This is a genomic window from Streptomyces griseochromogenes (assembly GCF_001542625.1).
Taxonomy (GTDB): Bacteria; Actinomycetota; Actinomycetes; order Streptomycetales; family Streptomycetaceae; genus Streptomyces; species Streptomyces griseochromogenes.
In genome coordinates, this window is sequence record NZ_CP016279.1 from 6,391,365 (window position 1) to 6,506,707 (window position 115,343).

Consider the following 115,343-nt stretch of genomic DNA (forward strand, 5'->3'; position numbering starts at 1 on the left):
TCGATCCGGCGGCCGCCGGACGCGGCGCCCCGGTGCCGTACATCTGGAACCGCGAGCACCCCACCCGGGTGGGGGTCATGCGGCGGACCGGCGGCCCGGTGCGCTGGTTCGGTATCGACCCGGTCTTCTACTCGCACACCCTCAACGCCTACGACGAGGGCTCGTCCGTGGTCGTCGACCTGACGACCTACCCGGCGCCGTTCCACGTCGCCGGACGCGGCTCCGACGGGCCGTACGCGGCGGGCACCGCGAAGCTCGAACGCTGGACGGTCGACCTGCGCCACGGGTGCGTGCGGCAGCGGGTCCTGGACGACCGGCCGCAGGAATTCCCGCGGGTCAACGAGGAGTTGGTGGCCCACCGGCACCGCTACGGGTACTCGGCCTCGGCCGCCGAGATGACGCTCGCCTATCTGACCCCGGACGGCGGCAACCCGCCGGACCGGGCCTTCTCCAACGCGCTCCTCAAGCACGACCTGCTGCGCGGCACGGCCCAGGTGCACCGGCTGCCCCGGGGCGCGGCAGCGGGCGAGGCGGTGTTCGTGCCGCGCGAAACGGGCGGCGGAAAGGCCGCGGAGGACGACGGATACACGATCGCCTACGTCCACGACCCCGACCGGGGCGCAGCCGACCTGGTGATCCTCGCCGCGCAGGACTTCACCGGCGAACCGGTGGCACGGGTCCACCTGCCCGGGCGGGTGCCGCTCGGCTTCCACGGGAGCTGGATAGCGGACGCATGAGGGCGCGCGATGCGCGATGGTGGACGCATGCATGCGAAGGACATCCTCATCGACGGCTACGGCCGCATCCAGGAAGAAGTCCATGCCGCCCTCGACGGCCTGGGTCCGGACGGGCTGCACTTCCGTCCGGACCCCGGCACCAACTCCATCGCCTGGCTGGTCTGGCACCTCACCCGGGTGCAGGACGACCACATCGCCGACGCCTTCGGCCTCGACCAGGTGTGGCTGTCGCAGGGCTGGGAGAAACGCTTCGGCCTCGACCTGCCCCGCCATGACACCGGCTACGGGCACAGTCCCGCGAAGGTCGCCAAGGTGCGGGTCGAGTCGGCCGGCCAGCTGACGGGGTACTACGACGCCGTCCACGAGCAGACCCTCGGCGCCCTGCGCTCACTCGCCGCCAAGGATCTCGAAGGGGTCGTGGACGAGCGCTGGGATCCCCCGGTCACGCTCGGGGTCCGCCTGGTGAGCGTCCTGTCCGACGACCTTCAGCACATCGGACAGGCCGCCTACCTCAGGGGGCTGCTTCAGAGCGCGGCCGCGTAACCCGGCAGGACCACGTCCTCGATGAGGGCCTTGCGCTCGTCGAACGGGATGAACGCGCTCTTGAGGGCGTTCACCGTGACCGTGCGCAGGTCCTCCACGGTCCAGCCGGCCTCCTCGACCAGCAGGGACATCTCCCGGGTCATCGTCGTCCCCGAGACCAGACGGTTGTCGGTGTTGAGGGTGACCCGGAAGCCCATGTCCTTCAGGGCCGTGATGGGGTGCTCGGCGATCGAAGTGGCGCAGCCCGTCTGAAGGTTGGACGTCGGGCACATCTCCAGGGCGATGCGGCGGTCGCGCACCCAGCCGGCCAGGCGGCCGAGCTTGCCGTCCACGATGTCCTCGGTGAGGCGCACGCCGTGTCCGATGCGCTGGGCGCCGCACACCTGGAGGGCCTGGTGGATGCTGGGCAGACCGTGCGCCTCGCCGGCGTGGATGGTGAAGGGCACGCTCTCGCGGCGCAGGTGCTCGAAAGCGTCCAGGTGGTCGGCGGGCGGGAAGCCGTCCTCGGCACCGGCGATGTCGAAGCCGACGACACCGGCGTCGCGGTAGGCGACCGCCAGGTCGGCGGCCTCGCGGACCCGGTCGAACATGCGCATGCCGCACAGCAGGGTGCCGACCCGGACGGGGGTACCGGCGGCGGCCGCCTTGGCCATGCCGGCGGCGAGGCCCTCCTGGACAGTCTCCACGACCTCGTTCAGCGTGAGCCCGCCCCGGGTGTTCAGCTCGGGGGCGTAGCGCACCTCGGCGTAGACGACGCCGTCGGCGGCGAGGTCGAGGACGTACTCCTCGGCGACGCGCAGCAGGCCCTCGCGGTTCTGCATGACGGCGAGGGTGTGCTCGAAGGTGGCTATGTAGCGGACCAGGTCGCCGGAGTTGGCGGCCTCGAAGTACCAGGCGGCCAGTTCTTCGGGGTCGGTGGTGGGCAGGGTGTGCCCGACCGCGGCGGCGAGCTCGACGACGGTGGCGGGACGCAGGCCGCCGTCGAGGTGGTCGTGCAGGACGGCCTTGGGCAGGCGGCGGATCACTTCAGCGTCTACGCGCGTAGCAGTCATGGCGGGTCTTTCCTTGAGCAGGCGGTTCTGAGCGGCGTTGGGAGCGTGCGGCGGGAGGAGCGTGCGGCGGGAGGAAGCTCAGTCGGCGGGCTGGAGCAGGTCCCAGCGGTTGCCGTAGAGGTCCTGGAAGACGGCGACCGTGCCGTACGACTCGTGGCGCGGCTCCTCCAGGAAGGTCACGCCGGCGGCGGTCATCCGGGCGTGGTCGCGGGCGAAGTCGTCGGTGTGCAGGAAGAACCCGACCCGCCCGCCGGTCTGGTCCCCGATCCGGGCACGCTGGTCCTCGCCCTTGGCTCGGGCGAGCAGCAGGCCGGTGCCGTGGTCCCGCGTCCCGGGCTCCACGACGACCCAGCGGGAGCCGTCCGGCCGGGGCTCGTCCTCGGCCAGCCGGAATCCGAGGGCCTCGGTGTAGAAGCGCACGGCCTCGTCGTAGTCGTCGACGACGAGGGTGACCAGGGCAACGCGTCGCATCGGGGCCTTCCGGTGGGGGTGGTTAGCCGGAGAGGTTATACGTAAAACCTCACCGGCGCCAGTCACCTTCGCGGACACGTGCCACAGGTCCGTGCGAGGCGGTCCGGCAGGGCGTGCGCGGGCCTCCGGGGCGCTCGTGCCCGCGGGGGCCGCACGGGTCGCTCCGCAGCGCCCGTCAGGGCCTTTCCTCGCCCTGCGCGATCTCGACGCGGTGATGGAAGTCGGCCATCCCGGTCACCGAGGCGACGCAGGAGACGGCGGTGCAGGCGAGGAGGAGGGCGGCGATGCGGCGGCCGGACCGGCGCGGGGCGCGAGGGGCGGCCAGCAGGGCCTGGACGCGCCGCGGCACGGGGCCCGTCGTCGCGCCGGCGGCGAAGCCGGGGCGCTCGGACCGGGCGGCCTGGCCGGCGAGGGCGGCCCGGGCGATGGCCCGGGCGGTCAGACGCCGGTCGCCGACGCTGACGGCGGCGGCCTCGTCGGCGGCCCGCTCGGCGGCCAGGCGGATGGTCTCCCGGACCGGGCGCAGGGCGGGGTGGCAGTGGGCCGCGAGTTCGGCCGCCGCGAGGAAGTAGTGGTGGCCGCCTTCGTTGTGCGCCCGCTCGTGCGCGAAGAGTGCCTCCCGTTCGGGGCCGTCCAGGCTGCGCAGCATGGCGGTGGTGACGACGATGCGGTGCGGGCGGCCCGGCAGCGCATAGGCGTCGGGGCGCGGCGAGTCCACCACGCACAGGTCGCCCGCGACGGGACCGCGCCCGGCTTCGGTGCGGGCGGCCCTGAAGGCTCGGGTCTGGTGCAGGACCGAGCGGACGAGGGTCAGGGCGCACACGGCGAGGGCGCCGACGGAGGTCGCGGCGACGGGCAGGACGACGAGGTCGGAGGCGGTGCGCAGCGGGTGGACGAAGTCTCCGAGCGCGGCGAACGACGGCAGCTTGAGCAGGCCGGTCAGGACGAACGCGCCGAGCGCGGCCAGCGAGCAGCCCGCGAGGACGACGGCACAGCCGGTGACCGCCCACAGCGCGGCCGCCGGGGCCAGCCGGTCCAGGGCTCGCCGGGCCAGTGCCGGGAGGACGCACGGCAGCAGCAGCGGCAGCAGGAGCAGTGCGATCATCGGCCGTCCGGTTCGAGCAGGTCTCGCAGGATGCGCTCGTCGTCGGGGTTGAGCTGGGCGACGAAGCGGGCCAGGACGGTCTCGCGGTCGTCGTCCCGGTCGAGCTCGGTGTGCATGCGGCGGGCGGTGAGCCCCTGGGCGTCCTGGAGGGGGAAGTAGGCGTAGCCACGGCCCTGCCGCCGCCGTTCGACCATGCCCTTGTCGTGCAGGCGGGTGAGGATGGTGGTCACCGTCGTCCGCGCGAGGTCCGCGCCGAGGGCCAGCTGGACCTGGCCGGATGTCTGGGGCGCACCGGCGGCCCACAGGGCGGCCATGACGCTCGCTTCGAGTTCACCGGCCGGCCGGCGTTCGTCCTTGGCGTCGGTCATGGGAACGTTCCTCACCCCGTCTTTCTCTGCCGGCCGGAGTCCGTCTACACGAGTGTAGTCAGCCAGAGCCGTCGTACGGTCGTGCGCGCTGCACACCCATTATGGATAGACGCCGTCCGCGATGTCCGAACGGCTGTGCGCACACCGTTCGCCGTCCATCTTCGACGACTCTGCGCGCAGGAGGCGCACCGGGACCACGGTCCTAGGACGCGGGCCCGAGGTGCGGCACCGCGGTGACCGGTAGCGTCCCGGGCATGAAGATCACCGAACCGGTCCGCTCCGCGGCACAGCGCAAGCGAGACGTCCTGGCCCGCCTGGAGCGGGAGATCGACATCTGGGTGGCCACGGCGGATGCGGACGGGCTGCCGTGTCTGGTGCCGCTGTGGTTCGTCTGGGACGGGGAGTCGCTCTGGCTGTGCACCCGCGCCACCAATCCCACCGGCCGCAATCTGCGTGACGTCGGCCGGACCCGGCTGGCCCTCGGGCACACCCGTGACGTCGTGCTCGTCGACGGGGAGGTGCGGTTCTTCGGCGCCGAGGACGTGCCGGGTGCGGCCGCGGACGCGTTCGCGGCGAAGACGGGCTGGGATCCGCGCGCGGACAGCCCGTCGTACGCCTACTTCGAGGTGCGGCCGCGGGCGGTGCAGGCGTGGCACGAGGAGCGCGAACTGCGCGGCCGGCATCTGATGCGGGACGGCGAGTGGGTCGTGTGACGCGGCCGCCGCTCAGCCTGCCTGCGCGCGCCCCGCGCCGAGCCGTGCCAGCTCCTCGCCGGTGAGGCGCAGCGCGCCCGCGGCGACGTTCTCGACGAGGTGGTCGGGGTTGCCGGTGCCGGGGATGGCGAGGACGTGCGGGCCCTGGTGCAGCGTCCAGGCGACGCGGACCTGCGCAGGGCTCACCCCGTGGGCCCGGGCGACGGAGAGCACCGCGTCGTCGTGTGCGGCGCTCGCGCCGCGCTCTCCGGCCTCGCCGGCGACGGCATAGAAGGGGACGAAGGCGATGCCGTGCTCGCCGCACAGGCGCAGGACCTCGTCGCCGACGGGGTCGGGACGGTCCACGGCGTAGCGGTTCTGGACGGACACCACGGGTGCGATCTCCAGCGCCTCGGCGAGGTGCCGGGGTTCGGCGGCGGAGATCCCGAGATGCCGGATCAGTCCCGCCGTACGCAACTCCGCCAGGGCGCCGAAGTGTTCGGCGACGGAGTCCTGGCGCATCCGGCGCAGGTATACGAGGTCGAGGTGGTCGCGGCCGAGCTGGCGCAGGTTCTCCTCGACGTGCCCGCGCAGCTGGTCGGGCCGGGCCGAGGTGCCCCACTCGCCGGAGTGGTCGCGGAAGGGGCCGACCTTGGTGGCGATGACCAGGTCGCCGGAGTACGGGGCGAGTGCGGTGTTGATGAGTTCGTTGGCGGAACGCCGGGCGGAGAAGTAGAAGGCCGCCGTGTCGATGTGGTTCACACCCAGCTCGACGGCCTTGCGCAGGACGCCCAGCGACCGTTCCCGGTCGCTCGGGGTGCCGAGATGGAAGGCGGCGCTGCCCGTCAGCCGCATCGCGCCGAAGCCGAGGCGGTGGACGGGCAGGTCGCCGAGCTTCCAGGTACCGGAGGCCTCCGCTGTGATCTTTTGGGCAGTCATCGACGGAGTCTCGCACACGGCACCCGGCCGGCTGTCAGCAGTACAGATCGGCGCCCGGGGAGACCCCGAGGATCTGGGTGAAGCGCTGGTAGGCGTCGACGCGGCTCTGCACCTGCGCGGGGTTCTTGCCGTCGCATTCCAGGGAGCCGTTGATGCTGCGGACGGTCTGGCCGAAGCCGGCGCCGTCGACCATCGCGTTGTGCGGGGTCATGCTGCCCGGCCCCGACTGGGTGTTCCAGTACCACAGGCCGGTCTTCCAGGCGACGGACGCGTCGTTCTCCGCCTGCCAGGGGTTGTCGAGGAGGTCGATGCCGAGAGCGTCGCCCGCGGCCTTGTAGTTGAAGTTCCAGGAGAGCTGGAGGGGGCCGCGCCCGTAGTAGGCGGCCTGTCCCGCGGGGCAGCCGTAGGACTGGCTCCAGTCGCAGTAGTGGGGGTAGTTGGCGGTGTCCTGCTCGACGACGTACACCAGGCCGCCGGTCTCGTGGCTGACGTTGGCGAGGAAGGCGGCGGCCTCCTGCTTGCGCACGGTGTCGCTGCCGGTGTTCGCGAATCCGGGGTACGCGGCGAGGGCCGCGGTGAGTCCGCTGTAGCTGTAGAACGGATTCCGGCTCGGGAACATCTGGTTGAACTGAGCCTCGCTCACGACGAAGTCCGCGGCGGAAGCGGTGGGGGCGGACTGGAGTACCAGGGCGGAACCGCCGAGGACGAGCGAGGTGACAAGCGCGGCGATGCGGTGCCTCAACACGGTCAACTCCTTTGCGGAGCACGGCCGCGTCCGTCGGAGACGGAAGCGGCCGCGGTGGGGGGTTGGGCACACTCAACCGCTTTGGTCTGGACCAGTCAAGGGTGTAGACCAGTCAATGACTCATCGATCCCGGCCGCGAACACCGGGCGGCCGCAAAGGGATCGGGCCCGGCCGCAGATGCGGCCGGGCCCGACTCGGAGCTGGGGGAGATCAGTTCAGCGGCTTCGCCAGGACCGCCTTGCGGTGGCTGAACGTCTCGATCGAGTACCGGCCGTGATAGCTGCCCATGCCGCTCTCCCCCACGCCGCCGAACGGCAGGTCGGACACGGTGAGGTGGGCGAGCGGCAGGCCGTAGCCGAGTCCGCCGGAGGAGGTTTCGGCGGCGATGCGCCCGCGGGTCTCCTCGGACTCGGTGAAGACGTACAGCGCGAGCGGCTTGTCGCGGTCGTTGATGAAGGCGATCGCCTCGTCCAGGCCGGACACGGTGACGATCGGCAGGATCGGGCCGAAGATCTCCTCCCGCATGACGGGCGACTTCGGGTCGACGTCCGCGAGCACGGTCGGCGCGATGTACTTGTCCGCACGGTCGCTGCCGCCGCCGACCGCCACCCGGCCGGAGCCGAGCAGGGCGCAGAGCCGGTCGAAGTGGCGCTCGTTGACGATCCGGCCGTACTCGGGCGAGGTCTGCGGGTCGGTGCCGAAGACGGCCTGGACGACACGGACCAGCGCGGCCTCCAGGGCGGCGGCGGTCTCCGGGTCGGCGAGGACGTAGTCGGGGGCGACACAGGTCTGCCCCGCGTTGAGGAACTTGCCGCGGGCCAGCCGGTCGGCGACCACGTCGAGGTCGGTGCCCCGGTCGACGAACACCGGTGACTTGCCGCCCAGTTCGAGGGCGACCGGGGTGAGGTGCTCGGCGGCGGCGCGCATCACGATGCGGCCGACGGCTCCGTTGCCGGTGTAGAAGATGTGGTCGAAGCGCTCGGCGAGCAGGGCCGTGGTCTCCGGGACACCGCCCTCGACGACGGCGACCGCGTCGGTGTCCAGATAGGCGGGGATCAGCCCGGCCAGGGCGGCCGAGGTGGCCGGGGCCAGTTCGCTCGGCTTGGCCACGACCGCGTTGCCCGAGGCGAGCGCGCCGACCATGGGAGCGAGCAGGAGCTGGGCCGGGTAGTTCCAGGGCGCGATGACGAGGACGACGCCGAGGGGGTCGTACTGCGTCCAGGCCGCGGCGTCGGCACCGAGGTGCGCCGGCACGGGCGCGGACTCCGGGCGCAGCCACTCGTCCAGGTGGTCGAGGGTGTGGTCGATCTCGCGGACGGTGAAGTCGATCTCGGTGCGGTAGGCCTCGGCGCTGCTCTTGCCCAGGTCGGCGTGGAGGGCGGTGGCGAGGTCGGCGCCGTTCTCCGTGAGCATCGCGCGCAGGCGCCGGAGCTGTCCGGTGCGCCACTCGACGGGCTTGGTGCGGCCGGTGCGGAAGGTGGCGCGCAGCCGGGCGACGACGTCGGCGGGCTGCTCGGGGGTGGGGTGGTTCACGGATGCCTCGCTGGTGGGCACGGACGGGTCGGCCCGAGCCCAGGGTCTCGTAGAGTCAGATGCAAACGCCAACCTTTCAGGTGCCCAAGTAAATTCCGGCAGCCGCTCTCAGTGATCAGGGTCACGTCGTCCGGTGGTCGAGGTCCCGGCGGCGCCGGTCCAGATACGCCCGTTCGGCCGCACTGGCGGCGAGATCGGCGGCCCGCGCGTACTCCCCCGCGGCCTCGGCGGGCCGGTCCAGGCGGCGCAGCAGGTCGGCGCGGACGGCGTGCAGGACGTGGTAGCGGGGCAGGTCGAGGGAGTCGACCAGCTCCAGGGCCTTGGCCGGGCCCTCGGCCTCGGCCACCGCGACCGCCCGGTTCAGCGCGACGACGGGCGTCGGGGCGAGGGCCGTCAGCTGGTCGTACAGGAGCAGGATCTGCCCCCAGTCGGTGGCGGCGGCGGTCGGTGCGTCGCTGTGCACGGCGTTGATCGCGGCCTGGATCTGGTACGGCCCCGGCCGGTCGCGGCGCAGGCAGCGACGGACCAGGTCCTGGCCCTCCTCGATCAGGGAGCGGTCCCACAGGCCGCGGTCCTGCTCGGACAGCGGCACCAGGACACCGTCCGCGTCCTGCCGGGCCGGCCGGCGCGCCTCGATCAGCAGCATCAGCGCCAGCAGGCCGGTGACCTCGGGTTCGTCCGGCATCAGCTCGGCCAGCAGCCGGCCGAGCCGTACGGCTTCCGTGCAGAGGGCGGGGTCGCCGGTGTAGCCCTCGTTGAAGATCAGGTAGAGGACGGCGAGGACGCCGCCGAGCCGGTCCGGCAGATCGGCGTCGCGGGGCACTCGGTACGGGATGCCCGCGTCGCGGATCTTGGCCTTGGCCCGCACCAGACGCTGGGCGAGCGTGGGCTCGGGCACCAGGAAGGCACGGGCGATCTGCGAGGTGCTCAGGCCGCCGAGCAGGCGCAGGGTGAGGGCGACCCGGGACTGCGGGGCGAGCGCCGGGTGGCAGCAGGTGAAGATCAGACGGAGCCGGTCGTCGGGCACGGGGCCCTCCTCGGGCGGTGCGTCGGGCGCGTACAGCCGGGCGGCCTCGGCGTGCCGGGCGTCCCGGGAGGACTCGCGGCGCAACCGGTCCACGGCGCGGTTGCGCGCGGTGGTGATGATCCAGCCGGCGGGGCTCGGCGGCACGCCGGTCTCCGGCCACTTGGCCATGGCGGTGGCGAAGGCGTCCTGCACCGCTTCCTCGGCGAGGCCGATGTCGCCGAGGAAGCGGACGAGGACGGCGACCGCACGCCCGTACTCCGCGCGGAAGACGCCCTCGATACCGGGGGCCTCGGCCATCAGTGCTGGTCCACGAACGGCCGTACCTCGATGGGGAGGGTGGTCGCCAGGGCGGCCTTCCGCCCCCACTCCAGGGCCTCGTCCAGGTCGGCGGCCCGGATCAGGCAGAGTCCGCCCAGGTACTCCTTGCCCTCGGCGAAGGGCCCGTCGGTGATGAGGACGTCGCCGTCCTCGGGGCGGAGCACGGTGGCGGTCTCCGGGCCGTGCAGTCCGCCGGCGAAGACCCAGGCGCCGGCCGCGCGCAGTTCGTCGTTGAAGGCCTCGACGTTGCGCATGATCTCGGCGAGCGCGTCGGGGGCGGGGGGCTGTCCCCCGGTCGGCTGGACCACGCTGAGCAGGTAGTGCTTCATGACGTCCTCCTGGGCTTCGTCCCGGGCGTCTTCCCGGTGTCGGGGGTGTCTGTCACCTCCTACACGAACGGCGGGAGCCCGGATCGACACCCCGCGCCACGGATCCGGAAGAAATGTCCGGCGGAGATCTTCGGAAAGAATCTTCCGCATGACCATCAGCGCACATCCGCTCGTCACCCGCGCCCGCAGGCTCGCCGCCGAACTGCTCCTGCCCGAGGCCGAGCGGGTGGACCAGGAGGGCGTCCCGGTGAGCCACATCGAGGCGGTGAAGCGGTCCGGGCTGCTGGGCGTGGTCGCGCCCGTCGCGTACGGGGGCTCCGGCGCACCGCCGGCCGTGCTGCGGGAGACCGCGGAGATCCTGGCCGGGGCGTGCTGCTCGACGTGGTTCGTGCAGACGCAGCACCACACGCCGGTGCAGACCCTGACGCAGAGCGGACTGCCCGTGCGGGAGCGGCTGCTGGGCCCGCTGTCGCGCGGGGAACTGCTGTCCGGGGTGGCGTACGCGCACCTGCGGTCGTACCCGCGCGTCCCGGTGCGGGTCCGGCGGGCGGGCGACGGGTGGCGGTTCGACGGGACCGTCCCCTGGTACACCGGGTGGGGTCTGAACGACGTGATGCTGCTGGCCGGGACGACTGACGCGGGCGAGGTGCTGTTCGCCTTCACCGAGGCGCGGGAGCAGCCCGGGCTGCGGGCCTCGGCGCCGATGCGTCTCGCGGCCCTCACGGCCGCCCGGACGGTGTCGCTGGAGCTGGACGGACTGCGGGTGCCCGAGGAGGCGGTGGCCCTGCGGGCACCGTACGAGACCTGGGCGCCCAGGGACCGGGCCAGGACGCTGAACGCCACCCCGGCGGTCTTCGGTGTCGCCGAGGCCGCACTCGCCCTGCTGGACGAGGAACCGGCCGCCCCGCTGCTCGCCCGCCTCGCCGACGTCCGCCGCCGGGCCTACGCTCTGGCCGATCACCCGGTACCGCACGAGCGGACCGAGGAGCGGCTGGCCGTGCGGGCCGAGGCGTACGACGTGCTGGGTGCGGCCACCACCGCGGCGGTGGTGGCCGGCGGCGGCCGGGCGATGGCCCTGACCAGCCGCGCCCAACGGCTGGCCCGCGAGGGGCTCTTCCTGCTGGTGCAGGGACAGACGGCCGAGACACGCCGGGCGCATCTGCGGGCGCTGGCCCTGGGGGCGGGCGGCGCGTGAACGGGGCAGCCGTTACGGCGGTCAGCCGCGGCGCAGTACGCGGCGCGCCACCGCGTGTGTGCCGACCGCGGCGGCCGTGGCGAAGGCGAGGCCCTGGACCACGTCGCGGGGGCGGGCGGGGCGCAGGACCCCGGCCCGGCGCAGGCGGCCGCGGGCCCAGAGCGTGAACGGCAGGACGACCAGCGGAGTGGTCACCGAGCCCGGCGTGTACCCACGGAACGCGGCCGCCTGGGCCAGGTGCACCACGCCGTGCAGGCCGAAGGCGTTGAGTGCCGTCTGATAGACGGCGGAGCGCCCGCCGGTGCGCTGCCCGTCGGCGGCGCACGCCGCGAGCACGACGGCCATGGCGGCGACGGCCGTCGTGAACTCGCGTCCGTCCACCGCCTCCAGCTGCCGCCACGCCGTCTCCGGCACCCGGGGAAACTTCTTGCGCAGCTCGGGGACCTGCGTCCGCACCCATCGCGGCACCATGACCACTTCCTCGGCGTCGTGCACGGCCCAGGCGGCCAGCAGCCCGAAGGTGACGGACGCTCCCACATCATGCGGATCTCGTGTCATGAACCCGCATTCTGCCAGGCGAAGTTACCACTCAGTAGGCGAAGGGCACCTCGGCCCGGAGCGTGTCCGGCTTCCCGCCGGGATGCCGCCACAGCCCCTGCGCGGCAAGCCGGGGGAGCACACCCTCGCCGAACCAGTACGCCTCCTCCAGGTGCGGATAACCGGAGAGCACGAACTCGTCGATGCCGAGGGCGTGGTACTCCTTGATCCGCTCGGCGACCTCGTCATGGCTGCCGACCAGGGCCGTGCCCGCGCCGCCGCGCACCAGGCCGATGCCGGCCCAGAGATTGGGGTGGATCTCCAGGCCCTCGCGGCTGCCGCCGTGCAGGGCGAGCATGCGCCGCTGGCCCTCGGACTCGCTGCGGGCCAGGCCCTCCTGGACGGACCGCACGGTCGCCGAGTCGAATCCGTCGAGCAGGCGGCCGGCCTCGGCCCAGGCCTGCTCGGCGGTGTCGCGGGTGATGACGTGCAGACGGATGCCGAAGCGGAGGGTACGGCCGTGCCGCGCGGCCAGGTCCCCGATCCGGGCGGTCTTCCCGGCGACCTGTGCCGGCGGCTCCCCCCAGGTCAGGTACACGTCGGCGTACCGGGCGGCGATCTCCAGAGCGATGGGCGAGGAGCCGCCGAAGTACACCTCGGGCACCGGATCGGGCACCCGGCTCAGCTTCGCGTCCTCGACCCGGAGGCGCTCACCGCGCAGGTCGACGTTCTTTCCCTGCCACAAGTCCCGGACGATGTGCAGGAATTCTCCGGTACGGCGGTAACGGTCGTCCTTGTCGAGGAAGTCGCCGTAGGCCCGCTGCTCGCGGCTCTCGCCGCCGGTGACCACGTTGAGGAGCAGCCGTCCGCCGGTCTGCCGCTGGAAGGTGGACGCCATCTGCGCGGCGAGCGTCGGCGAGACGGAGCCGGGCCGGAAGGCGACCAGGAACTTCAGCCGCTCGGAGTTCTGGCTGACCATGGCGGTGGTCAGCCACGCGTCCTCGCACCAGGCGCCGGTCGGGGTGAGCGCACCGACGAACCCCAGGTCCTCGGCGGCCCGGGCGATCTGGCTCAGATAGGCGACCGTCGGCGGCCGGTCCCGGGAGGAGACGGTGGCCGGGGTGCCGTGGCCGCCGCCGACGACGTGCCGGCTGTCGCCGTTGGTGGGCAGGAACCAGTGGAAGGTGAGGGACACGCGGGGTCTCCGTTCTGGAATGTGTGTCCGCGCAAGCCGTGCTGCGGAGACCGGGCCCGCCGTCCGCCGGACGGCGCTTTCACGTGCGCCGCGGGCATGCGGAGGTCCTGTCGCGGAATTGCTCGCCGATGTTCTCGGTCACGCCGAATTCCACGCGCGCCGAAGGCGAGGGGAATGTCGGGCAATGCCGGAAGAAAGAAGAGAAGCGCCGGGTCTGCGGGGAGAGTTCGTCGATCAGGCCATGGCGCGACAGGAGGCGCTGGAGACGCGCGCGAGGTCGACGTGGCGTCGCCGCGTGAGGTCCAGTCGCATCGTCATGCCGTTGATCGTGGCAGTCGCGTGCGAGAGCCGTCAAGGAGAACCGGATCGCTCTCGCGTCGCGGACCCTTGAATTCCACGAAGGCGTGACAGGAATTCCCTGAACCGGGGGCAGACCGCTCATTCCGCGGGCCGTGCGGACCGAACGGCAGGAACACATGGCGGCAGTGACCGGGGTCAGGACCTGCTGTCCTCCTCCACCCCCTCGACCACGACGAGGAACGCGTCGGACCTCAGGTCCATCACCACGGTCGCGGGCTCGCCCTCGGCGCGGCGGGCTGCCGCGTACTCCTCCGCGGGCCATGATCCACGCGGGGCTCCCGCAGGGAACCGCTCCAGCACCCTCGCACCCATGACGGCCGGTCACCTCCAGCATCGGAAGCCGAACGGAACGCACGTCCCGTATCTCTGCGGTTGCCCGCGATCGGCCGGGACATGTCATCCGGATCGCCGGCCGGCGCGTGCATCCGCGGGCCCGACCGGACCGGAATATCCCGGTGTCCGCACCTTCCGTTCCCCGGAGCCGCACCATGTACGTCTCGGTCGTCCTGTTCACCGCCGATCTGCGCCTGCACGACCACCCGCCCCTGCGGGCCGCACTGGACGGCACCCGCGAGGTCGTGCCCCTGTTCGTCCGCGACCGGGGCGTGGCGGACGCGGGATTCGCGGTGCCCAACCGGCTGGCCTTCCTCGCCGACTGTCTGCGCGATCTCGACTCGGGGCTGCGCCGGCACGGCGGGCGGCTGGTGGTCCGCTCCGGCGATCTCGTCGAGGAGGTGTGCCAGGTGGTCGCCGAGGCGGACGCCGACGAGGTGCACATGGCCGCCGACGTCAGCGCCTACGCGCACCGCCGGGAAGCGCGGCTGCGCCGGGCCCTGGAGGCCGACGGACGCCGGTTGCACGTGCACGAAGCGGTGACCACCGCGCTCGCGCCCGGCGCCGTGACGCCGGCCTCCTCGGACCACTTCGCCGTGTTCACGCCGTACTTCCGGCAGTGGTCGCGGCAACGGATGCGCGACCCGCTCGGCGTGCCCCGCACGATCCGGGTGCCGGAGGGGGTCGGGTCCGAGGAGGTCCCCTCCCGTGCCGGGCTGCCGGGCGTGTCCGCGGGGCTGGCCGCGGGCGGGGAGCGGGAGGGCCGCAGGCGGTTCTCCGCGTGGCTGCGCCAGGGCATCGCGGACTACGAGGACCGGCACGACGACCTGGCCGTCGACGCCACCTCCCGGCTCTCGCCGCACCTGCACTTCGGCACGCTCTCCCCCGTGGAACTGGTCCACCGGGCCCGCGGGGCGGGCGGCCCGGGCGCCGATGCCTTCGTACGGCAGCTCGCCTGGCGCGACTTCCACCGGCAGGTGCTGGCGGCGCGGCCGGCCGCGGCCACCGCCGACTACCGCACCAGGCACGACCGCTGGCGCACGGAGCGGACGGCCCAGGAGGACATCGAGGCGTGGCGGGAGGGCCGTACCGGCTATCCGGTCGTCGACGCCGCGATGCGCCAGTTGCGCCACGAGGGCTGGATGCACAACCGTGCCCGGCTGCTGGCCGCGAGCTTCCTGGCCAAGACCCTCTACGTCGACTGGCGGGTGGGCGCCCGCCACTTCCTGGACCTGCTGGTCGACGGGGACGTCGCCAGCAACCAGCTCAACTGGCAGTGGATGGCCGGGACCGGCACCGACACCCGTCCCCATCGCGTCCTCAACCCGGTCACCCAGGCCAGGCGGCACGACCCCGACGGCAGCTACGTGCGGCGCTGGGTACCCGAACTGGCGCGACTGGAAGGCCTGGCGGCGCACGAGCCGTGGAAGCTCCGGGGCCCGGAGCGGGACGCGGTCGACTACCCCGGCCCCGTCGTCGACCTGGCCGAGGGCCTGGACCGGTTCAGGCGGGCTCGCGGACGCGCCTGAGGACCGTGCGCTCCGCGACGGGAGGCCGGCGGCTCTCAGGGCAGTCGCCCGCAGGCCGCCGTCAGTGTGCCGAGGGCCTCGGGCAGGCTCGTCGGGCGGAGCATGCCCTGGCTGGGCCGGCCCGCCCAGCCGGGGCCGCCGAGGACGACCAGGGGCCGCGACCGGGCTCCCTTCACCCCCCACCGGGTCTCCGCGACGTGCTGCGCCAGCGGCAGGCTCGCCGTGGAGCGGGCCTGCGCCCACAGGACGACGGCGGCCGGACCCAGGCGCCGTACCGCCGCCGTGAGCGCCTCCGCCGGGACCGCGGCTCCGAACATCCGGGTGGCGACGGCGAGTTGGCTCAGTCCGGCGTTGAGCGCCTCCAGGGGCAGGGTGTGCTGTTCACCGGGCACGCAGGCGAGCAGTACCGGGCCCGTCGCGGGTCCGTCCGCCGCGACGGGCGGTCGCGTGTGCCGGCGCAGGACGGTGGAGACGTGCCAGGACAGCAGGTGTTCCACCTCCACATAACGGTCTCCTGACGAGGCCCACTTGCGGCCCACGGCGTGCAGGGTGGGCACCATGACCTCCTGCCAGGCGCGGGCGAGGCCGAACCCGGCCACTGCGGCGGCCAGTCGGCCCTCCACGGCGGGCGCGTCCAGGCGTACGGCCGCGCGCGCCAGGCCCCGGGACTCCTGGCGCACATCGCCCGTCGCAGCCGGGGCGGCCACGGGTGCGGGCGGGCCGGCCGCCGTCCCGTCCTGCGGGGGCCCGGCCACCTCCGCTTCGCTCCGCGCGAGACGTGCCGCCTCGGCAGGGGGCAGACCGGCCGAGGTCAGCCGGCACATCGTCTCCAGCGCGGCCACGTCGCGGGGCATCCAGCGCCGGTGCCGGCCCGCCGCACGCTCGGCCGGGCCGATGCCGTAACGGCGCTCCCACGAGCGGAGCGTGGTGGGCGAGACCCCGAGCCTGCGGGCGAGGGCCCCCGTTGTCACACCCGCCTCGGTAGCCCGTACGTCCGGGCCCGGGCCGGATCGGTCGGCGCCGACGCGTTCCCCGTCCATACCATGACTATACGGTGCAGAATCGCTGCGAGTTGTGGTCCTGATCCCGGGGCTCCCACGATGACGGCACCGTCCCGACCGAGGAGCCGTGGTCATGACCCCGAATCCGGCCGCAAGCGCCCTCCTCGCCGTGCGCCCCGCGCCCGAGCCTTCGGCCGGGGCACCGTCGCGGGGTCCGGTCGGGGAGCCGTACGGCGACGAGGCACTGGCCCGGCGCCTGCCGACGGGCGACGACGCCTGCGTGGCCGCCGTCCACCGGCGCTGGTCCGGGCTGGTGTACGGCATGGCGCACCGCTGCCTGGGCGACGCCGGGGAGGCGGAGGACGTCACCCAGCGGGTGTTCATCGGGGTGTGGCGGGGCCGGCACCGGTACCGGCCCGAGCGCGCTCCGCTGGCCTGCTGGATCGTCGGCATCACCCGGCGCGAGATCGTCGACGCCCTGTCCGCGCGCACCCGGCGCGCGGCCCTGGTCGCAGCCGCGGGCTCCGCTCTCGCGCTCGCCGGCACCGGCGAGCCGGGGCCGGAAAGGGCACTGGATCGCGTCCTGGTCCTGCGCGCACTGGCCCAACTCCCCGCCCCGCAGCGGAAGGTCCTGTGCCTGGCCTTCTACGAGGACCTCACCCACACGCAGATCGCCGCCCGCACGGGGTGGCCCCTCGGCACCGTGAAGAGCCACGCCCGGCGCGGCCTGCACCGGCTCCGCGACGCGCTCGAACAGCCGGCCGGGGGGTTCGATGCGGAAACGGTGCGCATGCGTGGAGACCGCCGCTGAGGCGCCGCTCCCCCTGTCGGCCCCCGGAGAGAGTCGGCGCTCTTCGGGGGCGCTCCGCCCGTCCGGACGGCGCACCTCGAAGGGACGCGAAGATATCTGTACATACAGGACGACCCCTACACATAAAGAGCCAATAAGAGCAAACTGGGTACGCGGCGCTTACCGCACACCGCACCAGACGCGGTCAGGCCTGGAAGTCACAAAGGAGACTGAACATGGCCAACGTCTCGCACAGGGGTGACATGGCGACCCACCCCGATGTCTCCGAAATGCGGGCACGCTACGCCCGCATGCTCGGCGGCCGTGATGTGGCGCTCGTGGACGGGCCGGTGTTCCTGCTCGGCCTGTACTGCTCGGCGTCCCCGTGGATCCTGCACTACACGACGAGCCAGCCGGCCCTGGCGACCCACAACCTGATCATGGGCATCGCGATAGGCCTGCTGGCACTGGGATTCACCACGGCCCCCGCGCGGATGTACGGCCTCAGCTGGGCCATCTGCGCCATGGGCGTCTGGATGATCATCGCGCCGTGGATCGTGGGCAGCAGCCCGGATACCGGCGTGATCCTCAACAACATCATCATCGGCGCGCTGGCCGTCGTCCTCGGGCTGATGTGCGCCGGTACGGCGGCGAAGAGCGCCCCCAAGCCATAGAGACAAGACACTAGGGAAGGAGGACCACGTCAAGACAGTGAAGGCCACGAAGAAACGCGAGGCCGGTCCGCCCGGGCGGACCGGCCTCGCCGGTGCCCGCACCGGATACTCGAGACATCGGCACGGCCGACCTCGGATACCCAAGCGCAACGGGGAAGCCACCTGTCGATTCAAAGGTTGAGCGGCGAATAATTCGACGATTCGTACGGAACGCTACAAATATCTGTTACACAACGGATGGGTGGCCTTGATCCTCGGTCCGTAGCGTCGAAGACACCGCCGAACGCAACCGATCGAAGGACAGTTCACCGATGCGTGCACTTCGCACCCTGCGCACCACCCTCGTCGCCACCGGCGTCGCCGCCGCCCTCGGCGCGTCGGCCACCGGTGCCTTCGCCGCCACCGCACAGAACGCTCCCGCAGCCCACACCTCGGCCCAGAGCAAGGCCCAGCGTGTCGCGCTCAAGACGGTGCGGCTCGCGGACAAGGTCTCCGTGGCGAAGGTCTACAAGACCGGCAAGCACCGGTACGAGGCGGACGTCTGGGCCAAGGGCACGAAGTTCGGCACCCTCGTCAGCGAGGGCAAGCCCGCGTACGGCCAGAACAACGGCCTGCACGTCACCCTGCACCCGAACGGCACGGTCACCTCCTGGGTCGAGCGGGCCAAGCCGAAGCCCCAGCCGAAGCCCGCCGCCAAGCCCGTCCTCGTCGCCTCGGCGACGCTGGGCGACGGCGCCTCCAAGGCGGAGGTCTACCGGATCGCCCCCAACCACTACGTGGCCGACGTCTCCGCGAACGGCACCTGGCTCGACACCCTGGTGGCCAACGGCCGTACCGCCTACGGCCAGAACAACGGCCTGCATGTCGTCCTGCAGCCGGACGGGCAGCTGTCGTCCTGGGTGGGCTGAGCCCCGCCGGCGGACCGGCCGGGCCCGGCGGGCATCAGGCCCGGGCCGGTACAGCGAACGAGATCCACACATCCGGGGGCAGCTCCGGCCGGTCGGGCACCGCCCTCGATTCGCGGGTCCAGGCATCTCCGGCCAGCTCCCGGGCCACGCGCGGCCAGAACCGCACCGCGGCCTGATTGTCGTGCTGGTACGCGATCTCCCAGGATCCGGGGTGCCGCCGCAGCACCTCCCGCGCGGCCCGCAGCCCGATCCCCTGCCGACGGGCGCCGCGCACGACGAAGAAGCTGTTGAGCACCCGCACGGGGCCGTCCAGCGCGCGCACGAACGCGAAGCCGACGGGGCGCCCACCGCAGGTCATCAGGTACGGCGCCCAGCCGGGCTCGGTGAAGGCGGACCCGAGCCACTCGCTGCGGAAGCTGCCGTCGGGAGCGGGCAGCACGCTCCGGAACTCGGACAGGTCATGGCGGAACAACGGCCACAGCCGTTCCACGGTGGGCCGGTCCTCGGGGGTCGCGGGGCGGACGATCAGGTCCGGGAGAATTGTCTCGGTCATAAACGCAGTCTCCCCGGCGGACTTCGGGGTCCGGACCGGGGAGACCTGTACAACTGGCCGTTATCTTAGCTCACTTCGAGGGCGGGCCGGTATTCCTCGGCGATCTCCTTCTCGCCGAACGGCCACACCTTCTCCCTCCGCGCCCAGACCCAGAAGGCCGCACAGCCCAGGACGAGCCAGGCCAGGGACCATTCGATGGGATGGCGGCCCGGGGAGTTCTTGTCGGCGTAACCGTAGATCACACACCAGCCGGCGAAGGCCACGATGCCGGGCAGCGGGTACAGCCACATGCGGTACGGGCGGCGCAGGGTCGGCTGCCGCCCCCGCAGGACCGTGAGCGCGAGGATCTGGGCGAGCGCCTGGACGATCACCATCACGGTCGTGAGCAGCTGGATCAGGGTGGCGAGGTCGGTGTGCCGGCCGATCAGGAATCCGACCGCCGTGATGACGCCCATGGTCGCCAGGCCCAGCGTCGGGAAGCGGTGCCTCGGGTGCAGCTTCTCGTAGGGGCGGAAGAAGACCCGGTCACGGGCGGCGTCGTAGGGCACCCGTGAGCCGCCGAGCAGGCCGGTGAAGACCGAGGCGAAGGCCGTGATCAGGATGAGGACGGTGACCGTGTCGGCGGCACCCTTGCCCCAGGTCTTCTCCAGCACGGCGGAGGCCACGGAGGTGGAGGCGATGTCGTTCGGATCGGACATGCGGTGCCAGTCGATGACGCCGAGCGTGCCGATCTGGAGCAGCAGGTAGATCGCCATGATGCCGAGGATCGAGAAGAGGATGGAGCGCGGCAGGGTCCGGCCGGGGTCCTTGATCTCGGCGCCCATGTACGCGGTGGTGTTGTAGCCGAGGTAGTCGTAGATGCCGATGGTCAGGCCCGCGGCGAAGCCGAGCCAGAAGTGGTCGCTCGTCAGGTCGAAGGCGCGGGCGGGGTAGGTGAAGGCCAGGTGGGGGCTGAAGTCGGTGGCCGCGGCGACGATCACCAGGAGGACCGAGGCGATCATCACGGCCCACATCACGGCGGTGATGCGGGCGATGTGCTCGATGCCGCGCCACAGCAGGAGCACCACCAGGGCGATGACGCCGAGGCCGACCAGGTCGCCCGTGGTCCGGCCGAGGCCGGGGGCCAGATAGCCCAGGTACTGGACGAAGCCGACCACGCCGGTGGACATGATCAGCGGGATGAAGAGCATCGCCGTCCACACGAAGAGGAACGGCATCAGACGGCCGGTGCGGTACTGGAAGGCCTGGCGGAGATAGACGTAACTGCCGCCCGAGCCGGGCATGGCGGCACCCAGTTCGGCCCACACCAGCCCGTCGCACAGCGCCAGTACGGCACCCGCGACGAATCCGATGACCGCCTGCGGGCCGCCGAACGCGGTGACCATCAGCGGGATCGTCACGAACGGGCCGATGCCGCACATCTGGCTCATGTTGATGGCCGTGGCCTGGAACAGGCCTACACGGCGGACGAAACCACCCACGGGTGGCGGACTACCGGACATGGGGACTCCTGACGCGACGGGCGCACGGGCCGCCGACTCGGCGGTGACTGGCCCGGCCGGGCTGCTGGCCGATAAAGTTAAGGAGCCTTACTAGAGGCGTCAAGTACGCGCCAAAAATGGATGAGAATGGTGCGATGACCGCCAGTGACGTCGCAGCGCAGCAGGGCCGGCCCTGGAGCCGCCGACGCCTGCGCAGCACCAACGAGCGGCTTCTGCTGGACCGGCTGCGCGCCCTCGGCGCCGCGTCGCGCGCCCAACTGGCCCGCGAGACGGGCCTGTCGAAGCCCACGGTGTCCAGCGCGCTGGCCTCGCTGGAGGCCGCAGGACTGGTCCACGAGGTCGGCACCCACGCCCCCGAACGCGGGCGCACCGCCGTGCTGTACGCCCCGGACCCGGCCGCCGGGTACGCGCTCGGCGTGGACATCGGCCGCGGCTGGCTGCGCATCGCGGTGGTCGATCTGGACGGCACGGTGGTCGCCCGGGCCGACGTACGCAACCGGGCACGCACCTCCGCGGCCATGGCCGACCTGGTCGTGGGCACCGCGCGCCAGGTGATCGGCAACTCGGGTGTGGACCCGGCCGAGGTGGTGCACGGGGTGGTGGGCACACCGGGCGTGTACGACGAGAAGCAGCGGCGGGTGCGGTACGCGATGCATCTGCCGGGGTGGGGCCGCGCGGGACTCTTCGACCGGATGCGCGAGGAACTGGGCGTGCCGCTGGAGGTGCACAACGACGCCAACCTGGCCGCGCTGGGCGAGTACACGTACGGCGTCGGCGCCGGCAGCCGGCTCTTCGCCTACATCCTCATCGGCACCGGCCTCGGGATGGGCGTCGTCAATGAGGGACGGCTGTTCACCGGGGCGCACGGGCTGGCCGGGGAGATCGGGTTCCTGCCCTGGCCGGGACAGCGGAAGCCGGAGCGGCTGGAGGACGCGGTGTCGGGGGTGGCCGTGGTGGAGGCGGCCCGGCGGTTCGGGATGAGCGGGCAGCTCACCGCGAAGGCCGTGTTCGACGCGGCCCGGCAGGGCAACCCGGCCGCGGTGCGGGCGGTGGAGCTGGAGGGCGAGCGGATCGCGCACACCGTGGCGGCCGCGGCCGCGGTGCTCGACCCGGACCTCGTCGTGCTCGGCGGCGGGGTGGGTCACAGCGTGGACCTGCTGCTGGGGCCGGTCGGCGAGCACCTGCGCACCCTGACCCCGCTGCGGCCGCGGATAGCCCCGAGCCGACTCGGCGAGGACGCGGTGCTGCTGGGCGCGGTGGCGACGGCGCTGGGCACGGCGCGGGACGTGGTGTTCGAACGCAGGACGGGCGAGGGCTGACCTGTTCACGCCCGACGCCAAGCACCGCGGTGGCCACGGTCGTTGACACGACCCTCGCGGCCCCTTACCTTGAGCCAGGTTAGTAAAGTTTCCTAACTTTACGAGGCTGGAGACCGCCGTGTTCCCTCGCCCCGCCCCCGGACGCCGGCTCACCACCGCCGCCGCGGTTCTGGCCCTGCTGGGCACGCTCACCACGAGCGCCTGGGCCGGATCCCGGGAGCGGGACCCGGGGCCGCGCGAAGAGGCCGCGGTCACCCGTGTCCCGTCCGCCGCGGGCTCCGCGACCCCGCTCGACGGGTACACGATCCAGTCCACGGCGAAGGTGACCGACTCCCCGGCGGCCGTCTCCTCCCCCGGCTATCCGGCGACCGGCTGGTACCCGGCGGGGTCCCGCTCCACGGTCCTGGCCGCCCTGCTGGCCGCGGGCCGGTACGCCGATCCGTTCCACTCCACCGACCAGCAGAAGATCCCGAAGGCGGACTTCGAGGTCCCCTGGTGGTACCGCTCCGACTTCACCGTCGAGGACACCTCCCGCCGCACCCGGCTCGACTTCAGCGGTGTCGTCTCGGCGGCCGACGTCTACGTCAACGGCACACAGGTGGCCAAGGCCGCGGACGTGACCGGCGCCTACACCCGCCACGAACTGGACATCACCTCGCTGGTGAGGTCCGGCACCAACACGGTCGCCTTCCGGATCCGGCCCAACGACCCGAACAAGAACCTGACCATGGGCTGGATCGACTGGCTCCAGCCGCCGCCCGACCGGAACATGGGCATCGTCCGTGATGTCCTGGTCCACCGGGGCGGTCCGGTGAGCCTGCACGACGCGCACGTGGTGACCAAGCTCGCGGTGCCCTCGCTCGCCACCGCCGACCTGACCGTCAGGGCCGAGGCCCGCAACGACACCGGATCGGCGGTCACGGCCGAGGTCACCGGCAGCGTCGCCGGGACGGACTTCCGCACCTCCGTGCCGCTCGCCGCGCACGAGACGAAGACCCTCACCTTCTCCCCCGCCGACGTCCCCGGCCTGCGGCTCACCTCCCCGCGGGTGTGGTGGCCGGCCGGCATGGGCGGACAGCCGCTGTACGACCTCGACCTCACCGCGTCCGTGTCCGGCACGGTCTCGGACTCCGCCCACGAGAGCTTCGGCATCCGCGATGTACAGGCGCCCCTGAACTCCGACGGCGCCCGTCAGTACCGGATCAACGGCCGCAAGCTCCTGATCAAGGGCGGCGGCTGGTCCCCCGACGAGTTCCTGCGCTGGGATCCGGCCTACGTGGAGGACCGGCTCAAGTACGCCCTCGACCTCGGGCTGAACACCATCCGCCTGGAGGGCCACATCGAGCCGGACGAGTTCTTCGGCCTCGCCGACCGCTACGGCGTGCTCACGCTGCCGGGCTGGGAGTGCTGCGACAAGTGGGAGGGCCAGGTCAACGGGGACGGCGAGTCCGGCGACAAGTGGACCGCCGCCGACTACCCGGTCGCCAAGGCCTCGATGGCCGCCGAGGCCGCCCGGCTGCGCGATCACCCGAGCGTGATCTCCTTCCTGATCGGCAGCGACTTCGCACCCGACGCGACGATCGAGAAGAACTACCTGGACGCCTTGAAGGCGGCCGACTGGCCGGTCCCTGTGGTCTCCTCGGCTTCCGACAGGTCCTCGCCCCGGCTCGGCAGCTCGGGCATGAAGATGACCGGGCCCTACGAGTGGGTCCCGCCGAACTACTGGTACGCCAAACGCGAGGGCGGAGCCACCGGCTTCAACTCCGAGACCAGCGCGGGCCCCGACATCCCGACCCTCGACACCCTGCGCCGGATGATGACACCCGCCGAGCTGGACACGCTCTGGAAGAACCCCGACGACAGGCAGTACCACCGCTCGCCCTCACCCGTCTTCGGCACCCTCAAGATCTACGACAACGCCCTGAGCGGCCGCTACGGCGCCCCGAAGGGCCTGACCGACTACGTGCGCAAGGCGCAGCTGGCCCAGTACGAGAACGTGCGCGCCCAGTACGAGGCCTACGAGCGCAACGCCACCGACGCCGACAAGCCCGCCACCGGGATGATCTACTGGATGTTCAACAGCGGCTGGACCTCGCTGCACTGGCAGCTGGCGGACCGCTATCTGGACCAGGGCGGCGCCTACTTCGGCGCGAAGAAGGCGAACGAGCCGCTGCACGTCCAGTACTCCTACGACAACCGCTCGGTGGTCGTCGTGAACAACCGGCACGCCGACGCCGGCGGGCTCACCGCGCGGGCCACGCTGTTCAACCCCGACGGCACGCAGAAGTACGACAAGACCGTCACCGGAGTGACGGTGAACGGGGACGGCGCACACGGCACCGCGCTCACCCTGCCGTCGTCGGTGAGTGGACTGTCGAGCACGTATCTGCTCCGGCTGACCCTGACCGACGCGGACGGCAAGGAGGTGAGCCGGAACGTGTACTGGCTCTCCACGAAGGCCGACACGCTCGACTGGGCGAAGACCGACTGGTACCACACGCCGACGACCGGCTATGCGGACCTCGAGGGACTCTCCTCGATGGCACAGGTACCGGTGTCGGCGACGGCGTCGACGCAGTCGTCCGACGGCATGTCGACGACGACGGTGACCGTGCGCAACACGGGTGACGGCAGGACGCCGTCCCTGTTCACTGACGTCCACCTGGTCGACGCCCAGGGCAGGCCGGTGCTGCCGGTGCGGTGGTCGGACAACGAGGTCGGTCTGTGGCCGGGCGAGTCGGTGACGCTCACCGCCACCTACCGGACCGCCGATCTGCACGGCTCGGCGCCGCAGGTGCGGGTCTCCGGCTGGAACACGCCCGAGCGGACGGTCCCGGCCGCCTGAGCCACGCGGGGGTGGACCGGGCGGCCCACCCCCGCGTGGCTCAGCTGACGCTGAGCGCGGTGTCGTCGACGACGAACGACGTCTGGAGGGTGGAGCCCTCGGTACCGGTGAACTTGACGGTGACCGTCTGGCCCGCGTAGTTCGCGAGGTCGAAGCTGCGCTGGGTGTAGCCGCTCGCCGCGTTCAGGTTCGAGTAGGTCGCGAGGGTCGCCAGCACCGTTCCGCCGCTGCCCAGGACCTGGGCCTTCAAGGTGTCGTAGGCCGTCGAGGTGGTCGTCTCGGCGGTGTCGACATGGAGGTAGAAGCTCAGGGTGGCGTTCGTGCACCCGGCCGGGATGGTCACCGACTGCGCGAGGGTGTCGGTGTGGGCGGAGCCGTAGCCGTTCAGCCAGGCCTTGTAGGAGCCGGTGCGGGCGGCCTCGCCGGTGTCGTTGCTGATCACACCGCTGGACGCGGTCCAGGAGGTGGCACCGGACTCGAAACCGGGGTTGGCCAGCAGCTGCGCGGCGGTGCAGGTGCCGCCACCACCCCCACCGCCGCCCCCGCCGCTGGTGCCGGAACCGGCCAGCCAGGCGGTGGCGTTGAGGGCGAGGGCCGCGTTGGTGGCGCCGGAGTCGTTCCAGCCGTCGTAGAGCGTGTTTCCGGACTGGCCGGTGCCGTCGTCGATGGGCGAGCTGTCGCCCCAGAAGGCGACGCGGCCGCTGCCGAAGGTGGACGTCAGGAAGAAGGCGCCGGTGTTGCCGGAGTATCCGCTGCGGTAGACCAGCCCCTTGACGGAGGAGTTGTCGGAGGGCTTGAGGGTGGCGGTCGTACCGTCGGCGATCAGGCTCTTGGTGACCGTGCCGAAGGAGCCGTGCAGCACCGGGTCGCCGCTGTCGCTGATCGCGGCCGGGTAGCCGGACTTGACGTCCAGCGAGTCGATGGAGAAGCCGAACGGGTCGGTCGAGTCGACGCTGTTGTTCGTCATCAGGTCGTTCAGGATCTCGACCGCGTCCTGGCCGTCGTTGTTGCGGTCGGCGCCGGTGTGGTCGGAGATCATGAACAGACCGCCGCCGTTCTTCACGAAGTTCATGATCGCCGTCTTCTCGGCGGTCGTGAACAGCGTGTTCGGTTCGGGCAGCACCAGCGTGTCGAAGTTCGACAGGTCGGTGGCGGACGAGCCGCCGTAGCTGAGGCTGGAGCCCGACGGCAGCGTCTTCAGGCTGTAGTCGCCGGTCTTCTGCAGGGCTACGCCCCAAGAGGAGAGGGCGCCGGTCCAGTCGGTCTCGGCGGACGGGGAGGAGTCCTGGCCGAGCGGGTCGGGCTGGCTGGTGGAGATGATCCAGTCGGCGTTGCCGGCCGTCTCGGCGTGGGCGTTGTCGAACAGGATCCGGTGCGCCGTGGCCGCGTGGGCGGGGGTGGCGCTGGTGCCGACCTGCAGTGCTGCCGAGGTGACCAGCAGCCCGAGTCCGGCCAGGGCGGTGGTGAATCTGCGGCGGGATCTTCTCGATCCGAGCATCCGGCGAACCTCCATGAGGGGTGGGGAGAGGCGGTGCGGGCGCCAAGTCTGCGCGCGTAGAGCCGGCTTGAGAGTTCTACACGCGTCAATTTGTTGAAAGGTACATGGCATGACCGCTCGGTGAACAGAAAGTCCCGGCAATAACCGGAGCGGACCGCCTCCGGCCGTCGCGCGCCGCCGTCCCTCAACTCCCGTACAGATAGGGGGTCGTGGTGCTCAGAGCGTGGAAGCCGAGGCGTTCCAGGATCGGACGGCTCATGGCTGAGGCGTCGACCTGGAGGTAGCGGTAGCCGTGGGCGGCGGCGACCCGGGCTCGGTGGGCGACCAGGGCGCGGTAGATGCCCCGCCCCCGCCAGGCTTCTACGGTGCCGCCGCCCCACAGTCCGGCGAAGCGTGTGCCGGGCACCAGTTCCATGCGGGCGGCACTGACGGGCTCGTCACCGGCGAGCGCCACCACGGCGACGACCGTGCCGGGGTCGGCGGCCAGCCGGGCGAGCAGCCGGTGACGCAACCGGGTGCCGTCGGTGCCGAAGGCCTTCTCGTGCACGTCCACGACGAGGTCGACGCCGGCCGCGTCGGCGGCCTGGACGACATGGATCCTGGTGGGCGGCTCGGCGTCCAGGGCGAGGCGGGCGACCTCGCCGATCATCAGCGTCTCCTCGGGCTCGGTGCGGAATCCGGCGGCGGTGAGCCTGGAGGCGAGGTCCACCGGCCGGTCGTGGCCGTACAGCTTCCACTCGAAGTCGCGGCCCAGGCCGGTGAAGTACGCGACCTGTTCGGCGATCGCCCCGTCCGCGCTCGCCGCGTCCAGGTCCGACCACACAACGCCGTTCCAGCCCTTCGCGTCCGCGACCTGACGGACGACGGCACCGGTCCGCTCGATGCGGGCCCCGGGCCCGTCGGGGCGGGCGCCCTCACGCATGTCCTGGTCGTAGCGGGCGAGCACGGCGGCATGATCCATGGCCTCACTCCAGCATCCGCACCTGGACCGGGCAACCGGATTACCCGTCCGTCCGCCGGTCGCACGGCGGACGGACATGTGGTGAGGCGGTCGCGGGCCGGGCAGCCGATTGCGGACCTGGACGCGGTCCACGTGCGCCCGACATCACCCCGGCAAGTTCAGTAACATGCGAGCGCAGCCGTGGTGAGTGCCGTACGGAGGTGCAGCAGTGACCGAACTGTCCGGGGAAGTCGGCCAGTTGCCCGCCGAGTCGGCCACGGCGACGGCAGCGGGCGAGGATGAAGCTCATCGGCCGGAGCTGTCCGTCGGCGTGCGGCGGGACGCCGGAACCAGTGGCATCGGCATCAGGGAACGCTGAAACGCCGATGTCGGGACTGCGCGCGGAGCGTGCCGCCGAAGTCATCGTCACCCGCCCGGACGGCACTCGGCTGCGGGGGTCCGGATATCTCGTGGCGACCGGTCTGGTGCTCACGGCCGCGCACGTGGTGAGGGGCGCGAAGGCGGTCACCGTGCGCTTCAACCCGGACCAGGACGACGAATGGAGCGCCCCCGCACAGGCCCGCTGGTTCGGACCCGGCCGGACGGACGCCGCTCTGCTCGACATCGGCCCCGGCCCGCACTCCTCGCCGACCCGAGAGGTCGACCCCGTGTCGTTCGGCGCGCCGGGATCCGACAACGCGGTGCTGACCTGCAGCGCCGTGGGATTTCCACGGTTCAAGCTGCGCCAGTGGCCCGACGGATCGGTCGCCCGCGACGTCTGCCATGCGTGGGGGCATGTCCCGGTGCTGTCCAACCTCCGCAGCGGCACACTGGAGTTCAGGGTTCCCCCTCCCGAACGCACCGAGCGGGGCTCACCCTGGGAAGGCATGTCCGGCGCCGCCGTCTGGGCCGAGGGCCGCGTCATCGGCATCGTCGTGGAACACCACCGCGCGGAGGGGCCGGGGACGCTGACGGTCAGTCGCGCCGACACCTGGGCGGGAAGGGGCGACGGGCCGGGCGGTGAGCTGCTGCGGCGGGCGGGCCTCGGCATCCCTCCGGAGCCGGTCGGGGCCGCGGCCGGGGACCTCCGCGTGGCCGAGGGCTATCGGGCGCAGGCCCGGTCCGTCGCACCGCCCGAACTGCTGGACCGGGAGCGGGAGTTCGAGGAGGTGCTGCGGTTCTGCGCGGGGCCGGGGGGCTACCAGTGGTGGCAGGCGCCGCCCTGGCACGGCAAGACGGCATTCACCGCCTGGCTCGCCGCACATCCGCCCTCCGGAGTGGCCGTGGCCGCCTTCTTCATCACGCGCCGCGACACCGGTCAGTGCGACAGCGAGGCCTTCGCCCAGGCGATGTCCGCCCAACTGGCAGCCGTCGCAGGCGAATCCCCGGTTCAGGGCATCGCACCCGGCACGCACGCGCGGGAGTGGCACCGGCTGCTGGAGGCCGCCGCCCGCCGGCAGCGCCGGCACAGACGGCTGCTGGTGATCGTGGACGGTTTGGACGAGGACCTGTCACAGACCGCGTCCCCGCGGCGGCCCAGCATCGCATCACTGTTACCCCGTCACCTCCCGGAGGGCGTCTTCGTCCTGGTCACCAGCCGCCCGCGGCCGGGACTGCCCGCCGACCTGCCCGGCGACCACCCGTTGCGGCACTGTGAGCCGCGCCCGCTCGCCCCTTCGCCGCACGCCACCCGGCTGCGGTACGAGGCGGAGTACGAACTCGGGGAACTGCTCGCGGGGGACTCGGCCGAGCGGCAGGTGATCGGGCTGCTCGCCGCGGCTGGCGAGGGTCTGAGCCGTGCCGAGCTGTGCGCACTGACCGGCATGCCGGCCCACCGGCTCGACCGGCTGACGAGCGGCCCGCTCGGCCGCAGTCTCGCCGAGCGCACATTTCCCGTCTTCCTCGGCGAGAGCCCACACGTCCGTACCGCGCTCGTCTTCGCGCACGACACCCTGCTCACCACCGCACTGCGGCTGCTGGACGACGAACTGCCCGCACTGCGGGAGCACATCCACCGCTGGGCCGACACCCACCGGGACCGCGGCTGGCCGCCCGACACCGCCCACTTCCTGCTCAGCGGGTACGGCCGCATGGTCCTGACCGAAGCCGACCCGGGGCGTGTCGCCCGGGTGATCGCCGACCCGGTACGGCACGACCGGATGGCGTCGCGGCTGCTCGGTGACGGCCCCGGGCTGCGGGAGTCGAGCGCCGCTCGGCGCCTGATCGCACAGGACGCCTCCGAGGACGCGCTGCGGGCCGCCGTCCTGCTGGCCGCGGCGCACGACCGGCTGCGGGGGCGCGCCCCGGACGGCGACGGGGAACTGGCGTTGCTGCGCGCCCGGCTGGGGCAGAACGATCGTGCGCAGGCGCTCGCCGAGGCGATGCCGGAGGGCGAGGCGAAGTGCTTCACCCTGATCCGGCTCGCGGACCACCTCGCCGAGTCCGAGCCACGGCGGGCGGTGACGCTGGCGGGTGCGGCGATGACACTCGTGCACGCCGCGTCGCCCTCCTCCTACCGGTCGGTGCCCGCCATCGCCGCCGTACGCGCGGGTGGGGTGCTGATGCGGCTGGGCAGCCCGGAGGCCGCACCCGCTCTGCGCACGGCGCTCGGCATGGTGGCCGCCGACCGCGCGGCCCGGCGCGAGCGAACGGCCGAAGACGGCGCCTCCGGGTGGACGAATGAGGTGCTCGTCTCAGCGGCCGAGTCCTTCGGTGCCGCCGGTGACCTGGACGGCGTGTGTACCGTCTGGTCCACCGGCCACGATGCCGAGGGGCGGGCGACGGCCCTGCTCCGTGCCCTCGCCTCGTTCGCGCGGCACGGCCATCGCTTCCCCACGGACCACCTGACGGACGGTCCGGGCGACGCGCCCGGCTGGCCGGACGCCGTGCGCGCCGCATGGCCGGCCGCCCTGGCCGGGGTGGGCGCGGACGAGGATGCCTGGCAGGCCGTGCATGAGGTGGCCGAGGGGCGCCGGGACCCCGTGCTCGTCGCGATGAGTGAGGCCTTCGCCGAGGCCGGTGATCTCGCGCAGGCCCTGCGCGCCGCGCGCACCGTCACCGGCCCCGGAGCCCGGCGGCGGGCTCTCCTGGACCTGGCTCCGCGTGCCTCGAACGCGCAGGACGGGCTGCGTCTGATCGAAGAGGCATGCCCGCACGGTCATACCACCGCCGCGCCGTCGGCCGACTGGCCGTGCGGTGGAGCGTGCGCGGCCCTGCGCGTGCGGGCGCTGGGCACCTTGGACCGCTGGGACGAGGCGCTTGCCGTGTCCGCGCTGGCTCACTCCATGCGCTTCCGCCAGGAGGTACGCCGGCAGACGCTCACCGCTCTGGCCCTGCGCGGCCGCTGGCGACAGGCACAGGATCTGCTGGCACGCTACCGGGCCGAGGACGAGCCGGAGCACTGGATCCGCGCCGCGGTCTCCCTCATGTACACGGGATGCGACACCGCCCAGCGGGAGGCCGCGTCGCTGGCGGAGGAACTGCTGGCCGCGCCACCGGAACCGCTGAGCGTGGAGGAACAGCTGCGGCTCCGCTCGATCGCATGCGACGTGCTCGCCCGGGCCGGTCGCTGGCGGGCCCTGGCCACCCGTCTGGAGCCCCTCACGTTTCTGTCTCCCGACGGCGACACGGTGCTCGGCATCGCCGAGGCGGCCGCCGAGTCGCTGGATCGGCACCCCGAGCGGAAGGCTGAGGTGCTGGACGCGCTCTGTCCCGTCCTGGGCCCGGACGTCTGGTCCGCGGCACTCGCCCGGGCCTGCGCCCGGCGGGGCCAGTGGCGTACGGCGGTCTCGATGGCCCGGGACATCACGGATCCCGTGGGCCGACGCACGGCACTCACCCAGGTGGCCGCGGCCCTCGTCGAGCGTGAACCACGACGCGCGAGCGACCTGGCGGACGAGGCCGAGCGCACCCCGGCGTTCGCGCGCCCCGGCCCGTTCGGAACCGCCACCCACGCACCGCTCACCCTCACCGGCTGTGCAGAGGCGCTGGCCCCCGTCCTTCCGGACCAGGCGCTGCGAGCGGCCCACTCCGCCGCCCAGGCTCTCTTCACCACGCAGGAGCTGCGGGGGCGGTGCGCCGTGGCGCTGGCCCGCGCGGGCGACGGTGCCGCCGCCGTCGGCGTGCTGGACCAGCTGCGCGATCCCGATTGGCGGTGCCGGACACGGGTGGCACTGGTCGCCGCCGCGGTCGCGGCCGGGCTACGGGAGGAGTCCCGGCGCCTCACCATGGAGGTGCTCGGCTCGGAGGACAAAGCCGCGCTTCCCGAATGTCTCGCGCTCATCGCGGCGGCCGGCTTCCACGACCCGGACACCGCCGCCGGACTCAGGCGGGAAGCCGCCCATTGGGCCGCCGTATCCGTGCTCCGCCCGGCCGACAGGGCGCGATGCCTGACGGCCGTACTGCGGCACTGCCCGGCCACGGACCGGACGACGGTGTCGGTAGCCGCTCGCGATCTGGCCGCCGCGCTCGACTCCGTGCAGAGTCCCGGCAACGCGCTCCCGCTGGCCGCGCGGGCCGCCGTGGCGCTGGAGCCCCTCGACCGGGAGGCCGCTGCCCGCTTCGCCGCCAGGGCCCTGGCGGCAGCGGCGGCCCTCGACCCGGTGTGGCCCGGCGAGGCCCCGGCCACGGCTGTCGCCGACGCCACCACGGTGCTGTGCCGGGTCGGCGGTCTGACGACGGTGTGGAGACAGGCCGGATCGCGTGACTCCGACGCCCTGGGCGACATCCTGCCGGTGCTGCTCGCCGGAACCGCCGCCGGGACGGTCTTCGCAGCGCCCGACCGGGCAGCGGAACAGGCCCGGGAAGCAGCGGGGCTGCTGCGCGGGTACCGAGGCCGGCTCGGCGTTCATCCTGCCCTGGGCCGACAGGAGTTCATCCTGCCGGAGCCCGTCCTCGACTGCCTGACGGTGTCCGCCGGTGCGCTGGCCGCCCTGGACGAGTGGCCCGATGCCCGAGCCCTGCTGGAGCACGTGCGCAGCCCGTGGCAGCGTGACATCGCCTGGGCACGGCTCGCGCGCTCCCTGGCGGCCGACGCCGAACGACCCGAAGCCGACCGCGTCGTCCGTCAGGCCGCCGACCGGGCACTGCGCCAGGCGTTGGCGGGCGACCGCTGGCCCGACGTACTCCCTCTGCCGGCAGCCCGGCACCCGGACACCCTCGCCGGGGCCTGTGCACTGACCCTCGACACGGCCGTGCCGCCGCCGACAGCCCCCGGCCAGGGCCGCGGGGTCACAGTTCACCCGGTGGGGCCGTCCTTCTCGGCCAGCAGCGTGCCATCGGGACCGTAGACGAAGACGTGCACCATCCAGCCCGCGTACTGAGCCTTGTGCACGGCGAGGACGGTCGTGTCCAAAGTGTCGTCGTACGGGAGCAGGCCCGTCGAACTCTTCCCGTCGTAACCGGTGCCGGTCCCGCCCCCCTGCTTGTCCGGGTAGTAGGAAGCCCATTTGACGAGGCACTCCTGGCCTCGCAGCCCCACGATGTCCATGTGGACCGCGATGTCCTCGTAGGAGGAACTCGCCGAGTTCGTTCCTTTGCTGACAATGCGGGTGATACGGGCGGACACCGTCGGGGACGGGGACGGCGTGTCGGCGCCCATCGTCTCGGTCACCGTGGACGTCGGTGCCGGGTCCGGTGTGCCGGGGCTGCAGCCGTGCACCTGGTAGATCAGTCCGGTGATCGCGGACACCACGATCGGCGCCACCGCGTAACGCCACACTCCGTCGCCGTGCGAGCCCCCACCGTTGGCGGACTGGCCGTGCTGCTGTGTCCCGTCCGTCATCAGCACCCCCGAGGTGATGACTTGTCAACTTCTGGTGTTTCCAGGCTACTTCAATCCCACGGCAAGGGGACTTGACAGCCAGGGGGTGCGACCGCCACCGGCGCCGCACCCCCACAGCGGCGAAGGAACGCCCGCCGCCTCAGCCGAGTTCCAGCGTGGTGACGCCGAACACCCGCTCCCTGGCGTGCTCGCGGACCGGGCCGGTGTACATGCGGGCCGTCTCGAACGAGGGGCTGAATCCGGCCTCTTCCGCCAGCGCGACGCCGGCGGCGTTCGGTTCGGGGACGTCGATCGCCACCTCGCGGCCGGCGGCGTCGGCGGTGAGCGCGGCGAACAGGGCCCGGGCGTCGTCGGCGGCGTCCGCGAAGAGCGGGCCGATGCGCAGACAGTCGCGACCGGGGCGGATCACCCCGTAGCCGGTGAGTCGGTCGCCGTCGTGGCGGACGAACGCCCGGTGGCCGGGGGCGGTCAGCCACTCGGCGAGGAAGCGCGGGCGGTCGGCCGGAGTGCAGGCGCCGTCGTAGGCGGTGAGGGCGGCCAGGTCGGCGGATGCGGCGGGGCGGACGCCGGCGGGTGCGGCGGTCACGGGTGCCGTGCCGGTGAACCGGACGGTGCGGTAGGCGAGTTCGAAGCCCGACTGACGGTAGTTGTCCTGCTGGGCGACGACTCCGTCCAGCCCGACGGTGCGGTCTCCGGCGTGCGCCAGGGCGGTCTTCCACGTGGCGAGGCCGTGGCCGTGGCCGCGCAGATCCGGACGGACGAGGTAGAAGCCGAGGAAGGCGTAGTCGGAGCCGTAGTTGACGACGGAGATGGCCGATACGGGCTCCCCGTCGATCCGGCCGATGAAGAAGCCCTCGGGGTCCTGGGCGAAGAAGGCCGGGCCGTCGGACAGCCCGGGATTCCAGCCCTCCGCCGCCGCCCACCCGCCGACCACCGCCCAGTCGGCGAGGGTGGCCTGCGTGACGACGAGGTCCTGGGGGGCCGGAGAGGTCATCGGTGCGCTCCATTCCATGGGGTCGGATGTGCCGGTCGGCGCGACGCGCCGACCGTGCCCTCAGCATCCTTTCCGATCACACCCCGCCCGCGCCACGCGTGGATCGGCCGTTGCGTGCCTCAAACGGCCCGGCCGGGCGGCGTGTTGGTGACGCGCAGCAGCGGGATCGTGGAGGCGAGGACGAACAGGCCGAAGAGGGTGATGGGGAGCAGTCCCACCGGGCTCAGCAGCCTTGCCGGGTCCTCCCGCAGCCACGCCCGGTCGGCGAACCAGTTCGCGAGGACGTCGAGAACCATCACCGCACAGGCCGACCGGATGCCCTCCGGCCGGACGAGCAACGCGAGGACGGCCACCAGCGGATCGAGCACGACCAGGCCGATGAAGAACACTTGAAGGAGTGGCGGAGCGAAGGACGCGTAGACATGGAGCCCGCCGCGCGTCAGGTCCAGGGCGTGGGCGCCCGCTCCCTCCAGGAAGCCGATCACGTACAGGGCGAGGGCCCCTCGTGCCCAGGGCGGCAGGGCCCGCCACCGCTCTCGTATGCCGTTCCGCACCGGATCACGCTATCGCCCGGCCCGATCCCGCCGCCCGGCCGGGTGGTCGGCGGATCCGGCGCATGTCCCGGGCCCCACCGGGCCGGCGTCCGGTGGGACCTGCCGGAGTGCGGGTCAGCGGTCCCGGCCGGGGTGGAAGCGGCGGTAGAGGACCGCGCCGGTGAGGATCAGGGCTGCGCCGCCGGCCACCGCGGGGGCGGTCAGGTCCGTTCCGGTGTGGGCCAGGGTGGCCACGGACGGGTGCCGGGCGGGGTGCGGGGCGCGCGGGAGGGGGCGGGCCCTGACGGGGGCCGGCGGCGGCGCGGGAGTGGGGTCGGCGGTGTTGGCGGAGTGGTTGCCGACGGCCGGGTTGCCCACGCCGACCACGTTCACGCTGTTGCCGCTGACGTTCACCGGCAGATGCACGGGCAGCTGGATGCCGTTGCCGGAGAGCACGCCGGGCGAGTCCTGCGTGCTGCCTTTCGCCGAGGCGCCGCCGGACTTGGCAGAGCCGCCGCCGGCGGCGCCGTTCTCGCATGCGTTGCCGGCGGCGGGGTTGAGCAGCCCGACCACGTCGACCGTGTTGCCGCACACGTTCACCGGTACGTTCACCGGCAGCTGGATGGTGTTGCCGGAGATCAGCCCGGGCGAGCCGGCCGCCGAGCCGTCGGCGGCGGCCCCGTCGGCCGCGGAGGCGGCACACACCGGCATCGCCACGGCCATCGCGCCGGAGGCGGCGACTACGGCGATCACACCGTTTCGGGTAGCCCGTCTCATAGGTTTCCCTGCCTTCCAGACATCCTCGCGGGCGCTCACCCGCATCGGATAAAACGCGGGCGGCCCGTCCGAGTTCTGCGTTTCCGGCGTTTCACCCCATCGAGTGTCATGATCACTCGAACCGCACGTAAAGTCATCGAATGATCATCAATCCCAATGGAGCGCGCGAAGGATAGATCAACGGACACCGGCTCGCTCGTCCGGAGGCGGCCCTCACCGGGCCCGCTTATGGTGATCGAGGGCGCCGCCCCGGTCCGCAGCGGGTGCGCCCCGGGAGGCGATCCATGCTGGTCAAGCTGTCCACACGGCCCGCCGTACGACGCTGCGCGGGCACCGGGGCGCTCGCCCTGGCACTGCTCGGGGCCGGGCTGCCCGCGGCCGCGGCCGACCGGCCGCAGCCCGACCTGTCCCGCTTCTACCGCCAGAAGGCGGCATGGGCGGCCTGCAAGGGCGCGGACACACCCAAGGACCTCCAGTGCGCGACGGTGACCGTGCCGATCGACTACGCGCACCCCGGCGCGGGCACGCTCGACCTGGCACTGGCCCGCTACCGGGCGACCGGCCCGTCGCGGGGCTCGGTCCTGCTGAACTTCGGCGGGCCCGGCGGAGCGGGCGTCGGCGAATTCACCTCGGGCGGCAAGCAGTTCATGGATCTGACCAACGGCTACGACGTGGTCACCTTCGATCCGCGCGGCGTCGGCCGGTCCTCCCCCGTCAGCTGCGGCGACGGCCAGGGGCTGACGGTGGCGACGGAGGGCAGTCCCGACATCGGCCGCCCGCAGGCGCTGCTGAAGCGGCTGCGGCAGGACGCCGACCGGTGCGCACGGCACTCCGGCCCGGTCCTCGCGCACATAGGCACCGTGAACGCGGCCCGGGACATGGACGTCATCCGCCAGGCCCTCGGCGACAAGAAGCTGAACTACCTCGGCTTCTCCTACGGCACACGGCTCGGTGCCGTGTACGCGGCACAGTTCCCGCACAACGTGGGCCGGATGGCGCTGGACGGCGTGGACACCCTGACCGAGCCGCTGTCCGAACAGGGGCTGGTGGGCGCCGAGGGACAGCAGACGGCACTGGACGACTTCCTGGACTGGTGTACGACGGACGTCGCCTGCCCGTTCGGACAGGACACGCGGGCGGCCGGGGACCAGGTCCTGCAGCTCGTGCGGTCACTGGACGAGAATCCGGTGCCCACGGACTTCGGGGGCGCGTTCTCCGGACAGGACCTGGTGGGCGCCATCGGACAGGCCCTCTACAGCAATGAGCTGTGGCCCTCCCTGGAGCGTGCGCTGGCCTCCCTGATCGAGGACGGCGACACACGGCGCGTACTCAGCTTCTCCTCCGGCGGCGACTTCGCCGCGCCGGTGCGGCAAGGCGGCCAGGGACAGGGCCGCGACCACAAGAACGACCACAAGAAGAAGCAGGACGGCGGCCTCGTGGACGCCCAGGACGTCCCCGCCGACAACCTGCCGGCCGCGCTGATGGCCATCAACTGCGCGGACGACCCCGACCGGCCCACCGCGACGCGGATCACCAAGGACCTGAAGGACCTGCGGGCCGCCTACGACGAGGCGTCCCCGGTCTTCGGCCGGTTCCGGCTCACCCAGCTGCTGATGTGCTATGGCCGCCCCAAGGGCACCGACTTCATCCGCGACCGGGTGAAGAACGTCCCGTCGGCCAGGATGCTGTTGGTGGGCACGCGCGGCGACCCGGCGACGCCGTACCGCTGGACCGAGGAGACGGCGCGGCGGCTCGGGCCGGCGGCCGTGGTGCTCGACAACAAGGGCGAGGGACACACCGGCTACTCGTCGTCCAAGTGCGTGCACCGCAAGATCGACGATTTCCTGCTGTACGGCTCCCTGCCGCCCAGCGGCAGCTCCTGCCCGGCGGACAGGGACGCCTGGAGCTCCACCGCGAACACCTCCAACTGGTGACAGGAACGGCGCAAGCGGGTAACAGGGCTGATTACGGAACAACCTCGAGGTCGTCCCTCACGTCACTCCAGTGAGAGCGCGCCTCGGCCCGCCGTACCCGTACCTGACCGTGACAGGGGAATCCGTCATGCGCACCCGCGCCGCCACCGTCGCACCCGCCGTCCTCGCCGCCGCCGCGACCCTGCTGCTGGCCGCGCCGCAGAGCCAGGCGGCCGCGGCGCACACCAAGCCCGCCCGCTGCGCGGAAAAGGCGCTCGTCCTGCGGGCGAAGGCCACCGCCGATCCGTCCGTGGTGCGCCTCGGCGTGACCAACCGGAGCAGCCACGCCTGTGTCGTCGACCGGGTGCCCACGGTCACCTTCGCCGGCCTGGACGGTGCCGCGCTGCCGGTGCCCCGGGCCGACCGCGGCACCTACGCGCTCGGGGCGGGCCGCACCGGCTACGCGACCCTGCGCACCATCGCCGACCCGGCGGACCCCGAGGCCCGCCGGGCGGACGCGATCACGCTGGCCGCCTCGGCCTCCCAGTGGGGCCGCGCCTTCAGCGCGGCGCAGCTCGGCACCGGGACCGAGGTCCGGGTGTGGGAGCCGGTGACGACCTGGTGGCAGCCGACTGCGGCGGCCGCGGACCGGGCCCTCGGCGTCAGCTGAGGGTCACTTCCGGGGAGTAGAGGTCCAGCCACTGGGCGAGGTCCAGGGTGCGCTCCAGGCCGCGCCGGGCGACCTGGGTGCTGACCGGGGCCTCGCGCTCGGCGGCCTCCCGGACCCGCTCCCGGTCGACCAGGTCGAAGACCGGGTGGGTGGGCCGGGCGAGGAGATCCTTGGCCTGCTCCTGGAGGGCGCGGGCGTAGCGCGGGTCCTGGGTGGACGGGTACGGGCTCTTGACCCGCTCGTACACCGAGCGCGGCAGCAGGTCCGCGGTCGCCTCCCTGAGCAGGCTCTTCTCCCGGCCGTCGAAGGACTTCAGCGACCAGGGCGTGTTGTAGACGTACTCCACGAGCCGGTGGTCGCAGAACGGCACCCGGACCTCCAGGCCGACGGCCATGCTCATCCGGTCCTTGCGGTCCAGCAGGGCGCGGACGAAGCGGGTCAGGTGCAGATGGCAGATCTGCCGCATCCGGTACTCGAAGTCACTCTCGCCCTCCAGACGCTGGATGGCCGCGACGGCCGTGCGGTAGCCGTCGGCGATGTAGCCCTCCAGGTCCAGGGTCTTGGCCAGGTCGGGGCGCAGCACGTCGGCGTCGTCGCCGAAGTGGCGGCCGAAGCGCACCAGCCAGGGGAAGGTGTCGGCACGGCGGGCGTCCTCGTCGAAGAACTGCAGGTAGCCGCCGAAGACCTCGTCGGCGGACTCGCCGGACAGGGCGACGGTGGACTGGTCGCGGATGGCGCGGAAGAGCAGCAGCAGCGAGGTGTCCATGTCGCCGAACCCGGTCGGCAGGTCGCGGGCGCGGATCACCTTCTCGCGCACGGCCGGGTCGGCGAGGGACTGGGCGTCCAGGACGATGTCCTGGTGGTCGGTGCGGGCGAGCCGGGCCACGTCGTGCACGAAGGGCGTGTCCGGGGTGCCGCGCAGTTCGTCGGCGACGAAGTTGTCGGCCTGGCCGACGAAGTCGACCGCGAAGCTGCGGACCTTCTCGCCCTGCTCGGCGAGCCGCCGGGCGGCGAGCGCGGTCATGGCGGAGGAGTCGAGGCCGCCGGAGAGCAGGGTGCAGCGCGGGACGTCGGCGACCAGCTGGCGGCGCACGATGTCGTCGAGGAGCGTGCGCACGGTGGCGATGGTGGTGTCCCGGTCGTCGGTGTGCGCGCGGGTCTCGAGGCGCCAGTAGACCCGGGTGTGCGCACCCGTGCGGTCGACGGTGACCACGGTGCCGGGTTCGACCTCGCGCATGCCGTCCCACACGGCGTGTCCGGGGGTCTTGACCATGGTGAACAGCTCGCGCAGGCCGTCCAGGGCGACGCGGGGGCGGGCGAGCGGGTTGGCGAGGATCGCCTTGGGCTCGGAGCCGAAGAGGACGCCGTCGGGGGTCGGGTAGTAGTAGAACGGCTTGATGCCCATACGGTCGCGGATCATCACGAGCCGGCCGTGGCGGCCGTCCCACACGGCGAAGGCGTACATGCCGTTGAGCCGCTCGGCGACGGACTCGCCCCATTCCAGGTAGCCGTGCAGGACGACCTCGGTGTCGGAGTCCGTGGTGAACCGGTGGCCGCGGTCGATGAGCTCGCGGCGCAGTTCGGTGAAGTTGTAGGCCTCTCCGGAGTAGACGAGGGCGACGTTTCCCTCGGGGGTGGCGACGGACATCGGCTGGCGTCCGCCGGGAAGGTCGATGATGGCGAGCCTGCGGTGACCGAGGGCCGCGGGGCCCTCGGTCCAGGTGCCCCGGTCGTCCGGGCCGCGGCAGGCCATCGTCTCGGTCATCGCATGCAATGTGGTCGACTCGGCGGTCAGGTCACGGTCGAAGGAGACCCATCCGGTGATGCCGCACATGCGCTACCTCCTGCCTCCGGCCCGCGGCCGACCCCGCGCTCACCTGCGCTTTTCGGGGAGATGCAAGACGGCCGCCGAACCAGTTGTATCGAGCACCTATATGACGAGCGTCCGTCAGGCGGGCGCGGCGGTCAACGCGAGCGCGGCACGGGCGGCCTTTACTCCCCCATGGTTTCAGCCGTGTTTTGCCAACGCGAAATCGAAGGACCGCCATGCCACCGGGCCGGGGAGGCAGGAACCGGCCACAGGCAAAAACTTCCCCAAGCGACTGCCGCGCTACGGCTTCGCAGTCAGAAACCAGTCAAGTGCCGAGGTGAGTTCGGCCGGCTTCTCCACGGGCAGCTCATGGCCCGCGTCGATGATGCGCACGACCGCGTTCGGGTAGGCCTTGGCCATCCGCAGCATCTGCCGCACGGGCAGCTGGATGTCGTGGTAGCCGTGCACCATCAGGGTGGGCGTGGCGATCTCGCCTGCGCGGTCGAGGACGTCGAAGGCCCGCATGGCGCCGTACAGGGTCATGACGACCTCGCGCGGCGTGTCGGCGGAGGAGCGGATGTACTCCCGGACCTCCTCGCGCGGGTGGCCGGGGGCGAAGGCCCGCTGGATGTTGGTCGCGACGAACAGCTTGTACGGCACGAGGGTGGAGGCCGCCATCAGCAGGCCCCGGCCCCGGTTGTAGGTCATCCGGCCGATCGAGTTGACCAGCACCATGCGCTCCACCCGGTCGGGGTGGGACAGGGCGATGGTCTGCGAGATCATCCCGCCCATCGAGTGGCCGACCAGCACGAACCGCTCGACCTCCAGGTGATCGAGGAGGGCGAGGACGTCCCTCGCCAGCTCCGCGATCGTGCGCACCCCGGCCCCCGTGCTCTCCCCGTGGCCGCGCAGGTCGAGCCGGATGACCCGCCGGCCTGTCGAGAAGTGCGCCAGCTGGTGGTCCCAACGGTGCCGGTTGGCGGTCCAGCCGTGGACGAACACCAGGGGTACGTCCGCGCCGTCGCGGGGGCCCTCGTCGTCGTACGTCAGTACGGCGCCGTCGACGTCGAGCTGGGGCATGGGGGCCTCCTGGGGTGCACTCCGGTTACTGTCCGGTACGGTAACCGGCCGCGGCACCGTCCGTCATCGGCGATCGCCGAGGAATTCGAGGATGTGCCCGAAGACGTCCAGGGCGGCCCCCCGGCCCAGGAAGGTGTCCAGGTGACCGTAGCCCGGGATCTCGGTGTACGACACCTCGAGCTGGGGCTGCCGGTGGGCGAGTACCTCGTGGCACAGCTTCTGCGAGTCCAGCCACAGCCCGTTCTCGCTGCCCGCGAGCAGCAGGACCGGGGTGTCGATGCGGCCGGCCGCGTCCAGCGCGTTGGGCGGCAGCGCCCGGTAGCGGTGGTCGGTGTCGTGCCAGCGCACCACGCTGCGGGCCAGCTCGATTCGGCGCAGATGGGGCAGGATCCACAGCGGCGCCGGGCCGAGGAGCTCGGCGAGCCGGTCGTGGGTGGCGGTGCCGAGGTTCTCGTGCACGAAGAGGGAGGCGCCCGTGCCCCAGGCCGAGTTGTGCAGGATCTGGCAGGTCGGGTCCGGGCAGCTCGCCCTGCGCGAGGCCAGGGCGAACAGCGGCGTGTACTTCGACCACAGGCCCACCTTGCGGAAGTCGACCGGGATGTGGTCGATCCGCGTCTTGAGCAGCTCCCCCGCCACCGACATCCGCAGCGAGGTCCGGCCCGCCAGCTTCGGCGTGAGGAACACGCCCTGGGAGACCACACCGGCCAGGCCCGGGACCAGCCCGGCCGCCATGCTCATCGAGAGGGTGAGCGAGCCGATGCAGTGGGCCACCACGAACAGCGGCCGCTCTCCGATGCGCCCGCGGATGTGGGTGACGGCCTCGGGGATGTCGTACAGCGCCACGTCGTCGTACGTGTACCGGCGGCCGGTCTCGTTGTACGGCAGCCGGCAGCTGCCCCGCCAGTCCAGCAGCCAGGGCTCGTAGCCCTCGTCGAGCAGGACGTCGACGAGGTTGCGGGTCTCGGGCAGCAGGAACATGCCGGCGGACGCGGTGTGCCCGTGCAGGAGCAGCACGGCGGGCCGGGCCGAGCCGCCGATGTCTCCGGTGCCGACACGGGTCAGGCCGAGACGGACACCGTCGCTCGTGCGCAGCGGGATCTCCTCGACGCGGGCCGGGTCCAGGCGATGGCGCAGGGGGCGCGGGGCCGCGGTGGTGCGGACCTTGCGGAGCGCCGGCCGGGCCGTCCGGGAAGGAGTGGTCCTGAAGATCATCGGTGGTGCTCCGTGAGGGTGGGGGTGCGGCGCAGGTCGAGCAGGTCCGCGGCGGCCCGGGCGAAGGGGCCGACCAGGCCGCGGCCCATCTCCAGGCCGAACCAGGCGAGCCAGGTCAGCTTCGCCGCCCGTTTCTCCTGGCCGGTCAGGCGCGGGTCGACCTTGATGCCGTCGATCTGGTCACGGACGTAGGAGTCGGCGGGTACGACGACCTCGCCCAGCAGGCTCGCGGCCTCGCCCTCGCGGCCGATCTCCACGGTGAGCGCACGGGTCTGCCGCCACAGGTCACGGCGGGCCCGTGCGTACTTGCGGCCCTCCAGCCACCACAGGCCGCCGTCCGCATCGCGCAGCGTGAGCCGGTAGCGCAGGAGCTGGTGCCTGAGGCCGTGCTGCTGCGGGATGCCCTCGTCGGGGCGGACCCACACGTCGCCGCGCTGAACGGTCAGCGGATCGGGGTGGATCGCTGTGCAGGTCACCTCGCCGGTGACGTCCACGCGGCGCTCCTTGACCAGCTGGTACATGCTCGCGATGGACAGGGTCAGCGCCATCGAGCACGGAGTCTCGGCGGCGGCGCCGACCGGGCCGACCGTACCCTGCGTCGTCTCGGCGAACCACAGGTAGGGCTGGTCGTCCTTGTGCGGGAGCCGGGCCAGGCCGTCGTCGGCGAGCTTCTCGAACGTCTTCAGCTGGGCCTGGGCGTCGTAGCGGGCGGCGGGCGCGAGACCGAGGGCGGCGACCAGGGCGTCGGTGCGCTCGGCGACGGCGGCGGGGCCCTCGAGGGTGGCCTCGCACAGCTTCAGCGCGGTGGGGCTCTGCAACACCCGGGAGAGGAAGGCGAGTTCGGGCACCGGCTCGGCCTCCAGCCGGGCGAGGGTGTCGGTGCGCCACTCGTCCCAGTCCTGGACGCGTACGTGCATGCCGCCGAAGGCCATGTCCCGTACGACGTCGTCGAGGGTGTTGGGGACGCCGGTGAGGTTGTAGTCGAAGCCCCAGGCGTCGGGCTCGCAGATCGCGGCGACCGCGACCCGGCTGACCCAGTCCACGGGGGCCGCGTTGAGGTAGCGGAACGCCGGTACGGTGCGGAAGCGCCCGAAGGCGGAGATCAGGCCGCTGCTGAGGTCCTGCGGGTTGTACGCGCCGGTCTTCGTGTGGCCGCCGATGCCGCCCGGGCGGAGCGCGGTGACGACGAGACCGTGCTCGCGGGCGCGGCGCAGGGCGACCTCGGCGGCCCACTTGGACTGGTCGTAGCCGGAGACGAGCCGGTCCACGTGGGCGAGCGGGTCGTCCTCGCCCATGGAGGTGATGCCGACCTCGTTGAACACGGCGATGGACGAGATGTGGTGCAGCGGCTTGGGGCGGCCGGTGGCGGCGAGTTCGGCGAGGGTGAGCGCCCCGAGGACGTTGCTGGTGCGCAGCGACTGGTAGCCGCGCAGGAAGTCCACGGCCGCCGCCACGCCGACGACGCTGTCGAGTTCGTGCGCGAGGCTCGTCCACTGCTCGTCGGTGAGGCCGAGGCGGGGGCGGCGGATGTCGCCGGGCAGGACGGTGACGCGCCGTCGTATCTCCGAGGACCACGGCAGCTTGTAGCCGCGCAGCTGGGCGCCGAGCCGTTCGGTCGCGGCCGCCTCGTCGGCCGCGCGCACCAGGCAGTACACATGGGCGTCGCTGTGCCGCAGCAGGTCGAGCAGCATGTGGCTGCCGAGGAAGCCGGTCGCCCCGGTGAGCAGGATGCGGCGCGGCGGCAGCGGCTCGGGCACGTCGGTGAAGGGCAGCCGGTCGGCGAGCGCGAGGTCGGCGAGGATCTGGTCGAGGTCCTCCTGCCGGGCCCGGGAGTGGGGGTCGCCGTCCCGGTACGGGCTGCTCGGTGCGGCGGGCGGGGTGCGCGGGAACGGGACGGGCAACGTGCCGGGGGCAGGGGCGGGAGTGGCCAGGGGTGCCGGCGCGGACGGGGATGCCCCCGCCGGCGTGCCCCCGAGCAGCGGCAGCCAACGCCGGGCCAGGCTGACCGGTCGGGCGTCCGCGAAGACCTCGTCGAGGTCGACCTCGATGCCCAGTTCACCCTCCAGTTCGGCGACCAGCTCCACCGCGCCGACGGAGGTGCCGCCCGCGTCGAAGAAGTCGGCGTCCGGCGCCAGCCGGCCGGAAGGCAGATGGCGGCCGGCCGCGGCGGCGACGGTCGCCGCGAGGCCGTCCAGGTCCGGCGCCGGGGCCGGGGGCACCGGGGTCGGAGTGGGCTCGACCGCGACGACGGCGGCGGTCGTCCTGCCCTCCGGATCCGGCGCCGGGGCCGGGGCGGGATCGGTCGTCGTGCCGGCCGCACGCACCTTGGCCAGCAGGCCGGCCACGTCGAGTCCGCCACCGCCCCGTTCGATCGACTCGGCGATCGCGTGCCGGCCGGCGTTCGCCGGATCCTCGTTCATGTCACGCATGAGAGCCCTTCGCGTTGTGCACGGTCTTGTTCCTCACTGCTGCTCCCAGGAGCGGAAGGCCCGCAGCTGTTCGGGCGTGGCCACGACGTCCGGCCTTTCGTCGTCCGGGGCGCCGCCGCCGAGCGCGGCCAGCAGCCGCCGGGCGGGCGCGTTGCGCGGGGTGCGTTCCGCGGTGATCCGGACCTTGGCGCAGCCCAGTTCCTCGGCACGGTCGGCGAGCCGGGCGAGCAGCCGCTCCTCGACGCCCCGGCCGAGAGCCCGGCAGCTCATCAGCCAGGCGAGGACATCGAGCCGGTCGCCGTCGGCGGCGACCGCGAGCAGGGCGATCTGGCCGTAGTCGCCGAACCGGTCCCGCGCCGCGGCCGTCCACACCTCGCCCCGCTCACGCCACCGGGCGAGATCGCCGCCGTCGGCGGAGCGGGCGCGCAGGGTGAACTGGTTGGTACGGCGCACGAGTTGCTCGCCGCGCTCGACGTCCTCCTCGCCCAGCTCCCGGATGTCGACCTCGAGGTTCAGTTCGGCCAGGAACTCCTCGAATCCGGCGCCCGCGCGGACGGCGTCCCGCTCTCGCTCCTCGGCGTAGAACCGGGCCCGCAGGGCGTCCTCGGCGGTCGCCGCCGCGGGGACCAGCGGCCACAACCGGCCGACGAACGCGTCGAGTTCGGCGGCGGGCGGGCAGGTCACGGAGAGCACCTGCGGGAGCGCCGAGCGCATCTTGGCGATCTCGGCCGGGTTGTCGTCCAGGAACAGGAAGCTGTCCAGGCCCAGGTTGAGGGTACGGGCGGCCTCGTCGAGCCGGGCCGGCTTGGGCCCCCAGGCGGCCGACAGCACGCTGAAGTGCTCGGCCTTCAGCAGGCTGTCGGGGCGCTCCAGGACGGCGCGGACGGTGGCCTCGTCGTTGTTGCTGACCAGCACGAGCAGGGCGCCCGCGTCCCGCCACCGCAGCAGCCTGCGGGCCAGCAGGGCGCGGGGGCCGATGAGGTCCACCGCCTCCGGGCCGGCCTCGCCTGCCACTCCGCCCCACAGGGTCTCGTCGCCGTCGACGGCGATCACCTTGGGCGCGGGACGCCGTACCGCCCGGACGACCTCGGCCAGGCGCAGCGCGAGTGCCGCCTGGAAGGCCGGGGTGAAGGGCAGGTGGGCGAGGCGCTCGGTGCGCTCGTCGAAGCGGTCCTCGACGGGGTGGTGCCGGGTCCACTCGTCGGGTCCGAGCACCGCGATGCCCGGCAGTCCGGCCAGTTCGGCGGCGATCCGGCGCTCCCAGGCGAGGAAGCGGTCCTCGGCCCGGGCGGTGGGCGGGATGCCGACGACCAGCGGCCTGCGGGTGCGCTCGGCCAGGGACTTCAGCGCGGCCGGGTAGGCGCTCAGCAGGTCGTCGAGGACCGTGTCGTCCACCGGTCCGAAGCGCTCCAGGTCGGCGGCCCGCAGCAGGACGACGCCCACCGCGGTGGCCGGGTCGGCGAGGACGCCGGACGGGTCCCGCAGGGCTGCGAGGACCTGGTGGTAGGGCGCCTCGGTGACGGTCGCCCGGTCGTCCTCCAGGGCCGTCTCGCACATCAGGGGCAGGTTGCCGAGCGCGAAGGTGGCGGCGAGGGCGAGACGCGGTCCGTCGACCGGAGCCTGCTGTACGGCCGTCGGGGTCTCCTGTACGAACCCGGTCGCGTCCTCGGCTGTCTCCGCGAGCAGCCGCAGGAACTCCTCGCCGAGTCCGGTCGCGGTGTCCGCGTCCAGGATGTCGAGGTTGTGGTCGAGGCGGACGGTGCCCGCGTCCGGCGTCATGGTGATCATCAGGTCGAGGTCGGTGTGGCCGACCCCGGCGGGCAGCACCTGGAGGTTTCGCAACCGGCCCGAGAAGCGCACGTAGTTGAAGTACACCTCGACCAGGGGGGCGTTGGCGCGGTGCAGGCCCTGGCGGGCGAGGGTGGCGAGGACGTCGGAGAACATGGCGCCCTTGGCCAGGATCTGCTGCAGCCGGCTGTCGGTGCGCACCAGTACGTCGGCGACCCGCTCGCCCGCAGCCGCCTGGGCGGGGAAGGGCACGGGGACGCCGAAGAAGCCCACCGCGCCGTAGGCGTCGGCGTGGATGCGGGTGTCCACGGGCACGGCGAGCACGAACCGTTCCCGCTCCCGCTTCCTGGCGAGCAGCACGGTGAGGGTGCCGAGGCAGAAGGCGGCGGGGGTGACGGCCAGGCTGCTCGCCGCGGCCGAGACGCGTTCCACGAGCCCGTCGGGGAGGGTCACGGTGACGCTCCCGGCCCGGTAGGAGCGGGTTTCGGGGCGCGGGCGGGCGAGGGTCAGGTCGAGCCGTTCGCTGCCCTGGAAGGCCGCGCGCCAGTCGTCGCCGGGGCCGGAGCCGCCGCCCTGCTGGGCCTCGATCAGCAGGTCGATGTCCCGGTTGGTGACGGTGTCGTCCAGCGGGGTGCCGGACAGTTCGGCGTCGATCTCCGCCGCCACCAGGAGCAGGGACTGCAGGTCGCTGACCGCGTGGTGGGCGCCGAAGACCAGGATCTGCCGCTGTGGTCCGCCGTCGACGAGTTCGAACCGCCACAGCGGCGGAACCGTCAGATCGAACGGCGGTTCGAGGAGCAGGCGCAGCCGCTCGGCGGCGGTCACGGCCGTGCCGTCGGCCCGGGCGTCGGTCCACCGCAGCAGCGGCGCGGGCAGCGAGCGGTCGACACGCAACTGCCGTACGCCCTCGGCACCGGTGACGACGGCGGTGCGCAGAGCCGCGTGCCGGGCGGTGAGCCGGTCGATGATGCCGGTGAGGGATTCCCGGGTGGCCGGGGTGGTCAGCCGTACGGCCAGGCCCACGCCGTGGGCCGCGTCGGGCATGCCCGGCTGGGCGCTGCGCAGGAGTCGTACGACGTCCCGGGTCGCGGGCCGCAGTTCGGTCTCGGGCACGTCCTGGGCGGGTGCGCTCCCGGTCCGCTCGGCAGGTGCAGCGCGCTCGGGCAGGGCCTCGCCCAGGGCGCGGGCGAGGCCGCGGATGTCGGCGGCCGCGAACACGTCGGCGGCCGGGAGTTCGACCCCCAGCTCGCGGGCGAAGGCGTTGCGCAGCCGGACCAGCATCAGCGAGTCCAGGCCGAGTTCCTTCAGGGCCGTGGTGGCGAACACGTCCACGGCGCCGCCGGACACCTCACCGACACGGGCTCGCACATAGGTCTCGAGCCATTCCGTCCGCTCCTGTCCGGTGGTGGCCGCGAACACCTTCTTCACGAGTTCGTCGGTGTCGCCGCCGCCGGCCGGGACGGTCACCAGGCCGGCCAGGAGCGGGCGGCTGCGGGCGGCGTCCGGGTCCAGGGCGAGCAGATCCCGGTCGAGGGCGATCGGGGCGAGCTGGCGACGGCCGGTGGCCAGCACCCGTTCGAACAGCTCGCCGCCGTCCTGCGGGGAGAAGGCGACCAGGCCCGAGCGGCTGGTCTCGGCGGCCCGGGTGCCGGACTCGGCGACCATGCCGACGCCGGCCCAGGCACCCCAGTCCAGACTGAGCGCCCGCCGTCCCGAGCGCGAGAGGTGGTGCGCCCAGGCGTCGAGGAAGGCGTTCGCGGCGGAGTACGCGCTCTGTCCCGCCGAGCCCAGCAGACCGGCCGCCGAGGCGAACAGGACCAGGTTCCGGGCCTCCGGGGCCAGCTCGGTGAGCAGGGCGGTGCCGAGCACCTTGGGTGCGAGGACGCGCCGGACCCGCTCGTCGGTGAGGTTGGCGAGGACGGCGTCGTCCAGCACACCGGCGGTGTGGACCACGGTGGCGACGGGGCCCGCCTCCCGGCGTACGGCGTCCAGGGCGGCGGAGAGTCCGGCTCGGTCGGCGACGTCGGCGCGGGCCAGGTGCACGGTGACGCCGCGCTGTTCCAGGCCCTGGATCCAGGCGGTGGCGGCCGCGTCGGGCGTGCCGCGGCTCAGCAGGGCGAGCCGCCGGGCGCCCCGCCGGACCAGCCGTTCGGCGACGACCCGGCCGAGGCCGCCGAGGCCACCGGTGATCAGGTGCACGCCGTCCGGCTGCTCGGGGTGGCCGCCGTCGTCGGGGCGGGTGCGAGCCAGGCGCGGGACGAGGCGGCCGGTGTAGCGCAGCGCGACCAGGCGTTCGTCGTCCGCGTGCCACAGCTGCGTCCACAGCGCCTCGGTGCCGTCGTCGGCGGGCAGGTCGATCAGCGTGGTGGCGAGTTCCGGGTGCTCCTGGGCGACCGTGAGCCCGAAGCCCCAGGCGAGGGCCTGCTGCGGATGCGTCACCGCGCCGCTGTCACCGGCGGCCTGGCTGCCGCGTACGACGACGAACAGGCGCGTGGAACGGCCCTGCGCACGCTCACGTCCGGTGAGGGCGCGGACCAGGTGCAGGGTGGTCAGGCAGCACAGCCGGGCGGCCTCCTCGGCGCTGTGGTCGTCGCGGACCGCCGGGGCGTCGAGCGCGGACAGCTGGACCACCCGGGCGGGCGGCGCGTCCGGGAACGCCTCGTCCAGGAGCCGGGCCAGCTGGGCCGGGTCGGCCGGGTCGAGGACGTAGCGGCCCGGGCCCTCGGTGCCGTAGGCCGTGCCTCGGCGGGCGACGGCGTACGGCACCGAGTCGCCGAGGCGGTCGGCCAGTTCGTCGGCGACTCCGGTCTCGTCGGCGAGGATGAGCCAGCCGCCCTCGGCGGGCCGCTCCTGTGCCGCGGGGCGGGGCTGCCAGCGGGTCTCGAAGAGGGCGCCGTCCAGGGGGGAGAGCGCGGCGAGCCGGAACTCGTCGGCCGCGAGGACGAGTCGGCCGCTCTCGTCCCACAGACGCAGGTCGAGCAGGGCGCTGTCCCCGTCCACCGAGCGCAGGTCGCAGCTCACCCAGGCGGGCGCGGTGCGCAGGCCCGTGAACCGCACGCGTCCGGCGCCGGCCGGCACGAAGGCCCTGCCGTCGGGTGCGTCGGCGGGCAGCGCGGCCGCGTGGAAGGAGGCGTCGAGCGTGGCGGGGTGCAGGAGGTGACCGGCCGCGGGCCGGGCGGCCAGGCGGGCGACCGCGCTCGTACGGCCGTCCCGATGGCCCTCCTCAAGGCCCCGGAAGGCGGGGCCGTAGTCGATGCCGAGGGCGGCGAGGCCGGCGTAGACGGCGGGCACGTCGACGGGCTCGGTGCAACGCTCGCGCAGCGCGTCGAGCCCCGGCTCCGCTGCCGGGCCGGGCTGCGGCGTGGTGGCGATCCGCCCGGTCACGTGCCGGCGCCACTGGCGCTCACCGGCCGGGGCGGACGCGACGGTGAAGTCGCGGTAGCCGTCCTCGGCGCCTCGCAGCACCAGCTGCAGCCGTACGGGCCGTACGGCGTCCAGGCGCAGCGGCTGCACGAAACGGACGTCGGCCAGGTGGACCTCGTCGCCGTCCGAGACGGTGGCCGCGGCCTCCATCGCCATGTCGAGGAAGGCGGCGCCCGGCAGCCAGACCTCTCCGGTGACCTGATGGTCGGTCAGGTAGGCGAAACGCCCGTCGTTCAGGTCGATCTCGCTCTGGAAGAGGTCCCGGCCGGGTTCGTCGCTGGCCTGGACGTGGGTGCCGAGCAGCGGGGAGCCGCCGGTGGCCGTGGCCTGGACCGGGGCGAGCCAGTGGCGTTCGCGGGCGAAGGCGTAGGTGGGCAGGCCGATGCGGCGGCCGCCCGGGAAGAGCGCCGTCCAGTTCGGCGTGTGCCCGGCCGTGTACAGCTCCCCCAGCCTGCCGAGGAGCATGTCGTGGCCGTCGCGGCCGCGGCGCAGTGAGCCGATCCCGGTCGCGTCGATTCCGGCCTCGGCCGCGACCGCCTCGATCGCCGAGGTGAGCGAGGGGTGCGGGCTGAGCTCCACGAAGTGGCGGTAGCCGTCGTCCAGCATCCGGCGGATCGTCTGCGCGAAGCGGACCGGCTGCCGGAGGTTCGCGAACCAGTAGGCGGCGTCCAGACCGTCCCCGGGGACCGGTTCGGCCAGCACGGACGAGTAGAGCGGGGTCTCGGTGCGGGTGCCGCGGATGCCGGAGAAACGGTCGAGGAGTTCGGCGCGCAGGGGCTCCATGAGCGGGGTGTGCGAGGCGAACGGCGTCGACAGGACGCGGGCGGGGATGCCGCGCTCCTCCAGTCGGCGGCGCAGGGCGGCGAGCGCGTCGGACTCGCCGGAGACCGCGGTGGCGCCGGGGCTGTTGACGGCTCCGACGAAGAGCCGGCCCGCATAGGGGGCGAGCAGGTCCTCGACGTCGGCGGGCGGCAGTTCCACGGCGAGCATGCCGCCGTGCCCGACGAGCGGGACCACCGCCGCGGCCCGCCCGGTGACGGCGGTCACGGCCTCGTCCAGGGTGAGGGCTCCGACGCTGTGGGCGGCGGCGATCTCCCCGAGGCTGTGGCCGACCACGGCGTCCGGGGTGACGCCGAGTTCCCGCCAGGCGGCGGCCAGGGCGGCGTTGACGGCGAAGAGGACCGGCTGCAGATATTCGGTGCGGTCGAGCGGGGAGAACTCCTCCGGCGCGCGCAGCACGTTGAGCACCGACCAGCCGACGTGGCGTTCGACGGCCTCGTCGATCCGGGTCAGCTCCGTGCGGAACGCCTCGCTCTGGGACAGCAGCTCCAGGCCCATGCCGGTCCATTGGCCGCCGTGCCCGGCGAACACGAAGGCCACCTTGCCGCTCTGCTCCTCGCGGGGCGCGGGCACGGGCCTGCGTCCGCTGCCCAGCGCCTTGAGGGAGGAGAGCAGTTCGTCCCGGTCGCCCGCGACGAGCGCGGTGCGCCACTCGAAGTGGCTGCGGTGCCGGGCCAGGGTGTGGGCGATGTCCGGGAGAGGGGTGTCGGCTCCGACGTAACGGGCGAGCCGGGCCGCCTGCCCGCGCAGCCCGGCCTCGCTGCGGCCGGAGAGCACGAACAGCCGTTTGCCGTCCGGGAGTTCCGTCGTACGGGCGGGCTTGGCCGGGGCCTCCTCCACGATGACATGGGCGTTGGTGCCGCTGATGCCGAAGGCGCTGACTCCGGCGCGTCGCACCCGCTCGGCCGTCGCCGGCCAGGCGGCCGGTTCCTGGAGCAGCGCGAGCCCGCTGTCCTCCCATTCGACGTGCCGGCTCGGTGTGCCGGCGTGCAGGGTGCGCGGGAGGGTCTGGTGGCGCAGCGACTGCACGACCTTGATCAGTCCTGCGACGCCCGAAGCGGCCTGTACATGGCCGATGTTGGACTTCAGCGAGCCCAGGTACAGCGGCCGGTCCTGGGCGCGGGAGGCCGCGAAGACCTCGGCCAGGGCGCCCGCTTCGATCGGGTCGCCGAGGGTGGTCCCGGTGCCGTGCGCCTCGATGTGGTCGATGTCGGCGGGCGCGAGCCCGGACAGCTCCAGCGCGCGGCGGATCACGTCCACCTGGGCCGGGCCGTTGGGCGCGGACAGGCCCTGGCTGCGGCCGTCCTGGTTGACGGCGGTACCGCGCAGCACGGCCAGCACCTCGTCGCCGTCCCGCTCGGCGTCGCCCAGGCGCTTGAGGACCAGCATGCCCGCGCCCTCGGCCCAGATCGCGCCGTCGGCGTCGTCGGAGAAGGAGCGGCAGCGGCCGGTCGGGGACAGTCCGCGCAGGCGGCTGAACTCCACGAAGGTCTGCGGGGTCACCATCAGCGTCACTCCGCCGGCCAGGGCCAGATCGCACTCCCCCAGGCGCAGCGCCTGGGCGGCCAGATGGGTCGCCACCAGCGAGGACGAGCAGGCCGTGTCCACGGTCAGCGCCGGTCCGTGCAGGCCGAGCGCGTAGGCCAGTCGTCCGGAGGCGACGCTGAGCGCCGAGCCGGTGCCGACGTAGCCGTCGAGCTGGTCGAGGCGGGAGCCCGAGAGGTAGTCGCTGCCGAACATGCCGACGTACACGCCGGTGGTGCTGCCGGCGAGCCCGCCGGGCACGATTCCGGCGCCCTCCAGCGCCTCCCAGGAGGTCTCCAGGAGCAGCCGCTGCTGCGGGTCCATGGCGGCGGCCTCCTTCGGGGTGATGCCGAAGAAGCCCGCGTCGAAGGACTCGATGTCGTCCAGGAAGCCGCCCTCGCGGGCGTAGGACTTGCCGAGGGCGTCCGGGTCGGGGTCGTACAGCGCGTCCACGTCCCAGCGTGCGGCGGGGAACGGACCGACCGCGTCCCGGCCGTCGGCGACCAGCCGCCACAGGTCGTCCGGGTCGCCGACCCCGCCGGGCAGCCGGCAGGCCATGCCCACGACGGCGATCGGTTCGTCGGTGGCTGCCGTACGCGCCGGCTGCGGCTGGGCCGGGGCCGGCCGCGCGGCTCGGCCGAGGGCGTGGCCGAGGAGGTACTCGGCGAGCCGGTCTGCGGTGGGGTGGTCGAAGAGGAGGGTGGCGGGCAGACGGGTGCCGAGCCGGGCGCCGATGCGGTTGCGCAGCTCGACGGCGGTGACGGAGTCCATGCCGAGGTCGCGCAGGGGCCGGCCGGGGCGCACGGACTCGGGTGAAGGCAGGCCGAGGGCGCGCGAGACCTCGTCGCGGACCAGGGCGAGGACACGCTCGGTCCGCTCGGCCTCGGGAAGCCGGGCCAGCCGGTCGGCCAGGGTCTCGCCGGTGGGCCCGGTGGTGTGCGCAGCGGGCAGCAGCGTGCGCCACAGGGCGGTGCCCACGGCGTCCGACTCGCGCAGGCGGGGCAGGTCGAGGGCCCAGGCGACCAGGTGCGGGGCGCCGTGCCGCAGGGTCAGCTCCACCAGGTCACGGCCCTGGTCCGGGGTGAGGGCGCGGTGGCCGAGCCGGGCCATGCGGTCCAGGTCGGCGTGGGCGGCGGCGAGGCCCTCGCCGGCCCAGGCGCCGAAGGACACGGAGCCGGCGGGCAGGCCCAGGGACCGCCGGTGACCGGCCAGTTGGTCGAGGAAGACGTTGGCGGCGGCGTAGTTGCCCTGGCCGGCGTTGCCGACGACACCGGCGGCCGACGACACGAGGAGGAACAGGGCCAACGGAGTGTGGGCGGTGAGGCGGTGCAGATGGGCGGCGCCGTCGACCTTGGGCCGCAGCACCCGCGCCAGCCGCTCGGGCGTCAGCTCGGCGACCACCCCGTCGTCCAGGATCCCGGCGCAGTGCACGACACCCCGCAGGGGAAGCTCCTCCCCGACCCGGGCGAGTACGCCGGCGACGGCGGCCGGGTCGGTGACGTCACAGGCGACGACCTCGGTCTCGGCACCGAGCGCGGCCAGTTCGGCGACCGTCCCGGCCGCGCGGGGATCGGCGGCACCCTTGCGGGCCGTCAGCACGAGCCGGGGAACGCCCCGCCCGGCGAACAGGCGCGCCATGTGCCGGCCGACGGCGCCCAGGCCGCCGGTGATCAGGACGGTCCCGTCGGTGGGGATGCCCCCGGTCCCGTTCCGCTCCGGCGGTCGCACGGCGTTCGCGGGCCGGGCGCGCACCAGCCGTGGCGCGAACAACCTCTCCTCACGAAGGGCCAGTTCAGGCTCCTCACCCAGGCCTACGACCGCCCGGAGCGCCGGCACGGGATCGCCGTCGTCGAGGTCCAGCAGGGTCAGCCCGAGGTCCGGGTGTTCGGCACGGGCGCTGCGCGCCAGGCCCCACAGCACCGACTGGGCGTATCCGGCCACCGGGTCGCCGTCGGCGGCGGCGACCGCCCCGCGCGTCACCCAGACGGTCCGGGCGGGCGCCTGCTCCCCGGGCAGGGCGATGAGGGCCTGCAGCTCGGCGAGGGCGGAGGCCGCCAGCTCATGGGCCGTGCGGGCGGGTTCGGCGTCCGGGGCGGGGCGTGGCCAGAACCGTACGACGACGTCGGTGCCCGGATCACGGCGCTCCAGCCCGCGCTGAGCGGCGGCGACCTGCGGGTCGGCCGGATCGCCCACCACGGCCCAGGCGAGGTCCGGCGCGACGGCGGGCGGGTCCTCGGTGACGGCCGTCCACGCCACCTCGTACAGGTGCCGCGCGTTCTCCGAACCGGCGTCGAGGTCGGCCGGGTCGGCGGCGCGCAGCCGTACCGCCTCCAGACGCCCGGCGGGCAGGCCGTCGGCGTCCCACAGGGTGATGTCCAGGGTGAGGTCGGTGGCGGAGCCGCCGGTGCGCCGCACCTGCGCGGTCAGGTCGCCCGTGCCGCTCCAGGGCAGGACGCAGCGGCCCACGGCGACGGGGAGCAGGGCGCGTCCCTCGGCCACTCCGAGGGCGGCGGTCACATGGAGGGCGGCGTCCAGCAGGGCCGGGTGCAGCGGGTAGGGGCCGGCGACATCACGGGCGACGGCCGGCAGGGAGAGGCGGGCGAGGAGTTCGCCCTCGCCGATGGTGACCGCCGAGCGTACGGCCTGGAAGGCGGGCCCGTAGCCGAGGCCGAGAGCGGCGAGACGGTCGTACGTCCGCCCGGTCCAGGCCTCTTGGGCGGTGTCGGGCCACGCCGGGGGGTGGCCTGCGGCGGACGGGGCGGGCTCGGCCGCCGAGGCGGTGGCGTGCAGGGTCCAGCCGAGAAGGTCACGGCCGCGCGGACGGCTGTGCACGGTGATCTCGGGCACGGGCCCCGCGGTGACGACCTCGACGGAGACCTCGACGGTGCCGGAGGACGGCAGCACGAGGGGGCTGAGCAGGAGGAGGTCGGTGAGGTCGGCCGGACGGTCCGGGCGGGCCACGGCGAGCGCGGCGCGGCACAGCTCGATCACGGTGGTTCCGGAGACCACGATGCGGCCGAACACGCTGTGGTCGGGCAGCCAGTCGGCGGTGGCGTGCGACCATTCGCCGCGGAAGGTCCAGCGGGTCTCGTCGGCGGACTGGAGCTGGATGCCGAGCAACGGGTGCGCGGCGCGGTCGAAGAGGGCGGGGCCGCCGGTGGCGGTCTCGGGCTCGGTCCAGTGGCGCTGCGGGTCCCAGGCGTAGGTCGGCAGATCGGCGGCGTTGCCGCCCGGGACCAGACGGCGCCAGTCGATCCGCCGTCCGTGGACGTGGAGTTCGGCGGCGGCCCTTTCCAGGCAGGCGGGCCCGTCCTCGTCCCGGCGCAGCGAGCCGACCGCGGTGAGATCGTGGCCGGTGTCCTCGCCGATGGTGCGCAGCGCGGTGAGCAGGGCCGGGTGCGGGCTCAGCTCCACGAAGTGGCGGTAGCCGTCGGCGAGCATGCGCTCGACGGTGGGTGCGAAGCGGACCGTGTCGCGCAGGTTGGTGTACCAGTGGTCCGCCTCCAGTGCCTCGGTGACCGGTTCGGCGGTGACCGTGGAGTACCAGGCGATGTCCGTCGGGTAGGTGGTGACGCCGTCGAGCTCGTCGAGGATCCGGTCGCGGACCGGTTCGACGCGGTCGCTGTGGGAGGCGTAGTCGACGTCGAGACGGCGGACGAACACCTGGCGCGCTTCGAGACCGGCGAGCAGGGCTTCGACCGGTTCGACGGCACCCGCGACCACGGTGGCGCGGCCGCTGTTGACGGCGGCGACCGAGACGGATCCGTCGAGTGCGGCCCGGACCTCGGTGTGGGGCAGCGCGATCAGGGCCATGGTGCCGGTGCCGGACAGCTCGGTCAGGGCCTGGCTGCGCAGGGCGACCACGGCGGCCGCGTCGTTGAGGCTGAGCGCGCCGGCCACGCAGGCCGCGGCGACCTCGCCCTGGCTGTGCCCGATCACGGCGTCCGGGCGGACGCCCCGGGCCCGCCACACCGCGGCCAACGACACCATCACGGCGAACAGGGCGGGCTGCACGACGTCCACCCGGTCCAGGGGCGGGGCACCGGCGTCGCCGCGCAGCACGGCCGCCACGGACCACTCGGTGAACGGGCGCAGCGCGGCGTCGCACCGGTCCAGCTCGTCGGCGAACACCGGGTCGCGGTCGAGCAGATCACGGGCCATCCCGGCCCACTGGCTGCCCTGGCCGGGGAAGACGAAGGCCAGTTTTCCGGCGGGGGTGCTCTGCTCGGGGCCCGCGGTGAGGTCCGGATCGCGGTGCCCGTCGGCGAGGGCACGCAGGGCGTCCAGGAGCCGTGCGCGGTCGGGCGCCAGGACGACGGCCCGGTGGTCGAAGTGGGTGCGGTGGTGGGCGAGGGTCGCGGCGACCGCGGCGAGCGGCAGCTCCGGGCGGGTTTCGAGGGCGTCGAGCAGCCGGGAGGCCTGGCGGTGGAGGGAGGGGAGGCTGCGGGCGGAGAGCGGGAAGAGCGTGGGCCGCTCCGCGAAGGCGGGCTGGTCGCCGGAGACGGGCTGGTCTCCGTACGCGTGCCGCGATTCGGCGGCGGGCTGGACTTCGGCGCCGGGGCCGCCAGGGAGTTCCGTTGCCGGCTCGGGTGCGGACGGGGCCGGGGCCTCCTCCAGGACGACGTGGGCGTTGGTGCCGCTGATGCCGAACGCGCTGACGCCGGCCCGGCGCACCCGCTCCGCGCCGCGCGGCCAGGCCTGTCCGGCGCTTCGGACGCGCAGGCCGCTGCCGGTCCAGTCGAGGTGGTCGGTGAGGTGCTCCGCGTGCAGGGACGCCGGGATGTGCTCGTGGCCGAGCGCCAGGACGGTCGTGATGACGCCGGCGATGCCCGCGGCCGCCTGCGCGTGGCCGATGCGGGACTTCACGGAGCCGATGCCGAGCGGCCGCTCGGCGGGGCGCTCGGGCCCGAACACCTGGGCAAGGGCCCGCAGTTCGATGGGGTCGCCGAGCGGGGTGCCGGTGCCGTGGGCCTCGACGTGGTCCAGGTCGTGCGGGGCGAGCCCGGCCGCGTCCAGGGCGGCGCGCAGGACCCGTTCCTGAGCCGGGCCGTTGGGGGCGCTCAGGCCCTGACTGCGGCCGTCCTGGTTGATCGCCGAGCCCTTGACGACGGCCAGGATCCGGTCGCCGTCCCGGCGCGCGTCGGCGAGCCGCTTGAGCAGGACGAGCCCGCAGCCCTCGGCCCAGACGACCCCGTCCGCGTCGGCGGAGAAAGGGCTGCACCGCCCGGACGGCGACAGCCCGCGCAGCCTGCTGAACTCGACGTGCCCGCGCGGGGTGACCAGCAGCGTGGCGCCGCCGGCCAGGGCGAGGTCGCACTCCCCGCCCGCCAGGGCACGCGCCGCCAGGTGCAGGGCGACCAGGGAGGACGAGCAGGCGGTGTCGACGGTGACCGCGGGCCCCTGCAGGCCGAGGGTGTAGGAGATGCGCCCCGAGGCCACGCTGGCCGCCGAGCCGGTACCGATGTGTCCGTCGAGCTGGTCGAGCGAGGCGGAGGCGAGGTAGCCGCTTTCGTAGAGACCGAGGTAGACGCCGGTGGAGCTGCCGTTCAGGGACTCCGGGAGGATCCCGGCGCGTTCGAAGGTCTCCCAGGTGGTCTGCAGGAGGATCCGCTGCTGGGGGTCCATGGCGGCCGCCTCGCGCGGGGAGATGCCGAAGAAGGCGGCGTCGAAGCGGTCGATGCCGCCGTCGAGGAAGCCGCCGCGCAGAGTGTAGGCGGCGCCGGTCGCCTCGGGGTCGGGGTCGTGGAGCCCGTTCGTGTCCCAACGGCCCGCCGGGACCTCGCAGATGACGTCCTCGTCGGCGGCCAGCAGCCGCCACAGGGCCTCGGGGTCGTCGGCTCCGCCGGGGAGGCGGCAGGCCATGGAGATGATCGCCACGTCGTCGCCGGGGCCGCCGGTCCGGTCCGCGGCGGGACCCGGCGAGGGCGCCTGGGTGGTCGGCTGCGCGAAGACGGCGTCCGCGACCGCGGTGATCGTGGGGTGGTTGAAGACGAGGGACGGTTCCAGGGGGCGGCCGGTCAGTGTGCCCAGTTCGGCGGCCAGGGTCACCAACTGGCGTGATCCCAGGCCGAATTCGGCCAGTGGCCGGTCCGGGTCGAGGTGCGCCGGATCGATTCCGGCCGCCTCGGCGACAGCCGATGCCAGCCAGGCCCGGACGCCCTCGGAGGTCGTCAGGGACGGCTCGGGGGTGTGCTTCGGGGTCTCGTTCGCAGGCATCTGGGCAGGCGTCCTCGTGAACTCGGGCTCAGTGTTGGATTCCGCGCCGGGCGTCGGATGCCCGGTACGGCGAAAGGGAGGGGCCGCGGCCCGCATCGGGGCCGCGGGGACCGGGGGTGCCGGGCCGCCGCCGGCGCCCACGGGCACGCCGGCGGCGGGAGGTCACCCCACGGCGACGGTGGTCACCGAGGAGAGGGTGCCGTCGAGGTACGCCGTCCGGGTGGCGCGGCGCTGGATCTTCCCGCTGGAGGTCTTGGGGATGGTGCCGGGCTTGACCAGGACGACATCGCGCAAGGACAGACCGTGGGCCTCGCCGACCGCGCTGCGGATCAGGTCGGTGATCTTCTCGGACTCGCCGGCCCTGTCGGGCGCGATCTCGGCGACGAGGACGGGCTGTTCGCCCTCCGCCGCGGAGTCCACGGGGAAGGCCGCGGTGCAGCCGGGGCGCAGGGCCGGGTGGACCAGTTCGGCGCTCAGCTCCAGGTCCTGCGGGTAGTGGTTGCGGCCGTCGATGACGATGAGGTCCTTGAGCCGGCCGGTGACGAACAGCTCGCCGTCCCGCAGGAATCCCAGGTCGCCGGTGCGCAGGAAGCGGCCCTCGCGGCCGGGAAGCTGTGCGCGGAACGTCTCGCGGGTGGCGAGGGTGTTGCGCCAGTACCCCTTGGCGACGCTCGCCCCGCTCACCCAGATCTCGCCGGCCTCTCCCTCGGGCAGCTCCTCCAGCCGCTCGGGGTGGACGATCGCCACGGTCACTCCGGCACCGGGCCGACCGCAGCCCACGGCGGCCGCGTCGGCCTGGCCCGCGTTCGGGGCGCCGTCCGCGGCGGCGAGCAGCGTCGGCGCGGTGTCCACCGTACCGCCGGTGACCATCAGGGTGGCCTCGGCCAGGCCGTAGCAGGGGTAGAGGGCCTCGCGGCGGAATCCGGCGGAGGCGAAGGTGTCGGCGAAGCGTCGCAGGGTGGCCGCGCGCACGGGTTCGGCGCCGTTGAAGGCGACCTTCCAGGAGCCGAGGTCGAGGGTGTCGAGCAGGCCCGGGCCGGCGTGCTTCAGGCACAGCTCGTAGGCGAAGTTGGGGCCGCCGCTGGTGTGCGGGCGGTAGCGGCTGACCGCCGTGAGCCAGCGGTCCGGCCGCTGCAGGAAGTGCAGGGGCGAGAACAGGGTGGCGGTGGCGCCGAGGTACACGGTGTTCAGGACCGGGCCGATGAGCCCCATGTCGTGGTAGACCGGCAGCCAGCTGACGAACAGCTCCTGGTCGTGTGCGGCGATCGCCTCGGGTGTGTGGCGCATGCGCTCGGTGATGACCCGCTGGTTGTCCAGCAGGTTGCCGTGGGTGACCACGACACCGCGCGGGGCCGAGGTGGAGCCGGACGTGTACTGGAGGAACGCGACGGAGTCCGCGGTGAGTTCGGGCTCGCGCCAGGCGGCCGCCGCGTCGTCGGGTATGTCCTCGGTGGCGACGCGGGCGATCACGTCGAGTTCGGGCAGGTGCCCGGCCATGCCGTCGAGGGCGGCGATCACCTCGCGGCCGCCCAGGATGACCTTGGCGTCGGCATCGGCCATCAGGCGCTTCATCCGGGTCAGCGCACGGTGGTTCTGGGAGCGCCCCTGCGGGGGCACACCCGGTACGGCGACCACACCGGCCGAGAGGCAGCCGAGGTAGGCGCAGATGAACTCCAGGCCGGGCGGGTAGAGCAGCATGGCGCGCGAACCGGCCAGCCCGCGCTCCTGAAGCCAGGCGGCGACGGCCCGGGAGCGGGTGACCAGCCGGGCGTAGGTGAGTTCCTGGGTCTCTCCGTCACCGTCACCGGTGACGAGATGGCGGTACGCGGTGCGCTCCGGGTGGTCGGAGGCGTGCGTGGTCAGCAGTTCGACCAGGGAACGAGCCATAGGACGAGTCTTCACCTGTCTGAATGGGTGGCGAGTAGACGGGAGTTCGGGTTCCATGTCGCATGGACGCACGGAGTCGGCGTCAACCCGGCCTCGTTGCCGGGCCGTTGGACTTGACCCCTCGTGCAGGGAACCGTGGGGTCGGACGGCTCCTCGTGATCCCCCGCAGCAGCCTGATGCGATCCCCCCGCAGCAGCCCGCTACCGATGAGTAGGACCATAGCAAGATCTGTTGTTCGAAATGCCGGGCTGGCGTAAACGCTTCGTATCCAAGCGAGTTCGCTCAGCTGACGATCCGTGACGAACGCGTGAACCGGCTGCACACTCGCGGTCGGCACGCCCTCTCGTGGCATACGTCACACACCGCGACCGGACCACCACGCTGCGCCAGAAAATATCGGGCGATAACCCCGAATGCCGGACTGGTGAATCCGCCCTATCGTGCTGTCATGGAGCACGCACTGAGTCCCGCAACCCTTGCCGAACTGCGGCGCCCGCGTCCTTACCCGGCAGTGTCCGTGCTGACGCCGACGCACCGCCGTGAACCCGAGAACGGCCAGGATCCGGTCCGGCTGCGCAATGTGGTGGCCGAGGCCAGGAAGCGGCTGGAATCCGACCCCGCCGTCACCCGGGAGCGGCGCAACGACGTCGTGACACAGCTCGACCGCGCCCTGACGGAAGTGGACCTGGCACACGCCGAGGACGGCCTGGTCATCTTCGCGGCGCCGGGTGAACACCAGGTCTGGTCGCTGGCCCGCACCGTCCCCGAGCGAGTGGTGCTCTCGGACACCTTCCTCACCCGCAATCTGGTCTCGGCCCAGGCCTCCGAGCGGCCCTTCTGGGCGCTGTCGCTGTCCGCCGACCGCATCACGCTGTGGAGCGGCGGCCCCGACCGGGTCGTCGAGGACCACTCCGGCGGCTTCCCGCTGATCCACATCCGGGAGAACTTCGACGCCGAGCGGCTGATGCAGATCGGAGACCAGCCGAGCACCTTCCGTGACGAGGCCACCCGCCAGTACCTGCGCGAGGCGGACACCTCCATGAGCACGGTCCTGCGCGATCAGCCCCGTCCGCTCTACATCACCGGCGAGCTGGCGGCGCTGTCCCTGCTGGAGGAGGTCGGCAGTGTCGCCAAGTCCGCCGTGCAGGTTCCGCACGGAGGCCTCGCCCACGCCGGCCCGGAGGCCGTGTGGCAGGCCCTCAAGCCGGTCCTGGAGACGGAGACCCGCAAGGACACCACGTCCGTCATCAGGGAGCTGACCTCGGCGCGCGGGCACAAGGCCTACGCGGCCGGGGTGGACGAGCTGTGGCAGAACGCCCGGGACGGCCGCGTCCGGCTCCTCGCCGTCGAGGAGAACTACCGCACGAGGGTCCGCGACGACGGCGACCACCTCATCCCGGCCGAGTCGGGCGACCTGGACGCCCGCGACGACATCGTGGACGAGATCGTCGAGCAGTGTCTGGAGACCGGCGCCGACGTCCGCTTCGTCCCGGACGGCACGCTGGGCGACGCGAACGGCATCGCGGGGGTGCTGCGGTACTGAGGCACCCCCCGGGCAGCGCTCCCTGCGCGGCGTACGCTACGGCGTGATCGTCGGCGTAAGGGAGCGCACGCATGGGTGACCTGCTGGGTGTGGCCGTACTGGGTGCCGGACACATGGGGGCCGACCATGTACGACGCCTGGACCAGGTGGTGAGCGGCGCCAGGGTGGCCGCCGTGGCCGACCCCGATGTCGAGCGCGCCAAGGAGGCGACGGCCGGCCTGGACGGCGTCACCGTGCACACGGAGGCGGTGGCCGCGCTCGACGCGCCGGGGGTGGCGGCCGTGCTGATCGCCTCCCCCGGGCCCGCGCACGAGGAGGCGCTGCTCGCGGCCTTCGACCGCGGCCTGCCGGTGCTGTGCGAGAAGCCCATGGTGCCTCACTCCACGGGTGCGCTGCGGGTGGTGGAGGCCGAGGCGCGACTCGGCCGCAGACTGGCGCAGATCGGCTTCATGCGGCGCTACGACACCGAGTACCGGCGGCTGAAGGCCCTGCTGGACGGCGGCGCCCTGGGCCGTCCGCTGATGCTGCACTGCACCCACCGCAACGTCTCCTCCCCCGCCGACTTCACCAGCGCCATGCTGATCGACAGCTCCGTCTCGCACGAGATCGACGCGGCCCGCTGGCTGCTCGGGCAGGAGCTGACGGCGGTCACCGTGCTGCGGCCTGCGTCCTCTGCGGGCGCGCCCGAGGGGCTGATCGACCCGCAGTTCGTCCTGTTCGAGACCGAGCGCGGCGCGCTGGTGGACGTCGAGGTCTTCGTCAACTGCGGCTTCGGCTACCAGGTGCGCTGCGAGGCCGTGTGCGAGGCGGGCAGCGCCCGGATCGGCGACGAGCACACCATGGTGGTCACCAGCGGGGGCCGGGCCACCGAGGACGTCGCTCAGGACTACCTCGTGCGCTTCGCAGACGCCTACGACCGCGAGGTGCAGGCGTGGGTCGACGCCACCCGGCGCGGCCGGGTCACAGGGCCGGGCGCCTGGGACGGCTACGCGGCCTCGGTGGTCGCCGAGGCGGGGGTCCGGGCGCTGGAGACCGGCGGCCGGGTGGCCGTCGAGCTCGCCCCGCGCCCGGACCTGTACGCCGAGGTCAGCCGCTGACGCTCGCGGCACCCGTCTCCAGGTGCCCGGTGAACCGGCGCGACCAGGTCGCGTCGGAGTCGACGGTCACCGTGAAGTCGTACCAGCCGTTCTGGTACGCGACGGCGTTGAAGTAGTCCTCCGTCGACGCGCCCGCCGCGACGGTGTACGTCCAGGGACCGTCGGTGCGGTAGTGGTTGGAGGTGATGGTGAACTTCACCGCCGACGACCCCGAGTTGGTCATCTTGAAGTAGATCGCGAGCTTGCCCGTGCCGGGTTCCACGGCGTACCGGGTGCTCACCTCCGCCGTCTTGCCCGCCTTGGTGGCATCGCCCTGGAAGCGGCGCAGGAACCGGTTGGGGCCGACCATGCTGAGGTCGTACTTGCCGGAGCCGAAGCCGAGGCCGATGTTGAAGTAGTCGGAGGCCGTGCCGCCCGCGTCGACGGTGTACTGCCAGGGCGTGGTGTCGCGGTTGGCGTTGGGGTGGATGGAGAAGTGCGCCGCCCGGGCCGCCGGGCCGCCCTGGTTGGTCATGGTGAACCAGGCGAGGATCTTGCCGGCCGCGCCGAACTCCAGGTGGTCCAGGTATCCGTTCGGCTGGTACGGCAGCGCGCGGGCCGGACGGGTGCCGGGCTCCTGGGCGGGCAGGGCGTTGTCCGTCGGCACGGGGTTGGGCAGCGGGCCACAGGTGTCGATGCCGATGACGCTCGTCGCGGGCAGCGCGACGGAGCCGTAGACCGGGTGGGCGAAGTCGAACACGCCGGTCAGGTCGCCGCTCACCTTGCGCCGCCAGTCACTGATGTTGGGGCAGTTCGCGGGCTTGCCGAGGGCCGCCGTCCAGGTCTCCAGGAAGCGCAGCACCGAGGTGTGCTCGAAGACCTCCGAGGAGACCCAGCCGCCGCGCGTCCAGGGCGAGACGACGATCATCGGGACGCGGAAGCCGAAGCCGTACGGCACCCCGTTGAGGAACTCGCCTGCCGTGCCGGAGGGCGGTGCAGGAGGCGGGACGTGGTCGAAGTAGCCGTCGTTCTCGTCGTAGTTGAGGAAGAGGACGGTCGAGTCGAAGACGTCCTGGTCGGCGGCTAGGGCCTGGTACACCAGGTTGACGAAGTGGGCGCCGTCGCCGGGCGGGGCGTACGGGTGCTCGGAGAAGGCCTGGTTGGGGACGATCCACGAGACCTGCGGGAGGGTGCCCGCGAGCACGTCGGCCTTGATGGCGGCGGCTATGTCGTCCGGGGTCGAACCGGTGACCTTCGGGACGGAGGACATCCCCCGGTCGTGCAGCGGGTCGCCCGCCTTGGCGTTCGTGAAGTTCTTGAAGTAGGCGCAGGCGTTGTCGCCGTAGTTGTCGTCCGCGTTCTGGTAGACCTTCCAGGTCACCCCGGCGGCCTGCAGCGCCTCGGCGTAGTTCTGCCAGGTCAGGCCGGACTCGTCGCCTCCGTCGTAGCTGGAAGGGTCGACCTTGCCGCTCCACAGGTAGGTGCGGTTGGGGCCCGTCGCGCTCAGGGTGGAGCAGAAGTAGGCGTCGCAGATCGTGTAGTTGTCGGCGAGCGCGTAGTGGAAGGGGATGTCGGAGCGGTCCAGGTAGCCGAGCGAGCGGACGTTGCCGACGCCCAGGACCCAGTTGTCCATGCGGCCCTTGTTCCACGCGGAGTGCTGCGAGGACCAGGAGTGTGGCAGGTCACCGTTGCACTGGGCGAGGGTCTCGCCGTCCTTGCCGCCCGCGTCCGGGGTCGCGCTGAGCTTCCACGGGTACTGGCGGCCCAGCCCGTTCGGCTGGTTGAAGACCGGGTAGCCGCCGCCGAGGGTGATGCCGCTGCGGTCGTCGAAGCCGCGGACGCCCTTCAGCCGCCCGAAGTAGTGGTCGAAGCTGCGGTTCTCCTGCATGAGGATGACCACGTGCTTCACGTCCTTGATCGTGCCGGTCGCCGCGGTGGCGGCAGCGGCCGCACTGCGCGTGCCGGCGCTCAGCGCCACGCCCGCCGCGACTGAAGCGCCGAGCCCCACGAAGCCTCTTCGGCTGATCGGTGTCATTCGCCCCGTCCTCGTCACCGGAGTGCCCCTGCGGCACACCGCGCGCCAGGGTGCACGCGGTGATCGTCGAGGTCCATAGCGATGCGGTGAGGCGTGAGTGAACAAAAGTCAAAGACGCGGTCAGGTCGGCCCGGCGTCGCTCAGACCCCGCCGAACAGGGCGCTCAGCCCCTGCTCCACGACCGCCGTCACATCCTCCTGTCCGGGCGCCACCACGGCGTAGGTGTTCAGCAGGAAGCGGCGCAGTGCCGAGGTCGGGAACTGGATCAGGGCAAGGCCGCACGGCGAATGGAACTCCAGAACCGTCCGCGTGCGACCGTATGGCCATATCTGTACGTCGCCGTGCCCCGCCGGGGCACGCAGCCCCTGGTCCAGCAGGGAGCGCGCGAAGGTCCAGGTGACCTCGTCACCGGCCAGGGTGGCCTCGGGCGGGAAGTCCACGAAGACGGCCAGCGGGTCGCCCGCGGTGTAGCGCAAGGTGGCCGACAGCGGGACCTCGCGGTCCTCGGCGGTGATCAGACGGGCATGGGCGGGCTGTTCGATGATGACGTCCATGCCTATAAGGAGTCTGTTCGGCCTCTTCACAGGACGCTGAATCCGGACAGAGTTGACGCGCGGCGACCGGTCGGCGGCACCATGGAACACCAGAGCGTCGAACATGCGGCTGACACCTACACCGAGACGCTCCAGAGTCGGCCATGTCCCGTAGTACGCCTACGACTTGACGTCGCTCGCGCGTACGCCATCCGTACCCTCGAATCACGCCGGGAAGACTCTGGCATATGCCCAAAGCACCACCGTATCGTGTGTTGCCAAATCCCTTACAGCGAGTCGCGGGCTGTGCAAGAGTCGTAACGGTCCCTCCCGTCCCCGCTGGCCGTACCGTCCCCTCATCGGAGTGCGTCATGCCGTCCCCAGTCTCCGCGGACCGCTCAGCCGCCCAGCCGCCCGGGCGCGGCTCGGTCGAGGCGTTGATATCGCAGGCGCGGCGGCTCAAGGGCGACGTGTACGCCGTACGGCGGGACGCCCAGAGCGAGGGCTCGGACCCCCAGGAGCGCTGGCAGCGGGCTCTGTACGACCTCGCACTCCACCAACTCGACGATCTGGACGCCCACTTGGCACAGCTGCGGGACGGCCCGGAACCCGCGCCCGCCGAGCCGATCGGCACCCCGGTCGTCCGCCCGGCACCGGCCGGCGGCGCACACGGGTCACTGCTCAGCCGGGTCGGCAGCGCGGAGTGGAACCTGCTCACCGACGAGGTGAGCTGGTCCGGTGAGCTGTACCAGATCCTGGGCATCGATCCGGCCGCCCGCCCGCTCACCCTGGACGAGCTGCCTTCTCTGATCCTGGAGGAGGACCGGCCGAAGCTGACCGCGATGGTGACGGACTGCCTGGTCGACGCCAAGCCGATCGACGGCGAGTTCCGCATCGTACGAGCCGACACCGACGTGCGGACCGTACACATGATGGGCGAGCCCGTGCTCGACGCCGACGGCAGCACCACCTCGATGTGGGTCGTGCTGCGGGACGTCAGCGAGCTGCGCCACAGCCAGCGCACGGTGCGCGAGACCCGTGACTCGATGCACCACCATCACCGGCAGGCGCAGACCGAGCACCGGCTCGCGGTCGAGCTGCAGGAGGCCGTGCTGCCGCCATGGCGCGGCTCCCTGCGGCTCCCGCACCGGGGGCGGCAGACCCTCGACCTCGCCGCCCACAGTCTGCCGGCCGCGACCAGCACACTGATCGGCGGCGACTGGTACGACGCGCTGGAACTGTCCGACGGCGCGACCCTGCTCAGTGTCGGCGACCTCACGGGGCACGGCGTCGCCGTCGCCTCGGGGATGGCGACGCTGCTGGGGGCCGTGCGCGGAATGGCGTTGGCCGGAACCGAACCCGGACCGCTGCTCGCCCTGCTCAATCAGTTACTCGACGCCACCGTCCAGCCCGCCCTGGGCAGCGCCGTGTGCTGCCGCTACCGCCCCGAGACCCGCGCCCTGGTATGGGCACAGGCAGGGCACCCCGCCCCGCTGCTGTACCGCGACGGGACGGGGCGCGTGCTGAACGCACCGGACGGCGTCCTGCTCGGCGCCACCACAGGCGCCGCCTATGGACAGGCGGTTGAGATCCTTCAGCCGGGCGACCTCCTCCTGCTGTACACCGACGGACTGGTGTCCGGGCGACGGGGGTCCCCCCGCTCGAGCGAAGCCGAGAGTGGGGGAGCGACGACGGCCGTGCCCGCCCTGCTCGACCTCGCTCCACGCTTCGAGGCGGCGCGCACCGCGCAGGACTGCGTGCGCACGGTCGTGGAGGAGTTCGGTGGGGGCGAGCGTGAGGACGACGCGTGTGTGCTCGTCGCCAAGGTCACCGCATGAGCTGACCCGCCACGGTCACCACATGAGCTGACCTGCTGAGATACCGCAGCGCGCAGACCTCCTAGGCCTGTGCGCTGCTGTCGTCCCTGCCCTTGGGGTGGGGCAGGGCCAGCCTGATCTCCTCCCGCAGTTCATGGATCCTCGGGTAGCCGGAGTACTCGGCGGTGAGCCGGTACATCTGCCGCAGCCGGTCCCAGGTCCGGCGCGAGGAGTTCGAGCCCATCGACATCAGGGCCAGCCGTGCGTAGCGGTCGGCCTGTTCGGGGTCGTCGGCGATGAAGCATGCCGAGGCCATGGAGAGGTGGTCGAAGATCTTCGACCGCTCCCGTCCGTCGACGCGCAGGGCCAGGGCCCTGTCCGCGTAGTGCTGGGCGTGCACGGCCGCGGCCGGGTCGAACTCCGCGAGCGTGCGGTAGGCCAGGGCCTGCATGCCGTACAGATCCTCGTCCTTGAAGGTCTGCATCCAGTCCGGCGGCTCCACGTCCGCGCGGTCGGAGACGAAGAGGTCCTCCGCCTGCCCGAGCGTGCGACGCATCGCCTGGCCCTTGCCCATCGACGCCTGCGCCCAGGCCTCGATGGTGTGGAACATCGCCTTCGTACGCGGCTGGAGGCGCTCCCCCGAACCGGACTGGGCGAGCTTCATCAGGTCCAGCGCGTCGTCGGGCCGGCCGAGGTGCACCATCTGCCGGGCCGCCCGGGACAGGGCCTCGCCGGCCCTGGGCCGGTCACCGCCCTCGCGGGCGGCATGGGCGGCGATGACGAAGTACTTCTGGGCCGTGGGCTCCAGGCCGACGTCGTGCGACATCCAGCCCGCGAGGACGGCGAGGTTGGCGGCGACGCCCCACAGGCGGCGCTGGAGATGGGGTGGATGGTGGTAGGCGAGCATGCCGCCCACCTCGTTGAGCTGTCCCACGACCGCCTTGCGCTGGAGCCCGCCGCCACGGGCCGCGTCCCAGGCGCGGAACACCTCGACCGAACGCTCCAGTTCCTCGATCTCCTGCGACCCGATGGGGGCGGCCTCATAGCGGTCGAACCCAGCGGGGTCGGCGTGCAGGGGATCGTCGAGGACAGGGGCGTCGGCCTTCAAGGTGGGGTCGGTGTGCAACCAGTCGTACATGGCGCTGCTGAGTGTGGATCCCGCGGCGAGCGCGGCACCCGCGCCCACCAAGCCGCGTCGGTTGAGCATGAGGTCCATTCCCGTGAATTCGGTGAGGACCGCGGCGGTCCGCTCGGGCGCCCACGGCACTCCGTCGGGATGTTCCGCATTCCCGTCGCCCTGCCGTTTCCCCGCGCGCCCGTGCCGTACCAGACCGAGGTCCTCGATGGTCACGACACGGCCGAGACGCTCGGTGAACAGAGCCGCCAGCACCCGCGGCACGGGATCGCGCGGGATCTCTCCCGTGTCGATCCAACGCCGCACCCGGGAGGTGTCCGTCGACAGCTGGGGGTGGCCCATGGCCGCCGCCTGCTTGTTGACCAGCCTCGCGAGTTCGCCCTTGGACCAGCCGGCCAGGCCGAACAGGTCCGCAAGGCGGGTGTTGGGTTGTCCGCTCACGTCAAGCCCCCAGGTTCTCGGCTGAGTTGACAGTAGCCCCGTGGAGGTTGCCGGGCGACTATTCGCCACGGTTCGCCAGGGTGCGCCAGATGGTGTGCCACTGGGCATCGGGTGTCAGGTAGGAAAGCGCCACCCCGACCCGGTCGCCGCTTGATGCGTCACTGCTCGTAGTGCTCGTAGTGATGGCTTCATGTGATGGATGGGTGCATTCCCCAGGGTGCACCGGAGCGTCCGGGCCGGGTGGGCGTATGCATGCGAAGCCACCCCTTCGGGCGTGGTCTTCGCACATGGACTTACAGGCAGGCACCGCAGGCACACGAAGGGATCTGTATCTCCCATGTACGCAGCATCGTCCTCCGTGTCCGCTCCACTCCGGCCGCTGCGTCCCCGCCCGGCGGGCGGCGGGCCGTACCTCGATCCGGCGGCGCGGCCGGGAGCCGCCGTGCTGGGCGGAGGCCGACCGCGGCGCGTTCCGGGACAGCCCGGTGGCCAACCGCTCAGCGGGAGACTCGACTTGTCCGGTCCCCAGGGAGCACAGCTGCGCACCGCGATCGCCTCCGTGCACCGGATCTGCCCGGAGTTCGCACCGGTGCAGGTGCTGCGCCGCAGCGGGCGGTCCGTCCTCCTCGTGGGGACGACGGGACGCAGCACGGCCGTGGCCAAGTGTCTCCTGGACCACTCGCCCGCCTGGTCGGAGCGGATCCGCCACGAAATAGCCGCATACCGCGCGTTCGTCAGGCACCGGCCGCCGGTCCGGGTGCCCAGGCTGATCGCGGCGGACCCGGACAACTGCACCTTGGTGATCGAGCGCATGCCGGGCCGGGTGGCGGCGCTCCAGCGGCATCCGGCCGAGGCACCGCCCAGGCCGGACATCCGGGCGGCGCTCGGCGCGATCTGCCGGCTGAACGCCTGGCGGCCCCCGGCGGGCACCTTCGACGCCCCCCTGGACTACGCGGCCCGCATCTCCCGGTACCACGAGCTGGGGTTGCTGACCGACCGGGACATGGGCGACCTGCAGAAACTGCTGCACGGTATCGCGCACGCGGCGGGGCGCCAGGGGATGGGCCAGTTCTGCCACGGCGACGCTCTGCTGTCGAACATCCTGCTGTCACCGGCCGGTCCAGTGCTGGTGGACTGGGAGCACGCGGGCTGGTATCTGCCGGGGTACGACCTGGCGACGCTGTGGCTGGTGCTCGGGGACGCACCGGTGGCAAGGCGCCAGATCAGTCAGATCGCCCAGTCGGGGGGCCCGGCCTCCCGGGACGCCTTCCTGGTCAATCTGATGCTCCTGCTGACCCGGGAGATCCGCACCTACGAGACGGCCGTGCAGCGTTCGATGTACGACACGACCCCGGCGGCACCGGGCACGGCCCACCCGGGCGCTGCGCCGTCCGGCGAGGAACAGCGGCTGCTGCTCAGGCGGCTGCACGACGACTGCCAGTTGGCCCGCCGGGCCGTGCGTGCGGCAGTCGGCACTCGCTGACGGGGACGAAGGTCCGCGGTGCGCCCAGAGCGGCGGCGCGCCGCGGACCTTCGTGTCCACAGGGCCCGGCCTGCGAGGCGTCAGAGGTGTACGCCTCTGACGCCTCGCAGGCCCACACGCCGCCATCTCGGAACTCGCCGAACCCCACCGTGACGTGGGAAATCCTGGGCCTGAGGGCATCATTGACGGATCGTCGGCAAGCGGGTACCACTGACCCACGCTCGGCGCCGCACGCCCCGCCACGCCCCGCCCGTCACAGGAGGCCGCATTGCGAGGTTCCGCCACCGACCCCACGTCCACACCCGGCCACAGACATCTGCGGCGGACCGCCGGTACGCTCGCCTCAGCGGCCCTGCTGCTGCCGCTGCTCGGCGCGGCCCCCGCCCCCAGCGCCACCGCGCCCCCCGACCCGGGCAGCAGCGCACCCTCCGCCGACCGGCTCCAGCGTGCCTACGCCGCGGCGGCCGAGAAGTCCCACGTGCCGCAGAGCGTCCTGCTGGCCGTCTCCTACCTCCAGTCCCGCTGGGACACCCACGCCGGGGCGCCCAGCGTGACCGGCGGCTACGGACCGATGCACCTCACCGACGCGCGCACCGCGCTCGCCACGACCGAGCACTTCGCCGAGGGCAGCGAGGACGCCCGAGGCGACGCCGCCCGCAGGGCGCTGCACCCCGTCATCAAGCTGCCCGCGAATCCGGCGCTTCCGGCCCGGCTCAGGACGCTGCCCACGGCGGCCGAGCTGACCGGACTGCCGGCCGCGAAGCTGCGCACCGACCCGGCGGCCAACATCGCGGGCGGCGCCGCCCTGCTCGCCGCCGCCCAGAAGCAGTTGGGCGAGCCGGTCAGCGCCGACCCGGCCGACTGGTACGGGGCCGTGGCCCGCTTCTCCGGCGCGGACGACATCGCGACCGCGGCGGCGTACGCGAACGACGTGTACGACGTGCTGCGCACCGGCGAGGAGCGCATCACGGACGCGGGCCAGCTGGTCGTGCTCGCCGCCCAGCCGCATGTCACCGCCGACACCGCCCAGCTGAAGCGGGCCGGTCTGCGCACGCTCCCGACCGACGGCACCGAATGTCCGCTGTCGGTGTCCTGCGAGTGGATCCCGGCGCCGTACGCCCAGTTCGGCAACGACGACTACGGCAACCACGACCTCGGCGACCGTCCGGCGTCACAGAGCATCAAGTACATCGTCATCCATGACACGGAGGGCACCTGGGACGGTGTGCTCAACCTGGTCCAGGACCCCACCTATGTGTCCTGGAACTACACCATCCGGTCCACCGACGGTCTGATCGCCCAGCACGTCAAGGCGAAGGACGTGGCCTGGCACGCGGGCAACTGGTACATCAACGCGAAGTCCGTCGGTATCGAGCACGAGGGCTTCCTCGCGGCGCCGGACGCCTGGTACACGGAGGCGATGTACCGGTCCTCGGCGCGCCTGGTGAGGTATCTGGCCCGCACGTACGGCATCCCGCTGGACCGGCAGCACATCCTGGGCCACGACAACGTGCCCGGCCCGACCACCTCCACGATCCCCGGCATGCACACCGACCCGGGTCCGTACTGGGACTGGCGGCACTACTTCCAGCTGCTGGGCCACCCCTTCAAGCGCACGGGCGGCAAACACTCCTCCGTCGTGACGATCCTGCCGGACTACGCCGCCAACCAGCCGGTGTACACGGGCTGCACCACCAAGGACCAGCCCTGCGCGGCACACGGTTCCGGTGAGGTGCGGCTGTACTCGGACCACGACGCGAACGCACCGCTGATCAAGGACATCGGCCTGGGCACGGCGCCGACCGATGGGGTGAACGATCTGTCCTCCCGGGTCTCCACCGGGCAGCAGTACGTGGTCGCCGACCACTGGGGCGACTGGACGGCGATCTGGTACCTCGGGCAGAAGGCCTGGTTCGAGAACCCGCTCAAGCACCCCACGGCGGTTCGGGGGTCCGGTCTCGTCGTCACGCCGAAGGACGGCCTGGCGAGCGTGCCGGTCTACGGCAGGGCGTACCCGGAGAAGGAGGCCTACCCGGCCGGGGTGCCCGCCCAGTCGGTGGTGGCGCTGCCGTACACGATGGCGGAGGGGCAGAAGTACGTGGTCGGTGACGCGGTGCCGGGCGAGTACTACTACGCGGTCACCTTCGCCACCGACTCGCACCGGGTCGTGATCGGCAAGGATCTGTACTACGAGATCCAGTACGGCCATCGGGTGGCGTTCGTGCGCGCCGCGGACGTCCGCCTGGAGGGTTCCGCCGGCTGACCGGGGCTGGTCCGGTCGAGTCAGCCCTGCTGGAAAAGCTCCGCCGGGAGCGGCTTCAGCAGGGCGTACAGGTCGTCCGTGATGGGCCGGTCCCAGGCGGCGATGGTCACGAGGATGCCGTCGCTGCGGTCGAACTGGACGCAGGAGATGCGACTCTCGGAGAGCTTCAGGCGGCGCACGATCAGAAGGTTGTCGCCCTGGAGGACCGGCGTGTCCTCGGTGCCGACGACGGTGACGTCCTCGTCGTTCTCCAGCGCCAGCAGCAGCTGGCCCACCTCGAAGGGGATCTCGCCCTCGGCGACGTCCCGGGCCGGGGAGCCCTCGGGGAGGTTGCCGATGATCATGGCGGGGCCGCGTCCGCCGAACAGGTCGTAGCGCAGGAAGACACCCTGGCAGGAGCCGTCGGCGGCGGGCAGCAGGCCCGCGCCGAGGTTGCCCGGCCAGTCGCCCGGGTCCATGGCCAGCACGTCGAAGTCGGGTCCGGCGGGGGTGGCGCTGCGGCGGCGGAGGAACGACATGCCGTAATGGTACGTGCCCGGACGCGCTCGGCGACGTGAGGGCGCCATCCGCCTTCCAGTGCGGCGTCGTCCGTTCCGCCGGTGCCGGGGCGACCGACGCGCAGGCGAGCTTGTCCGCGGCCCGGAATCCTTTAACTGGCGCCCGCGGGCGCCAACTGGACGCCACAAAGTATTGGGTGTGCACTATATCTGGGGCAGGAGGTGGGGTTAATGAAAGGTCTACCTTTCCGACTCGAAATCATTGAAGCCGACACCAAGTGGATCGTTTCATGCTCTTCCGAGTGCGGTGAAGCAATGATCCGGACACCTGCCCCTTACTCAGAAAGCGAACTTCAGGCCGCATTGGCCAAGGTGGAGAATTCCCTGACCAAATCGTACAGCAAGATTCTGACGCGCGGGTCCACGTCCACAGAGAGACCGGTTCGAGAATTCGGGGAACGCCTCGCCGACACATTGCTCCGCGATGAAATACTGATCCAGTTCGACCGATGCAGAAATCTGGCCAAGGCCCAGAGAAAACCGCTTCGCATCCTTTTGCGGACGAACGGTACGCATGTCGACCACATTCCTTGGGAATATCTTGTCGACCCTTCCCGGGACGACTATCTCGCCCTTCACATTCCGCTCGTACGTTACCTGCGGATCATGAACCCGGTACCCCCACTGCCCCTCACTCTCCCACTCCGCGTACTCGGTATCTCGGCCCGCCCGAGTGACCTTCCGGCGCTGGAAGAAGGTCGAGAAAGGGAAAGAATCGCCCAGGTCCTGCAACGGCCCAGCTCCGACAACGTGGAGGTCCACTGGCTGTCCGGGGACCGCTGGCAGGACCTTGCGAAGGAATTGCGATCCGGCTCCTGGCACGTACTGCACTTCGTCTGCCACGGCGGGTTCGACGAGGATCGAAATTCGGGATACATCCATCTCTCCGGTGACGATGGGGCGGCAAGGCCACTCCACGCCAATGATTTCGAACGACTGATCGCCGACAGCGGTAATCTGCGTCTCATCGTGCTGAACGCTTGTGAATCCGCGGTGAGCAGGTCCGAGGAGGCTTTCAGGAGCACGGCCGCCAATCTCGTACATGCCGGTGTTCCGGCCGTTGTCGCCATGCAATACGAGATCACCGACGAAGCCGCGCTCATCTTTTCTTCTGCATTCTACGAGCACATCGCCGATGGACGTCCGGTCGACAGGGCGGTAACACTCGCTCGCGAAGAAGTGAAGATGCGTCTCGGCAGTCTGGAGTGGGCCACGCCCGTGTTGCTGCTCGCCTCCGATGAAACTCAGATCTTCGACCCGAAACCACAGGAGCGGCAGCCTCCCGGGAGTCTCCGATTGCTCGCCGAGGTCGGTTCTTGCAGTCACGTGGCACTGGGGCCCTCCAACCTGCTGGCGGCGGCCTGCGCCAATGGCGTGGTCCGGATCTTCGACGGAACCGACGGCAGGCCGGTCTCCCAGTGCATGCCCGTGCAGCGCGAGGAACCCCTGCGCGTCGCCTGGAGTCCCTGGCGACGGCATGTGGCCAGTCGGCACCTGGACGGCACCGTCATCGTCTGGGACCTCCAGACCGAAGTACCCGTACGCGTCATCGGTGCCGGAGGACACGACGACGGTCTGGCGTTCAGCGCGAACGGTCGCTGGCTCGCGTTGACCGTCGGGGATCACGTCCACGTCTACGACGTGCGGGGTGCCCGGGTACGCGATCTGCCTGTGCGGCCCCCCGAGGAGGCCGGCCCCGGTCGACCGGGGCAGCCCGGAAACCTCGGCCCGATCGCATTCGCACCGGGTGACCGGCACGTCGTCGTCGCGTGTGGCGACGGACTGGTCCGGCAGTTGGATGTGCAGGGACGGCTCGTCATGACATGGCCGCACCCCCAGCCCGTGCTCTCCCTCGCCTTCACCGATGATCTGCTTGCCACAGGTTGCCTGGACGGCCGAGTGCGTCTCTGGTCCTGGGAAGGCCAGCTGCTCCGGCGCACCGACCACGGGCGACCCGCCACCCAGCTGGCCTTCTCCGCCGGTGTCCGGGCACTCGCAGTGGCTGACGACGAGGGAGTTGTCGCCATCCGAGACCTGGACACCTGGAAGGCGACCATTGCCGCAAGGCTGGCAAGCCGACCCGTAGGGCTGGCGTTCCTCGAAGGCGGCACGGGACTGGTGACCGGTACCCGCGAGGGAGTTGTCGAGAGTTGGTCACTGACCGGCTGATGGTCGCGGAAGGAGGCGTGTCATGGCGGATCCCGAGGTCGAGATCTTCTGGCCCGCATCGCTCCCGACCACGGGAGCCGCTCAGGGGCAGGAGCTGTTGCGCCAAGCCGGAATCGACAGCGAATGCTTGCTGATGCCGACGCGGAGAGGCGCAGTCGACGTCGTGCAGGTGCTCGTCACGTCCGCTGTCCTGGAGCCCTTTCTCCACACGTTGTTTCAGAGAGTCGCCGAAGAGACCCACCACGGGCTGAGGGCGTTCGTGGACCGACTGCTGAGACGCCCACCGGAAGACTCCACGGCACCGACGAGCGTGGTTTTCGAATTGCCGACAGGTGGTCGGGTCACTTTCACCGACGGCCTACCGGAGGAGGCATACAAACAAGCCGTCGGTCTGGATGCCCGTAACGCACGGTGGACCTGGGATCCGCAGCGCGCTCTGTGGACCCCTGCCTGAAATCCAGAACCGGAGGAAGGCGACATGTCGAACAAGCAGCAACCGCCGCCCGATGACGAGGACTGGGGACCGCATACTCCTTGGCAGGATCCTTCCATACCTCCGATTCAGCAGCCGCCCCCCTCACCACCGCGGCCGCAGCCGCAGCCGCAGGGGTGGCAAGGACAACTTCCAAGGCAGACACTCGTTCTCCAGACCTATATGGTGCCTGCCGTCCTCGTCACACTCTTCTGCTTCCTCCCGACCGGAATCGCCGCCATCGTCTTCGCGTCGCAAGCCTCGTCCAAGGGCAATGTGGGTGACTTCGAGGGAGCCACCCAGGCGTCGCAGAAGGCCCGGCTCTACGTCATCGTGAGCCTGCTGGCCGGCCTGGCCTTCTGGGTGATCGTGCTGGCGATCAGCCTGTCCACCTCCTCCACCACCACCAGCTCCATGCCGGCGCCATGAGTTCGCTCGACGCCCCGAACCGGACGGCGAACGGGCGCCCCGATACCAGAGTTCGCCGCGACGCCTGGCTCGCCGCGGGGCTCATCGGGATGGTCACCGTCGTCACGGCACTGGTGGATCCCGCCCGCCCCGGTCGATACCCTCCCTGCCCGTTCCGGGCTCTCACGGGTTTCGACTGTCCGGGTTGCGGCAGCCTCCGGGCGCTGCATCAACTCACTCACGGCCATCTGATGACCGCGATCGACTACAACCTGCTCCTCGTCGCTTTCCTGCCCTGTGCCGCTTTCATATGGCTGCGCACTGTCACCGGCAGGACCGGTCGGCGGATTCTCCCTGCCTGGCTGGGCTACGCGGCGATCACGCTCCTCGTCGTGTGGACCGTCGTCCGCAATCTTCCCGTGCTCGGAGGGATGTTGCGGTCCTGACCTGCCCTCTGACCACCGCTCGCGGCCGCGGTCAGAGGGTGGATCGCGGGGTGTCTTGCGTCGACGGCGGCGGTACCACCGCGACCGGGCTCGCCGCGTGCAGCAGGACGGCCTGGGTGACCGAGCCCATCATGCGGGCGGGGGCGAGCAGGCGCCGTCGGTGGCGGCCGACGACGACCAGCTCGGCGTCCTTGGACGCGGCGACGAGGTGACCGGCCGCGTCTCCGGGCAGGGCCTCCACGTCGGCACGCACACCGGGGTGGCGCTCGCGCTGCGGGGCGAGGAAGCCCTCGGCGAGGGAGCGGGTCTCGCTCTCGACGGCGTCCCGGTCGATCGGCGGCGGCACCAGCCGGCCGGGGGCGGACCAGGTCTGCACCGGCCACGGGTAGGCGGCGATCACCTGGACGCGGGCTTCGCGCAGGGCGGCCTCGGTGAACGCGAAGTCGAGGGTGCCCTCGTCGGGAGTGTCGGCGTGCACGCCGACGACCACCCGGGGCCCGGGCTCGGCGGGGCCGTCCCCGTGAACCTCGCGGCCGGGCCGGGGCACGACGACCACCGGGCACGCGGCGTCGCGCGCGGCGGCCAGGCCGTTCGAGCCGAGCAGCAGGCTGGCGAAACCGCCGCGGCCGCGTGAGCCGAGGACCAACAGCCGGGCGTCCGCGCCGAGTTCGGGCAGCACCGCGCCCGGAACGCCCTCCAGGGCGACATACTCCACGGTGGGCGTGGCCCGGTGCTCGACGCGGTCCCGCAGCAGGGCGCGCACCTCGTCGAGCACCGGGTCGCCCTCCACGTCGGGCGGCCCGGCGACGAGCACGTCGGCCTGTCCCCAGGCGGCGTACTGCCGTACGTGCACCACCCGCAGCTCGGCCGCGCGTCGGCGGGCGGCGTCCAGGGCCCATTCCAGGGCCCGCCGGCTGTCCTCGGAACCGTCGACCGCGGCGATGACCGGCGCACTGCTCATCTTTCCTCACTTCCGGAACACGACTTCTCCGTGCCGGGGCCAGCCTCGCTCAGGCGTGGGCCCCGGCAGGGCGCTGTTGATCGCGTGTCCGGAAACCCGCTCGCAACACCCCCGGATCGGCTCCCGATGCCGGGTGTGCCGGAGGCGAGGGTGCTCAGGTCAGGTCGAACTCGCCCTCCCGTGCGCCGGAGACGAAGGCACCCCATTCCGCCGGGGTGAAGATCAAGGAAGGGCTTTGCGGGCGCTCGCTGTTGCGCATCGCGATGAATCCCTCGACAAAGGCGATCTGGACATCGCCCAGCCCTCGGCTGCTGGACTGCCACTCGGCCTTGCTGAGGTCCAGCTCCGGCTTGTCCCAGCCCGCGAGCGGCTGCTGCTGGGTGGTGGTCTCGGCCACGTCCGTGCTCCTCCCGGTTCGTCGTCCGCGGTCAGCCTAGCGAGCGGTTCCGACGGCGGACAGGCCGTGTCGGGAGGACCTTTCAGGAGCCGGGGGGCTGTGATCCCACGAGCCACATGGAGAAGAACTGGGATCCGCCGCCGTAGGCGTGTCCGAGCACCTTGCGGGCGCCGTCCACCTGGTGTTCCCCGGCCAGGCCCCGCACTTGGAGGGCGGCCTCGGCGAAACGGATCATGCCGGAGGCGCCGATGGGGTTGGTGGACAGCACGCCGCCCGACATGTTGACGGGCAGGTCGCCGTCCAGTTCGGTCACCCCGGACTCGGTGAGCTTCCAGCCCTCGCCCTCCTCGGCGAAGCCGAGGTTCTCCAGCCACATGGGCTCGTACCAGGAGAACGGCACGTACATCTCGACGGCGTCGATGTCCCGGCGTGGATCGGCGATGCCGGCCTGCCGGTAGACGTCGGCGGCGCAGTCCTTGCCTGCCTGCGGGGAGACGAAGTCCTTGCCTGCGAAGAGGGTCGGCTCGCTGCGCATGGCGCCGCCGAGCATCCAGGCGGGCGGCCGGGGCGCGCGAGCGGCCCCGGCGCGGTCGGTGAGGACCATGGCGCAGGCGCCGTCGGAGGACGGGCAGGTCTCGGAGTAGCGGATCGGGTCCCACAGCATGGGCGAGGCCTGGACCTTCTCCAGGGTGATGTCGTGCTCGTGGAGGTGGGCACAGGGGTTCTTCAGGGCGTTGCGCCGGTCCTTGTAGGCGACGAGGGAGCCGACGGTGTCGGGAGCGCCGCTGCGCCGCATGTAGGCGCGCACGTGCGGGGCGAAGAAGCCGCCCGCCCCGGCGAGCAGCGGCTGCTGGAAGGGGATCGGCAGGGACAGGCCCCACATGGCGTTGGACTCGGACTGTTTTTCGAAGGCGAGGGTGAGGACCGTGCCGTGGACGCGGGCCGCGACCAGGTTGGCCGCGACCAGTGCGGTGGATCCCCCGACGGAGCCGGCGGTGTGCACCCGGAGCATCGGTTTGCCCACCGCGCCGAGGGCGTCGGCGAGGTACAGCTCGGGCATCATCACGCCCTCGAAGAAGTCGGGCGCCTTGCCGATGACGACGGCGTCGACATCGGCCCAGGTCAGCTCCGCGTCCTGGAGCGCGCGCAGGGCGGCCTCGCGGACGAGTCCGGCGATCGACACGTCCCGGCGGGCGGCCACGTGTTTGGTCTGGCCGATGCCTACGACGGCCACGGGCTCCTTGCTCATCGCGGATCCCCTTCGAGTACGGCGACCAGGTTCTGCTGCAGGCAGGGGCCGGAGGTGGCGTGGGCGAGGGCACGGTCGGACTCGCCGCGGTGGATGCGGGCGGCGGCCTCGCCGATGCGGATGAGTCCGGCGGCCATGACGGGATGGGCGGCGAGTGCGCCGCCGGAGGGGTTGACGCGGACGCCGTCGCCGAGCCGGAGCGCCTTGCGCAGCACGACCTCCTGGGCGCTGAACGGCGCGTGCAGCTCGGCGGTGTCGACGGGACCTTCGAACGCGCCCGCCTTCTCCGCGGCCAGCCGGGTGGAGGGCGAGTCGGTGAGGTCGCGCACGCCCAGGGCGTGGGCCTCGATGCGGTGGTCGATGCCGCGGATCCAGGCGGGCCGCTCGCACAGTTCCCGGGCCCGCTCCCCCGCCGCGAGGACCACGGCGGCGGCGCCGTCGCCGATGGGCGGGCAGTCGCCGGTGCGCAGGGGCCGTACGACGTAGTCGCCCTGGGGCACCCGGCCGGCGAGCTGTGCGTGGGGGTTGGCGGCGGCATCGGCCCTGCTGCGGGCTCCTACGGCGGCGAGCGCGGGCTCGTCGGTGTCCCCGGCGTCGATGAGGGCCTGTGCCTGGAGGGCGGCCAGAGCGACGGCGTCGGGCCACAGCGGGGCCACGTAGTACGGGTCGAGCTGCCGGGTCAGCACGTCGCGCACCGAGCCCGGTGAGCACTTGCCGTAGGAGTAGACGAGCGCGGTGTCCGCGTCGCCGGTGAGCAGCTTGGTCCATGCCTCGTACAGCGCCCAGGCGCCGTCCATCTCCACGTGCGACTCGGAGATCGGCGGCCAGGCGCCGACGCCGTCCAGGGCGAGGGTGAAGGAGAAGGCGCGGCCGGCGAGGTAGTCGCTGGAGCCGGAGCAGGTGAAGCCGATGTCGGCGGTCTTGAGGCCGGTCCGGTCCAGGACCTCGTGCAGGACCGGCATGAGCATCTCGACCTCGGAGGACTCCTCGGTGGAGCGCCGGTGGTCGGTCTGGGCGAAGGCGACGACCGCGATCTCCCGTGTCACAGCAGCTCCTTGTAGGTGTCGTAGTCGGCGTCGGGTTCGCCGGTGGGCCGGTAGTGATCGGGGTAGCGGGCTCCTTGCGTCCACACCGGCTCGACCCTCAGGCCCATGCGCACCTCGTCGTAGGGGATGCCGCCGATCCGGGCGTGCAGGGCGAGGTCCGCGCCGTCGAGGGCGATGTGGGCGTAGACGTAGGGCACCTCGATGTCCAGGTTCTTGGCCTTGATGTTGACGATGCAGTAGGTGGTCACTGTGCCTCGGGGACCCACCTCGACGTGTTCCGCTGTGGCGACGCCACATGTGGGGCAGGCACCCCTCGGGGGGACGTACACCTTGCGGCAGGAGGGGCAGCGCTCGCCGACGGTGCGCTGTTCGGAGAGGGCGTCGATGTAGTCGGCCTGGGCGCGGCCGGGCGAGTAGGTGTAGTCGAGCCGGGCGGGGGTGACGATCCCGGTCAGCGGGTTCTCGAACTCGCCCGTGTGGCCGCCCGGTTGTTCCGGTTGCCCGTCGTAGGGCTCGAAGCAGGCGATGTCGGTGATGGCGCCGGTGCGTTCGCCGGCCCACCGGATCCGCACCCGCATGCCGGTGCGGACGGCGTCGGGGCCCGGGGCGTCCAGGGCGTGCAGCAGGGCGGTGTCGGCGCCGTCGAGCCGGACCAGGACCCAGGCGAAGGGGGTGGCGAGCGGCTGGCCGCGGCGTGGCTCGTGGTTCCAGGCCCAGGTGGTGACCGTGCCTGTGGCGGCGACCTCGACGAGGTCGCGGATCTCCTCGGAGGTGACGGGGTCGTACTCCACGGGCGGGACGAGGGTACGGCCGTCGCCGGTCTTCACGCCGAGGACGACGCGTTCGCGCAGACCGGTGAGGAAGGCGCTTTGGACCGGGCCGAGGGAGCGGGTGAAGGGGAACTCCACGACGAGGGGCGCTTTGAGGACTTCGGGCATCGGGAACTTGCCTCCTTCGAGCAAGGTCGGTGACGTCGCGCCCCATGGGGGCGCGGGGCTGTATCGATGTGCGGCTCCGCCGCGATGGAGGTCCCCCCGGGTTCGAGCGAAGCCGAGAACTTGGGGGAGCGACCAGCCACGCACGGCCCGCAGTGTCCGAACCGCGCCTGCGAGCGGAGCGTTACGCGCGCTTGTAGACGGGGGGCCGCTTCTCCGCGAAGGCGCGGGTTCCCTCCTTGGCGTCGGCGGTGTCGAAGACCGGCCAGCCGCGGGCGAGTTCGGCGGCGAGTCCGTCGGTCTCGGTCATCTCGGCGGTCTCGTACACCGAGGCCTTGACGGCCTCCACGGCGAGCGGCCCGCAGGCGTTGATCTGCTCGGCGATCTCCATCGCCCTGGCGAGTGCGGTGCCGTCGGGGACCACGTGCCCGATGAGCCCGATGGCGGCGGCCTCCTCGGCGCTGTACGGCCGCCCGGTCAGCAGCATCTCCAAGGCGTGGGTGCGCGGGATCTGGCGCTGCAGCCGGACGGTCGAGCCGCCGATCGGGAACAGTCCGCGCCTGACCTCGAACAGGCCGAAGGTCGCGGACGCGCCCGCCACCCGGATGTCGGTGCCCTGGAGGATCTCGGTGCCCCCGGCCACGCAGTACCCCTCGACGGCGGCGATCACCGGTTTGCGGGGCCGGTGGTGGCGCAGCATGGCCTTCCAGTGCAGATCGGGATCGGCCTTGAGCCGGTCGCGGTAGTGCTGCCCCGCCATGCCGTCGCCGGCCAGTGCCTTGAGGTCCATTCCGGCGCAGAAGGCACCCTGGGTCCCGGTGAGCACGATCGAGCGGATCGCGTCGTCCTCGTCCGCCTCGATCCAGCCGTCGTACAGGCCGACGAGCATGGGAAGCGAGAGCGCGTTCTTCGCTTCGGGCCTGTTGAGCGTGAGCACCAAAGTGGCACCCTCGCGCTGCACGGTGAGGTGTTCCGTCCCACCCATCGCCCATCTCCCCTCGGTAAGAACGAGAACAGGTTGCAGTAGGCGGTCGGCCACTTCAAGGGTTTTCTGACAGACAGTCAGATTTCCTTGCGGGGACCCTTCACAGTTGTCGCGCCCTTTGCTCTGATGACCGGCGAACCGGTGGATCGCCAGGCCGTCGGAGGTCAGGAGGAGCGGTGGAGTTCAACCTTGCCGATCTGTTCGAGTCGGTCGTCGACGTGGTACCGGACCGCGAGGCCCTCGTGTACGTCGACCATCCCGGCACCGGCGCGGAACGCCGCCTGACCTACGCGGAGCTGGACGCGGCCGCCAATCGCGTCGCCCACCACCTGACCGACAGCGGGATACGGCCCGGAGAACACCTGGGCCTGCACCTGTACAACGGGGTCGAATACCTGCAGACGGTGCTCGCCTGCCTCAAGGCGCGCATCGTCCCGGTGAACGTCAACTACCGCTATGTCGAGGAGGAGTTGGCCTACCTCTACCGGGACGCGGATCTGGCCGCGCTCGTCTTCGACGCGGAGTTCGGCGACCGGGTGGCCGCGGCGCTGCCGCGCGCGCCGAAGCTGCGGTACCTGCTGGCAGTGGGCGGGACTTCTTCGCAGGTACCCGGCGCCGTCCCGTTCACCGGGGCGGAGGCGTCCGGGTCGGCCGAGCGGGGCTTCCCGGCCCGGTCGGGCGACGACCAGTTCATCATCTACACCGGCGGCACGACCGGCATGCCCAAGGGCGTGATGTGGCGCCAGGAAGACCTGTTCTTCGCCGGTCTGGGCGGCGGGGCGCCGACGGGCGAGCCGGTGAAGACGCCGCGGGAGCTGGCCGAGCGGGTCGCGGCGGGCGGTTCGGGGATCACCTTCTTCCCCACTCCCCCGCTGATGCACGGCACGTCCACCCTCACCGCCTTCATCGGCTTCAACTTCGGCCAACGGGTGGTCCTGCACCGCAAGTTCGTACCGGAGGAAGTGCTGCGGACCATCGAGAAGGAGAAGGTCACCAGCGTGTCGCTGGTCGGCGACGCGATGTTGCGGCCGCTGATCGACGCCCTCGGCGGACCGATGAAGGGCACCGACTGCTCGGCGCTGTTCAGCGTCTCCTCGTCCGGCGCGATCATGTCGGAGACCGTGCGCCGGCAGTTCCGGGAGCTGGTGCCGAACGCCATGCTGCTGAACAACTTCGGCTCCTCCGAGTCGGGCTTCAACGGGACGGCGACGGACGACTCGGGCCCGGAGCGGGGCTTCCGTATCCGGGTCAACTCCCGTACACAGGTCGTGGATCCGGCGACGGGCGAGCCGGTCGCCGCGGGCGAGGTCGGCCGGGTCGCCCAGTGCGGCCATGTGCCGCTCGGCTACTACAACGACGTGCGCAAAACCGCCGAGACGTTCTTCGAGAAAGACGGGCAGCGCTGGGTGCTGCTCGGCGACATGGCGACGGTGGACGAGGAGGGCGTGGTCACGGTCCTCGGCCGGGGCTCGCAGTGCATCAACACCGGGGGCGAGAAGGTGTACCCGGAGGAGGTCGAACAGGCGCTCAAGGCCCATCCGGACGTCTACGACGTGCTGGTCGCCGGGGTGCCGGACGCCACGTGGGGCAACCATGTGGCGGCCGTGGTGCAGTTGCGCGAGGGCGCGCGGCAGCCGTCGCTGACCGACATCCAGGACCACTGCCGCACCCGGCTGGCCGGGTACAAGATCCCGCGCCAGCTGGTGATCACGAACTCCGTCCAGCGGTCCCCGAGCGGCAAGGCGGACTACCGGTGGGCGCGGGAGGTGGCGGTGGCGGCGGACCGGTGACCCGCGGCCCCCAGGACGCTTCAGGCGGAGGCACGGCCCGCGGCCGGGCCGGTGCCCGCACCTTGGTCGAGGAACCCGAGGGTGCGGCCGACGAAGTACTCCGGGTCGTCCAGCCACGGGTAGTGGCCGGCACCGGGCTGGACGGCGACCTCGGCGCGCGGGAAGGCCTCGGCGGCACGGCGGACGAGATCGGGGTGGGGGTTGCCGTCGACTCCGCCCGCACACATCAGGACCGGGGCGGTCAGGGAGGCGAGCGCGGCCCGGGTGGCGTCCGGGGTGAAGGCACCCTCGGCGAAGTACCGGTCGCCCGCGTCGTCGTTGGTCTGCTCCTCGGCGGCGCCGTCATGGGCTCGGGCGGCATCGTCCCAGCGGCCGTAGAAGAACGGCATGAAGACCTCGTCGAAGTCCCCGTCGCCCGCGAGCCATGCCTCGAACGCGGGGTACGCCTGCGCGAACCACGGCTCGCCCGCCCGCAGTCGGGCCACGGCCAGCCGCTCCTCGGGCGTCGCCCGCAGACCGAGGGCCGAGAGGTTGGGTGTGATCAGCACGAGCCGCCGTATCCGGTGGGGGTAACGGGCCGCATAGAGCGTCGCAAGGCAGCCGGCCGCCGAGTGAGCGAGCAGATCCATGTGCTCCAGGCCCATGTGGGCGCGCCACACCTCCACGTCGTCGACCATCCGGTCACAGCGATATGTCTCCGGGTCGGCCGGCACCGCCGAGTCCCCGGTGCCCCGCAGGTCCAGCAGGGCCAGGCGGCGGTGGGCCGTGAGCCCGCCCAGATCGCCGAGGTAGACGGAGGCCCGCATGGGCCCGCCGGGCAGGACGGCGAGCGTCTCGCCCTCGCCCCTCAGGTGGTAGGCGATCCGGGTTCCGTCGGCTGCGATGAAGGTCGGCATGCGGTTGATCCTCCCGGTCGGTCCGGACGGCCCGCAACCGGCTTCGCGCACCGGGCACGGGCGCGGCTCCGCCCCGGGAGCGCGCTCACAGGGCGATGGGCCGGTAGGCCAGCAGCTCCTCGACGATCCGCGCCGCCGGGGCGTCCACAAGATGGGCGGGCGGGTGGAAGAGCAGGTCGGTGGGCCGGGGGTGGACGACGTTGGTCTTCAGCACCAGCAGGTAGTAGTCGGCGTCGGGATCTCCCGACGCGTACGCCGCCACGGTCCGGCGGACGATCTCGGTCAGTTCCTCGCGGGTGACGTCCGGAACGCGCGGCGGACCCGGGCGGGCGGCCTCGAGGGCGAACTCCTCCAGATCACGGGAGGCGTACCAGCACAGGAAGTCCGAAGGCCCGTAGCCGTTACCGGTCGCCATGTTGAAGGCGTCGACCGCCCGGCGCCCGGCCTCCTCGTCCTCGTACAGCAGATTCTCGATCCTCCCGATCTCCTCGCCCAGCTCCGCAAGTCGCTCGGCCGGCACGGCCGGGGGCAGCAGTTCCCGTCGCAGCTCCACGGACCCATTCTGCGAGACGCCGCCGAGAAAGTCCGGGCAGACCCCTTGCCCGGAGTGGGACGGCCTGCATTACTGACCCCGAACAGGTCGACCGAATGATCGGTCGTCCAGAATGTGTGGCTGACGAGGGAGAAGTCCCGATGGCGGATGCGACGGACCTGCTCGACGCCGGCGAGAAGCTGGGGCCGGAGGAGCTGCGGGCGCTCCAGCTGGAGCGGCTGCGCGCCTCGCTGCGGCACGCCTACGACCATGTGCCCTTCTACCGGGATTCGTTCGACAAGGCCGGCGTCCGCCCGGAGGACTGCCGTTCGCTCGCCGACCTGGCCCACTTCCCCTTCACCACCAAGACGGATCTCCGGGAGAACTACCCCTACGGCATGTTCGCCGTGTCCCGCGACCGCATCCGCCGCCTCCACGCCTCCAGCGGCACCACGGGGCTGCCCACGGTGGTCGGCTATACGGACAACGACCTTTCCATGTGGGCCGACATGGTGGCGCGGTCGATCCGGGCGGCGGGCGGGCGGCCCGGTGACACGGTCCATGTGGCGTACGGCTATGGGCTGTTCACCGGGGGCCTGGGCGCACACTATGGTGCCGAGCGCCTGGGCTGTACGGTCATCCCCGCGTCCGGTGGCATGACGGCTCGCCAGGTCCAGCTGATCCGGGATCTCGAACCCGGCGTCATCATGGTCACGCCGTCGTACATGCTGGCGCTGCTGGACGAGTTCGAGCGGCAGGGTGTGGATCCGCGCGGCACCTCGCTGCGGGTCGGCATCTTCGGCGCCGAGCCCTGGACCGAGCAGATGCGGCGCGAGATCGAGGAGCGGTTCGCGATCGACGCCGTCGACCTCTACGGGCTGTCGGAGGTGATCGGGCCGGGGGTCGCCCAGGAGTGCGTCGAGACCAAGGACGGCCTGCATGTGTGGGAGGACCACTTCTATCCGGAGGTGGTCGACCCGATCACGGGCGAGGTGCTGCCGGAGGGCGAGCGCGGCGAGTTGGTGTTCACCTCGCTCACCAAACAGGCCATGCCGATCGTCCGATACCGGACCCGGGACCTGACCCGGCTGCTGCCCGGCACGGCCCGTGTGTTCCGGCGGATGGAGAAGATCACCGGGCGCAGTGACGACATGGTGATCCTGCGCGGGGTCAATCTGTTCCCGACCCAGATCGAGGAGATCGTGCTGCGCACGCCCGGCGTTGCGCCGCACTTCCAACTGCGCCTCACCCGGCAGGGACGCCTCGACGCGCTCACCGTACGCGCCGAGGCCCGCCCCGGCGCCACGCCCGGGGAGCGGGAGGCGGCAGCCCTCTCCATCGCCGCGGCCGTGAAGGACGGCGTCGGCGTGACGGTGGACGTGGAGATCGTGGAACCCGAGGCGCTGGAACGCTCCGTCGGCAAGATCCGCCGCATCGTGGACCTGCGGCCGCGCTAGCGCTCACGGCACGGACGGGCACGGGTGAGCCTTCGGAGGGCCTCCGGCCGGCAGGGACGGCCGGTCAGACCGCGGGGACGGGCAGCAGCCGGTAGGCGTCCCCGCGCGTGATCACGCGGCCGGCGGTGGGCGGCGCGAAGTGGGTGCCGAGGACGAGGGTGTCCGTGTCGGCCGCGGAGCCGAGCAGCTTGCGGCGCGAGGCCTCGGACTGCCGCGGGTCGATGTCGACGCAGGCGCCGATGGCGGGGTGGGCGAGCTGGACCGGATGGTGGATGCAGTCGCCGGTGATCAGTGCGGTCTCACCCCGGCTGGTCAGCTCGACGGCGAGGTGGCCGGGAGTGTGGCCGGGGGTGGGCGTCAGGCGCAGGCCCGGGGCGATCTCGACGCCCCCGTCCGGGACGTCGACGAGGTCCAGCAGACCCGCCTGCTCGACCGGGATCACCGAGTCGCGGAACATCTGCCTGCGCGCCTCCTCCATGTCGTAGCCGGCCCAGAACTCCCGCTCGGTACGGGAGGTGAGGTAGCGGGCGCCCGGGAAGGTCGGTACCCATGCGCCGTTCACTTCCCGCGTGTTCCAGCCGACATGGTCGGCGTGCAGGTGGGTGAGGATCACCAGGTCGACCGATTCCGGGGCGAAACCGCCGGCGGTGAGCCGCTCCAGGAAGTCGGTCCGCAGGTTGTGCCAGGCCGGGTTGGCCCGCTCCTTGCCGTTGCCGATGCCGGTGTCGACGAGAACACGCAGGCCGTCCACGACGAAGGCGAAGCTGTGGCTGTCGATGCGCAGGACGCCCTCGCGGTCGGCGAAGTCCGGGTGCAGCCAGTCCTCGCCGGTCACCACCTCGGCAGTGGCGTCGGGCAGCAGCCACGCTCCGGTCGCGGGCGGCAGCGGGACCTCGTCGACGCGGTGGACGGTGACGTCGCCCACCGTCCAGGAGGGGAGGGGGGCGGCGGGGGAAGTCTGCATGGTCCGTGGATTCCTTTGCTCTCTTCGGCGGGCGGTCGGCCTCGGGGTGGGCCGCCCCGCGCCATGAAGACGCCGGACACGGAACCCCTCCCCGTAAACGCAATGTGTTTGCTTTAAGGCAGCTTAGAACCTACAGTCGGCTAAAGCAAACCGTTAGCTTTTGGCGCGGGTGCTTCGCCGTTCCCGCCCCGATCAGGAGAGAACGCCCATGTCCGTCGAAGAACTCACACCGCCGGAGGCCGCCCGCTGGGCCGCCCGTTCCGGACTTCCGCTGTCCGCGGACCGCCACGCCGCGGTCGCGGCCACCGCCGCCCACATCCACTCCGTCGTCGCGGTCCTGCGGGAGCTGGACTTCGGGGACACCCCGCCGGCCGGCGTCTTCCGCGCGGGAGAGGAGACGCACGATGCAGCCGTATGAGTTGCCCCTCGCCGCCGCCGCGGACGCGATCCGGGCCCGGCGGCTCTCCCCCGTCGAGCTGGTGGACTCGGTCCTCGCTCGCATCGAGGAGGTGGAGCCGCACCTCGGCGCCTACGTCACGGTCACCGCGGAGCGGGCGCGCCGGGCGGCGCTGGAGGCCGAACGCGAAGCGGCGCGGGGCCGTTTCCGGGGGCCGCTGCACGGCATACCGATGGGGCTCAAGGACCTGATCGACGTCGCCGGCACGGCCACCACGGCCAGCTCCCGGGTGCGCGCCGGCCACCGCGCGCAGGCCGACAGCACGGTCGCCGCGCGCCTGACGGCGGCCGGGGCGATCCTGGTCGGCAAGACACACACCCACGAGTTCGCCTACGGCCTGACCACCCCGCAGACCAACAACGCCTGGGACCGCGGCCGGGTCGCCGGCGGCTCCAGCGGCGGGTCCGCCGTCGCCGTCGCCTCGGGCGCGGCGACCTTCTCCCTGGGCACCGACACCGGCGGATCGATCCGGGTGCCCGCCGCGCTCAACGGGGTCGTCGGCCTCAAGCCGACCTACGGTCTCGTCCCCCGCCACGGCGTCACGTCCCTGTCCTGGTCCCTGGACCACGTCGGCCCGATCACCCGCACCGTCGAGGACGCGGCCCTGGTCCTGACCGCCCTGGCCGGACACGACCCGCGCGACCCCGCCTCGCCGGCCGCCCCCGCCGTGGACTACCGCCCGGACACGGGTACGGACCTGACGGGGCTGCGCATCGGCCTGCCGCGCACCTACTACTTCGACCACGTCGACGCGGAGGTGGAGGCCGCCGTCCGGTACGCCATCGGGCGACTGGAGGCCCTCGGCGCACGTCTCGTCGAGATCGACATCCCGATGACCCGCTATGTGCAGGCCACCCAGTGGGGGCTGATGGTGCCGGAGGCCACCGCCTACCACGAGGGCACTTTGCGTGCGGTCCCCGAGCTGTACCAGGCGGACGTCCGCATCCTCCTGGAGGCGGGCGAGCTGATGAGCGCCGGGGACTATCTGCGCGCCCAGCGTTCCCGGACGCTGATGCGGCGGGAGTGGGCCCGCGTGCTGGAGGAGGTCGAGGTGATCGCCGCCCCGACCGTGCCGATGACCGCGGTGAGGGCCGACGAGCGGACGGTCACCTGGCCCGACGGCACGGCCGAGGGCGTGTCCGACGCTTTCGTACGCCTTTCCGCCCCCGCCAACATCACCGGGGTGCCCGCCCTGTCCGTCCCCGTCGGCCACGACACGGCGGGCCTGCCGATCGGTATGCAGCTGCTCGGCCGGCCCTTCGGGGAGCGCTCGCTCCTGCGGGTCGGTCATGCCTATGAACGGACGCGGCCCGCCCGGGCGCTCGCACCGGTGGCCTGAGGGCGGCTCGCGGGCCGCCCAAGGCGGATCCAAGCTAAACGCAAGGATTGTGCTTTAAGCTGGTTTCATGAGTCGTAAGCAGATGGTGCGCCCCGGCGGGCGCAGCGCCCGGGTCCAGGCATCGGTGCACACCGCTGTACGCGAACTCCTGTCGGAGGTGGGCCGCGACGCTCTGACGGTGCCGCTGGTCGCCCAGCGCGCGGGAGTCACCCCGTCGACGATCTACCGCCGCTGGGGCGACCTGCAGGAGCTGCTCTCGGACGTCGCGGTGGAGCGCCTGCGACCCGACACGGCGCCGGGGGACCACGGTGACCTGCGCTCGGACCTGGCGGCCTGGGCCGAACAGTTCCTCGACGAGATGGCGTCCCCCTCGGGCCGCGCCTACGTCCGCGACGCCCTGCTCGGCGACCCGGACGGCGGCAACGCCGGTCGGTGCTCGGCCTACGCGGCCGAGCAGATCGACGCCCTTCTCGCCCGTGCGACCGACCGCGAGGAGAACGCCCCCGACGTCGAGACGGTCATGGACCGCGTGGTCGCCCCCTTGATGTACCGCATCCTCTTCCGTCCGGCCGCGCTCGACGCCGCGTACGCGCGTCGGCTCGTGGCCGGACTCCTCGGTACGGAGGAGGGGTCCGGTCAGTGACCGGGTGACCGGACCTCAGGGACGGCGACGCGTTCGGCCTCGGCACCCTTGGGTGCCGTACGGCCCCGGGTCAGGTGCCGAGCGAGGACGATCACGGCCGTCAGCGCCACCAGGGCGGTCACCCCGGGCCAGCCGAACCGGTCATAGGCCCGCACCCCGAGCCAGGACCCCACGCTTCCGCCGATGAACACGCACGTCATGTAGGCGGTGTTGATCCGCGCCCGTGCCGCTGGGCGCAGGGCGAAGTTGCGCGCCTGGTTGGCGACCTGGCCGCATTGCACGGCCACGTCGAGCAGCAGCATGCCGCCGGCCAGCGCGACCAGCCCGGCCACGCCGCCCGTTCCACCCAGTGCCAGCACGCCCGCCGCGCCGGCGACCCCGAGCAGACACCGGAGGCTGACCGCGTCCGGCCCCCTGCGGTCGACGGCGCGTCCGGCGATCGGCGTTCCGAACATGCTGGCGGCTCCGACCAGCCCCAGCACTCCCACGGCCTGGGCACCCATGCCGTACACCGGTCCGGTCAGGAGCAGGGTGAGCGCGGTCCAGGCCGCGCTGAAGCCCGCGAAGACGGCGGTCTGATAGAGACAGGAACGGCGCAGGTCGGGCTCCTCTCTCAGCAGGCGCAGGGGGGCGGCTATGAGCGCGGGGTAGGACCGGCGGGAGGGTGGTGTGGTGTCCGGGACCACACGGGAGAGGACCGCCGCGAGGGCGAGCACGACCACCGCGGCCACCAGATAGGGGGCACGCCAGCCCAGCCAGGTGCCGAGCGTGCCGCCGAAGGTGCGGGCCAGCAGGATGCCGCCGATGAGGCCGCTGCCCACCGTGCCGGTGACGGCTCCGTGCCGTTCGGCGGGGACCAGTCCGGCGGCCATGGGAAGGATGATCTGCGGCACGACGGTGGTGACGCCGGTGGCCGCGCTCGCGGCGACGAGGACCCAGAGCGTGGGGGCCGTCCCGGCGGCGAACAGCCCGAGGGCGGTCAGGGTGAGCAGGGTGACGAGCAGGCGCCGGTGCGGCAGCCGGTCGCCCAGCGGCACGAGCAGGAAGATGCCGCCCGCATAGCCGAACTGGGCCGCGGTGACGACGAGGGCCGCCGAGCCTTCCGGGACGTCGAGGTCGGCGGCGACCAGGGAGCTGATCGCCTGCGGGAAGTAGATCGTCGAGACACCCACGCCGCAGGCGAGGGCCAGGACGAGGATCACCCAACGGGGCGGATTCGGTGGTGCGGAGGACGCGGACACGCAGACACCTCACAGAGGAACCAGTTTAAGTGGTTCGCCGAAGGTACCAGTTAAACCGGTTCTCCCGTACGCTGATCGACGTGTCTACGACTCACCGCTTCCGCCAGGGCGCCGGCCGCCCCTGCCTGGACTTCCTCCGCACCCTGCGCCACCGGGGCACGTCCGGCGCCGTGGAGGAACTGCCCGACGCCGAGTCGCTGGCCGCCTGGGCACGGCAGTGCGGCCCCTGCCCGGCCGCGCCCGGCGACGCCGATCACGCCCTGGTGCACACGGCACAGGAGCTGCGCGAGGCGATCCATCGGCTGATCGGCTCCGCCCGTGCGCACCGGGCCCCCGACACCCGGGCGCGCGAGCTGGTCAACCGTGCCGCCGCGCACGCCGTCCCCGTACCCGGCCTGGCCGCGTCGGGCCGCCTCGAGTGGCATGCCGACGACCCCGTCCGCGCCACCCTCGCCCTGGTGGCCCGCGACACCCTGGACCTGATCACCTCCCCGGCCCTCGACCGGGTGCGCGACTGCGCCGGGACCGCCTGCGGCGCCCTGTTCCTGGACACCTCGCGCCCCGGCACACGCCGCTGGTGCTCGATGGACACCTGCGGAAACCGCGCGAAGAAGGAGGCGCTGCGCCGCAAGGCGCCCGCCTAGGCCCGGCCCACATCGACGTATCTCGAAACGTCGGCCGCGAACCTATACTCCGGACGCATGACGGACATCGCACCCTCCCCGGATCCGGACCTGGTCAACGCGCTGCGGGCGCTGTCCAACCCGATGCGGCTGCAGATGCTGCAGTGGCTGCGCGATCCCGAGCTGCACTTCCCCATGGAGACGGCGATCGCCGATCCGGCGGAGGTGGGTGTGTGCGTGAGCCACCTTCAGGCGAAGGCGGGGCTGGCCCAGTCCACCGTGTCGGCCTACATGGCCGAACTGCAGCGCGCGGGGCTGGTGCGTGCGACCCGCGTGGGCAAGTGGACCCATTACAGGCGGGACGAGCAGCGCATCGCCGACCTCGTCACCGCGCTGGGCCGGACGCTCTAACCGAGCACCCCGACACGCACGACCCGGCGTCGACCCTTGCGCTTCATATCGAGATTCTGCGATATTTCGATTTAGAGGCCACGCAGATAGGGGCAGCGGGGGACCTCGGCAGCGGAACGGGCACAGGTCCTGGTGATCATGGAGTTGCGACGCTCTGTGATCACCGAGGAGATCTGTGCCCGCGCTGCCATCATGGTTGACCGAACCGCTCTGGGACCAGTTCGCGGCCCTATTGCCCGAGCGGCCGGTATATCACCCGGACCATCCGCTCGGCTGCCACCGCCCGCGGATCAGCGACCGGATCATCTTCGACAAGTTCCTGCAACTGCTGCGCTTCGGCTGTTCCTACGAGGCGATCGCCGACACGGCATGCTCGGCCACCACGATCCGCAACCGTCGCAACGAGTGGATACGGCTGGGCGTCTTCGTCCGGCTCAAGCAGATCGCGTTGGAGTCCTACGACCGGATCGTCGGGCTCATTCTCGACCAGATCGCCGTCGACGGCTCCATCACCAAGGCACCCGGGGGCGGTGAGGTCGCCGGGCGCTCACCGGTCGACCGCGGCAAACAGGGGTTGAAACGCTCGGGCATGACGGATGGATACGGCATTCCGCTGGGCCGCGTCCTGGCCGGCGCCAACCGCCACGACTCCCCCCTGCTCGCCCCCACCCTTGACCGCCTGGACGATTTCGGGCCGTTACTCGACGACATGACCGTGCACTTGGACGCCGGCTACGACTAGGCCACCACCCGCGCTCTACTCAACGAACGCGGCCTCCACGCTCGCATCGCGCACAAAGGCGAGAAGGCACCGATCCAGGCCAGCCAGCGTTGGCACGTCGAGCGCACGCACGCCTGGCAGAACGCCTTCCACCGGCTAGCCCGCTGCTACGAGCGGCGCGCCACCGTCGTCGACGCCTTCTTCGACTTCGCCGACACAATCATCATCGTGCGTAGCTTGATCCGACGAGCATGGACAACTCACCGCTGGGATGAACGCCCGAACCGCCGGCCATGACCCCGCACCTATCCGCTATCCCCAGCCGCAGGAGTAGCCGTAGTGGCGCGTGCCGACCGGGTGGCCCGCCGGGAGCGGCTCACCGTTCAGCGGCGGGATCTCGATGACGTCCCCGAGCATGCCGTCTGCAGTGAGATGCTCGTCGAGGCGGATGACGCTGTCGCACCGCCCGTCTGAGTAGATGAACAGGGTCAGGTCAACACCAAAGGGAGGCTCCTTCACCTCCGCCACCACCGGAGCTAGGAGCCAGGAGCAGGCCCACCGCACTTCGTCCGGATGAGAGGTAACGACAGTCTCGGAATGGCTGTACGAGCCTGATCCACCCATCTCGAGAGTGAGCTCGTAGTACGAGAAGGGAGGGTCTTCCGGCATGTCGGCGTCGTCGGCCCATGCGTTCAAGGCTGCGATTCCGGCACGGGCGGCAGGGTCGTCGGGGACGGCTTTCAGCGTTTGCGTGTAGAGGGCGTGTGCCTCGTCCCGTCGACGGGCGAGGGTGCGCTCGTCCTCGCCGTGCGCGTTCGCATTGTCGTCATCGATCTTCCAGTAGTTGATTTGCTGAACGAGTCGCCCGGCAAGCAGCGAGGCGGCCAGGCGATCGTCGGGACGGGTACGCAGTGCGGCACGGAGCCACCGCTCCTCCGGCCACGTGAGAAGGAAGTCAGGGTTCATAAGATGCTCCAGGGAGTCGCTCCTGAGCATGCACAACAAACGACCCAACTCCCGGGCAGCGTCGGGGTCTCCAGCGGTCGCTGTGGCCCGCAGCCTCTTGATCGTTTCATCGGTGATTGCCATGGCACGCGAGGCTAGCCGAAGTCAAGTGCGCCTTGCTCAAAGCAGCTTGGGGTGTGTAACCACAGCGCGCACGAGAGCGAGAAGGGGCTGATCCAGGGCCTGGCAGAAGCCTTACAGCGGCTCCGCTCCTTTGAGGGCCGCATCACCTACGCCTTCCTCGACCTCGCTGACAAAATCATCACCCTGCGTAGTCAGACCCGACGAGCACGGACTACCCATCGCTGGGACGAAAGCCCGGGCCGTCGCCCATACAGGCACGCCTTATTTGCGCGGTCTCTAAGGCAAGTGGGGTAGTTCTGTACTTGCCTGAACGGTATCCAAGGGGTGTTAGACACGTTGGCTAGGTCTGCTGTCCTCTCGCTGCGGTCTTGGGCACTGTTCTCTGAGGAGCCGGTGGCCTTCATGCGTGGTTCCCTTCACAGAAAGGTCATTTCCTGAAACGCTCCTCGCCGAGGGCAGGTCCCAGTCGGGGCGCCGGTCCACAGGCCGGTCAGCGGCCAACGCGGGCATGAGGGGGAGGGCGATGGATCTGCAGATCCGCATCGAGGGCGGGCCGGTCGACGAGTATGTCGCGCTGGCCGACTGGCTGAACGGCAACCGCGATTTCCGCGGCCGGGTCCGCCAGGAGCTTGGCCCGCCTACGGACGGGACGCTGGGCGGGGAATGGGTCGATATGCTCACGATCGCGGTCGGCTCCGGCGGGCTCGGTGTCGCCCTGACCAACTCGTTGAACAAATGGCTGGAGAACCGGCGCGCCGGCCTCGTCGCCAAGGTCACCGTCACCTCGAAACGCCGCACCGTGAAACTACGCGCCCGTGACGCCAACGCCGAGGCGGTGCAACTGCTCGGCGAGATCCTGCGCGACGCCGATGAGCGGTAAGCCCGTCATCCCGCCCGGCTCACGAGCCGTCTTGATCGGCATTCCCCGCTACCAGAAAGACGCCAGGTACCGGTCGTACACCGCCGTCGGCAACAGCGTCGAGGGCATGTACCAGTTGCTGGTCGAATCGGGCCTGTGCGGTTGGCGCGAGGAACAGGTTGAGAAGATCGTCAATCCCGCCAACGCCGGGCAGCTCATGGGCCGGCTGCGCCAGCTGGCGGCCGAGACCACCGGGGTGCTGCTGCTCTACTTCGTCGGCCACGGCCAGCCCAGCGAGCACACCGGCGAGCTGTGCCTGGCCATCGCCGACACCGACCACGCCAACCCCGACGCCACCGGCCTGGAGTACGCCAAGATCAAGAGGACGCTGCACAGCGGCACACCGGCCGCCACCAGGATCGCGATCCTGGACTGCTGCTACTCCGGGCGGGCCATCGGGCTCGGCGCCGACGACGACGGTACGCAACTAGCGGACCTCAGTGACTGCGCGGGCGTCTACACCCTCACCGCTGCCGACGAGCGCGCCCACGTACCGCCCGACGGCGAGGGTCACCCGCGTACCGCTTTCACCGGCGAGTTGCTGGAACTGCTGACCCGTGACGGCGTCCCCGGCGGCCCGGATGGTTTGGCACTCGGGGCGATCTTCCCGCACCTACGGCAACGGCTGGCGGCCAAAGGGCTCCCCCGTCCCAACCAGCGCAGCGACGACACCGCGGCCGCGTTCGTCTTCGCCTGCAACCATGCGACACCACCACCCGGCCAGCCTCCTAGGGAGGCGGATACGGCGACGAGCGCTAGCACGTCAGGTCGGGCAGTGCCGCGCCAGGACGCTGACGTCTCGCCTCTTAGCAGCGAGCGGGTTGGCGAGCGCCGGGTCGCCCCACAGACAGGGCGCCGCTCGGCCGGTACCCGAACGCCAACCGGCCCACGTGCCCGTCGACGGATCCTGGCCGCTGTGCTGACAGCAGCCGTCGTGCTGACCGGGGCCGTGGGCTGGGTGATGTGGCCCCAGGCGCAGGGCGTCGCCCTGCCTGGCCTCACTCCCGCCGGGCAGATGACCGCGCCCACCGGCGTGGACACAGCGGTGTTCAGCCACGACGGCCACACCCTGGCCACAGCGGGTTCCGACGGCACGGTGCTGCTGTGGAACACTGCCAGTCACCAGCAGGTCGGCCAGCCCATAGGTCCCATCGCCGCCAACTCTCACCCAGGCATCGCATTCACCGCCGATGACCGCGCCCTGCGAACCGCCAGCTGCGACGCGGGCCAGCGCCAGGAGGAGTGCGTTACCGCCAGGCTGTGGGACACCACCAGCGGCCAGCAGACCCGAAAACCCACCGTCATCCCCCGAAAGATCACCAGTTGGCCGCTTTGGGTACTGAGCCCTCACGGTCGCACCCTGGCAACCAGCGATACGAGTTCCTGCACTGTGAGGAATCTCGATAGCGGCCAGAAAACGGATTTGGCTGCGAATGCGAACTGTGACGGAGAAACAGCCGCATTCAGCCCCGACGACCACACTGTCATTTTAGGGCGCATCACCACGGTTTGGGTGGCTGACACGTCCAGCGGACGCACGATCGCATCCTTCGCCCTTGGAACGGGCAGCACCATCGAATGTATTGCGCTCAGCCCTGACAATCGGACCTTCGCCGTCGCCCTCAGCGATAACACCGTGCAGTTGTGGGATATCGCCTCCGGTCGGCAGACCGGTTCCACCCTCACTGGCCTCACCAAGTCGGCGATCGTCCTCGTGTTCAGCCCCGACGGCCGTGCCCTGGCCGCAGCCGGTGGCGACGGCACGGCTGTGGTGTGGGACACCGCCAGCCAACGACATTTCGGCGACCCGCTCACCGGCGTCAACGCGATCGCCTTCAACCCCGACGATCAGACCCTTGTCACCGGGGGCCTCGACCACACCATCCGGCTATGGAACCTGCCACCCAGAGAGACCAGCGGCACATCGACAGGTGACCACTGACCACGGCGACTGCACTCCGTGTCCTAGCCGCAGCACCTGCCGACAGTGCTGGAAATGCCACTCGTCGAAACCCGGGCAGGTCGTCGGGGTTGAGCCTCAAACACACCCGTGGCCCCGTCCTGCAGCCAGGGACTTGCCTTACATGCCTGAACGCCTAAGCCTCACCTCACCAGGGCATTCGCTTGATAACACAAGATAACGGTGGACGCCGCCCTCTACGGAGACCCGGAACCGCTGGCCGCCGCTGTACCCACCACGGCCTGGTGACATGGCTGTTGGCACTCCTTGAATGCGGCTCTGTCCGCGGCTCCGTGAATCCCAAGGTGAGTGGCGTGAACAGGGAGTCTTTCCGGCACGGTGTCTTCTGTCGTGCCGAGGAGGACGGTTGAGCCCCGGTTTCGAAGGGACGGCCTTGCTCTACTCGCTCAGTCCCACGAGGCCCCAGCCTCGTCGGGCCGCCTCGGTGAGGACGTGGCCCCACTCCGCCAGCAAGTCTGTGAATGCGTCGAAGTTGCCGACCCATCCTTCGGGATCGGCGGCGTGTTCGGTGAAGGCTCCTTGCATCCTCTCAAGCCGAGGACGTACCCGCTCCCAGGTCGCGGCCAGTTTCCACACGCCGTCTGGTGGCTGTGCGAGCAGCAGCCCATAGACGCTGGGGTCGTCGCTGAAGAAGTCCGTATCCGTCTGCTGCGCCTCGCCGTCCAGCCCGACCCAGATCAACCCGAGCAACAACGTGTCCAACTCGGCCCGTACCAGAGGATCAACGTGGTCGCGCATGGATTCCCACCGCTGCCCGGCCCAGAAGTGCGCCTTGAACGAGCCACAGGTGTGCAGGAACTCGTATACGGCGAAGAAGGCGCTGTTGGGTCCCCGTGGCCACTCCCAGTCGCCCTCGACCGCCGGCGCGTCGTGATCCCACAGCCCCGTCTCGTCGGCATACCAGGCGTTCCTCAGCCGCGGCAGCCGCTCCCGGGGCGGAACCTCCCCCAGCCATGACCAGTCTGCGATCATCACCGTGATGTCCAGCCCCATGGGGGTCAGCGTACCGATCGCCCATACTCCAAGGCAGCGTCGGGTGCCAGGCCCGGCCGCCCCGCGTTCGGGATTCACGAAACTGCGGGCAGAGCCTTGAATGCGGCCAAGCCGCGCTCGGGCTCACCTCAGGGTCGCTCGTCCTGATTCCCCAAGGGGTACTGGCCTTGACCAAGAGCCGGTCACGTACCAGCAGCTTTCTCACTGCAGCCCTTTCACCCTCTGTGGGTGCTGCTGGCAGGATGACAGGGTGACGAGTACGGGGGAGCACGAGCAGGCAGCGCAGGACGCAAGTGCGCTGGCGTACCGCATGTTCACCGATCCTGGGAGCCTTCTGAATAGGTCGGCCCCTACACCCGTCCTGCTGCACGGGCCGGGGGCGGGACTTGTGCAGCGCCGCGAGGCGCTGAGGCCCGTGTACGAGGCGATCGTGGCACGTCTCGGTGCACCGACGCTGCTGGGCGCGTCCGCGTACGGGCCAAGCGTGCGCTGGTGCACCCAACGGTGGATCGTGCTGCTGTCCGGCGACCACCGGCAGGTGGCGCTCTCCGTCCACGACGCCGATTCGTTCGCGGAGCGGGAGTGGTGGGCTTTCGACGGCGCCAGTCTCCGTCGTGAGGACGGCAGCCACGGATTCGCCGACCTTCCGTATCTGTGGCAGCTCGAGCGCGGAGGCCCTGGCATCACGCCCGGGTGGACGTTCAACGGCCAGTGCGTCGCCAGCACCTGGGACCACGCTCGCGGTGCCCTGGAGCTGATGCTCGCGTCGTGGGCGGAACAGATGCCCATACAGGCGCTGGGTGATTGGGTCAGCTGCCAGGTGCGTGCTCACCGGGACTGGGACCGGCCCATGATCGTCTCCTTTACGCCCGGCGACCGGGGCAGGGAGTTCAGCGCGATCATCTACGACCAGGACCACGAGCAGACGTCACAGCGAGCGGCCGAAATGCGCGACCGGGGCTGGCGTGAGCTGGACACCCACCGCCGCTGGAGCATCGAACTGCCGGAGACGGACCCCCACGCCCCGGCCGAGATCGCCAGGCTGGTCATCGCTGATCTCCGCGCCCGCGGTGCCACGTGCCCCGCGGAGGTGACGGCATGGGACATCAGCGCAGGAGATCACGGAGACCTCTGGGTCCCCGGCCTGGGAGTCCAGACTCATCCAGCACGCGGGGAGCACTACTAAGAAGTGATGTCCCTTAGCGACTGGAACCAACGAGAGTCGGCGAGGGAGCGCACGATGAGCGGCGGGAAGCGTCTGGGGCTCGGCACCTTCGGGATCTACACCTTCGACTTCGAGCACCAACCGGCCGCGATGATCCGGGATTCGGTCCGGGAGCTGGAGGAACTGGGCTGGCGTGCGCTGTGGATCCCCGAGCTGCTCGGGCGGGACGCGTTCAGCCACGCCGGTTATCTGCTGTCGTCCACCGAGCGGCTGAGCGTCGTCAACGGCATCGCCCGGATCTGGTCTCGCGAGGCGCGATGGACGTACGGCGCCGCCCTGTTGCTCGCGGACGCCTATCCGGGCCGGCACATCCTGGGCCTCGGCTTCGGCGGTCAGCCACGCCCGGGGGTCAAGCCGGTCGCCGCCATGTCCGCGTACCTGGACGAGCTGGACGCCCCGGACACGCCCAACCCTCGTCCCGGGATTCCGATCCGGCGCCTGCTGGCCGCCTACGGCCCCCGGATGCCGGAGCTGGCCCGTGAGCGCGCCGACGGAGCCCAGACCTACCACGTGAACGTGGCCCACACCGCGCAGGCCAGGGAGATCCTCGGTCCGGACGCCTTTCTGGCCGTCGAGCACGCGGTACTGTTCGAGACCGATCCCGGCAGGGCCCGGACCCTCGCCCGCGAGCACCTGCACGGCTACCTCAACACTCCTTACAACCTGGCGAAGTTCCGCAGGCTCGGGTACACCGACGACGACTTCTCGGGCGGCGGCAGCGACCGTCTGGTGGACGACCTGGTGTTCTGGGGCGACCCGGACACCGTCGTACGGAAGCTGCGCGGCCACGCCGAGGCGGGCGCCGACCACGTCGCCGTCCAGGTGATCGGCGTCGGGCCCGGCGATTCGGCACTGCCGCACTGGCGCCTGCTCGCCGACGCGCTGCTGCCCGACGAGACCGGGGAGCCCGGGGCTACCCGCTGAACCGGTCCCGCAGTTCGCGCTTGAGGATCTTCCCGCTGGCGTTGCGCGGCAGTTCGTCCACGAACAGCACCCGCTTGGGCGCCTTGAAGGACGTCAGTTTCTCTCTCACATGGGCGATGAGCTGATCCTCCGTCACCTCTCCGCGCGCGACGACGACGGCCGTGACGGCTTCGATCCACCGCTCGTCGGGCAGGCCGATCACGGCGGCCTCGACGACCGACTCGTGGGTGTAGAGCGCGTCCTCCACCTGGCGGGAAGCCACCAGCACACCACCGGAGTTGATGACGTCCTTCACCCGGTCGACGATGGTGAAGTAGCCGTCCGCGTCGCGCACGGCGAGGTCGCCGGAGTGGAACCAGCCGTCGCGGAAGGCCTCGGCGGTCTCCTCGGGCTTGTTCCAGTAACCCTCGCACAACTGCGGTGAGCGGTAGACGATTTCACCGGGAGCGCCGTCGGGGACGTCCTCGCCCTTGTCGTCGACCACCCGCGCGTCCACGAACAGGACGGTCCGGCCGCAGGAGTCGAGGCGGCCCTCGTGCTCGTCGGGCCCGAGCACCGTGGCCAGGGGGCCGATCTCGCTCTGCCCGAAGCAGTTGTAGAAAGCAAGGTCCGGCAGCCGTTCGCGCAGCCGCCGGAGCACCGGCACGGGCATGATCGAGGCGCCGTAGTAGGCCTTGCGCAGGCCGCTCAGGTCGCGCTCGGCGAAGTCGGGCCGGTTCGCCAGGCCGATCCACACGGTGGGCGGCGCGAACAGGCTGTCCACGCGGCCCGCCTCGATCAGGTCGAAGAGACGGTCCCCGTCCGGCGCGTCCAGGATGACGCTGGTCGCGCCGACCGCGAGGTACGGCAGCAGGAACACGTGCATCTGCGCCGAGTGGTACAGCGGCAGCGCGTGCGCGGGCCGGTCGCCGGCGCTCAGATCGAGCGCCGTGATCGCGCTCAAGTACTCGTGCACCAGTGCCCGGTGCGTCATCATCGCACCCTTGGGCAGGGCGGTGGTACCGGAGGTGTACAGCAGCTGCACCAGGTCCTCGGTGCGCGGTTCCGCGTCGTAAGGCGGCACCTCGGCCAGCCGGGCGAGGAAGGAGTCGTCGGTGTCACGCAGCGGTACCACCCGTACCCGCTCCGGCAGCCGGCCGGCGAGGCCGGGGTCGGCGAGGACCAGCGCGCTGCCCGACTGGCCGATGATGTACGCGAGGTCGTCGCCGGTCAGGTTCTGGTTGACCGGCACATGGACCAGGCCCGCGCGGGCGCAGGCGAGGAAGGCGATCAGGTAGGCGTCGGAGTTGTGACCGTAGGTGCCGACCCGGTCGCCCGGGGCCAGCCCCTCGGCGAGGAGAAGGCCGGCCGCGCGGGAGACGGCTCCGTCGAGTTCCTCGTAGGTCCAGCTGCGCTCGCGGTACTCCACCGCGACGCGCGCCGGGGTGCGGCGGGCGCTGCGCCGCAGCACCCCGTCGACCGTGCTGCCGTGTCCCTGCGTCATGACAGCCGATCCTCGGCCCGCCCGAGGCGCAGGTCAAGAACCCGGAGCCGCGACACATACCGGTGGGTACGGTGCTGCGGTGGACGGCCGGCCGCGACTCGGAACATCAACGACTGTTCGCCGAATGCCCCTCTGTGCATCTCTGTGCTCCCGTGCGCCCCCCTGCAGAAAGGATTCGCAATAACCAACACCAGGCCTTACTGGGCAGGACATGACTCAGGCGCCAAGTCAGTGCACCATTCACCGATTTTCGAGTGTCATTTGAGGCAGGGGGTATCTGATGAGCCACGTTGTGCCTGAACAGGAACGTGCTTGGAAGGTGGGTACTGCGCCAGGCATATTCCCATTAGTTGGCCACGGTATCGCCTTGTACCGTCGCCCGCTGGCTTTTCTGAATTCTTTGCCCGCGTATGGGGATCTGGTCGAGATACGGCTGGGTCCCCAGCGGGCCTGGATGGTGTGTCACCCGGAGTTGGTCCACCGAATGCTCAAGGACACACGCACCTTCGACAAAGGGGGTCCGCTGTTCGACAGGCTCCGGACCCTGATGGGCAACGGTGTTGTCACCTGCCCTCACCAGGACCACCGGCGGCAGCGCAGGCTGCTGCAACCTGCCTTCCGCCCTTCCCGCCTCGCCGAGCGGGCGGACCTGTTGGGTGAGGAAGCCGAGGCGGTGTGCCGCGAGTGGGAGGCCGGCCGGCAGGTCGACATCAGCGCGGCCATGATGGCGTTGACGACGCGGGTGATCAGCCGTGTCCTCTTCTCCGACTCGCTGGACACCGGGACGGCCGCCGAGGTACGGCAGTGTCTGGCCGCCATCGTCCACGGCCTGTTCGTCCGCACCGTCGTGCCCATCGACGCCCTGTTCCGCGTGCCCACGCCCGCGAACCGCCGTTACCGGCGCGCGGTCGAGCGCACTCACGCGATCATCGACGCGGCCATCGCCGAGCGACGTCGGGGCGACCCCCGTGACGACCTGCTGGGGACGCTGCTCCAGGCCACGCACGGCGACGGCGCGGAACCGGCGGTCACCGCGCAGGAGGTCCATGATCAGCTCGTCTCGCTCCTGCTCGCCGGAACCGAGAGCACCGCCCTGTGCCTGGCGTCCGCCTTCAGCCTGCTGGCGCAGAACCCGGAGGCGGAGCGCCGGCTGCACGCCGAGGTCGATGCCGTTCTCCCCGGGGGAAGGCGGCCCGGGCCCGACGATCTGCCACGCCTCGTCCACACCCGGGCCGTCGTCACCGAGACGTTGCGCCACTCACCGCCGGGCTGGCTCTTCACCCGTGTCACCACCAGGGAGACGGAGTTCGCCGGGTGCCGTCTCCCCCGGGGAGCCACCGTTCTGTACAGCCCCTACCTGCTGCACCACGATCCCGCGTGGTTCCCCGACCCCGGGCGCTTCCTCCCCGACCGCTGGCTGCCGGGCCCGGGCGCCGCCGGGGCGCACGGTGCGCTGATCCCGTTCGCCACGGGCAGCCGCACATGCATCGGCGAGGCGTTCGCCATGGCCGAGGCCACGGTCGCCCTCGCCACCGTCGCCGGCCGCTGGCGTCTGCGCCATGTGCCGGGTCCCGTCGAACCACCCCGTCCCGGAGCGACACTGGGGCCCCGGTCTCTCGTCATGATCTGCGAGTCGCGTGCGCGCGTGCCGGTCGGCACCGCCCTGCACACCGGTTCTCGCGCGCCTGGAGCGACTCAGGCATCCCGCGTACAGGCTTCCCGAATGTCAGGTGACAGCGGTGTCGACGACGCATGAGGAATTCACGCTCGCATCACAAGGCGAGACTCCGGCCTCCAATCTGAAGGAACTGATCGACGCCCACCTCTACATGCCTTTTGCCTTCCGGAGCAATCCGCACGAATCCGAGGCGGTCGCCGGCGTCGACGCATGGCTGCGCGCGCGGGGGCTGACCGACGAACCGGGGGTGGCGGCGATGATCGCCTATACCCGGCCGGCCGTGCTCGCGTCCTACAACAGCCCGACCGTGGACTCCGGCATCCTCCAGATGGTGGCCAATCAAGTCGCCTACCAGTTCATCTTCGACGACCGGGCGGAAGAGGTCGGCCGGCGGTCGCCGGGCCGGCTGCTGTCCATGCTGACCGAGAGCATCGCGATCCTGCGGGACGGCAAACCGCCCAGCACCCTCTTGGGGGCGGCCCTGGCCGATCTTCATCGGCAGGTCCGGGAACGGTGCACACCGGCGCAAGCCGCGCGCTGGGCATGGACGGGCCGCGAGTACGTCCACGGCCTGCTGTACGAGGCGGTGGCCCAGGACCAGCGCCTCCCCGTACCCATCGATCTGTCCAACTCGATACGTTCGCTCACCGCGGGCGTCGAGCCCTTCTGCCCCCTGTACGAGGCGGCGCAACCCTGTGAAGTGCCTCCCGAGGACCTCTATCACCCGGCGATGCGGCGACTCATGCGTCTGTCGGTCGACGCGGCGGTGTGGACGGCCGACCTCTTCTCCGCGGTCAAGGAGCAACGGACAGGCGGCATGATCAACCTGGCCCTCGCCCACCAGCGCACCCACCGATGCTCGCTGCCGGTGGCCGTCATGCTGGCCATCCGGCAGATCAACGACACGATCCACGAGTTCCAGCGGCACTACGCGGAGATCGAACCGCAGCTGAGCCCTGCCGGCGTCGGCTACGTGGACGGGATGGTCAACTGGATGCGCGGTTGCTACTACTGGTCCCGTACGGTGCCGCGCTACGCGGACACGGCTGCGGCGCCCGCCCTCCTGTGAGCGTGCTGTGCTCCCGCCGGTGCCGCGCGGCGGGCGCACAGCGTCAGGGCAAGCTCGCGAACCGTCGTCTCCGCTGCCCCGCTCCCGGTGGGAGCCATTCGAGTCTTATTACCCGAAGGGCGCGCAGCCGAACCGATCCGGCGGACAATTCCTCCTTCTGTGCAATCTTCGTATCTCCTTACGGCCATCGGGTGTGCTTCACGGGCGTACGCTCGGCGCTGTCCTGCGAGGTTCAACGACGGGAAGCGGTAGGGCACATGACGCATGGGGCACGGCAGTCGATCATCGAGTCCTGCCCGTTGCTCGAGCGTGACCGGGAACTCCAGGCTCTCGACTCGGCGTTGTCCGAGCTTCGCGACGCGGCCGACGGCGTGCCGCGGACGCTGCCCGGCGGGTTGCTCGCGTTCACCGGTCCGGCCGGGCTGGGAAAGTCGGCGCTCATGGCGGAGGCGCGCACCCGCGCCACGACACGCGGGTTCACGGTGCTGTCGGGCCGGGGCGGCGAGAACGAACAGGAATCGGCGTTCCGTGTGGTACGGCAGCTCGTCCAGCCCGCCCTGGCGTTGATGGACGAGGACGTACATGTCTTCCTGGGAAGTTGGTACGACATCGTCGCCGGTGCGCTCGGTCTGGAGGCGACGGACACCGCCCATGCCCCCGACCCGACCGGAGTGCGCGACGGCCTCGACTGGGTGATGACGCGCCTCACGGTGCGGAAGGCGCCCGTCGTCCTGCTCCTGGACGACCTGCACTGGGCCGATGTCGAGTCCCTCGGCTGGCTCACGTCCTTCGCGTCGCGGGCCGCGGACCTTCCGCTGCTGATCGTGGTCGCCTACCGGCCCGACGAACTGCCGCCCGAGGCTGCCGCTTTCCGCGCTCTGGTGGCACGGCACGGGAACCGGCCCCAGGCTCTGGCGCCGCTGAGCGCCCCGGCCGTGGCGCGGATCGTCAGGGACGAGGTGGGGGACGGGGCCGAGGACGACTTCTGCGAGGAATGCTGGACGGTCACCGGCGGGAGCCCGTTCGAGGCGGTGGAACTCGCCATCGGGCTCGGCGAGCGGAACCTGAAGGGCACACAGGACGAGTTGCCCGCGATGCGGAACGTCGCCGCGGCGGTCAAGGGCCCCGGGCTGATCGAGCGTCTTCGTCGGCTGGGCACGACCACGGTCCACTTCGCCTATGCGGCTGCCGTACTCGGTGCGCCCGCCGCACCGGAGCTCGCCGCCACCATCGCCGTGGTCGGCAGTGAGGAAGCCGCCGAGGCTGCCGAGCGGTTGCGTGCCGCCCGGATCCTGGCCGGCAGCCCCGGCCCCGGGGGCCTCGAGTTCGTTCACCCGCTGATCGCCACGACGATCTACCGCTCCATCCCTTCGCACCTTCGGGTCGGCATGCACGACGCGGCCTCCCAGGCCGTCCTCGCGGCGGGGCTCGGTGCGAGCGCGGCCGCCCGGCACCTGTTGGAGGTTCCCTGCGACGGCCGGCCCGAGGTGGTCGAATGCCTGCGCAAGGCCGCCCGCGAGTACCTGCGCGCCGGGGCCCCGGAAGCCGCCCGGCGTGTCCTGGCCCGGGCCCTGCAGGAGCCCCCGGTCACCGAGGACCGTGCCGAGCTCCTCCACGAGATCGCGGGCGCGACCTTCCTGATGGACCCCACAGCCACGGTCACCCATCTCCGCGAGGCACTGGCCGAGCCCGTCGCCGATCCCGATCTTCGTGCCTCCATCGTCTACCGGCTGACCCAGGCGCTGGCCCACACCGACCAGTTGGCCGAGGCGGCGACCGTGGCCGCCGAGGAGGCGCACCACACCGCCAGTCCCCGCGTCCGACTGCGCATGCAGGCCGATCACTTCGTCTAGAGCGCGTTCCGCACCGACGAGCCCGACGCCCCCGCCCGCTCGCGCAGGCTTGCCCGCCTGGCCGAGCAGCTGACCGGCCGCGGTCTGGAGGAACGGTACATCCTGGGGCTGCGAGCCTGGGACGCCGTGGTCCGCGGCGAGCCGCGGCAGACCGTCCTCGCTTGTGCCGAGCAGGCCCTGCGCGGCGGGATGAGCTGGACCGACGAGAACCGGGGCTTCGAGGTGCCCGTCTCCGTCGCCCTGGTCTTCATGTACTGCGACCAGCCACGACGGGCCGAGGAACTCTTCACCAGGGGTATGGCCGAGTGCGAGCGGAAAGGCTGGCGCGGCTCCCACCTGGCCCTCGGCCAGACCCTCTTCGGCTACATCCGCTACCGTCGCGGCTGCCTGACCGACGCGGAGGAACTGGCCCGGGAGGGCTTGCGCACCGCCGACAAGATGGAAGGGGCGGTGCCCGCCCAGTGGTTCGCCATCGGCATCCTCATCCAGACCCTGCTGGCCCGTGGGCGCACCACGGACGCCCGGCAACTCGCGGACTCCTACCACTACGGTGAAGTGGTCCCGAACGCCGTCATCTACCCCGATCCCCGCACCGTGTACGCAGAACTGCTCCTGGCGGAGGGGCGGCACGCCGAGGCGGAGCGCCTGCTGTCCGCCGTCGGGGACTGGCTGGAGGGACGGGCCTGGCGCAACCCCGCCTGGTGCCGCTGGCAACTGAGCCTGGCGTCCGCCGTCGCCTCCAGCGCCCCCGATCGGGCGGTCTCGCTCGCCCGGGACGCCGTCAAGCGGGCCCGGGACTTCGGCGCGGCCTCCGTGATCGGCCAGGCGCTCCACACCGAGGCCGAGGTGACCGGCGGACCCGCCGCGCTCGATCTGTACACGGAGGCCGTGGAACACCTGGAACGGTCGCCCGCCTCGTACGAGTTGGCCCGTGCCCTGGTCGGCCACGGCGCCGCGCTGTCCCGGCACGGCCGGCTGCAGGAGGCGGCGGACCGGCTCTACCAGGGGCTGGAAGGCGCCGTCCACTGCGGTGCCGAGGCCCTGTCCGGCCGGGCCCGGGAGGAGCTCTCCGCAGCCGGGCTGCGGCCGCTGCCCTTGCGTTACGCACAGACGGACACGCTCACGGCCCACGAACGCCGAACCGCCGAACTGACGGTCCAGGGCCACCCGGTGGCCGTGGTCGCGAAGCAACTGCGCCTCACCGAACAAGGGGTGAAGCAGCTGCTCTCGTCCGTCTACCGCAAGATCGGCACCGATGCGGCCGACCTCACCAGTGCCCTGGAGAGGTTCCCCCGCCCTCGATCGTGAGCGACGACGCCGCTCGTCACACGGGACGCGTCCGTCCCTCCCAGTACGGATCCCGCAGCCGCCGCTTGTACAGCTTGCCGTTGGGGTCGCGGGGCATCTCGGCGATGAAGTCGACGGTCCTGGGCCGCTTGTACTTGGCGAGCCGCTCCGCGCAGTGATCGAGCAGCGCCGCGGCGAGTGCGGGACCCGGCTCGTGTCCGGGGGCCGGTTCCACGACGGCCTTGACCTCCTCGCCCCAGTCGTCGTGCGGGATGCCGAAGGCGGCGGCGTCGGCGACGGCGGGGTGGGCGAGCAGCGCGGACTCGATCTCGGCCGGGTAGATGTTGACCCCGCCGGAGATGATCATGTCGATCTTGCGGTCGCGGAGGAAGAGGTAGCCGTCCTCGTCCAGGTAGCCGAGGTCCCCGACCGTGAAGAAGTCACCGATACGGTTCTTGCGGGTCTTGGCCTCGTCCTTGTGGTACGAGAAGCCGCCGGTGCTCATCTTCATGTACACCGTGCCCAGTTGACCGGGCGGCAGCCGGTTCCCGTCGTCGTCGAAGACCGCGAGTTCGCTGATCGGCCAGGCCTTGCCGACCGTGCCGGGCTTCTTCAGCCAGTCCTCGGCGGTGGCGAAGGCTCCGCCGCCCTCGCTGGCCGCGTAGTACTCCTCCACACAGTGCCCCCACCAGTCGATCATGGCCCGCTTCACATGGTCCGGGCAGGGGGCGGCGCCATGGATGGCATGCCGCATGGACGAGACGTCGTACCGGTCCCTCACCTCGTCCGGGAGCGCCAGCAGGCGGTGGAACTGGGTCGGGACCATATGGGTGTGGGTGCACTCGTGGGTGTCGATGAGGCGGAGCATCTCCTCGGGGGTCCACTTGTCCATCAGCACCAGGCGGTGGCCGATGTGCAGGGACGCGCCCGCGAACTGGAGGACGGCCGTGTGGTAGAGCGGCGAGCAGACGAGGTGGACGTTGGCGTCGAAGGGCCTGATGCCGAAGATGCCGAGGAAGCCGCCGAGGTAGGCCTCCTCGGGGGGCTTGCCGGGCAGCGGGCGGCGGATGCCGCGCGGGCGTCCGGTCGTGCCGGAGGTGTAGTTCATGACCCAGCCGAGCGTGCGGTCGGCGGGCGCTGACTCGGGCTGTCCGCCGGGGAGTTCCGCGTACGGCCGGAAGCCCTCGACCTCGCCGACCGCGTAGCGGTGGGTGGCCGGCAGACGGGCCTCGTCGGCGGCGTGGCGGGCCGGCGCGGCGAAGCGCTCGTGGGCGATGAGCACCTTCGCGCCGGAATCGGCGACGATCCAGGCGATCTCGGGGCCGACCAGGTGGTGGTTGACCGGAACGAGGTAGAACCCGGCCTGGCTCGCGGCCAGGTAGGCGGTGAAGAACTCGACGCCGTTGGGCAGGACGACGGCGAAGGCGTCGCCGCGCTCCAGGCCCGCCGCGCGCAGCCCGTGGACGAGCCGGTTGGCGGCGGCGTGCAGGCGTCCGGCGGTCCACTGTTCCCCGTCGGGGGCGATGAGGACCGTGCGGTGGGGATTCTGGGCGGCCTGGGCCCAGAATCCGGCGGGGGGTGTGGTCACGACTGGCCGCTCCTTCCGGCGATGCGGTTGACGCGGTCGACGGCCTGCTCGAAGCCGCGGGTCAGATCGTCGAAGACGGCCTGGACGCTGCGCTCGCTGGTCATCCGGCCGACGATCTGGCCGACCGGCGTGCCGAGCAGCGGCTCGACCTCGTACTTCTGGATGCGGGAGACCGCCTCGGCGACCAGCAGGCCCTGCAAGGGCATGGGCAGCGTGCCGGGCCCGGCGGGGTCGTCCCAGGCGTCGGTCCACTCGGTGCGGAGCTGGCGGGCGGGTTTCCCGGTCAGGGCGCGGGAGCGGACGGTGTCGCCGGACCCGGCGGCGAGGAGCCTGCCGGTCAGGGCGGGTGAGTGGAGGTCCGCTTCTGTGGTGGTCAGCCATATGGAGCCGAGCCATACACCCTGGGCTCCGAGAGTGAGGGCGGCCGCCACCTGTTGTCCGGTGCCGATGCCTCCCGCAGCCAGCACGGGCAGCGGATCGACCGCCTCGACGACTTCCGGGGTCAGCACCATGGAGGCGATCTCCCCGGTGTGGCCGCCGGCCTCGTAGCCCTGGGCCACGACGATGTCGATGCCGGCCTCCTGGTGCTTGCGGGCGTGCCGGGCGCTGCCGGCGAGCGCGGCGACCAGGACGCGGCGGTCGTGGGCGCGGGCGACGACGTCGGCGGGCGGGGAGCCGAGGGCGTTGGCCAGCAGCCGGATCGGGTAGTCGAAGGCGACGTCGAGCTGGGTGCGGGCGACCTGCTCCATCCACCCGGTGATGCGCCACCCGGACGCCTCGCCCTCGGCCAGCTCCGGCACCCCGTGCTTGGCGAGCGTGTCGCGCACGAACTGCCGGTGCCCCTCGGGGATCATCGCCTCGACATCCGCCTCGGAGACGCCCTCCACCTTCTTCGCGGGCATCACCACGTCCAGCCCGTAGGGGCGGCCCCCGATGTGCGCCTCGATCCAGTCGAGGTCCCGTCTGAGGTCGTCGGGTGCGGTGTAGCGGACCGCGCCGAGCACACCGAAGCCGCCGGCCCGGCTGATGGCCGCGGCGACGGCGGGGAACGGCGTGAAGCCGAAGACGGCGTGCTCGACTCCCAGTTTCCTGCTCAGCTCCGTCTGCATGGGCGCAGGATGCCGCAGTCGTCCGGACGACGGAAGACCTTTTCTGATGCTCCGTCAGATTCGGCTTCCCGCAGGGGACCCGCACGCCTCATTGACACGTCCCCCACCCGACAGGACAGTTTCACGATGACCGATGAGGTGGCCACCAGACTCACCCGCCGTCAACTGGGCGCCCTGACCCTGGGCGGTGCCCTCGCCCTCATCCCCTTGCCCGTCGGCCCGGCCGAAGCCGCCCCGCTGTCCGGCGCTCACCGTCCCACCCTGCGCCACGGCTCCCCCGAACGCGCCGGCCTCCTCGGGGAGCACCTGCGCCGGCTCGTCACCGAGGCCGAGACGTTCCTCGGCCCCTCCCCCGAGCACCCCTGGTACGCGGGTGCCGTCCTGCTCGCCGGGCGGGGCGGGACCGTGGCCCTGCACCGGCCGATCGGCATGGCGGTGCGCTATGCGGGATACGACGAGAAGACCGACACCGGTATCGAGCTCCCGGCCGGTCGGCACATCCCGATGGCCGAGGACACCGTCTTCGACCTCGCCTCGCTCTCCAAGCTGTTCACCTCGCTGCTCGCCGTGCGGCAGCTGGAGCGCGGCACGCTGGAACTGGAGGCGACCGTCGCCTCGTACCTCCCGGACTTCGGCCGGGCCGGCAAGGAGCGGATCACGATCCGTCAGCTCCTCACCCACACCTCGGGTTTCCGTGACTGGATCCCGCTCTACAAGGCGCCGACGTACGAGGAGAAACTCCGCCTCATCTGGAACGAGGCGCCGCTCAACCCGCCCGGTACGGCCTACCTCTACTCGGACCTCAACCTGATCTCCCTCCAGCTCGTCCTGGAGAAGACCACCGGCCGGCCCCTCGACGCCCTGCTGCGCGAGGAGATCACCGCCCCGCTCGGCCTCGCCCGCACCCGCTACAACCCGCCCGCGTCCTGGAAGCCGGAGATCGCCGCCACGGAGGACGCCCGCCCGCCGTGGTCGGGGCTGAACCGCGGGCTCGTGTGGGGCGAGGTGCACGACGAGAACGCCTTCAGCCTCGGTGGGGTCGCGGGCCACGCGGGGGTGTTCTCGTGCGCCTGGGACCTCGCGGTGCTCGCCCGCACGCTGCTCAACGGCGGCGTCTACGGCCGTGCGCGCATCCTGGAGCCCGAGTCGGTGGACCTGATGTTCACGAACTTCAACACCGCCTTCCCGGGCCATGAGCACGGGCTCGGCTTCGAGCTCTACCAGCACTGGTACATGGGCGCCATGGCCACCCCGCGCACCGCGGGCCACACCGGCTTCACCGGCACCTCGCTGGTGCTGGACCCGACGACCGACTCCTTCCTCGTCGTGCTGGGCAACTCCGTTCACCCGGTGCGCACGTGGCGGTCCGGGTCCGCGCCCCGGGTCGCGGCGGGCACCCACCTGGCCCGCGCGGTTCCGGTACGGCCGGCCGGAGGCCGTACCGCCTGGTTCTCCGGTACGGCCTCCGCCACGACCGCGACCCTCACCCTGCCCGCGGTCGACACCTCGCCCGGCGCCGCGCGGCTGTGCTGCGCCCTGTGGTGGGACATCGAGCCCGCCGGGGACGTCCTCGTGCTCGAGGCCACCACGGACGACGGCACCACCTGGCAGCCGGTGCCGTTCACCACCGAGCGCGACGGCGAGGCACCGCAGGAGCATCCCGGGGGTTCGGTGACCGGCTGGTCCGGTCGCGTCTGGCACCGCCTGACCGCGAAGCCGCCGGCCGCCCGGCAGCTCACCGTGCGCTGGCGGTACACCACGGACCGGCTGTACGTCGGCCGTGGCGCCTACGTCGACGCATCGCGCATCGAGGCGGACGGCGAGGTCGTCTTCGACGAGGCGCGGCCCGCGGACGCGGCACGGATCCAGGCGGTGGGCTGGACGGCCTCGGCGGACTGACCTCCTCTTCCGGGGCCCGCGCGCTACTCCTCCAGCACCGCCATGGCCGCGTTGTGCCCCGGCACCCCGCTCACGCCTCCTCCGCGCACCGCGCCCGCACCGCACAGCAGGACGTTGGCATGCCGGGTCTCCACGCCCCAGCGTCCGGTGTCCTCCTGGGCGTACGGCCAGGACACGGCGCGGTGGAAGATGTTGCCGCCGGGCAGGCGCAGGTCGCGTTCGAGGTCCAGCGGGGTCTTCGCCTCGATGCAGGGGCGGCCGTCGGCATCCGTGGCCAGGCAGTCCGTGAGGGGCTCGGCGAGGTGGGCGTCCAGCTGGGCGAGGGTGGCCTTGAGCAGTTCCTCGCGCACGGCGTCGTTGTCCCGGGCGAAGAGCCGGGCCGGGGTGTGCAGGCCGAAGAGGGTCAGGGTCTGGTAGCCGCGGTCGGCGAGGTCGGGGCCGAGGATGGAGGGGTCGGTCAGGGAGTGGCAGTAGATCTCCGAGGGCGGCACGGCGGGGAGTTCGCCGGCGGCGGCCTGAGCGTGGGCGGTGGCCAGCTGGTCGTAGCCCTCGGCGATGTGGAAGGTGCCGGCGAAGGCCTCGCGCGGGTCGACCGAGGAGTCCCGGAGCCTGGGCAGCCGCGTGAGCAGCATGTTGACCTTGAGCTGGGCTCCCTCGGCGGGTTCGGGCGACGGGTCGCCCGTCAGGACGGCCAGCTCCTGCGGGGAGGCGTTCACCAGGACGTGCCGTGCGGCGGCCACGCCCTCGCCGTCGGCCGTGCGGTAGGTGACCTCGGCGGTGTGCCCGTCGGTGGCGATGCGGACCGCCTCGTGTCCGGTCGCGAGGACCGCGCCCGCGGTGCGCGCGGCGTCGGCCAGTGCGTCGGTGAGGGCGCCCATGCCGCCGACGGGTACGTCCCAGGCGCCGGTGCCGCCGCCGATGACGTGGTAGAGGAAGCAGCGGTTCTGGGCGAGGGAGGTGTCGTGGGCGCCGGCGAAGGTGCCGATGAGCGCGTCGGTGAGGACCACGCCCCGCACCAGGTCGTCGGTGAAGTTCTCCTCGACGGCGACGCCGATCGGTTCCTCGAACAGCGCCCGCCAGGCGGTCTCGTCGTCGATGCGGCGGCGCAGTTCGTCGCGGGTGGGCAGGGGTTCGGTGAGGGTCGGGAAGACGCGCTGGGCGAGCCGGCCGGTCATGCCGTAGAAGCGCTGCCAGGCCTCGTACTCCCGCTCGCCGCCGGTCAGCCGGGCGAAGGCCTCGCGGGTGCGGCGCTCCCCGCCACCGACGAGCAGTCCCGTGGGCCGTCCGCCGCGCTCGACCGGGGTGTACGAGGAGATGGTGCGCCCGCGGACCCGGAAGTCGAGACCGAGGTCGCGCACGATCTTCTGCGGCAACAGGCTGACCAGGTAGGAGTAGCGCGAGAGCCGCGCGTCCACCCCGGCGAACGGGCGGGTCGAGACGGCGGCGCCGCCGGTGTGGTCCAGCCGTTCCAGCACCAGTACGGAGCGGCCGGCCCGAGCCAGATAGGCGGCGGCGACCAAGCCGTTGTGGCCGCCGCCGACGATGACGGCGTCGTACGTCCGGGTTCCCTCGTTGGCAGGCATGGTTCTTCGTAACACGTGATGATCTACGGCGACCAGAGGCGTGCCGTGCGCTCCGCCGGGGAGCGCCGTCCAAAAGTGCGGGCCGTATGCGGCTGGTCGCGCCCACGTGGCGGAGCCGCACATGAATACGGCCCCGCGCCCCTTACGGGGCGCTTCAGGGCCGTCCGCCCGAAGCGTGCTGCTGCCGCAGGACGGCCACTCTTCGGTAAAGCTCTACCGCCTCCGCCCCTCGGCCGAGCTGTTCCAGGCAGTGGGCCTCGTCGTTGCGGCTGGCGAGGGTGTCGGGGTGGTCGGGGCCGAGGACGCGCTCACGGGCCGTGGCGACCCTCCGGTACTCGGTGAGCGCGTCCGCCCAGCGGCCGAGCCAGCCGAGGGCGACGGCCACCTCGCGGCGGCTGACCAGGGCATCCGGGTGCTCGGCACCGAGGACGCGTACGCGCCGCGCGCACACGTCGCGGGCCTCGGTCAGGGCCTCCTCCCAGCGGCCGAGACGGCCGAGGTTGACGCCGAGGCCGTGGCGGGCGCGCAGGGTGTCGGGGTGGGCCGGGCCCTGGACGCGGGTGCGGTCCTCGATCAGGTCGCGGTACAGCAGGAGGGCGTCCCCGCTGCGGCCGAGGCGGCCCAGGCTGATGCCGGCCTCGTAGCGGGCGGCGAGCGTGTCCGGGTGGTCGGGGCCGAGGGTCCGGCCGCGCGCCTCGGCGACCTCGAGGTAGGTCTGCAGCGCCTCTTCCCAGCGGCCCAGCTGGCCGAGCGTGTAGGCGACTTCGTAGCGGCTGACCAGGGTGTCGGGGTGCTCGGTGCCGAGGACGCGGGCGCGGGCGGCCGCCACGTCGTGGGCCATGCGGTGCGAGTCCTCCAGCCGGCCGAGACGGCTGAGGTTGAAGGCGAGGTTGTGGCGGCAGCGCAGGGTGTCCGGGTGGTCGGGGCCGTGGGCGCGCATCCTGGTGGCCAGCACGGAGGTGTAGCCCTGGTGGGCCTCGAAGTGGCGGCCCAGCTGCCCCAGTACGTAGGCGGTCTCCTGACGTGCGGCGAGCGTGTCGGCGTGGTCGGGGCCGTGGACGCGTTCTCTGGCCTCGGCGACGTCCGTGTAGGCGCGCAGTGCCTCGGCGGCGCGGCCGGTGCGGCTGAGGGCGAAGGCGACCTCGTAGCGGCTGGCGAGGGTGTCGGGGTGGTCGGGGCCGAGCAGTGCCGCCCGTTCGGCGGCGACGGCCTGGTGCACCTCGCCCGCCTGGGCCCAGTGGCCGCGCCGGGCGAGTGTGAGGCCCTCGTGGTGCCGTGCGGTGAGGACGGCGACGGCGTCCGGCGACGGGCGGGACAGAAGGGCCACCCCGGCGGCCGGGCGCGCGGTCCATGCGCCGGTCAGGGCGGCCCCGGCGTCCGGCGGCACGGTGTGCGCCCCGGCACCGACCGCCTTGTGACCGGTGGTCATGCCCCGGGTCCAGGGCGGCAGGCGTCCCTCGCCGGGATCCGGGTCCTCGGGGCGCGGCCGTCGCGTCACCACCGTCGGTACGTATCCGGACGCGGTCCGGCCTTCGGCCAGGCGGCGGGCCAGCTCGCGGGCGTCCCGGGGGCGTTCCTCGGGACGTTTGGCCAGCAGGTCGAGGACGATGTGCTCGAAGCGGGCGGGCAGTTCGGGACGGTGGGCGCGCGGCGGGCGGGGCGGGGTGTCGCGGTGGCCGATGAGGATCGCCCAGGCGTCGTCCAGGTCGAACGGCGGTGCTC

87 protein-coding genes and 2 pseudogenes (2 of these 89 cut by a window edge) are annotated in these 115,343 nt (G+C 72.0%); 40 read left to right on the forward strand and 49 right to left on the reverse strand.

Features of this window, described 5'->3' with window-relative positions; all coding sequences use genetic code 11:
• Both AVL59_RS27505 and AVL59_RS27510 read left to right on the forward strand, forming a co-directional pair.
• A protein-coding gene (locus tag AVL59_RS27505; protein ID WP_067309487.1) for a carotenoid oxygenase family protein crosses the window boundary here: on the forward strand, positions 1-737 show its 3' portion. 766 nt of this gene lie to the left of the window's left edge; 737 of the gene's 1,503 nt are visible here — the last part of the coding sequence; its start codon lies off the left edge, out of view; it ends in the stop codon at positions 735-737.
• A 27-nt stretch (positions 738-764) separates the two neighbouring features.
• Complete coding sequence (locus AVL59_RS27510; RefSeq protein WP_159400099.1) at positions 765-1,280, forward strand: mycothiol transferase; 516 nt, start codon at positions 765-767, stop codon at positions 1,278-1,280.
• On the opposite strand, the gene AVL59_RS27515 is transcribed toward AVL59_RS27510, so the two are convergent.
• From AVL59_RS27515 to AVL59_RS27530, 4 genes are all read right to left on the reverse strand, one after another.
• The gene (locus AVL59_RS27515; protein WP_067309491.1) at positions 1,262-2,332 is read right to left on the reverse strand and encodes an adenosine deaminase; all 1,071 of its coding nucleotides are present in this window, start codon (positions 2,330-2,332) and stop codon (positions 1,262-1,264) included. The genes AVL59_RS27510 and AVL59_RS27515 overlap by 19 nt on opposite strands.
• Before the next feature lie 78 nt (positions 2,333-2,410).
• A complete protein-coding gene (locus tag AVL59_RS27520) occupies positions 2,411-2,803 on the reverse strand; it encodes a VOC family protein (protein ID WP_067309494.1) in 393 nt (130 codons plus the stop codon).
• Between the two features lie 175 nt (positions 2,804-2,978).
• Positions 2,979-3,908: a M48 family metalloprotease gene (locus tag AVL59_RS27525; RefSeq protein WP_067309497.1), complete on the reverse strand. Its 930-nt coding sequence runs from the start codon at positions 3,906-3,908 to the stop codon at positions 2,979-2,981.
• Positions 3,905-4,276: a BlaI/MecI/CopY family transcriptional regulator gene (locus tag AVL59_RS27530; RefSeq protein WP_067309500.1), complete on the reverse strand. Its 372-nt coding sequence runs from the start codon at positions 4,274-4,276 to the stop codon at positions 3,905-3,907. The genes AVL59_RS27525 and AVL59_RS27530 overlap by 4 nt, the downstream gene beginning before the upstream one ends.
• Before the next feature lie 254 nt (positions 4,277-4,530).
• Between AVL59_RS27530 and AVL59_RS27535 the strand changes: the two genes are divergently transcribed.
• Complete coding sequence (locus AVL59_RS27535) at positions 4,531-4,989, forward strand: pyridoxamine 5'-phosphate oxidase family protein (protein ID WP_067309503.1); 459 nt, start codon at positions 4,531-4,533, stop codon at positions 4,987-4,989.
• A 12-nt stretch (positions 4,990-5,001) separates the two neighbouring features.
• Here the strand turns inward: AVL59_RS27535 and AVL59_RS27540 are convergent, their stop codons facing one another.
• The 5 genes from AVL59_RS27540 to AVL59_RS27560 all read right to left on the reverse strand — a co-directional run bounded on the left by AVL59_RS27540 (position 5,002) and on the right by AVL59_RS27560 (position 9,859).
• Positions 5,002-5,907, reverse strand: a complete 906-nt coding sequence (locus tag AVL59_RS27540; RefSeq protein ID WP_067309506.1) for an aldo/keto reductase — start codon at positions 5,905-5,907, stop codon at positions 5,002-5,004.
• Positions 5,908-5,941: 34 nt separating this feature from the next.
• On the reverse strand, positions 5,942-6,595 hold the full coding sequence (locus AVL59_RS27545; protein ID WP_372450311.1) for a chitinase: 654 nt from the start codon (positions 6,593-6,595) through the stop codon (positions 5,942-5,944).
• 267 nt (positions 6,596-6,862) lie between these two features.
• Positions 6,863-8,257 carry an aldehyde dehydrogenase family protein gene (locus AVL59_RS27550; RefSeq protein ID WP_079147013.1) on the reverse strand — a complete coding sequence of 465 codons (1,395 nt, stop codon included), beginning with the start codon at positions 8,255-8,257 and terminating at the stop codon, positions 6,863-6,865.
• Between the two features lie 49 nt (positions 8,258-8,306).
• Positions 8,307-9,509, reverse strand: coding sequence for an RNA polymerase sigma factor (locus AVL59_RS27555; protein WP_067309515.1), 1,203 nt, complete (start codon positions 9,507-9,509; stop codon positions 8,307-8,309).
• Positions 9,509-9,859: a YciI family protein gene (locus tag AVL59_RS27560; RefSeq protein ID WP_067309518.1), complete on the reverse strand. Its 351-nt coding sequence runs from the start codon at positions 9,857-9,859 to the stop codon at positions 9,509-9,511. The genes AVL59_RS27555 and AVL59_RS27560 overlap by 1 nt, the downstream gene beginning before the upstream one ends.
• Before the next feature lie 148 nt (positions 9,860-10,007).
• Here AVL59_RS27560 and AVL59_RS27565 point away from each other — a divergent pair, with 148 nt between their 5' ends.
• Positions 10,008-11,054 carry an acyl-CoA dehydrogenase family protein gene (locus AVL59_RS27565; protein WP_067309521.1) on the forward strand — a complete coding sequence of 349 codons (1,047 nt, stop codon included), beginning with the start codon at positions 10,008-10,010 and terminating at the stop codon, positions 11,052-11,054.
• A gap of 21 nt (positions 11,055-11,075) precedes the next feature.
• Here AVL59_RS27565 and AVL59_RS27570 read toward each other — a convergent pair whose 3' ends face one another.
• The 4 genes from AVL59_RS27570 to AVL59_RS53305 all read right to left on the reverse strand — a co-directional run bounded on the left by AVL59_RS27570 (position 11,076) and on the right by AVL59_RS53305 (position 13,458).
• Entirely contained in the window at positions 11,076-11,612 is a 537-nt protein-coding gene (locus AVL59_RS27570) for an HXXEE domain-containing protein (protein WP_067309524.1), read from the reverse strand.
• A gap of 31 nt (positions 11,613-11,643) precedes the next feature.
• Positions 11,644-12,786 (reverse strand): LLM class flavin-dependent oxidoreductase, encoded by a 1,143-nt coding sequence (locus AVL59_RS27575; RefSeq protein ID WP_067309527.1) that lies wholly within the window; start codon positions 12,784-12,786, stop codon positions 11,644-11,646.
• Between the two features lie 234 nt (positions 12,787-13,020).
• Complete coding sequence (locus tag AVL59_RS56665; RefSeq protein WP_372450312.1) at positions 13,021-13,104, reverse strand: putative leader peptide; 84 nt, start codon at positions 13,102-13,104, stop codon at positions 13,021-13,023.
• 177 nt (positions 13,105-13,281) lie between these two features.
• Positions 13,282-13,458 carry a hypothetical protein gene (locus AVL59_RS53305; RefSeq protein WP_167549301.1) on the reverse strand — a complete coding sequence of 59 codons (177 nt, stop codon included), beginning with the start codon at positions 13,456-13,458 and terminating at the stop codon, positions 13,282-13,284.
• A gap of 176 nt (positions 13,459-13,634) precedes the next feature.
• Between AVL59_RS53305 and AVL59_RS27580 the strand changes: the two genes are divergently transcribed.
• Positions 13,635-15,008, forward strand: coding sequence for a cryptochrome/photolyase family protein (locus AVL59_RS27580; protein ID WP_067309530.1), 1,374 nt, complete (start codon positions 13,635-13,637; stop codon positions 15,006-15,008).
• A gap of 35 nt (positions 15,009-15,043) precedes the next feature.
• On the opposite strand, the gene AVL59_RS27585 is transcribed toward AVL59_RS27580, so the two are convergent.
• Positions 15,044-16,048: a MerR family transcriptional regulator gene (locus tag AVL59_RS27585; protein WP_067309532.1), complete on the reverse strand. Its 1,005-nt coding sequence runs from the start codon at positions 16,046-16,048 to the stop codon at positions 15,044-15,046.
• A 94-nt stretch (positions 16,049-16,142) separates the two neighbouring features.
• Here AVL59_RS27585 and AVL59_RS27590 point away from each other — a divergent pair, with 94 nt between their 5' ends.
• From AVL59_RS27590 to AVL59_RS27600, 3 genes are all read left to right on the forward strand, one after another.
• On the forward strand, positions 16,143-16,820 hold the full coding sequence (locus AVL59_RS27590; protein WP_079147014.1) for an RNA polymerase sigma factor: 678 nt from the start codon (positions 16,143-16,145) through the stop codon (positions 16,818-16,820).
• A 215-nt stretch (positions 16,821-17,035) separates the two neighbouring features.
• Entirely contained in the window at positions 17,036-17,473 is a 438-nt protein-coding gene (locus tag AVL59_RS27595) for an SPW repeat protein (RefSeq protein ID WP_067309535.1), read from the forward strand.
• A 311-nt stretch (positions 17,474-17,784) separates the two neighbouring features.
• Entirely contained in the window at positions 17,785-18,381 is a 597-nt protein-coding gene (locus tag AVL59_RS27600; RefSeq protein ID WP_067309538.1) for a fibroblast growth factor, read from the forward strand.
• A gap of 34 nt (positions 18,382-18,415) precedes the next feature.
• Here AVL59_RS27600 and AVL59_RS27605 read toward each other — a convergent pair whose 3' ends face one another.
• Both AVL59_RS27605 and AVL59_RS27610 read right to left on the reverse strand, forming a co-directional pair.
• Positions 18,416-18,934 carry a GNAT family N-acetyltransferase gene (locus tag AVL59_RS27605; RefSeq protein ID WP_067309541.1) on the reverse strand — a complete coding sequence of 173 codons (519 nt, stop codon included), beginning with the start codon at positions 18,932-18,934 and terminating at the stop codon, positions 18,416-18,418.
• A gap of 65 nt (positions 18,935-18,999) precedes the next feature.
• Positions 19,000-20,436, reverse strand: a complete 1,437-nt coding sequence (locus AVL59_RS27610; protein ID WP_079147015.1) for an APC family permease — start codon at positions 20,434-20,436, stop codon at positions 19,000-19,002.
• 134 nt (positions 20,437-20,570) lie between these two features.
• Here AVL59_RS27610 and AVL59_RS27615 point away from each other — a divergent pair, with 134 nt between their 5' ends.
• Together AVL59_RS27615 and AVL59_RS27620 are read left to right on the forward strand one after the other, a co-directional pair.
• Positions 20,571-21,755: an ROK family transcriptional regulator gene (locus AVL59_RS27615; RefSeq protein WP_067309544.1), complete on the forward strand. Its 1,185-nt coding sequence runs from the start codon at positions 20,571-20,573 to the stop codon at positions 21,753-21,755.
• A 118-nt stretch (positions 21,756-21,873) separates the two neighbouring features.
• Complete coding sequence (locus tag AVL59_RS27620; RefSeq protein ID WP_067309547.1) at positions 21,874-24,600, forward strand: glycoside hydrolase family 2 protein; 2,727 nt, start codon at positions 21,874-21,876, stop codon at positions 24,598-24,600.
• Between the two features lie 40 nt (positions 24,601-24,640).
• On the opposite strand, the gene AVL59_RS27625 is transcribed toward AVL59_RS27620, so the two are convergent.
• Together AVL59_RS27625 and AVL59_RS27630 are read right to left on the reverse strand one after the other, a co-directional pair.
• Positions 24,641-26,098, reverse strand: a complete 1,458-nt coding sequence (locus AVL59_RS27625; RefSeq protein ID WP_067309549.1) for a M6 family metallopeptidase — start codon at positions 26,096-26,098, stop codon at positions 24,641-24,643.
• Positions 26,099-26,282: 184 nt separating this feature from the next.
• A complete protein-coding gene (locus AVL59_RS27630) occupies positions 26,283-27,059 on the reverse strand; it encodes a GNAT family N-acetyltransferase (RefSeq protein WP_067309552.1) in 777 nt (258 codons plus the stop codon).
• A gap of 208 nt (positions 27,060-27,267) precedes the next feature.
• Between AVL59_RS27630 and AVL59_RS52615 the strand changes: the two genes are divergently transcribed.
• Both AVL59_RS52615 and AVL59_RS27635 read left to right on the forward strand, forming a co-directional pair.
• Positions 27,268-27,417 carry a hypothetical protein gene (locus AVL59_RS52615; protein ID WP_159400100.1) on the forward strand — a complete coding sequence of 50 codons (150 nt, stop codon included), beginning with the start codon at positions 27,268-27,270 and terminating at the stop codon, positions 27,415-27,417.
• A gap of 7 nt (positions 27,418-27,424) precedes the next feature.
• On the forward strand, positions 27,425-32,326 hold the full coding sequence (locus tag AVL59_RS27635; protein ID WP_067309555.1) for a trypsin-like peptidase domain-containing protein: 4,902 nt from the start codon (positions 27,425-27,427) through the stop codon (positions 32,324-32,326).
• Here AVL59_RS27635 and AVL59_RS27640 read toward each other — a convergent pair.
• The 4 genes from AVL59_RS27640 to AVL59_RS55915 all read right to left on the reverse strand — a co-directional run bounded on the left by AVL59_RS27640 (position 32,275) and on the right by AVL59_RS55915 (position 35,124).
• Positions 32,275-32,820 (reverse strand): hypothetical protein, encoded by a 546-nt coding sequence (locus tag AVL59_RS27640; RefSeq protein ID WP_159400101.1) that lies wholly within the window; start codon positions 32,818-32,820, stop codon positions 32,275-32,277. The two genes, AVL59_RS27635 and AVL59_RS27640, sit on opposite strands and share 52 nt — an antisense overlap.
• Before the next feature lie 139 nt (positions 32,821-32,959).
• Positions 32,960-33,814: a GNAT family N-acetyltransferase gene (locus AVL59_RS27645; RefSeq protein WP_067309560.1), complete on the reverse strand. Its 855-nt coding sequence runs from the start codon at positions 33,812-33,814 to the stop codon at positions 32,960-32,962.
• 119 nt (positions 33,815-33,933) lie between these two features.
• The gene (locus AVL59_RS27650; RefSeq protein WP_067309562.1) at positions 33,934-34,368 is read right to left on the reverse strand and encodes a hypothetical protein; all 435 of its coding nucleotides are present in this window, start codon (positions 34,366-34,368) and stop codon (positions 33,934-33,936) included.
• Positions 34,369-34,482: 114 nt separating this feature from the next.
• Complete coding sequence (locus tag AVL59_RS55915; protein WP_099053139.1) at positions 34,483-35,124, reverse strand: chaplin; 642 nt, start codon at positions 35,122-35,124, stop codon at positions 34,483-34,485.
• Between the two features lie 284 nt (positions 35,125-35,408).
• Between AVL59_RS55915 and AVL59_RS27660 the strand changes: the two genes are divergently transcribed.
• Positions 35,409-37,058: an alpha/beta hydrolase gene (locus AVL59_RS27660; protein ID WP_067309568.1), complete on the forward strand. Its 1,650-nt coding sequence runs from the start codon at positions 35,409-35,411 to the stop codon at positions 37,056-37,058.
• Positions 37,059-37,185: 127 nt separating this feature from the next.
• Positions 37,186-37,707, forward strand: a complete 522-nt coding sequence (locus AVL59_RS27665; RefSeq protein ID WP_067309570.1) for a DUF4232 domain-containing protein — start codon at positions 37,186-37,188, stop codon at positions 37,705-37,707.
• Here the strand turns inward: AVL59_RS27665 and asnB are convergent.
• The 6 genes from asnB to AVL59_RS27695 form a co-directional block, all read right to left on the reverse strand.
• The gene (gene asnB, locus AVL59_RS27670; protein WP_067309572.1) at positions 37,700-39,541 is read right to left on the reverse strand and encodes an asparagine synthase (glutamine-hydrolyzing); all 1,842 of its coding nucleotides are present in this window, start codon (positions 39,539-39,541) and stop codon (positions 37,700-37,702) included. The two genes, AVL59_RS27665 and asnB, sit on opposite strands and share 8 nt — an antisense overlap.
• 276 nt (positions 39,542-39,817) lie before the next feature.
• Positions 39,818-40,597, reverse strand: coding sequence for an alpha/beta fold hydrolase (locus tag AVL59_RS27675; RefSeq protein WP_067309574.1), 780 nt, complete (start codon positions 40,595-40,597; stop codon positions 39,818-39,820).
• Between the two features lie 63 nt (positions 40,598-40,660).
• Positions 40,661-41,809: an alpha/beta hydrolase gene (locus tag AVL59_RS27680; protein WP_067309576.1), complete on the reverse strand. Its 1,149-nt coding sequence runs from the start codon at positions 41,807-41,809 to the stop codon at positions 40,661-40,663.
• Positions 41,806-44,229, reverse strand: coding sequence for a thioester reductase domain-containing protein (locus AVL59_RS27685; RefSeq protein ID WP_237281687.1), 2,424 nt, complete (start codon positions 44,227-44,229; stop codon positions 41,806-41,808). Before AVL59_RS27685 ends, AVL59_RS27680 begins: the two co-directional genes overlap by 4 nt.
• Positions 44,230-44,271: 42 nt before the next feature.
• Positions 44,272-58,029 (reverse strand): type I polyketide synthase, encoded by a 13,758-nt coding sequence (locus AVL59_RS55875; RefSeq protein ID WP_067309582.1) that lies wholly within the window; start codon positions 58,027-58,029, stop codon positions 44,272-44,274.
• Between the two features lie 162 nt (positions 58,030-58,191).
• Complete coding sequence (locus AVL59_RS27695; protein ID WP_079147017.1) at positions 58,192-59,916, reverse strand: fatty acyl-AMP ligase; 1,725 nt, start codon at positions 59,914-59,916, stop codon at positions 58,192-58,194.
• Between the two features lie 448 nt (positions 59,917-60,364).
• Here AVL59_RS27695 and AVL59_RS27700 point away from each other — a divergent pair, with 448 nt between their 5' ends.
• Both AVL59_RS27700 and AVL59_RS27705 read left to right on the forward strand, forming a co-directional pair.
• On the forward strand, positions 60,365-61,459 hold the full coding sequence (locus tag AVL59_RS27700) for a baeRF3 domain-containing protein (RefSeq protein WP_067309588.1): 1,095 nt from the start codon (positions 60,365-60,367) through the stop codon (positions 61,457-61,459).
• A 71-nt stretch (positions 61,460-61,530) separates the two neighbouring features.
• Positions 61,531-62,556, forward strand: coding sequence for a Gfo/Idh/MocA family protein (locus AVL59_RS27705; protein ID WP_079147018.1), 1,026 nt, complete (start codon positions 61,531-61,533; stop codon positions 62,554-62,556).
• Here the strand turns inward: AVL59_RS27705 and AVL59_RS27710 are convergent.
• Positions 62,546-64,570 carry a phosphocholine-specific phospholipase C gene (locus AVL59_RS27710; RefSeq protein WP_067309591.1) on the reverse strand — a complete coding sequence of 675 codons (2,025 nt, stop codon included), beginning with the start codon at positions 64,568-64,570 and terminating at the stop codon, positions 62,546-62,548. The two genes, AVL59_RS27705 and AVL59_RS27710, sit on opposite strands and share 11 nt — an antisense overlap.
• Positions 64,571-64,710: 140 nt before the next feature.
• Entirely contained in the window at positions 64,711-65,124 is a 414-nt protein-coding gene (gene ssgD, locus AVL59_RS27715) for a spore wall synthesis regulator SsgD (RefSeq protein ID WP_067309593.1), read from the reverse strand.
• A gap of 350 nt (positions 65,125-65,474) precedes the next feature.
• Here ssgD and AVL59_RS27720 point away from each other — a divergent pair, with 350 nt between their 5' ends.
• Positions 65,475-66,941 (forward strand): PP2C family protein-serine/threonine phosphatase, encoded by a 1,467-nt coding sequence (locus AVL59_RS27720; protein WP_067309596.1) that lies wholly within the window; start codon positions 65,475-65,477, stop codon positions 66,939-66,941.
• A gap of 61 nt (positions 66,942-67,002) precedes the next feature.
• On the opposite strand, the gene AVL59_RS27725 is transcribed toward AVL59_RS27720, so the two are convergent.
• The gene (locus AVL59_RS27725; RefSeq protein ID WP_067309598.1) at positions 67,003-68,496 is read right to left on the reverse strand and encodes a DNA-binding protein NsdB; all 1,494 of its coding nucleotides are present in this window, start codon (positions 68,494-68,496) and stop codon (positions 67,003-67,005) included.
• Positions 68,497-68,833: 337 nt separating this feature from the next.
• Between AVL59_RS27725 and AVL59_RS27730 the strand changes: the two genes are divergently transcribed.
• On the forward strand, positions 68,834-69,979 hold the full coding sequence (locus AVL59_RS27730) for an aminoglycoside phosphotransferase family protein (RefSeq protein WP_067309600.1): 1,146 nt from the start codon (positions 68,834-68,836) through the stop codon (positions 69,977-69,979).
• Positions 69,980-70,247: 268 nt separating this feature from the next.
• A complete protein-coding gene (locus AVL59_RS27735) occupies positions 70,248-72,242 on the forward strand; it encodes an N-acetylmuramoyl-L-alanine amidase (RefSeq protein ID WP_067309603.1) in 1,995 nt (664 codons plus the stop codon).
• A gap of 20 nt (positions 72,243-72,262) precedes the next feature.
• Here AVL59_RS27735 and AVL59_RS27740 read toward each other — a convergent pair whose 3' ends face one another.
• Entirely contained in the window at positions 72,263-72,760 is a 498-nt protein-coding gene (locus AVL59_RS27740; RefSeq protein WP_067309606.1) for a hypothetical protein, read from the reverse strand.
• A gap of 210 nt (positions 72,761-72,970) precedes the next feature.
• Between AVL59_RS27740 and AVL59_RS27745 the strand changes: the two genes are divergently transcribed.
• From AVL59_RS27745 to AVL59_RS27760, 4 genes are all read left to right on the forward strand, one after another.
• The gene (locus tag AVL59_RS27745) at positions 72,971-74,968 is read left to right on the forward strand and encodes a CHAT domain-containing WD40 repeat protein (RefSeq protein ID WP_079147019.1); all 1,998 of its coding nucleotides are present in this window, start codon (positions 72,971-72,973) and stop codon (positions 74,966-74,968) included.
• 22 nt (positions 74,969-74,990) lie between these two features.
• Positions 74,991-75,422, forward strand: coding sequence for a hypothetical protein (locus tag AVL59_RS27750; protein ID WP_067309611.1), 432 nt, complete (start codon positions 74,991-74,993; stop codon positions 75,420-75,422).
• A 24-nt stretch (positions 75,423-75,446) separates the two neighbouring features.
• Positions 75,447-75,869, forward strand: coding sequence for a CD225/dispanin family protein (locus AVL59_RS49470; RefSeq protein WP_079147020.1), 423 nt, complete (start codon positions 75,447-75,449; stop codon positions 75,867-75,869).
• A gap of 89 nt (positions 75,870-75,958) precedes the next feature.
• Positions 75,959-76,294 carry a DUF2752 domain-containing protein gene (locus tag AVL59_RS27760; RefSeq protein WP_067309616.1) on the forward strand — a complete coding sequence of 112 codons (336 nt, stop codon included), beginning with the start codon at positions 75,959-75,961 and terminating at the stop codon, positions 76,292-76,294.
• A 31-nt stretch (positions 76,295-76,325) separates the two neighbouring features.
• Here the strand turns inward: AVL59_RS27760 and AVL59_RS27765 are convergent, their stop codons facing one another.
• The 6 genes from AVL59_RS27765 to AVL59_RS27790 all read right to left on the reverse strand — a co-directional run bounded on the left by AVL59_RS27765 (position 76,326) and on the right by AVL59_RS27790 (position 81,867).
• On the reverse strand, positions 76,326-77,255 hold the full coding sequence (locus AVL59_RS27765; protein WP_067309618.1) for a universal stress protein: 930 nt from the start codon (positions 77,253-77,255) through the stop codon (positions 76,326-76,328).
• A gap of 154 nt (positions 77,256-77,409) precedes the next feature.
• Positions 77,410-77,652: a DUF397 domain-containing protein gene (locus AVL59_RS27770; RefSeq protein WP_067309620.1), complete on the reverse strand. Its 243-nt coding sequence runs from the start codon at positions 77,650-77,652 to the stop codon at positions 77,410-77,412.
• A gap of 82 nt (positions 77,653-77,734) precedes the next feature.
• Positions 77,735-78,901 carry a thiolase domain-containing protein gene (locus AVL59_RS27775; protein WP_067309623.1) on the reverse strand — a complete coding sequence of 389 codons (1,167 nt, stop codon included), beginning with the start codon at positions 78,899-78,901 and terminating at the stop codon, positions 77,735-77,737.
• Positions 78,898-79,947, reverse strand: a complete 1,050-nt coding sequence (locus tag AVL59_RS27780) for a thiolase domain-containing protein (protein WP_067309626.1) — start codon at positions 79,945-79,947, stop codon at positions 78,898-78,900. Before AVL59_RS27780 ends, AVL59_RS27775 begins: the two co-directional genes overlap by 4 nt.
• Complete coding sequence (locus AVL59_RS27785) at positions 79,944-80,885, reverse strand: Zn-ribbon domain-containing OB-fold protein (protein ID WP_067309629.1); 942 nt, start codon at positions 80,883-80,885, stop codon at positions 79,944-79,946. Before AVL59_RS27785 ends, AVL59_RS27780 begins: the two co-directional genes overlap by 4 nt.
• A gap of 181 nt (positions 80,886-81,066) precedes the next feature.
• Positions 81,067-81,867 carry a crotonase/enoyl-CoA hydratase family protein gene (locus tag AVL59_RS27790; protein ID WP_067309631.1) on the reverse strand — a complete coding sequence of 267 codons (801 nt, stop codon included), beginning with the start codon at positions 81,865-81,867 and terminating at the stop codon, positions 81,067-81,069.
• A gap of 176 nt (positions 81,868-82,043) precedes the next feature.
• On the opposite strand from AVL59_RS27790, the gene AVL59_RS27795 reads away from it, so the two are divergent.
• Positions 82,044-83,657 (forward strand): acyl-CoA synthetase, encoded by a 1,614-nt coding sequence (locus tag AVL59_RS27795; RefSeq protein WP_067309633.1) that lies wholly within the window; start codon positions 82,044-82,046, stop codon positions 83,655-83,657.
• A 20-nt stretch (positions 83,658-83,677) separates the two neighbouring features.
• Here AVL59_RS27795 and AVL59_RS27800 read toward each other — a convergent pair whose 3' ends face one another.
• Entirely contained in the window at positions 83,678-84,553 is an 876-nt protein-coding gene (locus AVL59_RS27800; protein ID WP_067309636.1) for an alpha/beta fold hydrolase, read from the reverse strand.
• Between the two features lie 85 nt (positions 84,554-84,638).
• Positions 84,639-85,106 carry a hypothetical protein gene (locus tag AVL59_RS27805; protein WP_067309639.1) on the reverse strand — a complete coding sequence of 156 codons (468 nt, stop codon included), beginning with the start codon at positions 85,104-85,106 and terminating at the stop codon, positions 84,639-84,641.
• A gap of 140 nt (positions 85,107-85,246) precedes the next feature.
• Here AVL59_RS27805 and paaK point away from each other — a divergent pair, with 140 nt between their 5' ends.
• A complete protein-coding gene (gene paaK, locus AVL59_RS27810; RefSeq protein WP_067309641.1) occupies positions 85,247-86,542 on the forward strand; it encodes a phenylacetate--CoA ligase PaaK in 1,296 nt (431 codons plus the stop codon).
• A gap of 64 nt (positions 86,543-86,606) precedes the next feature.
• Here the strand turns inward: paaK and AVL59_RS27815 are convergent, their stop codons facing one another.
• Positions 86,607-87,506 (reverse strand): MBL fold metallo-hydrolase, encoded by a 900-nt coding sequence (locus tag AVL59_RS27815; protein ID WP_067309644.1) that lies wholly within the window; start codon positions 87,504-87,506, stop codon positions 86,607-86,609.
• A gap of 208 nt (positions 87,507-87,714) precedes the next feature.
• Between AVL59_RS27815 and AVL59_RS27820 the strand changes: the two genes are divergently transcribed.
• From AVL59_RS27820 to AVL59_RS27830, 3 genes are all read left to right on the forward strand, one after another.
• Positions 87,715-87,924: a hypothetical protein gene (locus AVL59_RS27820; RefSeq protein ID WP_067309647.1), complete on the forward strand. Its 210-nt coding sequence runs from the start codon at positions 87,715-87,717 to the stop codon at positions 87,922-87,924.
• On the forward strand, positions 87,911-89,302 hold the full coding sequence (locus tag AVL59_RS27825) for an amidase (RefSeq protein ID WP_067309650.1): 1,392 nt from the start codon (positions 87,911-87,913) through the stop codon (positions 89,300-89,302). The genes AVL59_RS27820 and AVL59_RS27825 overlap by 14 nt, the downstream gene beginning before the upstream one ends.
• Before the next feature lie 67 nt (positions 89,303-89,369).
• The gene (locus AVL59_RS27830) at positions 89,370-89,945 is read left to right on the forward strand and encodes a TetR/AcrR family transcriptional regulator (RefSeq protein WP_067309651.1); all 576 of its coding nucleotides are present in this window, start codon (positions 89,370-89,372) and stop codon (positions 89,943-89,945) included.
• Here the strand turns inward: AVL59_RS27830 and AVL59_RS27835 are convergent.
• Positions 89,939-91,186 carry an MFS transporter gene (locus tag AVL59_RS27835; RefSeq protein WP_237281688.1) on the reverse strand — a complete coding sequence of 416 codons (1,248 nt, stop codon included), beginning with the start codon at positions 91,184-91,186 and terminating at the stop codon, positions 89,939-89,941. The two genes, AVL59_RS27830 and AVL59_RS27835, sit on opposite strands and share 7 nt — an antisense overlap.
• Positions 91,187-91,266: 80 nt before the next feature.
• On the opposite strand from AVL59_RS27835, the gene AVL59_RS27840 reads away from it, so the two are divergent.
• The 3 genes and pseudogenes from AVL59_RS27840 (at position 91,267) to AVL59_RS27850 (ending at position 93,238) form a co-directional block, all read left to right on the forward strand.
• Positions 91,267-91,830, forward strand: coding sequence for a CGNR zinc finger domain-containing protein (locus tag AVL59_RS27840; RefSeq protein WP_067309656.1), 564 nt, complete (start codon positions 91,267-91,269; stop codon positions 91,828-91,830).
• Between the two features lie 57 nt (positions 91,831-91,887).
• Positions 91,888-92,220 carry an ArsR/SmtB family transcription factor gene (locus AVL59_RS27845; RefSeq protein ID WP_067309659.1) on the forward strand — a complete coding sequence of 111 codons (333 nt, stop codon included), beginning with the start codon at positions 91,888-91,890 and terminating at the stop codon, positions 92,218-92,220.
• A gap of 175 nt (positions 92,221-92,395) precedes the next feature.
• A pseudogene (locus tag AVL59_RS27850) lies at positions 92,396-93,238 on the forward strand (IS5 family transposase).
• Positions 93,239-93,253: 15 nt separating this feature from the next.
• Here AVL59_RS27850 and AVL59_RS27855 read toward each other — a convergent pair.
• Positions 93,254-94,030, reverse strand: a complete 777-nt coding sequence (locus tag AVL59_RS27855; protein ID WP_067309662.1) for a hypothetical protein — start codon at positions 94,028-94,030, stop codon at positions 93,254-93,256.
• A gap of 523 nt (positions 94,031-94,553) precedes the next feature.
• Between AVL59_RS27855 and AVL59_RS27860 the strand changes: the two genes are divergently transcribed.
• Positions 94,554-94,910 carry an effector-associated constant component EACC1 gene (locus tag AVL59_RS27860; RefSeq protein WP_067309664.1) on the forward strand — a complete coding sequence of 119 codons (357 nt, stop codon included), beginning with the start codon at positions 94,554-94,556 and terminating at the stop codon, positions 94,908-94,910.
• Between the two features lie 31 nt (positions 94,911-94,941).
• On the forward strand, positions 94,942-96,891 hold the full coding sequence (locus AVL59_RS27865; RefSeq protein WP_067309667.1) for a caspase, EACC1-associated type: 1,950 nt from the start codon (positions 94,942-94,944) through the stop codon (positions 96,889-96,891).
• 417 nt (positions 96,892-97,308) lie between these two features.
• Here AVL59_RS27865 and AVL59_RS27870 read toward each other — a convergent pair whose 3' ends face one another.
• A complete protein-coding gene (locus AVL59_RS27870) occupies positions 97,309-97,923 on the reverse strand; it encodes a hypothetical protein (protein WP_067309670.1) in 615 nt (204 codons plus the stop codon).
• Positions 97,924-98,173: 250 nt separating this feature from the next.
• Between AVL59_RS27870 and AVL59_RS27875 the strand changes: the two genes are divergently transcribed.
• Both AVL59_RS27875 and AVL59_RS27880 read left to right on the forward strand, forming a co-directional pair.
• Positions 98,174-99,109, forward strand: coding sequence for a hypothetical protein (locus tag AVL59_RS27875; RefSeq protein WP_067309673.1), 936 nt, complete (start codon positions 98,174-98,176; stop codon positions 99,107-99,109).
• A 54-nt stretch (positions 99,110-99,163) separates the two neighbouring features.
• Positions 99,164-100,072, forward strand: a complete 909-nt coding sequence (locus AVL59_RS27880; RefSeq protein WP_067309676.1) for a TIGR03620 family F420-dependent LLM class oxidoreductase — start codon at positions 99,164-99,166, stop codon at positions 100,070-100,072.
• On the opposite strand, the gene AVL59_RS27885 is transcribed toward AVL59_RS27880, so the two are convergent.
• Positions 100,062-101,555 carry an acyl-CoA synthetase gene (locus AVL59_RS27885; RefSeq protein WP_067309679.1) on the reverse strand — a complete coding sequence of 498 codons (1,494 nt, stop codon included), beginning with the start codon at positions 101,553-101,555 and terminating at the stop codon, positions 100,062-100,064. The genes AVL59_RS27880 and AVL59_RS27885 overlap by 11 nt on opposite strands.
• A 280-nt stretch (positions 101,556-101,835) precedes the next feature.
• Between AVL59_RS27885 and AVL59_RS27890 the strand changes: the two genes are divergently transcribed.
• The 4 genes and pseudogenes from AVL59_RS27890 (at position 101,836) to AVL59_RS56160 (ending at position 107,463) form a co-directional block, all read left to right on the forward strand.
• Positions 101,836-103,311 (forward strand): cytochrome P450, encoded by a 1,476-nt coding sequence (locus AVL59_RS27890; protein WP_079147023.1) that lies wholly within the window; start codon positions 101,836-101,838, stop codon positions 103,309-103,311.
• Positions 103,295-104,302, forward strand: coding sequence for a (-)-alpha-amorphene synthase (locus AVL59_RS27895; protein ID WP_067309682.1), 1,008 nt, complete (start codon positions 103,295-103,297; stop codon positions 104,300-104,302). The genes AVL59_RS27890 and AVL59_RS27895 overlap by 17 nt, the downstream gene beginning before the upstream one ends.
• 257 nt (positions 104,303-104,559) lie before the next feature.
• Positions 104,560-105,117: pseudogene (locus tag AVL59_RS56670) on the forward strand (ATP-binding protein); the annotation flags it as partial.
• 1,164 nt (positions 105,118-106,281) lie between these two features.
• The gene (locus AVL59_RS56160) at positions 106,282-107,463 is read left to right on the forward strand and encodes a helix-turn-helix transcriptional regulator (RefSeq protein WP_308281788.1); all 1,182 of its coding nucleotides are present in this window, start codon (positions 106,282-106,284) and stop codon (positions 107,461-107,463) included.
• Between the two features lie 16 nt (positions 107,464-107,479).
• Here the strand turns inward: AVL59_RS56160 and AVL59_RS27905 are convergent, their stop codons facing one another.
• Both AVL59_RS27905 and AVL59_RS27910 read right to left on the reverse strand, forming a co-directional pair.
• Positions 107,480-109,030 (reverse strand): acyl-CoA synthetase, encoded by a 1,551-nt coding sequence (locus AVL59_RS27905; protein ID WP_067309686.1) that lies wholly within the window; start codon positions 109,028-109,030, stop codon positions 107,480-107,482.
• Positions 109,027-110,139, reverse strand: a complete 1,113-nt coding sequence (locus AVL59_RS27910) for an NAD(P)H-dependent flavin oxidoreductase (protein ID WP_067309689.1) — start codon at positions 110,137-110,139, stop codon at positions 109,027-109,029. The genes AVL59_RS27905 and AVL59_RS27910 overlap by 4 nt, the downstream gene beginning before the upstream one ends.
• 126 nt (positions 110,140-110,265) lie before the next feature.
• Here AVL59_RS27910 and AVL59_RS27915 point away from each other — a divergent pair, with 126 nt between their 5' ends.
• Positions 110,266-112,038 (forward strand): serine hydrolase, encoded by a 1,773-nt coding sequence (locus AVL59_RS27915; protein ID WP_067309691.1) that lies wholly within the window; start codon positions 110,266-110,268, stop codon positions 112,036-112,038.
• 23 nt (positions 112,039-112,061) lie between these two features.
• Here AVL59_RS27915 and AVL59_RS27920 read toward each other — a convergent pair whose 3' ends face one another.
• Together AVL59_RS27920 and AVL59_RS27925 are read right to left on the reverse strand one after the other, a co-directional pair.
• The gene (locus AVL59_RS27920) at positions 112,062-113,621 is read right to left on the reverse strand and encodes a phytoene desaturase family protein (protein ID WP_067309694.1); all 1,560 of its coding nucleotides are present in this window, start codon (positions 113,619-113,621) and stop codon (positions 112,062-112,064) included.
• A 154-nt stretch (positions 113,622-113,775) separates the two neighbouring features.
• Positions 113,776-115,343 carry the 3' portion of a serine/threonine-protein kinase gene (locus AVL59_RS27925; RefSeq protein ID WP_067309698.1) on the reverse strand. 649 nt of this gene lie beyond the right edge of the window, so 1,568 of the gene's 2,217 nt are visible here — the last part of the coding sequence; its start codon lies off the right edge, out of view — the gene reads right to left on this strand; it ends in the stop codon at positions 113,776-113,778.

Excerpts from the sequence above, each read along its gene's own strand:
- AVL59_RS27510 (WP_159400099.1), top strand. The coding sequence starts at position 765 with ATGCATGCGAAGGACATCCTCATCGACGGCTACGGCCGCATCCAGGAA.
- AVL59_RS27515 (WP_067309491.1), bottom strand. The coding sequence starts at position 2,332 with ATGACTGCTACGCGCGTAGACGCTGAAGTGATCCGCCGCCTGCCCAAG.
- AVL59_RS27520 (WP_067309494.1), bottom strand. The coding sequence starts at position 2,803 with ATGCGACGCGTTGCCCTGGTCACCCTCGTCGTCGACGACTACGACGAG.
- AVL59_RS27525 (WP_067309497.1), bottom strand. The coding sequence starts at position 3,908 with ATGATCGCACTGCTCCTGCTGCCGCTGCTGCTGCCGTGCGTCCTCCCG.
- AVL59_RS27530 (WP_067309500.1), bottom strand. The coding sequence starts at position 4,276 with ATGACCGACGCCAAGGACGAACGCCGGCCGGCCGGTGAACTCGAAGCG.
- AVL59_RS27535 (WP_067309503.1), top strand. The coding sequence starts at position 4,531 with ATGAAGATCACCGAACCGGTCCGCTCCGCGGCACAGCGCAAGCGAGAC.
- AVL59_RS27540 (WP_067309506.1), bottom strand. The coding sequence starts at position 5,907 with ATGACTGCCCAAAAGATCACAGCGGAGGCCTCCGGTACCTGGAAGCTC.
- AVL59_RS27555 (WP_067309515.1), bottom strand. The coding sequence starts at position 9,509 with ATGGCCGAGGCCCCCGGTATCGAGGGCGTCTTCCGCGCGGAGTACGGG.
- AVL59_RS27560 (WP_067309518.1), bottom strand. The coding sequence starts at position 9,859 with ATGAAGCACTACCTGCTCAGCGTGGTCCAGCCGACCGGGGGACAGCCC.
- AVL59_RS27565 (WP_067309521.1), top strand. The coding sequence starts at position 10,008 with ATGACCATCAGCGCACATCCGCTCGTCACCCGCGCCCGCAGGCTCGCC.
- AVL59_RS27570 (WP_067309524.1), bottom strand. The coding sequence starts at position 11,612 with ATGACACGAGATCCGCATGATGTGGGAGCGTCCGTCACCTTCGGGCTG.
- AVL59_RS56665 (WP_372450312.1), bottom strand. The coding sequence starts at position 13,104 with ATGACGATGCGACTGGACCTCACGCGGCGACGCCACGTCGACCTCGCG.
- AVL59_RS53305 (WP_167549301.1), bottom strand. The coding sequence starts at position 13,458 with ATGGGTGCGAGGGTGCTGGAGCGGTTCCCTGCGGGAGCCCCGCGTGGA.
- AVL59_RS27580 (WP_067309530.1), top strand. The coding sequence starts at position 13,635 with ATGTACGTCTCGGTCGTCCTGTTCACCGCCGATCTGCGCCTGCACGAC.
- AVL59_RS27585 (WP_067309532.1), bottom strand. The coding sequence starts at position 16,048 with ATGGACGGGGAACGCGTCGGCGCCGACCGATCCGGCCCGGGCCCGGAC.
- AVL59_RS27590 (WP_079147014.1), top strand. The coding sequence starts at position 16,143 with ATGACCCCGAATCCGGCCGCAAGCGCCCTCCTCGCCGTGCGCCCCGCG.
- AVL59_RS27595 (WP_067309535.1), top strand. The coding sequence starts at position 17,036 with ATGGCCAACGTCTCGCACAGGGGTGACATGGCGACCCACCCCGATGTC.
- AVL59_RS27600 (WP_067309538.1), top strand. The coding sequence starts at position 17,785 with ATGCGTGCACTTCGCACCCTGCGCACCACCCTCGTCGCCACCGGCGTC.
- AVL59_RS27605 (WP_067309541.1), bottom strand. The coding sequence starts at position 18,934 with ATGACCGAGACAATTCTCCCGGACCTGATCGTCCGCCCCGCGACCCCC.
- AVL59_RS27610 (WP_079147015.1), bottom strand. The coding sequence starts at position 20,436 with ATGTCCGGTAGTCCGCCACCCGTGGGTGGTTTCGTCCGCCGTGTAGGC.
- AVL59_RS27615 (WP_067309544.1), top strand. The coding sequence starts at position 20,571 with ATGACCGCCAGTGACGTCGCAGCGCAGCAGGGCCGGCCCTGGAGCCGC.
- AVL59_RS27625 (WP_067309549.1), bottom strand. The coding sequence starts at position 26,098 with ATGCTCGGATCGAGAAGATCCCGCCGCAGATTCACCACCGCCCTGGCC.
- AVL59_RS27630 (WP_067309552.1), bottom strand. The coding sequence starts at position 27,059 with ATGGATCATGCCGCCGTGCTCGCCCGCTACGACCAGGACATGCGTGAG.
- AVL59_RS27635 (WP_067309555.1), top strand. The coding sequence starts at position 27,425 with ATGTCGGGACTGCGCGCGGAGCGTGCCGCCGAAGTCATCGTCACCCGC.
- AVL59_RS27640 (WP_159400101.1), bottom strand. The coding sequence starts at position 32,820 with ATGACGGACGGGACACAGCAGCACGGCCAGTCCGCCAACGGTGGGGGC.
- AVL59_RS27645 (WP_067309560.1), bottom strand. The coding sequence starts at position 33,814 with ATGACCTCTCCGGCCCCCCAGGACCTCGTCGTCACGCAGGCCACCCTC.
- AVL59_RS55915 (WP_099053139.1), bottom strand. The coding sequence starts at position 35,124 with ATGAGACGGGCTACCCGAAACGGTGTGATCGCCGTAGTCGCCGCCTCC.
- AVL59_RS27660 (WP_067309568.1), top strand. The coding sequence starts at position 35,409 with ATGCTGGTCAAGCTGTCCACACGGCCCGCCGTACGACGCTGCGCGGGC.
- AVL59_RS27665 (WP_067309570.1), top strand. The coding sequence starts at position 37,186 with ATGCGCACCCGCGCCGCCACCGTCGCACCCGCCGTCCTCGCCGCCGCC.
- asnB (WP_067309572.1), bottom strand. The coding sequence starts at position 39,541 with ATGTGCGGCATCACCGGATGGGTCTCCTTCGACCGTGACCTGACCGCC.
- AVL59_RS27675 (WP_067309574.1), bottom strand. The coding sequence starts at position 40,597 with ATGCCCCAGCTCGACGTCGACGGCGCCGTACTGACGTACGACGACGAG.
- AVL59_RS27680 (WP_067309576.1), bottom strand. The coding sequence starts at position 41,809 with ATGATCTTCAGGACCACTCCTTCCCGGACGGCCCGGCCGGCGCTCCGC.
- AVL59_RS27685 (WP_237281687.1), bottom strand. The coding sequence starts at position 44,229 with ATGAACGAGGATCCGGCGAACGCCGGCCGGCACGCGATCGCCGAGTCG.
- AVL59_RS55875 (WP_067309582.1), bottom strand. The coding sequence starts at position 58,029 with ATGCCTGCGAACGAGACCCCGAAGCACACCCCCGAGCCGTCCCTGACG.
- AVL59_RS27695 (WP_079147017.1), bottom strand. The coding sequence starts at position 59,916 with ATGGCTCGTTCCCTGGTCGAACTGCTGACCACGCACGCCTCCGACCAC.
- AVL59_RS27700 (WP_067309588.1), top strand. The coding sequence starts at position 60,365 with ATGGAGCACGCACTGAGTCCCGCAACCCTTGCCGAACTGCGGCGCCCG.
- AVL59_RS27705 (WP_079147018.1), top strand. The coding sequence starts at position 61,531 with ATGGGTGACCTGCTGGGTGTGGCCGTACTGGGTGCCGGACACATGGGG.
- AVL59_RS27710 (WP_067309591.1), bottom strand. The coding sequence starts at position 64,570 with ATGACACCGATCAGCCGAAGAGGCTTCGTGGGGCTCGGCGCTTCAGTC.
- ssgD (WP_067309593.1), bottom strand. The coding sequence starts at position 65,124 with ATGGACGTCATCATCGAACAGCCCGCCCATGCCCGTCTGATCACCGCC.
- AVL59_RS27720 (WP_067309596.1), top strand. The coding sequence starts at position 65,475 with ATGCCGTCCCCAGTCTCCGCGGACCGCTCAGCCGCCCAGCCGCCCGGG.
- AVL59_RS27730 (WP_067309600.1), top strand. The coding sequence starts at position 68,834 with ATGTACGCAGCATCGTCCTCCGTGTCCGCTCCACTCCGGCCGCTGCGT.
- AVL59_RS27740 (WP_067309606.1), bottom strand. The coding sequence starts at position 72,760 with ATGTCGTTCCTCCGCCGCCGCAGCGCCACCCCCGCCGGACCCGACTTC.
- AVL59_RS27745 (WP_079147019.1), top strand. The coding sequence starts at position 72,971 with ATGAAAGGTCTACCTTTCCGACTCGAAATCATTGAAGCCGACACCAAG.
- AVL59_RS27750 (WP_067309611.1), top strand. The coding sequence starts at position 74,991 with ATGGCGGATCCCGAGGTCGAGATCTTCTGGCCCGCATCGCTCCCGACC.
- AVL59_RS49470 (WP_079147020.1), top strand. The coding sequence starts at position 75,447 with ATGTCGAACAAGCAGCAACCGCCGCCCGATGACGAGGACTGGGGACCG.
- AVL59_RS27760 (WP_067309616.1), top strand. The coding sequence starts at position 75,959 with ATGGTCACCGTCGTCACGGCACTGGTGGATCCCGCCCGCCCCGGTCGA.
- AVL59_RS27765 (WP_067309618.1), bottom strand. The coding sequence starts at position 77,255 with ATGAGCAGTGCGCCGGTCATCGCCGCGGTCGACGGTTCCGAGGACAGC.
- AVL59_RS27775 (WP_067309623.1), bottom strand. The coding sequence starts at position 78,901 with ATGAGCAAGGAGCCCGTGGCCGTCGTAGGCATCGGCCAGACCAAACAC.
- AVL59_RS27785 (WP_067309629.1), bottom strand. The coding sequence starts at position 80,885 with ATGCCCGAAGTCCTCAAAGCGCCCCTCGTCGTGGAGTTCCCCTTCACC.
- AVL59_RS27790 (WP_067309631.1), bottom strand. The coding sequence starts at position 81,867 with ATGGGTGGGACGGAACACCTCACCGTGCAGCGCGAGGGTGCCACTTTG.
- AVL59_RS27800 (WP_067309636.1), bottom strand. The coding sequence starts at position 84,553 with ATGCCGACCTTCATCGCAGCCGACGGAACCCGGATCGCCTACCACCTG.
- paaK (WP_067309641.1), top strand. The coding sequence starts at position 85,247 with ATGGCGGATGCGACGGACCTGCTCGACGCCGGCGAGAAGCTGGGGCCG.
- AVL59_RS27815 (WP_067309644.1), bottom strand. The coding sequence starts at position 87,506 with ATGCAGACTTCCCCCGCCGCCCCCCTCCCCTCCTGGACGGTGGGCGAC.
- AVL59_RS27820 (WP_067309647.1), top strand. The coding sequence starts at position 87,715 with ATGTCCGTCGAAGAACTCACACCGCCGGAGGCCGCCCGCTGGGCCGCC.
- AVL59_RS27825 (WP_067309650.1), top strand. The coding sequence starts at position 87,911 with ATGCAGCCGTATGAGTTGCCCCTCGCCGCCGCCGCGGACGCGATCCGG.
- AVL59_RS27830 (WP_067309651.1), top strand. The coding sequence starts at position 89,370 with ATGAGTCGTAAGCAGATGGTGCGCCCCGGCGGGCGCAGCGCCCGGGTC.
- AVL59_RS27845 (WP_067309659.1), top strand. The coding sequence starts at position 91,888 with ATGACGGACATCGCACCCTCCCCGGATCCGGACCTGGTCAACGCGCTG.
- AVL59_RS27855 (WP_067309662.1), bottom strand. The coding sequence starts at position 94,030 with ATGGCAATCACCGATGAAACGATCAAGAGGCTGCGGGCCACAGCGACC.
- AVL59_RS27860 (WP_067309664.1), top strand. The coding sequence starts at position 94,554 with ATGGATCTGCAGATCCGCATCGAGGGCGGGCCGGTCGACGAGTATGTC.
- AVL59_RS27870 (WP_067309670.1), bottom strand. The coding sequence starts at position 97,923 with ATGGGGCTGGACATCACGGTGATGATCGCAGACTGGTCATGGCTGGGG.
- AVL59_RS27880 (WP_067309676.1), top strand. The coding sequence starts at position 99,164 with ATGAGCGGCGGGAAGCGTCTGGGGCTCGGCACCTTCGGGATCTACACC.
- AVL59_RS27885 (WP_067309679.1), bottom strand. The coding sequence starts at position 101,555 with ATGACGCAGGGACACGGCAGCACGGTCGACGGGGTGCTGCGGCGCAGC.
- AVL59_RS27890 (WP_079147023.1), top strand. The coding sequence starts at position 101,836 with ATGAGCCACGTTGTGCCTGAACAGGAACGTGCTTGGAAGGTGGGTACT.
- AVL59_RS27910 (WP_067309689.1), bottom strand. The coding sequence starts at position 110,139 with ATGCAGACGGAGCTGAGCAGGAAACTGGGAGTCGAGCACGCCGTCTTC.
- AVL59_RS27915 (WP_067309691.1), top strand. The coding sequence starts at position 110,266 with ATGACCGATGAGGTGGCCACCAGACTCACCCGCCGTCAACTGGGCGCC.
- AVL59_RS27920 (WP_067309694.1), bottom strand. The coding sequence starts at position 113,621 with ATGCCTGCCAACGAGGGAACCCGGACGTACGACGCCGTCATCGTCGGC.